Source organism: Maricaulis sp., from assembly GCF_030149515.1.
Lineage (GTDB): Bacteria > Pseudomonadota > Alphaproteobacteria > Caulobacterales > Maricaulaceae > Maricaulis.
Genome location: NZ_JASBRI010000015.1, coordinates 1 through 112405 on the forward strand (window position 1 = coordinate 1; position 112405 = coordinate 112405).

Annotated in this window: 112 protein-coding genes and 2 tRNA genes (1 of these 114 cut by a window edge); 44 read left to right on the plus strand and 70 right to left on the minus strand. The window is 64.8% G+C overall.

The genetic code is table 11. From position 1 onward, the window contains the following. The 4 genes from Q1U94_RS06485 to Q1U94_RS06500 form a co-directional block, all read left to right on the plus strand. Positions 1-735, plus strand: a 735-nt coding sequence (locus Q1U94_RS06485) for a carbon-nitrogen hydrolase family protein (protein WP_300542833.1), incomplete at its 5' end; no start/stop codon positions are given. Continuing rightward, on the plus strand, positions 732-1211 hold the full coding sequence (locus Q1U94_RS06490; RefSeq protein WP_300542834.1) for an N-acetyltransferase: 480 nt from the start codon (positions 732-734) through the stop codon (positions 1209-1211). The genes Q1U94_RS06485 and Q1U94_RS06490, both read left to right, overlap by 4 nt. After that, positions 1208-2716 carry a RimK family protein gene (locus tag Q1U94_RS06495; RefSeq protein WP_300542836.1) on the plus strand — a complete coding sequence of 503 codons (1509 nt, stop codon included), beginning with the start codon at positions 1208-1210 and terminating at the stop codon, positions 2714-2716. Before Q1U94_RS06490 ends, Q1U94_RS06495 begins: the two co-directional genes overlap by 4 nt. Positions 2717-2738: 22 nt before the next feature. Then, the gene (locus Q1U94_RS06500; protein ID WP_300542837.1) at positions 2739-3074 is read left to right on the plus strand and encodes a hypothetical protein; all 336 of its coding nucleotides are present in this window, start codon (positions 2739-2741) and stop codon (positions 3072-3074) included. A 7-nt stretch (positions 3075-3081) separates the two neighbouring features. Here Q1U94_RS06500 and Q1U94_RS06505 read toward each other — a convergent pair whose 3' ends face one another. Continuing rightward, positions 3082-3210, minus strand: a complete 129-nt coding sequence (locus Q1U94_RS06505) for an entericidin A/B family lipoprotein (RefSeq protein ID WP_300542838.1) — start codon at positions 3208-3210, stop codon at positions 3082-3084. Between the two features lie 228 nt (positions 3211-3438). On the opposite strand from Q1U94_RS06505, the gene Q1U94_RS06510 reads away from it, so the two are divergent. Both Q1U94_RS06510 and Q1U94_RS06515 read left to right on the plus strand, forming a co-directional pair. Then, the gene (locus tag Q1U94_RS06510) at positions 3439-4668 is read left to right on the plus strand and encodes a cyclopropane-fatty-acyl-phospholipid synthase family protein (protein WP_300542839.1); all 1230 of its coding nucleotides are present in this window, start codon (positions 3439-3441) and stop codon (positions 4666-4668) included. Between the two features lie 63 nt (positions 4669-4731). Further along, positions 4732-5889 (plus strand): alanine racemase, encoded by a 1158-nt coding sequence (locus Q1U94_RS06515; protein WP_300542840.1) that lies wholly within the window; start codon positions 4732-4734, stop codon positions 5887-5889. A 19-nt stretch (positions 5890-5908) separates the two neighbouring features. On the opposite strand, the gene Q1U94_RS06520 is transcribed toward Q1U94_RS06515, so the two are convergent. From Q1U94_RS06520 to Q1U94_RS06535, 4 genes are all read right to left on the minus strand, one after another. Continuing rightward, the gene (locus Q1U94_RS06520; protein WP_300542841.1) at positions 5909-8476 is read right to left on the minus strand and encodes an EAL domain-containing protein; all 2568 of its coding nucleotides are present in this window, start codon (positions 8474-8476) and stop codon (positions 5909-5911) included. A gap of 164 nt (positions 8477-8640) precedes the next feature. Beyond that, positions 8641-11520, minus strand: coding sequence for a S8 family serine peptidase (locus Q1U94_RS06525; protein ID WP_300542842.1), 2880 nt, complete (start codon positions 11518-11520; stop codon positions 8641-8643). 229 nt (positions 11521-11749) lie between these two features. Next, positions 11750-11837: transfer RNA gene (locus Q1U94_RS06530), tRNA-Ser, on the minus strand. Between the two features lie 119 nt (positions 11838-11956). Continuing rightward, positions 11957-15256 (minus strand): TonB-dependent receptor, encoded by a 3300-nt coding sequence (locus tag Q1U94_RS06535; protein WP_300542843.1) that lies wholly within the window; start codon positions 15254-15256, stop codon positions 11957-11959. A gap of 291 nt (positions 15257-15547) precedes the next feature. On the opposite strand from Q1U94_RS06535, the gene Q1U94_RS06540 reads away from it, so the two are divergent. From Q1U94_RS06540 to Q1U94_RS06565, 6 genes are read left to right on the plus strand one after another with little or no spacing between them, the layout of a single operon-like run. Further along, positions 15548-16480 (plus strand): septal ring lytic transglycosylase RlpA family protein, encoded by a 933-nt coding sequence (locus Q1U94_RS06540; RefSeq protein ID WP_300542844.1) that lies wholly within the window; start codon positions 15548-15550, stop codon positions 16478-16480. 16 nt (positions 16481-16496) lie between these two features. Then, positions 16497-17726: a D-alanyl-D-alanine carboxypeptidase family protein gene (locus tag Q1U94_RS06545; protein WP_300542845.1), complete on the plus strand. Its 1230-nt coding sequence runs from the start codon at positions 16497-16499 to the stop codon at positions 17724-17726. A gap of 6 nt (positions 17727-17732) precedes the next feature. Then, a complete protein-coding gene (gene tmk / locus Q1U94_RS06550) occupies positions 17733-18365 on the plus strand; it encodes a dTMP kinase (protein ID WP_300542846.1) in 633 nt (210 codons plus the stop codon). Then, complete coding sequence (locus tag Q1U94_RS06555) at positions 18362-19405, plus strand: DNA polymerase III subunit delta' (protein WP_300542847.1); 1044 nt, start codon at positions 18362-18364, stop codon at positions 19403-19405. The genes tmk and Q1U94_RS06555 overlap by 4 nt, the downstream gene beginning before the upstream one ends. Before the next feature lie 9 nt (positions 19406-19414). Next, on the plus strand, positions 19415-20197 hold the full coding sequence (locus tag Q1U94_RS06560) for a TatD family hydrolase (RefSeq protein ID WP_300542848.1): 783 nt from the start codon (positions 19415-19417) through the stop codon (positions 20195-20197). Beyond that, positions 20194-21054 carry an MBL fold metallo-hydrolase gene (locus Q1U94_RS06565; protein WP_300542849.1) on the plus strand — a complete coding sequence of 287 codons (861 nt, stop codon included), beginning with the start codon at positions 20194-20196 and terminating at the stop codon, positions 21052-21054. Before Q1U94_RS06560 ends, Q1U94_RS06565 begins: the two co-directional genes overlap by 4 nt. Positions 21055-21060: 6 nt before the next feature. Here the strand turns inward: Q1U94_RS06565 and Q1U94_RS06570 are convergent, their stop codons facing one another. Continuing rightward, positions 21061-21519, minus strand: coding sequence for a DUF411 domain-containing protein (locus Q1U94_RS06570; protein WP_300542850.1), 459 nt, complete (start codon positions 21517-21519; stop codon positions 21061-21063). A gap of 565 nt (positions 21520-22084) precedes the next feature. Between Q1U94_RS06570 and mazG the strand changes: the two genes are divergently transcribed. Further along, on the plus strand, positions 22085-22906 hold the full coding sequence (mazG, locus tag Q1U94_RS06575; RefSeq protein ID WP_300542852.1) for a nucleoside triphosphate pyrophosphohydrolase: 822 nt from the start codon (positions 22085-22087) through the stop codon (positions 22904-22906). On the opposite strand, the gene hflX is transcribed toward mazG, so the two are convergent. From hflX to dusB, 10 genes are all read right to left on the minus strand, one after another. After that, the gene (gene hflX / locus Q1U94_RS06580) at positions 22903-24255 is read right to left on the minus strand and encodes a GTPase HflX (protein ID WP_300542853.1); all 1353 of its coding nucleotides are present in this window, start codon (positions 24253-24255) and stop codon (positions 22903-22905) included. The two genes, mazG and hflX, sit on opposite strands and share 4 nt — an antisense overlap. Beyond that, positions 24252-24533: an RNA chaperone Hfq gene (hfq, locus tag Q1U94_RS06585; RefSeq protein WP_300542854.1), complete on the minus strand. Its 282-nt coding sequence runs from the start codon at positions 24531-24533 to the stop codon at positions 24252-24254. The genes hflX and hfq overlap by 4 nt, the downstream gene beginning before the upstream one ends. Before the next feature lie 104 nt (positions 24534-24637). Then, positions 24638-25486 (minus strand): D-amino-acid transaminase, encoded by an 849-nt coding sequence (locus tag Q1U94_RS06590; protein WP_300542855.1) that lies wholly within the window; start codon positions 25484-25486, stop codon positions 24638-24640. 7 nt (positions 25487-25493) lie between these two features. Next, positions 25494-26897, minus strand: coding sequence for a potassium transporter TrkG (locus Q1U94_RS06595; RefSeq protein ID WP_300542856.1), 1404 nt, complete (start codon positions 26895-26897; stop codon positions 25494-25496). A gap of 3 nt (positions 26898-26900) precedes the next feature. Continuing rightward, entirely contained in the window at positions 26901-28274 is a 1374-nt protein-coding gene (gene trkA / locus Q1U94_RS06600) for a Trk system potassium transporter TrkA (protein ID WP_300542857.1), read from the minus strand. Between the two features lie 20 nt (positions 28275-28294). Next, positions 28295-29683 (minus strand): sigma-54 dependent transcriptional regulator, encoded by a 1389-nt coding sequence (locus Q1U94_RS06605; protein ID WP_300542859.1) that lies wholly within the window; start codon positions 29681-29683, stop codon positions 28295-28297. A 3-nt stretch (positions 29684-29686) separates the two neighbouring features. Beyond that, entirely contained in the window at positions 29687-31834 is a 2148-nt protein-coding gene (locus tag Q1U94_RS06610) for a PAS domain-containing sensor histidine kinase (protein WP_300542860.1), read from the minus strand. 145 nt (positions 31835-31979) lie between these two features. Next, positions 31980-33245: a response regulator gene (locus Q1U94_RS06615; protein WP_300542861.1), complete on the minus strand. Its 1266-nt coding sequence runs from the start codon at positions 33243-33245 to the stop codon at positions 31980-31982. Further along, a complete protein-coding gene (locus tag Q1U94_RS06620) occupies positions 33242-34294 on the minus strand; it encodes an ATP-binding protein (protein ID WP_300542862.1) in 1053 nt (350 codons plus the stop codon). Before Q1U94_RS06620 ends, Q1U94_RS06615 begins: the two co-directional genes overlap by 4 nt. After that, on the minus strand, positions 34291-35286 hold the full coding sequence (gene dusB / locus Q1U94_RS06625; protein ID WP_300542863.1) for a tRNA dihydrouridine synthase DusB: 996 nt from the start codon (positions 35284-35286) through the stop codon (positions 34291-34293). The genes Q1U94_RS06620 and dusB overlap by 4 nt, the downstream gene beginning before the upstream one ends. An 83-nt stretch (positions 35287-35369) precedes the next feature. On the opposite strand from dusB, the gene Q1U94_RS06630 reads away from it, so the two are divergent. Then, on the plus strand, positions 35370-36521 hold the full coding sequence (locus Q1U94_RS06630) for a bifunctional 2-C-methyl-D-erythritol 4-phosphate cytidylyltransferase/2-C-methyl-D-erythritol 2,4-cyclodiphosphate synthase (RefSeq protein WP_300542864.1): 1152 nt from the start codon (positions 35370-35372) through the stop codon (positions 36519-36521). Beyond that, on the plus strand, positions 36518-37018 hold the full coding sequence (locus Q1U94_RS06635) for a CinA family protein (RefSeq protein ID WP_300542865.1): 501 nt from the start codon (positions 36518-36520) through the stop codon (positions 37016-37018). Before Q1U94_RS06630 ends, Q1U94_RS06635 begins: the two co-directional genes overlap by 4 nt. Here Q1U94_RS06635 and Q1U94_RS06640 read toward each other — a convergent pair. From Q1U94_RS06640 to Q1U94_RS06650, 3 genes are all read right to left on the minus strand, one after another. Further along, on the minus strand, positions 36989-37489 hold the full coding sequence (locus Q1U94_RS06640) for a type II toxin-antitoxin system RatA family toxin (protein ID WP_300542867.1): 501 nt from the start codon (positions 37487-37489) through the stop codon (positions 36989-36991). The genes Q1U94_RS06635 and Q1U94_RS06640 overlap by 30 nt on opposite strands. A 14-nt stretch (positions 37490-37503) precedes the next feature. Then, complete coding sequence (gene lipA / locus Q1U94_RS06645; RefSeq protein WP_300542869.1) at positions 37504-38481, minus strand: lipoyl synthase; 978 nt, start codon at positions 38479-38481, stop codon at positions 37504-37506. Positions 38482-38735: 254 nt separating this feature from the next. Then, complete coding sequence (locus tag Q1U94_RS06650) at positions 38736-39359, minus strand: class I SAM-dependent methyltransferase (RefSeq protein WP_300542870.1); 624 nt, start codon at positions 39357-39359, stop codon at positions 38736-38738. Positions 39360-39451: 92 nt separating this feature from the next. Here Q1U94_RS06650 and Q1U94_RS06655 point away from each other — a divergent pair, with 92 nt between their 5' ends. Further along, positions 39452-40351, plus strand: a complete 900-nt coding sequence (locus tag Q1U94_RS06655) for a LysR family transcriptional regulator (protein WP_300542872.1) — start codon at positions 39452-39454, stop codon at positions 40349-40351. 61 nt (positions 40352-40412) lie between these two features. Here Q1U94_RS06655 and rpsI read toward each other — a convergent pair whose 3' ends face one another. Both rpsI and rplM read right to left on the minus strand, forming a co-directional pair. Beyond that, positions 40413-40910, minus strand: coding sequence for a 30S ribosomal protein S9 (gene rpsI / locus Q1U94_RS06660; RefSeq protein WP_300542874.1), 498 nt, complete (start codon positions 40908-40910; stop codon positions 40413-40415). Position 40911: 1 nt separating this feature from the next. Further along, positions 40912-41376, minus strand: a complete 465-nt coding sequence (gene rplM / locus Q1U94_RS06665) for a 50S ribosomal protein L13 (RefSeq protein ID WP_300542875.1) — start codon at positions 41374-41376, stop codon at positions 40912-40914. Between the two features lie 212 nt (positions 41377-41588). Between rplM and Q1U94_RS06670 the strand changes: the two genes are divergently transcribed. After that, positions 41589-42962, plus strand: coding sequence for an alkaline phosphatase PhoX (locus Q1U94_RS06670; RefSeq protein WP_300542876.1), 1374 nt, complete (start codon positions 41589-41591; stop codon positions 42960-42962). Beyond that, positions 42863-43978 (plus strand): hypothetical protein, encoded by a 1116-nt coding sequence (locus tag Q1U94_RS06675; protein WP_300542878.1) that lies wholly within the window; start codon positions 42863-42865, stop codon positions 43976-43978. The genes Q1U94_RS06670 and Q1U94_RS06675 overlap by 100 nt, the downstream gene beginning before the upstream one ends. Before the next feature lie 6 nt (positions 43979-43984). On the opposite strand, the gene Q1U94_RS06680 is transcribed toward Q1U94_RS06675, so the two are convergent. Then, entirely contained in the window at positions 43985-45010 is a 1026-nt protein-coding gene (locus tag Q1U94_RS06680) for a COX15/CtaA family protein (protein WP_300542879.1), read from the minus strand. Between the two features lie 104 nt (positions 45011-45114). Between Q1U94_RS06680 and Q1U94_RS06685 the strand changes: the two genes are divergently transcribed. Next, on the plus strand, positions 45115-46422 hold the full coding sequence (locus Q1U94_RS06685) for an FAD-dependent oxidoreductase (protein ID WP_300542880.1): 1308 nt from the start codon (positions 45115-45117) through the stop codon (positions 46420-46422). Positions 46423-46563: 141 nt separating this feature from the next. Here the strand turns inward: Q1U94_RS06685 and Q1U94_RS06690 are convergent. From Q1U94_RS06690 to Q1U94_RS06715, 6 genes are all read right to left on the minus strand, one after another. Then, positions 46564-46641, minus strand: a tRNA-Pro gene (locus tag Q1U94_RS06690). A gap of 107 nt (positions 46642-46748) precedes the next feature. Next, positions 46749-47201, minus strand: coding sequence for a MerR family transcriptional regulator (locus Q1U94_RS06695; RefSeq protein ID WP_300542881.1), 453 nt, complete (start codon positions 47199-47201; stop codon positions 46749-46751). Between the two features lie 25 nt (positions 47202-47226). Further along, positions 47227-47532: an integration host factor subunit alpha gene (locus tag Q1U94_RS06700; RefSeq protein WP_300542882.1), complete on the minus strand. Its 306-nt coding sequence runs from the start codon at positions 47530-47532 to the stop codon at positions 47227-47229. A 97-nt stretch (positions 47533-47629) separates the two neighbouring features. Then, complete coding sequence (locus Q1U94_RS06705) at positions 47630-48613, minus strand: beta-ketoacyl-ACP synthase III (protein WP_300542883.1); 984 nt, start codon at positions 48611-48613, stop codon at positions 47630-47632. Further along, a complete protein-coding gene (gene plsX / locus Q1U94_RS06710; protein ID WP_300542885.1) occupies positions 48610-49665 on the minus strand; it encodes a phosphate acyltransferase PlsX in 1056 nt (351 codons plus the stop codon). Before plsX ends, Q1U94_RS06705 begins: the two co-directional genes overlap by 4 nt. A gap of 96 nt (positions 49666-49761) precedes the next feature. Next, positions 49762-50298 (minus strand): ubiquinol-cytochrome C chaperone family protein, encoded by a 537-nt coding sequence (locus tag Q1U94_RS06715; protein ID WP_300542886.1) that lies wholly within the window; start codon positions 50296-50298, stop codon positions 49762-49764. A 122-nt stretch (positions 50299-50420) separates the two neighbouring features. Between Q1U94_RS06715 and bamE the strand changes: the two genes are divergently transcribed. Continuing rightward, the gene (gene bamE, locus Q1U94_RS06720) at positions 50421-50915 is read left to right on the plus strand and encodes an outer membrane protein assembly factor BamE (RefSeq protein ID WP_300542887.1); all 495 of its coding nucleotides are present in this window, start codon (positions 50421-50423) and stop codon (positions 50913-50915) included. 133 nt (positions 50916-51048) lie between these two features. On the opposite strand, the gene Q1U94_RS06725 is transcribed toward bamE, so the two are convergent. The 10 genes from Q1U94_RS06725 to glyA all read right to left on the minus strand — a co-directional run bounded on the left by Q1U94_RS06725 (position 51049) and on the right by glyA (position 59887). Then, positions 51049-53142 (minus strand): sodium-translocating pyrophosphatase, encoded by a 2094-nt coding sequence (locus tag Q1U94_RS06725; protein ID WP_300542889.1) that lies wholly within the window; start codon positions 53140-53142, stop codon positions 51049-51051. A gap of 202 nt (positions 53143-53344) precedes the next feature. Beyond that, positions 53345-53857: a hypothetical protein gene (locus tag Q1U94_RS06730; RefSeq protein ID WP_300542890.1), complete on the minus strand. Its 513-nt coding sequence runs from the start codon at positions 53855-53857 to the stop codon at positions 53345-53347. Between the two features lie 40 nt (positions 53858-53897). Next, a complete protein-coding gene (gene thiL / locus Q1U94_RS06735) occupies positions 53898-54866 on the minus strand; it encodes a thiamine-phosphate kinase (protein WP_300542891.1) in 969 nt (322 codons plus the stop codon). 4 nt (positions 54867-54870) lie between these two features. After that, positions 54871-55359 (minus strand): transcription antitermination factor NusB, encoded by a 489-nt coding sequence (nusB, locus tag Q1U94_RS06740; RefSeq protein WP_300542892.1) that lies wholly within the window; start codon positions 55357-55359, stop codon positions 54871-54873. Continuing rightward, on the minus strand, positions 55356-55787 hold the full coding sequence (ribH, locus tag Q1U94_RS06745; RefSeq protein WP_300542894.1) for a 6,7-dimethyl-8-ribityllumazine synthase: 432 nt from the start codon (positions 55785-55787) through the stop codon (positions 55356-55358). Before ribH ends, nusB begins: the two co-directional genes overlap by 4 nt. Next, complete coding sequence (gene ribB, locus Q1U94_RS06750) at positions 55784-56905, minus strand: 3,4-dihydroxy-2-butanone-4-phosphate synthase (protein ID WP_300542895.1); 1122 nt, start codon at positions 56903-56905, stop codon at positions 55784-55786. The genes ribH and ribB overlap by 4 nt, the downstream gene beginning before the upstream one ends. Further along, on the minus strand, positions 56902-57513 hold the full coding sequence (locus Q1U94_RS06755; protein WP_300542896.1) for a riboflavin synthase: 612 nt from the start codon (positions 57511-57513) through the stop codon (positions 56902-56904). Before Q1U94_RS06755 ends, ribB begins: the two co-directional genes overlap by 4 nt. Next, complete coding sequence (locus Q1U94_RS06760; RefSeq protein WP_300542897.1) at positions 57513-58088, minus strand: RibD family protein; 576 nt, start codon at positions 58086-58088, stop codon at positions 57513-57515. Before Q1U94_RS06760 ends, Q1U94_RS06755 begins: the two co-directional genes overlap by 1 nt. Then, positions 58085-58570, minus strand: coding sequence for a transcriptional regulator NrdR (gene nrdR, locus Q1U94_RS06765; RefSeq protein ID WP_300542899.1), 486 nt, complete (start codon positions 58568-58570; stop codon positions 58085-58087). The genes Q1U94_RS06760 and nrdR overlap by 4 nt, the downstream gene beginning before the upstream one ends. Positions 58571-58579: 9 nt before the next feature. Then, the gene (gene glyA, locus Q1U94_RS06770) at positions 58580-59887 is read right to left on the minus strand and encodes a serine hydroxymethyltransferase (RefSeq protein ID WP_300542900.1); all 1308 of its coding nucleotides are present in this window, start codon (positions 59885-59887) and stop codon (positions 58580-58582) included. Positions 59888-60154: 267 nt separating this feature from the next. Between glyA and Q1U94_RS06775 the strand changes: the two genes are divergently transcribed. Then, positions 60155-60577, plus strand: coding sequence for a MucR family transcriptional regulator (locus Q1U94_RS06775; RefSeq protein WP_366917268.1), 423 nt, complete (start codon positions 60155-60157; stop codon positions 60575-60577). Between the two features lie 139 nt (positions 60578-60716). Here Q1U94_RS06775 and Q1U94_RS06780 read toward each other — a convergent pair whose 3' ends face one another. The 7 genes from Q1U94_RS06780 to Q1U94_RS06810 form a co-directional block, all read right to left on the minus strand. After that, entirely contained in the window at positions 60717-60944 is a 228-nt protein-coding gene (locus tag Q1U94_RS06780) for a hypothetical protein (RefSeq protein WP_300542902.1), read from the minus strand. 38 nt (positions 60945-60982) lie between these two features. Continuing rightward, positions 60983-62209, minus strand: coding sequence for a 5-aminolevulinate synthase (gene hemA / locus Q1U94_RS06785; RefSeq protein ID WP_300542903.1), 1227 nt, complete (start codon positions 62207-62209; stop codon positions 60983-60985). Between the two features lie 227 nt (positions 62210-62436). Then, a complete protein-coding gene (locus Q1U94_RS06790; RefSeq protein ID WP_300542905.1) occupies positions 62437-62928 on the minus strand; it encodes a MarR family transcriptional regulator in 492 nt (163 codons plus the stop codon). A gap of 66 nt (positions 62929-62994) precedes the next feature. Beyond that, positions 62995-63888: a 3-hydroxyisobutyrate dehydrogenase gene (gene mmsB / locus Q1U94_RS06795; protein ID WP_300542907.1), complete on the minus strand. Its 894-nt coding sequence runs from the start codon at positions 63886-63888 to the stop codon at positions 62995-62997. 21 nt (positions 63889-63909) lie between these two features. Continuing rightward, positions 63910-64986, minus strand: a complete 1077-nt coding sequence (locus Q1U94_RS06800) for an enoyl-CoA hydratase/isomerase family protein (protein WP_300542909.1) — start codon at positions 64984-64986, stop codon at positions 63910-63912. Between the two features lie 38 nt (positions 64987-65024). Continuing rightward, positions 65025-65372 (minus strand): hypothetical protein, encoded by a 348-nt coding sequence (locus tag Q1U94_RS06805; protein WP_300542910.1) that lies wholly within the window; start codon positions 65370-65372, stop codon positions 65025-65027. A gap of 111 nt (positions 65373-65483) precedes the next feature. Next, positions 65484-66620, minus strand: a complete 1137-nt coding sequence (locus Q1U94_RS06810; RefSeq protein WP_300542911.1) for an isobutyryl-CoA dehydrogenase — start codon at positions 66618-66620, stop codon at positions 65484-65486. A 132-nt stretch (positions 66621-66752) separates the two neighbouring features. On the opposite strand from Q1U94_RS06810, the gene hemB reads away from it, so the two are divergent. The 3 genes from hemB to Q1U94_RS06825 all read left to right on the plus strand — a co-directional run bounded on the left by hemB (position 66753) and on the right by Q1U94_RS06825 (position 69354). Further along, positions 66753-67733 (plus strand): porphobilinogen synthase, encoded by a 981-nt coding sequence (gene hemB, locus Q1U94_RS06815; RefSeq protein ID WP_300542913.1) that lies wholly within the window; start codon positions 66753-66755, stop codon positions 67731-67733. Beyond that, positions 67726-68871, plus strand: coding sequence for an aminotransferase class I/II-fold pyridoxal phosphate-dependent enzyme (locus Q1U94_RS06820; protein ID WP_300542914.1), 1146 nt, complete (start codon positions 67726-67728; stop codon positions 68869-68871). The genes hemB and Q1U94_RS06820 overlap by 8 nt, the downstream gene beginning before the upstream one ends. 150 nt (positions 68872-69021) lie before the next feature. Next, positions 69022-69354, plus strand: a complete 333-nt coding sequence (locus Q1U94_RS06825) for a hypothetical protein (protein ID WP_300542915.1) — start codon at positions 69022-69024, stop codon at positions 69352-69354. A gap of 59 nt (positions 69355-69413) precedes the next feature. Here the strand turns inward: Q1U94_RS06825 and Q1U94_RS06830 are convergent, their stop codons facing one another. The 3 genes from Q1U94_RS06830 to Q1U94_RS06840 are packed head-to-tail and all read right to left on the minus strand — an operon-like array spanning position 69414 to position 71424. Then, positions 69414-70043: a trimeric intracellular cation channel family protein gene (locus tag Q1U94_RS06830; protein ID WP_300542917.1), complete on the minus strand. Its 630-nt coding sequence runs from the start codon at positions 70041-70043 to the stop codon at positions 69414-69416. Then, entirely contained in the window at positions 70040-70564 is a 525-nt protein-coding gene (locus Q1U94_RS06835) for a hypothetical protein (protein WP_300542918.1), read from the minus strand. Before Q1U94_RS06835 ends, Q1U94_RS06830 begins: the two co-directional genes overlap by 4 nt. Next, positions 70561-71424: an NAD(P)-dependent oxidoreductase gene (locus tag Q1U94_RS06840; RefSeq protein WP_300542919.1), complete on the minus strand. Its 864-nt coding sequence runs from the start codon at positions 71422-71424 to the stop codon at positions 70561-70563. Before Q1U94_RS06840 ends, Q1U94_RS06835 begins: the two co-directional genes overlap by 4 nt. 61 nt (positions 71425-71485) lie before the next feature. On the opposite strand from Q1U94_RS06840, the gene Q1U94_RS06845 reads away from it, so the two are divergent. Continuing rightward, a complete protein-coding gene (locus Q1U94_RS06845) occupies positions 71486-73807 on the plus strand; it encodes a penicillin acylase family protein (protein WP_300542921.1) in 2322 nt (773 codons plus the stop codon). On the opposite strand, the gene Q1U94_RS06850 is transcribed toward Q1U94_RS06845, so the two are convergent. Further along, positions 73789-74253, minus strand: coding sequence for a flavin reductase family protein (locus Q1U94_RS06850; protein ID WP_300542922.1), 465 nt, complete (start codon positions 74251-74253; stop codon positions 73789-73791). The two genes, Q1U94_RS06845 and Q1U94_RS06850, sit on opposite strands and share 19 nt — an antisense overlap. A gap of 91 nt (positions 74254-74344) precedes the next feature. Between Q1U94_RS06850 and Q1U94_RS06855 the strand changes: the two genes are divergently transcribed. From Q1U94_RS06855 to Q1U94_RS06885, 7 genes are all read left to right on the plus strand, one after another. Next, complete coding sequence (locus Q1U94_RS06855; protein ID WP_300542923.1) at positions 74345-75271, plus strand: flagellar motor protein MotB; 927 nt, start codon at positions 74345-74347, stop codon at positions 75269-75271. A gap of 108 nt (positions 75272-75379) precedes the next feature. Next, positions 75380-77224, plus strand: coding sequence for an SLC13 family permease (locus tag Q1U94_RS06860; RefSeq protein WP_300542924.1), 1845 nt, complete (start codon positions 75380-75382; stop codon positions 77222-77224). A gap of 45 nt (positions 77225-77269) precedes the next feature. Then, entirely contained in the window at positions 77270-78022 is a 753-nt protein-coding gene (locus Q1U94_RS06865) for an arginyltransferase (RefSeq protein ID WP_300542926.1), read from the plus strand. Positions 78023-78069: 47 nt separating this feature from the next. Then, complete coding sequence (locus Q1U94_RS06870; protein ID WP_300542927.1) at positions 78070-79188, plus strand: TRAP transporter substrate-binding protein; 1119 nt, start codon at positions 78070-78072, stop codon at positions 79186-79188. A 3-nt stretch (positions 79189-79191) separates the two neighbouring features. Continuing rightward, positions 79192-79971, plus strand: coding sequence for a TRAP transporter small permease subunit (locus tag Q1U94_RS06875; RefSeq protein WP_300542929.1), 780 nt, complete (start codon positions 79192-79194; stop codon positions 79969-79971). 3 nt (positions 79972-79974) lie between these two features. Next, positions 79975-81570, plus strand: a complete 1596-nt coding sequence (locus Q1U94_RS06880) for a TRAP transporter large permease subunit (RefSeq protein WP_300542931.1) — start codon at positions 79975-79977, stop codon at positions 81568-81570. A 288-nt stretch (positions 81571-81858) separates the two neighbouring features. Beyond that, positions 81859-82968 carry an AI-2E family transporter gene (locus Q1U94_RS06885; RefSeq protein ID WP_300542932.1) on the plus strand — a complete coding sequence of 370 codons (1110 nt, stop codon included), beginning with the start codon at positions 81859-81861 and terminating at the stop codon, positions 82966-82968. A gap of 92 nt (positions 82969-83060) precedes the next feature. Here Q1U94_RS06885 and Q1U94_RS06890 read toward each other — a convergent pair whose 3' ends face one another. From Q1U94_RS06890 to Q1U94_RS06905, 4 genes are all read right to left on the minus strand, one after another. Beyond that, positions 83061-84083 carry a M48 family metallopeptidase gene (locus tag Q1U94_RS06890; RefSeq protein WP_300542933.1) on the minus strand — a complete coding sequence of 341 codons (1023 nt, stop codon included), beginning with the start codon at positions 84081-84083 and terminating at the stop codon, positions 83061-83063. Between the two features lie 3 nt (positions 84084-84086). Further along, entirely contained in the window at positions 84087-84638 is a 552-nt protein-coding gene (locus tag Q1U94_RS06895) for a LemA family protein (protein WP_300542934.1), read from the minus strand. Positions 84639-84689: 51 nt separating this feature from the next. Further along, a complete protein-coding gene (gene parC, locus Q1U94_RS06900; protein ID WP_300542935.1) occupies positions 84690-86966 on the minus strand; it encodes a DNA topoisomerase IV subunit A in 2277 nt (758 codons plus the stop codon). Positions 86967-87059: 93 nt separating this feature from the next. Further along, a complete protein-coding gene (locus Q1U94_RS06905; RefSeq protein WP_300542936.1) occupies positions 87060-87749 on the minus strand; it encodes a glutathione S-transferase family protein in 690 nt (229 codons plus the stop codon). 61 nt (positions 87750-87810) lie between these two features. Here Q1U94_RS06905 and Q1U94_RS06910 point away from each other — a divergent pair, with 61 nt between their 5' ends. Continuing rightward, positions 87811-88251: a MarR family winged helix-turn-helix transcriptional regulator gene (locus Q1U94_RS06910; RefSeq protein WP_300542938.1), complete on the plus strand. Its 441-nt coding sequence runs from the start codon at positions 87811-87813 to the stop codon at positions 88249-88251. Between the two features lie 93 nt (positions 88252-88344). Here Q1U94_RS06910 and recO read toward each other — a convergent pair whose 3' ends face one another. From recO to folK, 9 genes are all read right to left on the minus strand, one after another. Continuing rightward, the gene (recO, locus tag Q1U94_RS06915; RefSeq protein WP_300542939.1) at positions 88345-89073 is read right to left on the minus strand and encodes a DNA repair protein RecO; all 729 of its coding nucleotides are present in this window, start codon (positions 89071-89073) and stop codon (positions 88345-88347) included. Between the two features lie 208 nt (positions 89074-89281). Beyond that, a complete protein-coding gene (gene era / locus Q1U94_RS06920; protein ID WP_300542940.1) occupies positions 89282-90229 on the minus strand; it encodes a GTPase Era in 948 nt (315 codons plus the stop codon). Then, positions 90222-90908 carry a ribonuclease III gene (gene rnc, locus Q1U94_RS06925; RefSeq protein ID WP_300542942.1) on the minus strand — a complete coding sequence of 229 codons (687 nt, stop codon included), beginning with the start codon at positions 90906-90908 and terminating at the stop codon, positions 90222-90224. The genes era and rnc overlap by 8 nt, the downstream gene beginning before the upstream one ends. Next, complete coding sequence (acpS, locus tag Q1U94_RS06930; protein WP_300542943.1) at positions 90901-91329, minus strand: holo-ACP synthase; 429 nt, start codon at positions 91327-91329, stop codon at positions 90901-90903. The genes rnc and acpS overlap by 8 nt, the downstream gene beginning before the upstream one ends. Beyond that, positions 91326-92093: a pyridoxine 5'-phosphate synthase gene (locus Q1U94_RS06935; protein ID WP_300542944.1), complete on the minus strand. Its 768-nt coding sequence runs from the start codon at positions 92091-92093 to the stop codon at positions 91326-91328. The genes acpS and Q1U94_RS06935 overlap by 4 nt, the downstream gene beginning before the upstream one ends. After that, positions 92090-92674, minus strand: coding sequence for an orotate phosphoribosyltransferase (gene pyrE / locus Q1U94_RS06940; protein ID WP_300542946.1), 585 nt, complete (start codon positions 92672-92674; stop codon positions 92090-92092). The genes Q1U94_RS06935 and pyrE overlap by 4 nt, the downstream gene beginning before the upstream one ends. Then, positions 92675-94903: a bifunctional (p)ppGpp synthetase/guanosine-3',5'-bis(diphosphate) 3'-pyrophosphohydrolase gene (locus Q1U94_RS06945; protein ID WP_300542947.1), complete on the minus strand. Its 2229-nt coding sequence runs from the start codon at positions 94901-94903 to the stop codon at positions 92675-92677. 6 nt (positions 94904-94909) lie between these two features. After that, positions 94910-95281 carry a DNA-directed RNA polymerase subunit omega gene (rpoZ, locus tag Q1U94_RS06950; protein ID WP_300542949.1) on the minus strand — a complete coding sequence of 124 codons (372 nt, stop codon included), beginning with the start codon at positions 95279-95281 and terminating at the stop codon, positions 94910-94912. Positions 95282-95327: 46 nt separating this feature from the next. Next, positions 95328-95900, minus strand: coding sequence for a 2-amino-4-hydroxy-6-hydroxymethyldihydropteridine diphosphokinase (folK, locus tag Q1U94_RS06955; protein WP_300542951.1), 573 nt, complete (start codon positions 95898-95900; stop codon positions 95328-95330). A gap of 24 nt (positions 95901-95924) precedes the next feature. On the opposite strand from folK, the gene Q1U94_RS06960 reads away from it, so the two are divergent. After that, positions 95925-96464, plus strand: coding sequence for an NYN domain-containing protein (locus Q1U94_RS06960; RefSeq protein WP_300542952.1), 540 nt, complete (start codon positions 95925-95927; stop codon positions 96462-96464). Then, positions 96461-97120: a uracil-DNA glycosylase gene (locus Q1U94_RS06965; RefSeq protein WP_300542953.1), complete on the plus strand. Its 660-nt coding sequence runs from the start codon at positions 96461-96463 to the stop codon at positions 97118-97120. The genes Q1U94_RS06960 and Q1U94_RS06965 overlap by 4 nt, the downstream gene beginning before the upstream one ends. A gap of 207 nt (positions 97121-97327) precedes the next feature. Here Q1U94_RS06965 and Q1U94_RS14115 read toward each other — a convergent pair whose 3' ends face one another. After that, entirely contained in the window at positions 97328-97552 is a 225-nt protein-coding gene (locus Q1U94_RS14115; protein WP_366917269.1) for a glutathione S-transferase, read from the minus strand. 67 nt (positions 97553-97619) lie between these two features. Between Q1U94_RS14115 and Q1U94_RS06970 the strand changes: the two genes are divergently transcribed. Continuing rightward, positions 97620-98633: a GlxA family transcriptional regulator gene (locus Q1U94_RS06970; RefSeq protein WP_300542955.1), complete on the plus strand. Its 1014-nt coding sequence runs from the start codon at positions 97620-97622 to the stop codon at positions 98631-98633. Here the strand turns inward: Q1U94_RS06970 and Q1U94_RS06975 are convergent. Continuing rightward, positions 98630-99013, minus strand: coding sequence for a MerC domain-containing protein (locus Q1U94_RS06975; protein WP_300542956.1), 384 nt, complete (start codon positions 99011-99013; stop codon positions 98630-98632). The genes Q1U94_RS06970 and Q1U94_RS06975 overlap by 4 nt on opposite strands. Before the next feature lie 153 nt (positions 99014-99166). Here Q1U94_RS06975 and Q1U94_RS06980 point away from each other — a divergent pair, with 153 nt between their 5' ends. The 4 genes from Q1U94_RS06980 to Q1U94_RS06995 all read left to right on the plus strand — a co-directional run bounded on the left by Q1U94_RS06980 (position 99167) and on the right by Q1U94_RS06995 (position 102307). Next, a complete protein-coding gene (locus tag Q1U94_RS06980) occupies positions 99167-99682 on the plus strand; it encodes a DUF2796 domain-containing protein (protein ID WP_300542957.1) in 516 nt (171 codons plus the stop codon). Continuing rightward, positions 99679-100398: an ATP-binding cassette domain-containing protein gene (locus Q1U94_RS06985; RefSeq protein ID WP_300542958.1), complete on the plus strand. Its 720-nt coding sequence runs from the start codon at positions 99679-99681 to the stop codon at positions 100396-100398. Before Q1U94_RS06980 ends, Q1U94_RS06985 begins: the two co-directional genes overlap by 4 nt. Beyond that, on the plus strand, positions 100395-101651 hold the full coding sequence (locus Q1U94_RS06990) for an FtsX-like permease family protein (protein WP_300542959.1): 1257 nt from the start codon (positions 100395-100397) through the stop codon (positions 101649-101651). The genes Q1U94_RS06985 and Q1U94_RS06990 overlap by 4 nt, the downstream gene beginning before the upstream one ends. A gap of 209 nt (positions 101652-101860) precedes the next feature. Continuing rightward, positions 101861-102307 (plus strand): DUF3299 domain-containing protein, encoded by a 447-nt coding sequence (locus Q1U94_RS06995; RefSeq protein WP_300542961.1) that lies wholly within the window; start codon positions 101861-101863, stop codon positions 102305-102307. On the opposite strand, the gene smpB is transcribed toward Q1U94_RS06995, so the two are convergent. Together smpB and dapA are read right to left on the minus strand one after the other, a co-directional pair. Further along, complete coding sequence (gene smpB / locus Q1U94_RS07000) at positions 102304-102774, minus strand: SsrA-binding protein SmpB (RefSeq protein WP_300542963.1); 471 nt, start codon at positions 102772-102774, stop codon at positions 102304-102306. The genes Q1U94_RS06995 and smpB overlap by 4 nt on opposite strands. A 6-nt stretch (positions 102775-102780) precedes the next feature. Further along, the gene (gene dapA / locus Q1U94_RS07005; RefSeq protein WP_300542965.1) at positions 102781-103668 is read right to left on the minus strand and encodes a 4-hydroxy-tetrahydrodipicolinate synthase; all 888 of its coding nucleotides are present in this window, start codon (positions 103666-103668) and stop codon (positions 102781-102783) included. 145 nt (positions 103669-103813) lie between these two features. Between dapA and Q1U94_RS07010 the strand changes: the two genes are divergently transcribed. Further along, positions 103814-105868, plus strand: coding sequence for a lytic transglycosylase domain-containing protein (locus Q1U94_RS07010; protein ID WP_300542967.1), 2055 nt, complete (start codon positions 103814-103816; stop codon positions 105866-105868). A 104-nt stretch (positions 105869-105972) separates the two neighbouring features. On the opposite strand, the gene Q1U94_RS07015 is transcribed toward Q1U94_RS07010, so the two are convergent. Beyond that, positions 105973-106962, minus strand: coding sequence for a threonine/serine dehydratase (locus tag Q1U94_RS07015; RefSeq protein ID WP_300542968.1), 990 nt, complete (start codon positions 106960-106962; stop codon positions 105973-105975). A 169-nt stretch (positions 106963-107131) separates the two neighbouring features. On the opposite strand from Q1U94_RS07015, the gene Q1U94_RS07020 reads away from it, so the two are divergent. Beyond that, on the plus strand, positions 107132-108784 hold the full coding sequence (locus Q1U94_RS07020) for a long-chain-fatty-acid--CoA ligase (RefSeq protein ID WP_300542969.1): 1653 nt from the start codon (positions 107132-107134) through the stop codon (positions 108782-108784). Between the two features lie 109 nt (positions 108785-108893). On the opposite strand, the gene Q1U94_RS07025 is transcribed toward Q1U94_RS07020, so the two are convergent. After that, positions 108894-109661, minus strand: coding sequence for an SDR family oxidoreductase (locus Q1U94_RS07025; protein ID WP_300542971.1), 768 nt, complete (start codon positions 109659-109661; stop codon positions 108894-108896). A gap of 159 nt (positions 109662-109820) precedes the next feature. On the opposite strand from Q1U94_RS07025, the gene Q1U94_RS07030 reads away from it, so the two are divergent. Both Q1U94_RS07030 and Q1U94_RS07035 read left to right on the plus strand, forming a co-directional pair. Then, entirely contained in the window at positions 109821-110723 is a 903-nt protein-coding gene (locus Q1U94_RS07030; protein WP_300542972.1) for an AraC family transcriptional regulator, read from the plus strand. 118 nt (positions 110724-110841) lie between these two features. Then, the gene (locus Q1U94_RS07035) at positions 110842-111036 is read left to right on the plus strand and encodes a superinfection immunity protein (protein ID WP_300542974.1); all 195 of its coding nucleotides are present in this window, start codon (positions 110842-110844) and stop codon (positions 111034-111036) included. Between the two features lie 181 nt (positions 111037-111217). On the opposite strand, the gene Q1U94_RS07040 is transcribed toward Q1U94_RS07035, so the two are convergent. Then, entirely contained in the window at positions 111218-111892 is a 675-nt protein-coding gene (locus Q1U94_RS07040) for a nitroreductase family protein (protein WP_300542975.1), read from the minus strand. Beyond that, on the minus strand, positions 111889-112405 hold the 3' portion of the coding sequence (gene tdh / locus Q1U94_RS07045) for an L-threonine 3-dehydrogenase (protein ID WP_300542976.1). The gene runs 518 nt beyond the window's last position; 517 of the gene's 1035 nt are visible here — the last part of the coding sequence; its start codon lies beyond the right edge, outside the window — the gene reads right to left on this strand; it ends in the stop codon at positions 111889-111891. The genes Q1U94_RS07040 and tdh overlap by 4 nt, the downstream gene beginning before the upstream one ends.

Genomic DNA, 112405 nt, shown 5'->3' on the forward strand with positions numbered 1-112405 from the left:
TTCACCCTCCAGCTCCTCGCGCTGGAGGAGACGCGTCTGACGCATGCCCAGTCGATCGAACGGCTCACCGAGTACACGCCGCGCTTTGTCGAGGAAATGCGGCAGATGGCGATCAGCTACAACATCAACATCATCGGCGGCTCGCACCCGACACGTACAGATGACGGCGACATCCAGAATGTCGCCTATGTCTTCCTGCGCGACGGTTCCGTTCACGCCCAGGAGAAGATCCACCCGACACCGTCCGAACGTCACTGGTGGAATATCAAGGGTGGCGACCAGATTGGCACGATCCAGACCGATTGCGGTCCGGTGGGCATCCTGATCTGCTATGACAGCGAGTTCCCGGAGCTTGCCCGCAAGCTGGCGGATGAGGGCGCGAAACTCTTCTTCGTGCCGTTCTGCACCGATAACCGGCAGGGCTATATGCGGGTGCGTTACTGCTCCCAGGCCCGGGCCATCGAGAACCAGTGCTATGTCGTGATGTCCGGCAATGTGGGAAATCTGCCGGGTGTGGAAAACATGGACATCCAGTACGCCAAATCCTGCATCCTGACGCCGTGCGACTTCAACTTTGCCCGCGACGGGATCGCCGAGGAATGTTCGGAGAATGTCGAGACGGTGTCGATTGCCGATCTCGATCTGACCGATCTCGACTGGGTGCGTCTGGAAGGCACGGTGCGCAATCTGCGCGACCGCCGTTTCGATCTCTATGCGGTCACCTGGAACAAATGAGTCCGCCGGCCATCCGCGACGGCCTGCCAGCCGACCTCGACACGATTGATGCCATCGAGAGCGCCTGTTTCGAGGCCGACCGGTTCGCGCGCCGCAATCTCGCCCGCATGCTGCGCGGCGGGCGCACGCAATTCCTGCTCGCCGGATCAGAGGGATATCTGGCACTCTGCTTTCGGCGCGGCAGTTCCGTGGCGCGCATCTATTCCCTGGCGGTGCGGGAACGGGCGCGGGGGCAGGGGATCGCCGCCGCCCTGATCGAGGCGGCCCGGCGGCGGGCCCGGACTGCGGGCTGCCGCGCCCTGCGGCTGGAAGTGCGCGAAAGCAATGCGGCGGCGCGATCGCTTTACCGGCGCGCCGGATTTCGCTTGCGCAAGCGTCTGGAAGACTATTACGAGGGCGGGGAAGCGGCTCTGCAACTCGAAGCGGTCCTCGATCGGGAGGATCCTGCACCGGCCCGGGAGAGACCTCACTCGTGAGCGACTGGCTCATTCTCGTCGAACACGCCACGGACGTGGCCCAGCACGAAACTCCGCACAAGGTCCTGCGGGTGAGGGACTATCTCGCCAATCCACGCCTCTTCATGGCGCGCCGGCCCAATATCATCAACCTTGCCCGGTCCTATGCCTACCAGTCCAACGGCTACTACGCTTCGCTGCTCGCCGAAGCGCGCGGACACCGGATCGTGCCGACGGCCCAGTCCATGGTCGAGCTGTCGCGCAAGGCGCTCTACGCGCAGGCGCTGCCGGAACTCAACGCCGCCCTGACACGCGACATCGGCACTGTCGCCCCGGACGCGCGCACCCTGCTGGTCGCCTTCGGGCGCACCGAAGACAGCCGGCTGAAACGTTTCGGCCGGCTGCTCTTCGACTGGTTCCGCGTCCCGGTTCTGGAAGTGACACTGGCGCCGGCAGGTCTTCAGATCGAGCGGATCCGGCCGGTTGCGCCGAATACGCTGAAGGGCGAGGCCCGCGCATTCTTTCTCGACAGTCTGGACTCGCACACCAGCCGCGCCTGGGTGGCCCAGAAAGAAAAGGCGCCGTCGCGCTGGTCGCTGGCCGTACTGACCGATCCGAAGGAGGCCCTGCCGCCGTCCAGGCCGGCCTCGCTGAAACGCCTGGCTACGGTCGCGGCGAGAATGGGCGTGGAAGTCGCCCCTATCGGGCCGAACGACCTGGCCAGCCTGGCCGAATACGATGCCTTGTTCATCCGCGCCACGACCGCAATCGACAACTACACCTACCGTTTCGCCCGCCGCGCGGAACAGGAAGGCATGCCGGTGATCGACGATACGGGCTCGATCATCCGGTGCACCAACAAGGTTTTTCTGAAGGAGCTGCTCGAGCAGGCCGGCGTGCCGGGCCCCCGCACCGAGGTGCTCGACGAGACGCAATCCCTGGACGGACTGCTCGACCGGCTCGGCACGCCGGTGGTTCTCAAGGCACCGGACGGTTCCTTCAGCCGGTCCGTGCACAAGGTGGCCAGCGAGAGCGAGCTGCGCACCCAGGCAAAGGCCCTGTTCAAGGATACGGCCCTGATTATCGCGCAGGAATACATGCCCACGGCCTATGACTGGCGGGTCGGTGTGCTCGACGGCCAACCCCTGTATGCCTGCAAATACAAGATGGCACGCGGCCACTGGCAGATCATCAAGCACGGCGCGGGTGGCAAGGTAACCGAGGGCGGGTTCGAGACCCTGGATGTCGCGGATGCGCCGGCGGACGTTATCGATGCCGCGGTGCGCTCGGCACGGCTGATCGGGCAGGGGCTTTACGGGATCGACCTGAAGCAGAACGATCAGGGCGTTTTTGTCATCGAGGTCAATGACAATCCCAATCTGGAAACCGACGTCGAAGGCGCCGTGCTGAAAGATCGTTTGTGGGAGGCCATCATCGCCTGGTTCTCGACGCGGCTGGAACGGCGGATCGGCAATCCGGCGGCTCGACCACCCTCGAACGGCGCCAGGGCAATGTCCGGTGATTGACGGCCACTGCCATTGCGGGCGCGTGGGCTGGACACTCCATACCGAGCCCGAACCGGACTGGCTGACCCGTTGCAACTGTTCCTATTGCCGTCGTTCCGGCGCGCTGTGGGCCTATGCGCCGGCCGATGCCGTCACGCTCAACTATGAGCCCGAAGACACGATCCGCTACATCCGGGGCGATGCGACGCTGGCCTTCATCGCCTGCGCCCGTTGCGGCGGCACGACACACTGGGAAAGCCTTGATCCGGCGAACCGGCCACGCATGGCGGTCAACATGTTGATGGCCGAACCCGATGCGGCCGAAGGACGGCGGATTCGCCTGTTCGACGGTGCCGACACCTGGGAATTTCTCGATTGAAGGCGGATCAGTCGGCCGTGTCCTGGACCGTCTGGCCGGCCCGTTCGAGGTCCTGGCCCATGCCGCGGATCGTGTTGCAGGCGGCAAGCGAGAGCGTGGTGAGCGCAATGAGCAGGCTCGCAGCGAGTTTCTTCACGGCGCATATCCTCCGGTCTGAGACCCCGCCAAATTAGCGTTTCCGCCGTTATGCGAAAGCAAAATCCGCCCGCAATGATTGAGATCAATGCGGCCTTGCGCGAGATTTTCCATGGTCATGCACGACGGAGAGGCCGAAAAATACGCGTGATGCGCGAGTTACGCCTTGCGGTTTCATGACGACCGCCCAAATACAGAGGCGTAGGGTTGGACAGAACGGAGCGAAGCCATGCTGTTGGCACAGGTCGCGCGCCGTATTGTTAAGCGCGGACAGCTCACCCTCATCGACGCCGGGGGTAAAATTCACGAAATCGGCGATCCGGACACCGGGCCGCGCGCCGGGTTCCGCATCACCAGCAGACGCTGGCAGCGCCGCATTCTGCTCAATCCTCAACTGGCAATCGGCGAAGCCTATATGAACGGCGGGCTGGAGCCGGTGGATTGCGATATCCAGGACGTGTTGCGACTTCTTATCGCCAATATGAAGAATGCGCGGTCCAATCGCTGGTATGCGCTTCTGGACCGTTGGCGCATCCTCATCCGCCGGCTGGCCCAGCACAATCCCGTGGGACGGGCCCGGCACAATGTGGCGCATCACTACGACCTGTCTGACACGCTCTACAAACTCTTCCTGGACCGGGACCGCTTCTACTCCTGCGCCTATTTCGAACCCGGTGTGGACGATCTGGAAACGGCCCAGGCCGCCAAGGCCCGGCATCTTGCCGCCAAGCTGTGTATCCAGCCGGACTGCTCGGTCCTGGATATCGGCGCGGGATGGGGCTCTCTGGCCCTTCACCTTGCCCAGCATGGCGCCGGCCGCGTTGACGGGGTCACCCTGTCGGAGGAACAGCATGCCTTCGCCCGGGACTGGATGACGCGCGAACAGGTGGATGACCGGGTCGATATCCGGCTTGAGGACTACCGCAACGTCCAGGAACGCTACGACCGGATCGTCTCCGTGGGCATGTTCGAGCATGTCGGCATCGGCCATTATCGCGAATATTTCGAAACTGTGCGCGACTGTCTCAAGGATGACGGCATTGCCGTGATCCATTCCATCGGCACGTCCGGACCACCCGCCGCCAATCACCCCTGGATCGACAGGTATATTTTCCCGGGCGGCTATATCCCGGCGCTGTCGGACGTCTTGCCGGTTGTCGAGCGCACGGGACTGATCGTCACCGATATCGAGATCCTGCGTCTGCACTATGCCGAGACGCTCAAGCATTGGCGCCGGCGCTTCGATGCCCACCGCGAAGAGATTGCCGATATCTACGACGAACGCTTCTGCCGCATGTGGGAATTCTATCTGGCCGGGGCGGAGGAAAGCTTCCGCGAAGGCGAGCTGATGGTGTTCCAGCTTCAACTGGCCAAGCAACACGATGCCGTGCCGCTGACCCGGGACTATATTACCGAATTCGACCGGGCCCATCCGGAGGGGCTGATGGCGGCGGAATAGGGAGGCTCGCGCCGGCCGCCAATTCGGGTTAGGTCTGCGGCTATCGCCTTGCTGGAGCGAAGCGTGGCCGACGACCCGACATTTGCCGTTTTCGATCCCGACTTACCCGCCGCTGTTGGCGACACGCCGGCCGTTGCCGTCGATCTTGTGCGTCTCAACCGGAATATCGACCGCATGGCCCGTCGCGCCCGGGCTGGCGGGGTGGCGCTGCGGCCGCACATCAAGACCCACAAGAGCCTGGCGATCATGCAGCGCCAGCTGGCCGCCGGGGCCAAGGGTATCACGGCATCGAAGAGTTCCGAGGCCGCGATATTCGCGGCCGGCGGGGCGCCCTCGGTCACCATCGCCTATCCGCTGCTGGACCCGGCCAAGATCGACCGGGTGCTGGCGGCCGCGGCCACGCCGCAGACCGGGCTGCGGTTTGTCGTCGACAGCCCGGCCGGTGTCCGGGCTCTCGGCGCCGCTGCACGGCGAACGGGAGCAATGCTCGACGCACTCGTCGAAGTCGATGTCGGCCTGCACCGTTGCGGTATCGATCCCGGAGCCGATGCGGGGCTGGCCCTGGTCCGGACCATCGATGCCGATCCGCATGTATGTTTCGCCGGCCTGCTCTCCCATGCCGGCCAGGCCTACAGGGCCGTCAATGCCGAGGCAGTGCGCGATGTTGCGCGAACCGAGCGGCGGATCATGATCGATCTGGCCGAACGGCTGCGGAAGGACGGTATCGAGGTGGGAGAGGTTTCAGTCGGCAGCACGCCCAGCGTCGTGCTCAATGACGGTTTCGAGGGCATCACCGAAATCCGGCCCGGCAATTACGTCTTCATGGACCGGACCCAGATCGCGCTCGGCGTGGCCGGGCTTGCCGATATTGCGCTGTGGGTCGTCGCCACCGTGGTCAGTGCCAATGACCGTTTCGCCATAATCGATGCGGGATCGAAAGTCCTCAGTTCGGATGCCGGCCCGCACGGGTCGGACGCACTGGCCGGTTTCGGCCTGGCCTGGCATGCCGACGATCCGGGCAGGGGGGCGATGACGATTGCCGCATTGTCCGAAGAGCATGGTTTCGTCGTTCACGACGGCAAGCCGCCCGCCATCGGTACGCGTCTCGTCATCCTCCCCAATCATGCCTGCCCGGTCGCCAATCTTGCGCGGGAATTTATGGTGGTCGAGGGCCGGACGGCCCGGCGCTGGCCGGTCGATGCGCGGGGCTGCGTGAGTTGACCGGGGGCAGGCGCTGCAATCAGGCCTGCCGGGTCTCATTGTCGGGCATGTCCTGATAGCCGATGAGGAAGCTCTCCAGCGTATCCAGCGGCAGCGGCTTGGACAGGTAGAAACCCTGCAGATAGTCGCATCCGAGAAGTTTCAGGGTGGCCAGCTCGGTCTCGGTCTCCACGCCTTCCGCCACCAGTTCCAGGCCCAGATTGTGGGCAAGATCGACGGTCGATTTGACCAGCAGGCGACCACGGGAGCTGCCGCCGACGTCCGCGACGAACTGCCGGTCCAGCTTCAGCTCGTCACTCGGGATGCGTTGCAGATAGGCGAGAGAGGATTGGCCCGTCCCGTAGTCGTCGATGGAGATCCGCGCACCCGATTCGCGCCACATCGCCAGGTGCTCCAGGGCCAGGTCCGGGCTGGAAAGCACGGCCGTCTCGGTTATCTCGAGCGTCAGCGGGCCGCAGGCAGACGCGATCATCGGCTGCACCCGGCGAGCGAAGTCCCGGTCGCCCACCAAAGTCGCTGAAATGTTCACCGCAAAGCCCAGCGGAATGCCCGCGGCCAGCAGGCGGCGCTGGTCGTCCAGGACCCGGCGCAGACACCATTCGGTAAGGGCCTTGATATGCCCGGTCTCCTCGGCCTTGGCGATGAACTGGTCCGGAGGAATGAAACCGCGTTCCGGGTGCTGCCAGCGGCACAGCGCCTCGACACACTCGAAACGGCCGGTGCGGATATTGAATTGGGGCTGATAGTGCAGGCGCATCTCGCCACGTTCGGTGGCTTCCAGCATTTCACTCATCAGCGTCAGATTGGCGGCCGGGTCACCATATTCACTGGCATCGAAAACCGCGATCGAACTGGCTTCGCGGCGTGCCCTGTCGATCGCCAGATTGAGCTGCTGCAGCGATTGGTCGACGTCGTTGTCATGGGCCAGGCCGGCGACCAGGCTGACATCGATAGACGCATTCTCGATTTTGACGGGCGAATCGAACATCCGCAGGACGCCGGCCATCAGGCCCCGGCACGCATCCAGATCATTGGTCGGGGCCACAAGGCCGAACAGGCCCGAGGAGAGGCGATGCACCTTTGCCCCTTTGAAACACCGGCCAAGCCTGCGGGCCGTCGCAATTTCCAGCTTGGCAAAGGCGTTGTAGCCCAGCGCGCCTTCCAGCTGACGCCGCCGCGTGATCTGGAACGCCATTACAGCCGGGACTTGGCCCTGCTCGGTCAATGCGGCGCGCAGGGCTTGCGCCAGTGCGGCACATGTCGGCAATCCGGTCGCGGCATCCCTGTACAGGGCTTCCGAGAGATAGCGGGCCCGCGCCCGGGCGGCGCGGCCCTGCATCACGAAGAAAATGATCGCACCGAGCAGGGCCGCACCCACGCCGATCGCCACGATCGTGTTTTGCCGTTGCCGCGAGCGGGAAAGTTGCAGCGCCTGCTCCAGGCTCGCCGAGCGCAATTGCTGGATTTCGAGTTCCTGTTCGGCAAAGTCGAACTGGGCGCCCATGAGCGCGGCATTCGCCGAGGATGCAAAGTCGGCCCGCTCGTCGGTCAGGCGCTTGAACGCGCGCAGGTGTTCATACGCCGAATCCCACTCGCCGTTCTCGGCGTATATTTCGGCCGCACTGCCGTGCAGTTCCATGAAGGTCTGATTGGTTTCGCGGCTATCCACGCCCTCCAGAGCTACCGCCAGGAAACGCAATGCATCGCGCGACTCACCGCGCGCATGCGCGATCTGGGCGCGTACTCCCCAGAAGAACCGCACCCATTCGAATGTGCCGTCGTCGGCGACCCGGACGAACGCCTCGTCGATCGCGGCCTCGGCCTCGTCGTACCGGCCGGCCAGAATATACATGTTGGCCAGATTGTTCAGGATGCGCGCCTCGAGGATCGGACTTTCCATTTCACGCGCCAGCTCGCGAGCCCGGGTGAAGGATACGGCGGCGCGTTCAAACGCCTCAAGCTGGGTGAGCGCGTTGGCCATATTGTTGTGCGCGGCCAGGTCGAGCGAGGGGTCCTGATAACGCGCCAGCGCATTTTCGAAATACTCGACAGCGCGGTCATATTGCTGCGCATCGGTATAGATCGACGCCATGGACTGCAGTGCGATGGATTCGCTGCGCCGCTCGTCAATGCCGCGATAGATCTCGTAGGCCTGCTGGTAGCGTTCCAGCGCGCTGCCATGCTGGCCGAGGACTTTCTCGATCCGGCCGAGAGAGGTGTAGATATCGCCGGTGAGCTTGGCGGGGGCCGGGTTCTCGCCCAATTGTTCCAGCGCGCGCAGCGCGACCGGGTAGGCTTCTTCGCTCCGGCCCAGCCGGGTGAGGGCCTCCGATTGCAGCCACCAGGCGGTGGCATGGGCGATGTCCCGGTCGGGGGCGGGCAGTTGCGCCGCCAATTGCCCGGCCCGTTGCGACAGCTGCAGCGCCGCGTTCGGATCGGCCATCATCGAGGACTGGGCGGCCGAGACGGTGCCGGCGAAGGTTTCGGCTTCCCGCTCGTCCTGCGCATACCCGGCCGCTGCTCCCAGAGCCAGCCAGAGCCAGCTGAGACACACGACCAGCCAATACGTCAGCTTCCGATTGATCACCCAAATCCCCTGTTCAATTCCAGGCGCGCTTCCTCCGGGTTGCCTCTTCTAACCAAACATATTGAAGAAAGGCCTAACCCACACCGGCCAGCCCGCAACATGCCGGAAACAAGATGAGGCCGCCGGCGGTGCCGGCGGCCTCCCTGTCTGGAACGGGATTGAACCTAGAATTTCAGATGCAGGCGCAACCCGGCTGAAGCTTGAGAAAACTCAAGTGTTTCCTGTGCGGATCCCGACACCTGTTCGCGAGCAAACAGGCTCATCGCGGCACGGTCCGAACCCAGACGCGTTGCATAGATGAATTCTGCATAGACCGCGCGTTCTCCGCCGAGCTCCCAGGTCTGGGACTGCAGACCCAGCTCCCCCGTTTCACGATCGACCACATGCATGCCCGTATATTCGAGCGCGCCGCTTTCGACGTGGAGCGGCTGGACCAGCGAGACGCGCAGCCCGTCGCTGCCGCCGAAGATCCGGTCCAGCTGGATGGAGGCCTGTGCGGCGGTGCTCCCGATGGCATCGGCAATGCGCAACGTGTCGCCGGAGAAACCGGTTGTCCGCGTCCGCGCCGCCGTCACGGAGGCGTTGACGGAGAGGCGTTCCACCGGGCGTGTCTCCAGCCCGACCGTAAGGGCCGACGTGTCCGCGCCGCCTTCCATCGCCAGCACGCTCGCACCCTGCGTTCCGAGCAGGCCGGTGGCTTCGTGCAGCTGCGTCAGGGACGCGTTGAGGCTCATACGGTCCGAGACACGGTGCCGGACGTTCACGTGCAGGGCACCGGCCTGGTAGGGTTCGATACCCGGCGTGACAGCCAGTTCCTCGCCCGTACCCGGCATCAGATAGATGTCCTGCTCATAGGTCGTGCTGAGTCCGAAGGAGACGTCGGTATTGTCCGACAGGGTGTAGAGGCTGGTGCCGTACACACCGCCCGATGCCAGTCCCAGCACCGGATTCACACCCCCGGTTTCCGGGCGGTAATCCGAATAGAGACCGAAGCCCGGCCGGCCGGTCAGTGCCAGGGCGCCTTCGCCCAGGCCGAACTCCAGCGACCGGCCGCTGGAGCGATCGTCCAGCCGCACGCTCATCTGGAAGCCCAGGGAGCGGGCCATGCCGGGATCAACCGGATCGAGGCGGGTCGCCTGGGCGGTGATCCGCAGATCGCCCTGATCGCTCAGCGTCCGCGTATGCTGCGCGCGGTCGGAAAAGGCCGTGCCGGTGAAGTTTGCGACGCTGCGATCGTAGATATACTGCTCGGCATAACGATCCGCGATATTCTCCGCCAGGGTGGAACCTTCGGTCAGATCCGACAATTCCATCCCGAAATCGCGGTAGCTGCCGCCGATATCCTCGAACACGAAGACACGGCCATTCCTTACCGAGCGCAGATTCAGCCGGTCGCCCGTGATGACCAGATCATTGGCCGCCACCCGGTTGCCGCGCTTGTCCAGTGCGTAGAGCGCATCCGGATCGATCGGCGACATGGCGCCGGCGACATCCAGAAGGCCGCGGCCATAGACCGGATCGGTGCCCGGCTCGCCGAGGTCCTGTGCCGAATCGAGCAGCACATCGGCAACCTCGCCGCCGTCGAGCCACTTCCACCAGCCCTTCACCAGGGCTGCCGCGCCGGCAACCAGCGGCGCCGCGAAGGATGTGCCGGTGGCCCGGGTCACGCCGCCATTGCCATCGGAGACAAGCAGCAATTCGCCCGGTGCCACCAGGAAGCGGTCCATCAGGCGATGACCGTCCGGACAGGCGCCCCGCACCGTGAGGCAGGCCTCGCCCGGCGTGTTGGAAAAGCTGGAAATCCCGCCGGCCGGACCGACCGAGCCGACAATGATCAGATTGTCGACAACGGGTACGCCCGTCCAATCCAGGTCCACACTCTGCGCCAGGCCGTCATTGCCGGCCGCGACGACAAAGGTCAGATTGCCGGAATGCCTTGCAACACCGGGCTGGGCAAAGACATTCGCCCATTCCTGATGCAGCGTCCAACCGGGCACGCCCAGCGACATGTTGATCACGCTGACACCGCCACGCGCGAGGCTTTCAACTCCGTCTGCGACGGACGCCCAATCCGAGGTCCGGGACTCGTCGAACGGATTGTAGAAGCGCATGCTGGCATGCGGCGCCACACCTATCGTGCCCTGGCCGTCGATCGGGGCACCGATCAGGCTGGCCACGGCGTCGCCATGATTGACGCCCAGATCCTCGCGATTGCCCAGCTGGCCGCGGAAGCTGCCGGCGCCAACGTCATTCACGCCGAAATCAAGCACGCCGACGACCGGGGAGCGGCCCTCGTCATAGCGGTGTGCGAGGGCGGGCGACCAGTTGATTGCCGGCATCCAGTGATCGACATGATCGAAGCCGCTGTAGGACATCAGCTGATCGTAGAGCGTCAAAAAGAACTCGGAGCGCTCCGCCGCGCTGACATCGGCCAGGGAGTCGGGGTTCGACAGATCGATCCCGAACCGGTCGAGCAGATCGTTCAGGAAAGCCTCTTCCAGGGTCTTTCCGGTCATCTCCTGAACGGCGTCGGCGAATATGGCAGAGGCATCGTTCAGCAAGCCGGAAAGGCTGGCGGCAATCGCGGAGTAGTCACCATCACCCGACTGGGCGTCCATCCACTGCGAATTGAGCTCGCCCCAGGCCGGACCCGTCGCTTCCCAGAACGGCGAGATGTCATCCCAGAACGGGTTGATATCGCCCTTGAAGGGATTGATGTCGCCCCAGAAGGGCGAGATGTCGCCCCTGAACGGGTTGATGTCACCGAAGAAGGGATCGATGTCGCCCCAGAAGGGGGAAATATCGCCCCAGAAGGGAGAGATATCGCCGTAGAACGGGTTTATATCCCCCCGGAAGGGGTTGATGTCGCCGCGGAAGGGATTGATGTCCCCCGTGAACGGATTGATATCGCCCTTGTAGGGGTGAATGAAGTTGAACTCATTGGTTCCGGACTGGTCACCATCTTGCGGCTGCGCGAACGCGCCCGGTGTCCCGAAGCCGGCGAGCGCTGCTGCCGCGGCACTGATCATGAGATGTCGACGCATGGGAGTCCTCCCGCCCTAATTACGAGCGAGCAGGATCCCAAACAAATTGAGCAAAAATGCTAATGGACTTGGTTATCAAACCCTTATTTTGATTGGATAGTTTACACTTCCCTACCAAATCCTCCGGCAGCGGCCCGACAGGAATGGGGTCTTTGCTGACGGACAGCCGGACTGCATGTGCAGGCTGCGTTCCTGCGCAAGCCTGAGCAGGAAATTGCAATCGTGTGTGTGGCGGAGGGGGAGGGATTCGAACCCCCGGAACCTCGCGGTTCAACGGTTTTCAAGACCGCCGCAATCGACCACTCTGCCACCCCTCCATGCAGTCTGCAGATAACGGGGAATGCCGGGCCGGCGCAAGCGCGCCTGTGCAGGTGAGGCGGGATGCAAAAAGGCCGGGCGCAGGGCCCGGCCTTCTGCCTGGTAATCTTGCCTTGTCCTAGAACCGGTCGCGGATGGGACCGGTCGAGACATTGAAGCCGATGAAGAATGTCCGGCCCACGGCACCCACCGGATAGGAGATCGAGCCCGTGATCGGTTCTTCCTCGAACACGTTGTTGACACCGCCATAGAAGGACATGCGGTCATTGATCTGATACGTGCCCGACACGTCGTGCCGCCACAGATCGCCCGTCCAGGCATTGGTGAAATTGGCCGCCGTTTCGATCTCGATCCGCGGCGTGAACGCCAGGAATTCATCCCAGTAGGATGCCTGCCAGTTCAGTGTCCAGCGGTCGGTATCCCAGCGCGCATTCAGCACATAGCTGTCCTGCGGCTGGCCGCCTTCATAGAGAAGGTCGTTGACGATCGAGGGATCGGTCGGATCCTCGCGGCGTTCCAGGCGTTCGATATGATTGCCCAGTGCACTGAACGTCATCGAACCCCAGCTCGCCATCGAGTCGGACAGGTCGGCCAGATCGAACGTATAGGCGACCTGGTAGTCATAACCCTCCGTCTCGATCGCCGCGAAGTTCAGCTGACCGGTCGTGAAGTTGGACAGGCCGAGATAGGTCGGCGATGCCGGATTCTGATCGCGCTCGAACTGGTCGCAGAACGGGTTCGGGAAGGTTGCCGCGTCGTAGCAGGCCTCCAGGATTTCCTGCAGACCCACCGCGGCAATGCCATCCTCGATCTCGATCGAATAGTAGTCGGCCGTGATCGACAGCCCCGGAATGAAGCGGGGTTCCAGGACGAAGCCGACAGTCAGCGTGTCCGCGGTTTCGACATCGAGGTCGGGATTGCCGCCCGTGAAGCCTCCGACACGAGCGGTAAGCGGGTCGGCGAAGCCGGCAGGAATGCCGTCGGCGGCACAGTTGGCGGCCCGGAATTGGGAACCGTCATTGATATTGCCGGCATCACACGGGTCGAGCGGACGCGCTGTCGTGGCCGTAAGCGGCGAGAACAGCTCGTTCACATTCGGCGCGCGCACGGTCTGCGACAGCGTGGAGCGGAAGCGCAGATCGTCGACCGGCGCCCAGGTGCCGCGGACATTCCAGCTCTCGGCACCGCCCAGCGTGGAATAGTCCGAATAGCGGTAGGCGCCTTCCAGGATGAGTTCCTCGGCCAGCGGAACGCCGATCAGCAGCGGAACGGAAATCTCGCCGAACAGCTCGGTGACGTCGAAACCGCCCACGACCGGGTTCACGGGCGCATTGACCGGGAAGATCAGCGAGCTGGTCGAAGCGGCACCGTCCGGGCTTTCCAGCGGATCCGGAACGAACTCGCTTTCCTCTTCGCGGTATTCCGCGCCCAGGGCCACGCCGATCGGGCCATAAGGCAGCTCGAAAAAGTCCGAACTGTCACCGAAGATGACACCGGACAACACCGTCTGTTCGAGTGTGCGCGAGCGGTGCGTCGTCGCCGTTACCCAGTCAATGGCCTCCTGGGACGGCGCGCCGATACCGAAGATGTTCATCGGCACGCAATCGCCCTGCGCGGGCGTAAAGGTGTTGTAGCCATTCCAGTAGCCCGCGCTCGACAGGAAGGAGCCGATCGGCGGCGTGCCCGGATCGATTTCCGAGCGGCAGACGATGTTGCCGGTTGACGGATCGACAACAGCATCCGCTGCAGCATAGAGCCGGTCGATGAGGAGACCGCCTTCCTGGGTCGAATCGATATCGGACCGGCCGTAGTTCAGATAGACGTCGTACGAAAAGGCGGAGGTACCGATATCGCCCTCAAATCCGGTCACCAGCCGGACCGTCTGGCGGTCTGTCGTGCTCAGGGAGCGCCCCAGATCGGTCATGTCGCGGCCGACCAGGATGTTGACGTCCTCAAGCGTGGTGTAGCCCGGATTGTCGTTGACGAAGGTCGTGATCGCATTGCGCAAATTCGTCGGGATATACGGGTTGTCCCACTCGATCACCCAGGAGTCGAAGAAGCCGTTGACGCCCTGGGAATTGTTGAAAACGGTTTCCGAGGCCGAGAATTTGGCTTCCAGATACCAGCGATGGTTCGGCGTCACGTCGTAGCGCGTGGTGAAGTTCACCGTGAAGCGCTGATCGTTCGGCGTCAGGGAGCGCAGGTCGCGCCCGCTGCCGGTGCCGTCGCCGCCGAAGGCATTCTGGCTGCCCGCAATGAGACCGTCCTGGAAGACTTGCGCGCCGGCATTCGGGTCGCGCATGACGTGACAGCCGGCGAAACCGCCAAAGCGCTGCAGCTGGGTGCCGTTGATGGTCTCCAGACAGTCATCGATCCCGTTATTGTTGAAGTCGAAGATGACCCCGTCGCCGCCAAAGTTCACGCCCGAATTGGGATCGTTCGGATAGGTGGCCAGGAATGTGAAGCCGAGCCAGTCGACACCGATCAGCGAGCCATAGCTGGACAGGTTGAAGCGCGGGAAATCCATGATCGCACGCGGCGGGACGCCCTGGATTCGCGCACACAAGGCCGATTCGGCCCCAGCCGGCAGCGAACCGCCGCCACAGTGATCGGAAATCGTGTCGCCCAGCAAGATCTGGTCGATACCGTACTGATCGATATCCGCCTGCTGGATGAAGAGGTCCGGATTCGGCCAGTCGGATGCTGCGCGGTCGCCCCGGGTGTGCTCACGCGAACCGATATTGATGCCGGTGGAGTTTTCCGCCGCGAAGCTGATGGTGAAATTGCCGCGGCCATTGTCGAAATTCTCGCCGATCGTGGTCTGAAGCGTGAAATTCTGGGCATCTCCATCATCGGCGATGCCGAACTGGGCGCGGGTTTCCGTCCCCTCGAAATCGTCCTTAAGGATGAAGTTGACCACACCGGTCACAGCATCCGCACCGTAAACGGCCGATGCGCCGCCGGTGAGCACTTCGACGCGCTGGACCAGCGCGGACGGGATCGTGTTGACGTCCACGGCGGCGGTGCCGGCCTGGCCGGATACATGGCGACGGCCATCCACCAGCACCAGCGTCCGGTTCGTGCCGAGATTGCGCAGGTCAAGCGTCGCGGAACCCTGGACACCCACGCCGGCATTGGCGTTGTCGGCAGTGTTGTTGGAGCCCAGAAGCGCGGGCAGGTCATTGACCACATCGGCGATATTGATATCACCGGACAGGGTCACATCCTCTTCGCTGACGGATTGCACCGGTTGCGGCGAAACAAGATTCGGGTCGCGCGCGATGCGCGAGCCGGTCACCACGATGGTCTCGTCGGCGGCCGCTTGCGCGTCGTCCTGCGCCAGCGCCGCACCGGGGACGGCCAGGCCCCCGACAAGGATCGCCAGTGCACTCGTACTTCCTGTGAGCAGTGATTTCATCACATCCCCTCCAAGTGACTAATCGGCAGGCTCCCACGGAGCCTGTCACGAATGTTTCACAACGTTAATCATCCCGAAAGTCACAATCGCCCGGCGCGCGATAAAAGGGGTTGTTTCTGCGACCGGCGTGCCCTTCAGGCCGCAGTTTGCCCTGATAGCGGGCGCCATTGCCGGGGAATGTGGCAAATTCTTCTCCGGCCGTGTTCATGTGTCCAGGCGGACGTGGTTACCGACCTTTCACCAATCCGCGCTAGTGTCATGCGACCGACTAGCCGAACGCACCGGAAACCCGTGTCTACAACCCGCCTTGCCATCGCCCTCATGACTGCCAGCCTGGTTGCCGCCTGCACGTCCGGTCCGGACCGCTATCGCGACTATTCCGGCCCGACGGAAGGCTGGGCGCCGGCCACCCGGACGGGCGGGTCCGGCGCGGCGGCGGCGCATATCGACACCGGGGCCCTGATCGCATCCTCGAACCGGCACCAGAAGGTGGGCAATCCCTATTCGGTGGGCGGGCGTACCTACCGGCCCCATCGCAATGACCGGTATGACGAGACCGGGATTGCGTCATGGTACGGGCCGAATTTCCATGGCCGGCCAACGGCCAATGGCGAGATCTTCGACCAGCACTTGATGACCGCGGCGCACACGACCCTGCCGATTCCCTCGATCGCCGAAGTCACCAATCTGGAAAACGGGCGCAGCGTGATCGTGCGGATCAACGATCGCGGCCCCTTTGTCGACAATCGCATTATCGATCTCAGCCGGGCGGCCGCCACGGAACTCGACTATATCGGGGCGGGCCTGGCCCGCGTGCGCGTGCGTTATCTCGGTGCGGCCCATGCCGGCGGTGCGGCGCCGGCCCGGGCATGGCGGTCTCACACCGAACCGGCGGCTGCGCCGGTGCAGGTCGCACAGAACACGGCTGCGCCGGCTGCAGCGAACGATGCGGCCCATACACAGCCGGAGGCCGGCCGGGTGCCGGCACCGGGCGGACCGCTGACCCTGCAGATCGGGGCGTTCAGCGATGCAGCCAATGCCGCGCGGTTCGCGGACCGGGTGGCGGGGGCAGGGGATGTCTGGGTCGAGCCTGGACAATCCGGTCATGGCCCGGTCTTCCGGGTCTATTTCGGCCGCTGGACCGATCGCGGCAGCGCCGATGCCGCTCGCATGAACCTGGCCGACTGGGGCGTTTACGACGCCCGGATCGTCGCTCTCGACTGATCCTCGGGCGTCCGCCATGCTGGACGCCATGCTCTTGCCGCGCTTGTATGCGGATCTCGCCGAACCCACCCGTTCCGATTCCGGCCAGGGAGCCAATGTCGTGCGCTTCTTCCTTGCGATTTCCTGTCTGCTTGCTGCCGTCTGCCATAGTGCAGCCGGTGCCCAGACGGCCTACGAGACCGATGCCAGCCATTCCGTGATCATGGATTACGAGACCGGCGAAATCCTGTTCAGCCGCAATGGCGACGAGCCGATGCCGCCGGCCTCGATGTCGAAGATGATGACGGTGCTGATGACGCTGGAGGCGATCGAATCGGGGTCGCTGTCTCTGGACGACGAATTGCCGGTCTCCGAGGACGCGTGGCGGCGGGGCGGGGCGGCCTCGGGCTCGTCGACCATGTTTCTCGAGGTCAACAGCCGCGCCCGCGTCGAGGACCTGTTGCGCGGCGTCATCGTGCAGTCGGGCAATGATGCCTGCATCGTGCTGGCCGAAGCCATCGCAGGCAGCGAAAGCGCATTCTCCGACATGATGACCGAGCGCGCGCACGAACTCGGCCTGGCCTCGGCGAATTTCACGAATTCCACCGGCTGGCCCGATCCCGGCCACGTGATTTCTGCGGCAGATCTGGCCGAACTGGCGCGCATCCTCATTCGCGACCACCCCGAATTCTACGGCATCTGGGCCGAGCGTGAATTCACCTATAACGGTATCCGCCAGTCCAACCGCAATCCGCTTCTGGGCGTGTTTTCCGGCGCCGACGGTCTCAAGACCGGCCATACCGAGGACAGCGGCTATGGCCTGGTCGGTTCGGCCGAACGCGACGGAGTTCGCCGGATCATCGTCTTCAACGGCCTGGACTCGAACGCGGCCCGCGCCGCAGAAGCGGAACGCATGATGCGCGCGGCACTCAGCGATTACGATGTCTACAACCTTTTTGCGGCCGGTGACGACGTCGGCCACCGGGCCGAGGTCTTCATGGGCGAAGCCGGCAGTGTCGCCCTGCGGGTCGATACCGACATCACAGCCGGTCTTCATCGCCGCGCGCGCCGCGATCTCAGCGTGACAGTGAATTATGACGGTCCGGTCCCCGCTCCGATTGCCGAGGGCGATGTCATCGGGACGCTGCGTGTGGAGGCGCCGGGCTATGAAGCGCGCGAATACCCGCTCCTGGCGTCGGAACCGGTCGCCAAGAAGGGGCTTATGGGCCGGATAGGCGCCGTAATTGCTCACATGCTCAGGGGCTAGGCGTCAGTGCGGGGCCGTTTCATCACACTCGAAGGCGGCGAGGGCGCCGGCAAGTCGACGCTGGTCAAGGCGCTGGAATCCTGGCTTGCCGAGCGCGGCCGCGACGTCGTCGTGACCCGCGAACCCGGCGGCACACCCGGCGCGGAGCTGCTGCGCGATATCCTCCTCACCGGCGCAACCGACCGCTGGTCGCCGGTGACCGAAGCACTGCTGATGTACGCGGCCCGCGTGGATCATGTCGAACGCCTGATCCAGCCCGCCCTTGAGCGCGGCGCCTTCGTGATCTGCGACCGGTTCGCCGATTCGACACTCGCCTACCAGGGCACGGCGGGCGGCGTGCCGGCCGAGCGGATTCGCCAGATTCATGCGGCATCGCTGGGCGGTTTCCATCCGGACCTGACCCTTGTTCTCGACATCGATCCGCGTATCGGCATGCAGCGCACCCTGGACCGCGGCGAGAGTGCAACGCGTTTCGAACGTCTGGGTCTGGATTTTCACAACAGGTTGCGCCGGGCCTTTCTGGACATTGCCGCTGCGGACCCGGAGCGCTGTGTCGTGATCGATGCCGGTCAATCGCCTGAAAATGTTGCGGGATCGGCCATTTCGGCGCTTGAAGCCAGGCTTGGCCAGATCGCATGAGCAGCGATCCCGACACCGGTTCTGACGTGCAGCCCGGCTGTCTTCCGCCGCGCGAGCGCTATGACCTGTTCGGGCATCACGCAGCCGAAACCGAATTCGCCCGGGCCTGGCAATCGGGGCGCCTGCACCACGCCTGGATGATCACCGGCCCGCGCGGTGTCGGAAAGGCCAGCTTCGCATGGCGGGCGGCACGCAGGGTTCTCGGGGCGGTGCCGATGGAGGAGAGCGGTCCGCTCGGCTCGAGCCCGCGCGATCCAGTCTGCCAACTGCTGGAAGCCCAGGCCTGCCCCGACCTGCTGTTGCTGCGACGCCCCTGGGACGACAAGCGCAAGCGCTGGCGCGGCGAGATCACGGTCGAGGAAGCGCGCCGTGCGCCGCATTTTTTCGAGAAGAGCTCCGGATCCAAGGGCGGCTGGCGCGTCTGTATCGTCGACAGTGCCGACGACATGAATACCAATGCCGCCAATGCCATCCTGAAAACCCTCGAAGAACCGCCACAGCGGGGCGTTCTCTTCCTCGTGACGCACACGCCGGGGCGCCTGCCCGCAACGATCAGGTCGCGCTGCCGCCGTCTGGATCTTCGCCCGCCGTCCATCGAGGCGACCGCACAGTGGCTGGCAGGCGCCAGCGAAGCTGGCGCCGCCGATGCGCACGCCGCAGCACGACTGGCTGCCGGCGCTCCGGGCCGTGCACTGGCACTGCATGTCTCCGGCGGTGTCGAACTGGCCCGCGAGGTCGAGGTGTTTGTCACCAAGGGCGTGTCGGCCGGTGAACAGGACATGCGCAAACTGGCTGAACGGGTCAGCGCCAAGGGCGTGGATGAGCTCCGCGGCCTGTTCTTCGAAGCGCTGTCGGCCGCCTTGCGCCAGCAGGCTCGTGAGCGTGCCCGGGCAAATGACGACGTCGCTGCCTGGCTGGATGCATGGCGCGAACTCAACGCGCTTGTCCGCGACACCAACGCGCTTTATCTGGACCCCAAACAAAGCGCGCTGGCGGCGCTGACCCTGGCCCGCGACGCTGCGCGCAAGCAAACCGTCTGATATCCGCCCATGCTCATCGACAGTCATGTCAATCTTCACGGCGATCAATTCGCCGAGGATCTCGATGCGGTCATCGACCGCGCCCGCGAAGCCGGCGTTGTCCGCATGATCACGATCTGCTGCCGGCTGAGCGACTTTCCAGCCGTGTCCGCTATCGCCGAGGCGCATGACGACATCTACTGCACGATCGGGGCCCATCCGCACCACGCCAAGGACCGGCCGGATATCGCCGCGGGCGAACTTGTCGAGATCGCCCGGCATCCCAAGGTCGTCGGCATCGGCGAGACCGGTCTGGACTTCCATTACGGCTATTCCCCGCGCGAGGATCAGTTCGCCAGCCTGAAAGCGCATATCGAAGCCGCCCGGACGACAGACCTCCCATTGATCCTGCATACCCGCGAGGCGGATGACGCGATGGCAGGCCTTCTGGAAGAGGAAATGGGGAAGGGGGCATTTCGCCCGCTACTGCATTGTTACACAGGCGGAGCGGTTCTGGCGCAGCGTGCGGCCCGGCTCGGCGCCTATTTTGCCGCGTCCGGCATTGTCACCTTTAAGAAGGCCGAGGATGTCCGGGCGGTGTTCCGCGAACACGTGCCTGACGACCGGGTGATTGTGGAGACCGACTGTCCCTATCTTGCGCCGGTTCCGCATCGCGGCAAGCGCTGTGAACCTGCCTTCCTCCCCGATGTCGCACGCGGTCTTGCCGCCGTTAAAGGCTGGAGCGAGGCGGAGTGCGCCGAGCGCACAACATCGGCTTTCTTCAACCTGTTCGACCGGGTTCCCCGGCCGTGACCGGTCTTGTGCGCATAACGCTTCTGGGCACAGGATCGTCAGGCGGTGTGCCACGGGCCAATGGCGACTGGGGGCTGTGCAACCCTCTCAATCCGCGCAATCGCCGCCGGCGCTGTTCGGCCCTCATCGAGCGTGCCGAGACACGAACCGCCCTGGATGGGGGCAAGGCGGTGACCCGCGTCGTCATCGACACATCACCCGATTTCCGCGAGCAGATGCTCTCGGCCCGGGTACGCCGGATCGATGGCGTGCTGTTCACCCATGATCATGCCGACCAGACCCACGGTATCGATGACCTGCGTGCCTTCGCCTATCTCCAGCGCCAGCGGATCCCGGTCTGGATGGACGAGGCGACCCGCAAAACCCTCCTGGAGCGCTTTGGCTATACGTTCGAAACGCCGCCGGGTTCGAGTTACCCGGCGATCCTGGACCAGCGTGCCATGCCGGCGTGCGGAACGCCTGTGACCGTCGACGGGCCTGGCGGACAGGTCGATATCGTGCCGTTCGAACAGGAGCATGGCCGCATTCGCTCCCTCGGTTTCCGCGTCGGTGCTGTGGCCTATTCGCCGGACATCAACATCTTGCCCGAAGCGTCCGAACTGCACCTTCATGGCATAGCCTGCTGGGTCGTCGACGCCTTGCGCCGAGAACCGCATCCCACGCATTTCACGGTCGAGGAAGCGCTGGCCGCGATCCGCCGTGTCGGGGCGAAGCAGGGAGTCCTGACCAACCTGCACAACACACTGGACTATGACGAGCTGGTCGACACGCTCCCGGCCCATGTCTGGCCCGGCTATGACGGCATGCGGCTGGTATGGGACGGCGAGAGCGTCCAGTTCGACGACATTACCGGGTAGGGCCGCTCAACCGCCATGGCGAGCGAAGACATCGTGACCGCCTGATCCAAAGGCATAGACGTCATAAGCCTCACTATAGCCCGGAACTTCCATGCCCGGAGATCCGGCCGGCATGCCGGGAACGGCTATACCTGCTATCGCCGGACGTTCGGACAGCATGCGCTCAATGTCGATGGCTGGAACATGTCCTTCGACCAGGTAGTCGCCGATCCGTGCCGTGTGGCAGGACCACAATTCCTGAGGCACGCCCAATTCCCGCTTGGCCACGGTAATATCCGGCAGGTTCTGGACTGCGACCCTGAACCCGTGCGCCTCGACATGTTCGATCCAGGCCCCGCAACAGCCGCAGGTCGGCGACTTGTAGACCATCATGACGGGATAGCCGTCATCGGCGGCAAGCGGCACGGTTGCGGCAAGGGCTGCCGTACTGCCCAGAATCAGCGAGCGTCGGGTTATCAGGGCCATGATCAGGACGGTTCCAGCGGATATGGTCGTTGAGGACCTTTTTATCGGTCTCGCCGCGAAGCGGTCAATCACGCCCGGGACTCAACGCCTTCCAGCTGGCCCTGCAGCTCGCCAATGCACTTGCCCAAATTCCGCAGATACCACCGATTTCGCAACCTCGGTTGTTTTGGGAAGGCCCGGCGGCGAGCTTCACGAGCGGCCAGGCCCTGGTAACGGATGGCGGCTGGCCAGAAAGCTGGACGGTACGGCGGCATTTTGCCCGGCCATATATGCGCGGATCGCCCTGGTTAGCGCCACCCCACGCTTCTCATAATATTCATTATGCGCATCATGGCTGCAAGTGGGCGACACTCTTCGGGCGTCGCGCCCCGCCGCAATCGCTCCAATTTTTCCATACTTATAATCATTTGCTACAGCCTGCTTAAGCGCAACACGAATCGCCGCCCTCGTTCGCGCGGTACGAGAAGCTGTGCTTTTCCTGCTGCTTCAAGTATCGCGCGTCGCACAAATAGTCTTCGCGCGTTAGCATGCCGATGATTCCCGCCGCCGATACTCCGGAGCGCCCATGACCGCTCAGCCAGAAGATCTTGCGCCCATCGCCCGTCTGCTCGCGATCATGGCGAAGCTGCGCGATCCCGACGGCGGCTGCCCGTGGGATCTGGAACAGGACTTCAAGTCGGTCGCGCCGTACACGATCGAGGAAGCCTACGAGGTCGCCGACGCTATCGAGCGCGGGCGCTATGCCGAGCTGAAGGACGAACTCGGCGATCTCCTGCTCCAGGTCGTGTTCCATGCGCAGATGGCGTCAGAAGCCGGGCTGTTCGGCTTTGACGATGTCTGCAGCGCCATCAATGACAAGATGATCCGGCGGCACCCGCATGTGTTCGGCGATGCGGCCACCCGCGACAGCGATACCCAGACTGCCGAATGGGAAGCCATCAAGGCGTCCGAGCGCAAATCGTCCAACAAGGGCGACGGGGTCCTGGATGACCTGCCCGTCGCCCTGCCCGCCCTGAAGCGCGCACAGAAGCTGCAAAAACGCGCGGCGCGCGTCGGATTCGACTGGCCGGATGCGGAGCGCGTGCTTGAGAAAGTCGATGAGGAGATCGGCGAGGTTCGGGAGGCGATTGCCAGCGGCAACAGTAGTCACATCGCCGAAGAAATCGGCGATTTAATGTTTGTTTGCACGAATTTGGGACGAAAATTGAAAGTTGATGTTGAGGCCGCGACACGCAGCGCCAACGCCAAGTTCGAGCGTCGTTTCCGGCATATCGAAGCCGTGTTGCAGGCCCAGGGCCGTCGGCCGGAAGACGCCAGCCTCGACGAGATGGAAGCCCTGTGGGTCGAAGCCAAGAACCGCGAAAAGGCCAAGGCCGCGACGGCCTAGTACCCATCCTCCTCGTCCGGCTCTCCAATGCCCTGAGGGATAGCCAGGAGCGGGAAGAGCGACCGGAACCGTCCAGCTTCAGACGACGCGAGCCGGACCTGGACGGTCGTGGCGCCGGTATCCGAGTCCATGTCGCTGGCAAAGACTTCCCCATGCTCATGCAACCAGGCCAGCGCGCGGGACTCCGCCGGCGGCAACTTGACTGTCAGACGCTCATCCTCGCGCGCGAGCGCCTGTTCGATCGCCTCGACCAGACCGTCCAGCCCGGCCCCCGTGACAGCCGAAAGGGGAAGCTTCACCGGTTTGCCGGCCTTGAGATTGGCAATATCGGCGCGGAAGGCGAGGTCCTCAGCCGCATCGAGATCGAGCCGGTCCGACTTGTTCCACGCCTCGATCATCGGCTGGCTGTGTTGCGGGCCGGCTTCGATCGCATCCAGCACGGCCTCGACATCCCGGATCCGGCCTTCGAGGTCGGGATCGGATGCATCAATGACGTGGACCAGCAGATCGGCTTCGCGCACTTCTTCCAGCGTCGCACGGAATGCGGCGATCAGCTCGGTCGGCAAGTCCGTGATAAAGCCCACCGTATCGGAGAGCAGGAGTTTGGTTCCGCGCGGCAGGTCGAGTGCCCGTACTGTGGGGTCGAGAGTAGCGAAGGGCATGTCCTGGGCGAATACCCCTGCCCCGGTCAGCCGATTGAACAGGGTCGACTTGCCGGCATTGGTATAGCCCACCAGCGCCACGGTCGGAAACGGCACGTCCTGGCGCTGGGCCCGGTGCAGGGCGCGCGTGCGCCGGACTTCGTCCAGCTGACGGCGTAGTTTGGCCATTTTTTCGTTCAGCAGCCGGCGGTCGGTCTCGATCTGGGTTTCGCCCGGCCCGGCCAGGAAGCCGCGTCCACCGCGCTGGCGTTCCAGGTGGGTCCAGGTCCGGACCAGTCGCGAGCGTTCATAGGCCAACCGGGCAAGCTCGACCTGAAGGACGCCTTCCTTGGTACGCGCGCGCTGACCGAAGATTTCCAGGATCAGACCTGTACGGTCGACCACCTTCACGTTCCAGGCATTTTCCAGATTGCGCTGCTGGATGGGCGACAGGGCCGTGTCGATCACCGCCACGTCGGCACCGCCCTCGGCGATCCGGGTCTTCAGCTCGTCCAGCTTGCCACGGCCGAAATAACGTCCCGCATCGATCTTGCGGATCGGTGTGATGAAGGCCTCGGCCAATTCGAGATCCAGCGCCTCGGCCAGGCCGGCCGCTTCTTCCAGACGCGCATCGGCCCGGTCCAGACCCTCACGGCTGGCCGGATGAATGACAATGGCGCGTGATACTGGCGCCTCGCGCTCGATCAATCCACAGCGCTCTCGGTGACTGTGTCTTCGTCGGCCTCGTCAGCCTTCTCATTGTCGAACAACTGCACCGGCGCAGCGGGCATAATGGTCGAAATGGCATGCTTGTAGACGAGCTGCGACAACCCGTCCCGGCGGAGAAGAACACAGAAGTTATCGAACCAGGTCACGACGCCCTGGAGCTTCACTCCATTGACCAGGAAAATGGTCAGGGGCGTTTTCGTTTTACGCACCGAATTCAGGAAAACGTCCTGCAGATTTTGTTTTTTGTCGTGCGACATGTTGGCTCCACGTGCGTCGCTTGCAAAGCGATTCGCCAATTAGGGTATACAGGCCTTGCTGTGCCCTGCAACCATCTCATTTTGTGTGGAAAGCGCCGCTGTATTCAAGCGGTCTCAAGATAGGCCTGACGCAGTGCGGTTGCGATGGAGCCAGGACGGCCATTCCCGATTGTGCGGCCGTCAATCTCAACCACCGGGGTCACAAAGGAAGTCGCCGAGGTCACGAATGCCTCGCGGGCTGCTTGCGCTTCCTTGATGGTAAAGGCGCGCTCTTCCAGCCCGAACCCGGCCTCCGCCGCGACACGCATGAGCGTCGCCCGCGTTATCCCGTGAAGGATCGCATTGTCGGCCGGCCGGGTCACCAGCTTCCCGTCCGCCGTGACAATCCAGGCGTTGGTGGAGGAACCTTCGGTGACATGCCCGCTGCTATCGACCTGCCACGCTTCGAAGGCACCGCTCTCGCGCGCCTCCTGCTTGGCCAGGACGTTGGGCAGCAGGTTCACAGTCTTGATATCGCAGCGGGACCAGCGGCGGTCGGGAACCGAAATCACGGCAATACCGGTCTCAGCCCGCTTGGCGGCAGCGGACAGATCCACCCGTTTGGCCGTGACCACGAGCGTGGGAGGCGTGCTTTCCGGAGGGAAAGGATGGTCCCGCCGCGCCTGGCCCCGCGTCACCTGGAGATAGACCAGCCCGTCGCGCACGCGATTCCGGCGGATCAGTTCGCGGATAATCAGTCCCAGGGCCCGCCGTGATCTGGGCGCCGCAATCCGCAGCTCAGCCAGGGAGCGATCGAGCCTGTCGAAATGTCCATCCGCGTCCAGGAGCCGACTGCGCCGAACGCTCCACACCTCATACACACCATCGCCGAACTGGAAGCCTCTGTCCTCGATGTGGACCACGGCTTGAGCGTGAAGACAAAAGCGTCCGTTGACATAAGCTATACGGGTCACGGCGAAGTCAGTTCCTGATGAAAAGGGCCCAGATCGCGGCGATGGCGGCCAGCACCTCCAAACGCCCCAGAATCATGGCTGAAATAAGGATGGGTTTGGCCATGTCGGTCACATCCCGCCAACCCGCGCCTCCCTGTACTTCGTTGAGCAGCGGTCCGGTATTGGCCAGCGCGGCAGCATTGGCAAGAAAGGCGGTCTCGAAGTCGAGGCCGGTCAGGGTGAGGGCCAGGCTCCCCAGTCCCAGACACGCAACAAAGCCCAGCACATATGCCCAGATCCCGATCAGCGCCGAGTCGCGGGCCGAGCGGCCGCGGAACGTCACCGGAACGATGCTTGACGGGTCGGACAGAACAGCGAGTTCCGACCCCATACGCCTCCAGAGCAGAAGAATACGGGAGATCTTGACGCCGCCGGTCGTGGAGGCTGCAGCCCCGCCGATCAACGCCACGAACACGGCCGCAATGGGCACCGGCGACAACGCCCCCGTCACGGAATAGCCCGCAGTGGTGACCATGAAGAGCGCATCCAGGACATGCCTGTGTACGGCTTCCGGTTGCGCCAGGCCGTACAGTACGGCCAGGCCCGCAATCAGCGCAGCCATTCCCACGAGGTCGGGATCCTTCAGCACGCTGCGATCCCGCAATACATCCCAGAACAGCGATATATTGACGCTGCCGGCCAGACAGCCGAGGGCGACCACAAGCGTGGACACGCCCCCGAATGTCGAGATCAACCCGCCCGGCGCGGGTGCGTAGCCACTCGTCGAGATGGCTCCCATGGCCAGAACGGTTGCATCGAACAGGCCGTTTCCCGCCAGCAGCAGGCCCAGCCAGACGAAGGATGTCACCACCGCATAGATCAGCCCCACGCGTTGACCGGCTTGCGGAAGGTGGGAAAAAACATTGTCCTGGCGAATGGTCAGCAGGGCCGAGCGCCGGATGGCCGGTACGTCGCGGTCCAGCGCAGCAAAGACGGCAATCGCCAGCAGCAGAGTTGCGTAGCCGCCGAGCCAGGCCAGAATCGCCCGCCAGAAAATGAGAGCCCGCGGCAGATCGTCCGGGGGCAGCAAGGTCGCCCCGGTGGTTGTGACGGCGGAATAGGCTTCGAACAAGGCGTCGATCGGGTCGAAATACCCCGTCAGCCAGAAGGGCAAGGCGGCGATCGCCGGTGTCGTCACCCAGGCCAGAAGGGCCAGGCCCAGCGCATCCAGGGCGCTGGCACCGATGCGCATGCCCGATGTGGCCGACAGAACGAGCACGCCCGGCACCAGCGCGATGCCGGCGGTAAACATGAAGAATGGCGCCAGATGCCCTTCCCCGACCGCTGCGGCTGCTATGGCTGCCAGTATGGCGACCAGCGCCACGAGCACCCAAAGGGCTCCGAGGGGCCGGAGAAGCGCGGCCAGGGTCATGGTCTAGAAATACTCGAGGCTGACGCGGAACAGGTGCTCGACCTTGGGGATCAGCGCTGTATTGCAGAACAGGAGAACCCGGTCGTTTTCACGCACCCGGCCCTCATCGCAGGGCAGGATCACCTTGTCGCCGCGCACAACGGCCCCCAGGGCCACGCCGTCAGGCAATTCCAGCTCGTCCAGCGTCCGGCCGACCAGCGGCGATGTCGACAGGGCCACGCCCTCCAGGGCCTCCGCCTGTCCCCCGCCCAGGCTTTGCAGCCCCGTAATCCGGCCCCGGCGTATGTGCTGCAGGATCGTCGATACGGTTGTCGCCCTCGGATCGATCAGCACGTCAATGCCCAGGGGATCGCGCATGCTCTCGAACGTGCGGTCATTGATCAGGCTGAGCGCCCGTTCGGCCCCTTCCCGCTTGGCCATCACCGCCGAGAGCATGTTGACCTTGTCGTCATTGGTCACGCAGATGACCAGCTCGGCATTGCCGACGCCAGCCTCGCGCATCATGCGGGCATTGAGCCCGTCTCCGTGCAGGACGACTGTCTTCTTCAGACGTTCGGCGGCCGCCTCGGCACGTGCCTTGTCCGCCTCGATCAGACGCACCTTGACACCCCCTGCCCGTTCAAGGGCCCGGGCAACATAGACGCCGATATTGCCGGCACCGACAACCACGACGCGGCGGATCTGTTCGGCACTGCGGCCGAAAATATCGAGCACACGCCGTACCTGCGCGCTCTCGGTGACGACGTAGACATCGTCTCCCGCAAGCAGCGGGTCGCCGGGCTTGGGAATGAACAGGGTCTGTTCGCGTTGCACGCCAACGACCGCTACGCGCAAGTCCGGAAACAGCTCCATCACCTGCTGCGTCGACGATCCCGCCACGGGCGAACTATCCTCCAGCCGAAGACCGAGCAGCTGCACCCGGCCTCCCGAAAAGACCGCCGTTGAAAACGCACCGGGCGTCTCTACCCGCTGAAGAATGGCGCGGCCTACCTCCAGTTCCGGAGAAATCACCACGTCGACAGGCAGATTACCCGTGGAAAACAGGTCGCCCCAGGCCGGATCAAGATAATTCTGCGCACGTACGCGGGCGATCCGCATCGGCGTGGAAAAAAGGGAGTGGGCCACCTGGCAGGCGACCATGTTGGTTTCGTCGGAATAGGTTACCGCCACAAGAAGGTCGGCTTCGCGGGCGCCCGCACGTTCCAGCACGTCGGGATGCGAAGCGTGCCCCACCACGCCGCGCACATCGAGATCGGTGACGACATTGTCGATCAGCTCGGTCGACCAGTCGACCACGGTCACCGCATTGCCTTCCCGGGCCAGGGCCCGGGCAATCCCCACACCGACCTGGCCGGCTCCGCAGACTATGGCTTTCATGTCCGTCCGCCTCGTTTGTCCTAGACCGCACCTTCACGGCTGGGACTGCCTACTCCGAGGGATTTCAGCTTGCGATGCAAGGCTGATCGCTCCATGCCGATGAAGGCGGCAGTGCGGGAGATATTGCCGCCGAACCTGTCGATCTGTGCCTTGAGATATTCCCGTTCGAAGTTTTCCCGCGCCTCGCGCAAAGACAAGGCGATCATCTTCTCGGCGTCAAACCCCGCATCGTGATTGTCACGGGTGACGACCTCCGAGGGCAGGGACTCCAGCGTGATGGGTTCGTTGGCCGCACCCGTGGCCAGGATCAGCAGGCGTTCCACATTATTGCGCAACTGACGCACATTTCCCGGCCAGCTGTGCGCCTGGAGGGCTGCCATCACATCATCGCCGAATTCGCGTCGCGGCAAGCCGGCCGACACGGTAAGCCGGTCCACGAAATGCCGGACAAGATGGGGAACATCCTCGCGCCGTTCGGCCAATGCCGGCACCGTCACCGGAACCACGGCAAGCCGGTGGTAAAGATCTTCGCGGAAACGGCCTTCCTGGATCCGGGTATTCAGGTCCTGTGCCGTCGAGGAGATCACCCGAACATTCACCTGCACATCGGCCGTACCCGCGACACGGCGGAAACGCTGCTCGACCAGCAGGCGCAGAAGCTTGCTCTGGGTCTCCCGGGGCATGTCCGCAATTTCGTCGAGATAGAGCGTGCCGCCATGCGCACGCTCGAGCAGACCGACATGCCGGACCGATCCATCGTCGTTTTCGCGGCCGAACAGTTCTTCTTCCACGCCTTCAGGCGACATGCCCGGCGCGCTGACGGCGATGAAATCGGCGCCGGACCGGGGTGAGTTTTCGTGGATCAGGCGAGCGACGAGCTCCTTGCCGGCCCCCGACGGCCCCCGTATCAGAACCCGGCTGTTCGTGGGGGCGACACGCTCGATGAGCTGGCGCACCTGAACGATGCCGGTGGAGTCTCCGATCAGCGTATTCTGGGCATCCGCTCGGGCCCGCAATTGTGCATTTTCGCTGCGCAGGCGGCTGGCCTCGAGGGCACGCTTGACTGTCAACAGGAGCTTGTCGCTCTTGAACGGTTTCTCGATGAAATCATAGGCGCCCTTGCGAATGGCCGCGACAGCCGTCTCGATTGTGCCATGGCCGGAAATCACGATCACCGGCAGGTCCGGATCATGCGCGCGGAATTCGTCCAGCAGCTCGATCCCGTCGAGACGGCTGCCTTGCAGCCAGACATCGAGAATGACCAGCGATGGCTTGCGTGCCCGGATCGCATCCAGTGCCGCATCCGCATCGGCCGCTTCGCGCGGTTCATAGCCGTCGTCTTCCAGAAGCCCGCCAATCAGTTCCCGGATATCGGCTTCGTCATCCACGACGAGAATGTCCTTAGCCATGGATCATGCCTCCTGCACAGACGGGATCACTGGATCGGCAGCGTCAGCGAGCGGGAAGACCAGCCGCACGACGGCGCCCTCTCCGCTTGCCGGCACATCCAGCTCCAGACGTCCCTTATGGTCTTCCATCACGCGCTTGACGATCGCCAGACCGAGGCCCGTCCCCTTCTCGCGCGTGGTCATATAGGGCTCGGTCAACCGTTCGCGATTGGCGGTCGGCCAGCCCAGCCCGTTATCCTCGACCTCGATGAGCGAGTATCCGTCGGCCTGCCGCAGACGCACTGCAACGCGACCCGTTGCGCCATCGTTGTCCATGCGCGCACTCACGCTCTCGCAGGCATTCTTGAGAATATTGGCCAGAGCCTGGCTCGAAAGCCGGGCATCGCACAGGGCGTGGATGGGCTCGCCGGGGTGCTCGAACGGAACCTCGATATTCGGCGAGGCCACTCGCTGGGCAAAGACGGCCGACTTGACGAGCTCGCCCATCTCGACCCGCTCCACCTTTGGCTGGGGCATGCGGGCGAAAGACGAAAATTCGTCGACCATGCGGCCGATATCGTTGACCTGGCGGACGATCGTCTCCGTGCACCGGTCGAATGTTTCAACATCGGACTGGATCTCGTCGCGGTATTTCCGGCGGATACGTTCGGCCGACAACTGGATCGGCGTCAGCGGATTCTTGATCTCGTGCGCGATACGCCGGGCAACCTCGCGCCAGGCCGCATTGCGCTGGGCGGTAACCAGCCGGGTTACATCGTCGAACGTGATCACCAGCCCCGCCTCTTCGTCCATCGAGGCCCGGACGGTCAGGTGCCGCACCTGATCGTCATCGGCCTGCAGGTCGATCTGCGCCTCGGCAACGGAACCTGGGCGGCGCCGGGCCTGGGTGACGATTTCCGTCAGTTCCGGCGCCACATCTTCAATCCGCACACCGATCAGGTCATCCGTGCCGGGGCTGAGCATGGAAATCGCGGACCGGTTGATCAGCGTGACGTGATCCTCCCCGTCGAGGCCGATCACGCCGGCACGAACGCCCGCCAGGATGGCTTCGATGAAGGCCCGCCGCTTTTCCGACTCGGCATGCGACTCGATCAGTTCCCGGCGCTGGCTGCGCAATTGGCGTGTCATCCGGTTGAAGGCGCGGGCCAACGCCGCGATCTCGTCATCTTCGCGGCCCATCTGTACCCGGGCGTCCAGATCGCCACGGCGCACCCGTTCGGCCGCGCCGACCAGGCGGGAGATTGGCGTGACAACCCGCGTCGCCGCCGTCAGGGCCAGCCAGATCGATCCGATCAGAAGCAGAATCCCGACCTCGAAATACAGGAAGTAGAAGGTCTGCCGTATCCGGGTCTCCTGTTGCGAGGCATCGCGCAATTCCCGCCGGGCGGCGCCCATCTGGCGGAACAGGTCGATGTCCACGGGGTGTGAGACGAAAAGATAGGCATCCGGATAGGAATCCAGCCGGTAGAGCACCCGCATCACATCGATGGCGTCGGCGGAGGTGTCGGGTGTGGAAACCGCGAGATCGCCCTCATTGGCCAGTTCGTAGAGCCGGGGTGACGGCGCCACATATTCCTCGTTCTCGCGAAACTGCGTCCGGGCCAGCAGCGTACCGCGCCCATCCACCAGATAGGCGGCGACGAAACCCCGCTGGGCAGCCTGGGCGCTGAGATAACGCACATACTGGATACGGCTGGTCGTAAAGGCGTCGATGGCGTCGGGCTGGCTCAGGTCGTAGGCCATGGCCTGGAGCTGGTCGGACGCCCATTCGGCTTCCCGGTTGTAGAAGTCCAGCGCCACGGTCTCCAGCTGGTCGACCATCGTCGAGACCCTGTTGCCGAACCAGTAGTCCACGCCCCGGCTGATTACGGCACCGAGAAACAGCGCCGACAGGATTGCCGGCGTCGCAGCCGCAATCGAAAACAGGGCTACGAAACGCAAATGCAGTCGCGGAGTCGGTTCGCCAAAACGCCGCGCGCGGACCCGCCGGACAAAGCGCAAGGCAACAACACCGGCAAGTCCGGCGATGAGCACGGCATTGCCAATGAGAATGGCGATGGCGAACCGGTTATTGGGACCTGTCAGCCCGCCTTCGCGCAACAGGATAACGGCCGCTGCGGACAGCAGACCCAGCGATACGACAAAGCCCATTCCGAACAACGCCGCAGATTGCGGAGAGATATTCCGGATCAGTGTCTTGGCGGATGGCTGCGGCAAAGATCGCCTCACATGTTGCAGAGACGCATCATTGCGCCGACGTTGCACAAAATCAACATGCGTTACGCCTTGGCCACAGCTAGGCCTCCGTCTCGCCACCCAACTCGCTCAATCGCCGTGCGAGCGTATTGCGGTTCAGGCCCAGCAGTTCCGCGGCCCTGGACCGGTTTCCGTTGCAACGATCCAGGGCCTGCGCAAAAAGGGCCCGCTCGACCGCGTCGACGGCAACCTGCCGCGCATCGGAGCCCGACGATAGTGCCAGTGCGGCCAATGCATTGGCATGCACGTCCATCTCTTCCGCCGCATCGCCCCCATCCGCGCTGAAGGCGTCGATCACATCTGTCAGGGCCGCCACGCGACCGCGGGTCGCCAGCGACAGGCGCGACAGGACGGAGCGCAGCTCGACGACATTGCCGGTCCAGGGGGAAGTGGCGAGATACTCCATGGCGTCCTTGGACACGCGCACGACGGGCTGCTGATCGCGGCGTGCGAACTGACCGAGAAAGGCTTCGCACAGGGCCGGAATATCGCTGCGGCGCTCACGCAGAGGCGGAACCGTGATCACACATTCGCTCAGGCGGGCGGCCAGCCGGTTATCCAGCGGCTTGGCCGGCGCCTGCGAGGCCGTCGCGATGACGCGGCCTGCCCCCGCATCCAGCGCATCGCGCGCGGCCCGCTGCTGGTCGATACTCCATTCCTCCAGCCGCAGCCAGACGACCTGCCGGGCGGCCTGTGTCGACCCGAAAATGTCCGAAGCCGTGTTGGACGGCGTGACCACAACGGCATCGTCGGCCGATACGCCGCGGGCGCGCAGCAGGGCCTCCGCCGCCTGGCGCTTGCCGACGCCCGGCTCGCCGGTGATCATGACATGAGCCTGGCTGGTCGCGGCACGGGCGATCGCCTTGAAGGCCGACTGCATGGCCACCGACTGGCCGATGAAACCGGTCGGCTCCTCCGCCATCCGGGTGCGCTGGCTGGTCTTGGTGTCGCCCAGCGCCGCCCCGACCGCAGCAATCATGTCGTCAAGATCGAAGGGTTTGGGCAGGTATTCGAACACACCGCCCTTTGCGGCATTGATCGCAGTGGATGCCGTGGCCTGGGCACTCATCACGATCACCGGCATCTGCGGCCGCAGCCGGGAGACCAGGCTGAGATTCTCCAGGAAATTCGTCCCGTCCAGCAGCACGTCGGCCAGCAGGAGGTCGCCCTCACCATTGCGGATCCAGCCCAGCGCCGTGTCCGGCGAAGCCGTGGCACGCACCTGGTAGCCGGCCGAACCCAGGGCCCGCGACAGTATCAGCTTCAGGCTCTCATCGTCTTCGAGAAGCAGGATGCGGGCACTCACGATGGCATCTCCCTGGCGACCGGTAGGCGCAGGTGGAAAGCGGTGCGGCCCGGTTCGCTTTCATAATCCAGCTGACCCTCATGCAGGGCCGCAATGCGGGCGGCAAAGGCCAGGCCCAACCCCTCGCCCGCCGGCTTGGACGTGACAAAAGGCGTGAATATATCCGGGCCCAGCGTGTCGGGGATGCCCGGCCCGTTGTCCCGAACGACGAGGACCAGCGGCGTCGGGTTGGCACCGGTCCGGCTTCGCGGCCCGGTGTCGAACCGGGTCTCGACGCGGATCTTCGGGTCCTTCACCTCGCGGACGGCGTCGAACGCGTTTTGCAGCAGGTTCAGAACGACCTGCAGCAGGAGGTCATGGTCGCCGTCCACTTCCGGCAGGGACGGGTCGAAATCCTCGCGCAGGACCGCCGAGGCCGTGCCATCGGCGCGGACCAGCCCGTCCATCGCTCTCACCGCCAGCCGGTTCAGATTGATGGGTGAGCGGACGCCAAGCCGGACATCGCCGACCCGGCTCCAGTGATCGGCCAGGCGGGTGATACGGTCGACATCCTGGATGATGAGATGGGCCAGCTCGCCCGCCGCCTCGATATTGCTTTCGCGCCGGATCAGCTGCGCTGCGCCGCGCACACTGGCGAGCGGGTTTTTCAGCTCGTGTGCCAGCATCCGGCCGAAGCCGAGGGCGGGCGCCTGGGAGGCTTTCGCGCCGGGTTCGCGGTGCGGCAGCACCGACAGGGTCAGCGCGGATTGTTCGTCCGACCAGCGCGCATGCAGATCGAAGGGGCCGCCGGGTGCGAGCGCCAGGCCGAGCGCGACGACGGTACGCCGCGCGCTGCAGGCCTGCTCGACAATGTCAGCCAAGTGTGAACAAAGCGGAGAGTGTGCGGCAAAGCGCCCCTTGCGCAAATGACGCTGGGACAGTCCGAGCCACTCCTCGGCCTGGGTATTGGCCCAGGCAAACTGCCCGCTTTCGGAAAACTGCAGGATCGGGATTGCGGCCATGTCCGCGGCCAGCATGGCAGGTGACGGCTTTGCGGATGCCGCGTTCATGCCACTGCCCGGTGTTCCGGCTGCGTCAGCCGCGACAGCGCCCCGCGCACCGCCAACGGGTCGTCGGACCGGCACAGGATGGCACGAATACCGCCGATCCAGTCGGCGTCGCACAGCCCGCCCTCAACATCCACGAAGGAGGCAAAATGCTTGCGCATCATACGGATACCCAGGCATTCGCCATAGTGCTCCAGCGCCATGTCGAACTGCCGGGCCAGCGCCTCGACCTTCGAACGCCAGGGCGTTTCGACCGGACGCCCGAGAAGCGCCGACCCGATCTCGCCCACCAGCCAGGGGCGCCCCTGGGCCGCCCGGCCGATCATCACCGCGTCGGCACCCGACGTTTCAAGCGCCGAACGGGCGTCCCCGGCGGTCTGGATATCGCCGTTGACGACGACCGGGATGGACACCGCCGCCTTCACGGCGCGCACCGCAGCCCAGTCGGCCTCGCCCTTGTAGAATTGCTGCCGCGTCCGGCCGTGGACCGTGACCAGCTGTACACCTGCGTTTTCTGCGCGCCTGGCAAGGTCCGGCGCATTGAGACTGTCATGATCCCAGCCCAGCCGCATCTTCAGCGTAACCGGCACATCCACCGCCTCCACCGTCGCTTCGATGAGGGTCAGGGCGTGGTCGAGATCGCGCATCAGGGCGGAGCCGGACAGTCCCTTGGTCACCTGGCGGGCGGGGCAGCCCATATTGATGTCGACGATGTCGGCGCCGGCATCCCGGGCGATCTTCGCCCCTTCGGACATCCACCGCGCCTCACGGCCGGCCAGCTGGATGATGCAGGGGTCGAGCGAGGCATCCAGCGCCGCCTTGCGCACCATGTCGACCCGGCCGCGCGCCAGAGCGTCGCTGGCGACCATTTCCGAGACCACCATGCCGGCGCCGAAACGCTGGACCTGACAGCGGAACGGCAGGTCGGTCACGCCGGACATGGGCGCGAGCACGGCGGGAATCTCGATCCGGTGCTTGCCGATTGCGAAGTGCATGCTGCTGGACAAATCCTGAACGGGCATCGTAAGCCCGTCAGGCTAGCGATTATGCTGCGCTGCGGCAATGGATGAGGGCGGGCATGAGGATCGGTGCGGTGATCGTGGCGGCCGGACGCGGGGAGCGCGCCGGCGGCGGCATCCCCAAGCAATACAGGCGTCTGGCCGGCCAGAGCGTGCTCGCCCGCTCCATCCGTGCCCTGCGCGATCATCCACATGTCGATACAGTCATTGTGGTGATCAATCCGCAGGATACCGAGCATCTGGACGCCGTGGCCCGCGAGCTGGACGCGCGATTCGATACCGTTCCCGGCGGGGCCACACGCACGGCCTCCGTGCAGGCGGGGCTGGAATGGATGCGGACATACGGCGCAGACGCGGTGATGATCCATGATGCTGCCCGGCCGTTTGCCAGCCCATCCCTGATCGACCGGCTCGTTTCGGCCCTTGACCGGCATGCGGCAGTAATCCCGGCGCTTCCGGTTGCCGATGCCCTCGTTCAGGTCGGCGACGGGGACGCGGTCCGGCACCCTGTCGACCGGACCGGGCTGCAAGCGGCGCAGACGCCGCAGGCGTTTCATCTGGCGCCGCTCCTGGAGGCCTATGCCCGTCTGGACGAAACCGCCCTTCCCGACGATGCCGCCGTCATACTGGCGGCCGGCGGCGCGGTACACACCGTCGCCGGCGAGGCCGGCAATTTCAAACTCACCACGCCCGGCGATTTCGACCGGGCCGAAGGGGAATTGGCGATGAAGGCGATCACGGTGACCGGACAGGGGTTAGACGTGCACCGGCTGGAGCCGGCCGAAACGATGTGGCTGTGCGGTATCGAACTGCATGAGGGGCTGGGCCTGATCGGTCATTCCGATGCCGATGCCGGCCTGCATGCCGTCACCGACGCGGTGCTGGGTTGTGCCGGAGCGGGCGATATCGGCCAGCACTTTCCGCCCTCCGATCCTAAATGGCGCGGCGCGGCGTCGGACAAGTTTTTGCTGCACGCCCTGGACTTGCTGGCCAAAGCCGGCGGGCAGGCCGTTCACGCCGACGTAACCCTGATTGCGGAACGCCCGAAAATCGGCCCCTATCGCGACGCCATGCGCCAGCGCCTGGCCGAGCTGCTGGATCTCGACCCCGCACGGGTCAACATCAAGGCGACCACGACCGAAAAGCTGGGCTTCACCGGCCGCGGCGAAGGCCTGGCCGCCCAGGCCGTGGTAACGGCGAGGCTGACATGATCTTCAACCACTCCCTCATCGATCAGGCCGAAACCCTGCTCGACCGCGCACGCACCGCCGGGGTGATGATCGCAACGGCGGAAAGCTGTACCGGCGGTCTGGTCTGCGGCCTGCTGACCGAAATCCCCGGCTCCTCCGATATCGTGGACCGCGGTTTCGTGACCTATTCCAACGAAGCCAAGACGGAAATGCTGGGCATTCCGGCGCGGATCATCGAAGCCCATGGTGCGGTTTCCAGCGAGGTCGCCAAACGCATGGCCGAGGAGGCTCTGCTGCGCTCCAATGCGGATATCGCGGTATCGGTCACCGGTGTGGCAGGCCCCGGCAGTTCCGGGCGCAAACCGGCCGGCCTGGTGCATTTCGCCCTCGCCCGCCGCGACGGAGAGACCAGGCATGAGGTGCACCGCTTCGGCGATCGCGGCCGCGATGCGGTGCGCCTCGCCAGTGTTGCCACGGCGCTCGACCTGCTAGCCGAGGGCGTCGATTTCTTCAGCTAGGTCAATCGCCGGTTCTCCGGTGCGGGCGTAGCGGCGGTCCGCTTCGGCGGAAAATTTCCGGATCAGGATACGGCCGGCGCGTTCCCGATTGCTTTCCAGCAGCATCTGCAGGATGGCATTCCTGAACTCGGCCCGGATGGCGAATTCGACCAGGGTCGACCCGTCCGACAGGGCGTGAAAGCGCCAGGCATTTTCCAGAATGCGGAACGGGCCGGAGACGAAACTCACATCGATGGTGCGATGTGACGCGTCGGCGATCACCCGCGAGGTGAAGCGTTCGGCGACGAATTTGTAGCGCACACGGGCCTCGGCGGTCATTTCCGTCAGGGGACCGTCATGCGCTTCGTTGAGCACGCGCATCGCCGTGATCTGCGGGATGAATTGAGGATAGGCACGCACATCCATGACCAGATCGAACAGATCGTCCGGCGCATGGAATAGCCGCAGGCGTTCGCGGGTTTCGACGGCCACGTCGCAGCGCCCCGTCAGCCGCGCGCGATGAGGGCGTTGCGCGCCTCGCGCAGCTTTTCGAAATCATCGCCGGCGTGATAGCTCGAGCGCGTCAGCGGCGTCGCCGACACCATCAGGAAGCCCTTTGCCCGGGCAATCGTCTCGTAGGCCTTGAACTCGTCCGGCGTGACGAAACGGTCGACGGCGGCATGCTTGCGCGTGGGCTGGAGATACTGCCCGATGGTCAGGAAATCGATGCCGGCGGACCGCATATCGTCCATCACCTGCATGACTTCTTCCTTGGTCTCGCCCAGGCCGACCATGATGCCCGACTTGGTGAACTGGGCCGGATCGCGCTCCTTCACCCGCTCCAGAAGTCGCAGGGAGTGGTAATATCGCGCGCCCGGCCGGATCGACAGGTAGAGCCGCGGCACGGTTTCCAGATTGTGGTTGAACACATCCGGCGCGGCGTCGATGACGCGTTCGGCAGCGCCGGGCTTGCGCAGGAAGTCCGGTGTGAGAATTTCCACCGTCGTGCCCGGTGCCAGTTTGCGGATCGCCTCGATCACGTCGACGAAATGCTGGGCCCCGCCATCGTCCAGATCGTCACGGTCGACCGAGGTTATGACGACATGTTTGAGCCCCATCTGCGCCACGGCCTCGGCGACGCGCCGGGCCTCGTCCCGATCGACGGCGCCGGGCAGGCCGGTCTTGACGTTGCAGAAGGAACAGGCGCGGGTGCAGGTATCGCCGAGGATCATGAAAGTGGCGTGCTTCTGTTCCCAGCATTCGCCGATATTGGGACAGCCCGCTTCCTCGCACACGGTGACGAGACCGCCCTCCTTCACCACTTTCTGGGTTTCCGCAAAGGTCTTGCCAAGCGGCGCCTTGACGCGAATCCAGTCCGGCTTGCGCAAGACCGGCGTATCCGCCCGCTTCTGCTTTTCCGGGTGCCGCGCCGCCCGCGCTTCGGATGCGGCTTCGCGCGCCGTATTGTCGATCAGATTGGCCATGGTGAGCACATAAGCCGGAGCGCGCTTTCCATCAAGTTGACGGAACTGTTGGGTGCTATGCGGAATCGGGAGACGGGCTCCCTCCCGGGCACAAGTGACGGAGCTCGCGCCTCCCGTCCCGGAAGCCGCCTGCGAGTCCACAGGCACAGGAGCGGGCGGGAACAAACCGGGACGCGTTTCCGGCAAGCCGCTGCAGGTCCCGGGAATTTACCGGCGTGTCGCGGGATAAGCCGTGCGCCAGGCCTTCCCCGCACTCACCCGGGCTTGCGGCAGATCAGGAACAGGGCGGAGCGCCTGGACGGTTTCCAGTCGTAGACGATCTCGAAGCCGGCCTCATGCATGCTCTTGCGCAAGGCGTTGGCCGAAAACACCCGCAATAATGGGAAGAGTCCGACCAGCCGGGCAATGGGGATGATGGGGATCAGGAACCAGAGCCCGTCGGCGACACAGACCGTCGAGGAGACGAAAACGCCACCGGGCTTGAGCAGGCTGCAGGCCTTCGCAATTCCCTCATCCCGGTCTTCCAGCAGGTGCAGGATCGACAGGCCGAGCACGGCATCGAAACTTTCCGGATCGGCCTCCAGGTCGGCGAAATCGGTCCGTTTGAAAGTGATATTGCCGGCACCGGCTTCGCGGGCACGCTCCTCACCGAAGCGCAGCATCTCCTCGGAGATATCGGTCGCCAGATAATGTTTCACATGCGGCGCATGCCGCACCGCCGTCCCCCCGGTTCCGCAGCCGAATTCGAGTACCTCGCTGTCGGGCGTGAAGTATTGCCGGGTCTTTTCCAGCTTGTGCTCGTAGGCGGCCTCGTCCTCGATCGGCGAGTTGAAATAGCGCTTGGCCATACGGTTCCAGAAACGGCGTTCTCGATTCATTGCTCTTCCCTTGGTCTTGCCGGCAACCTCGTTTACTCATACACAAAACCAATATAAATCCGCATTTTCCTCGAACTGATATACGAAAAATCATGAACTGGCAGAGTGTCGCCTTTGACTGGAACCAGATCCGCGCCTTTCTCGCGACTGTCGAGGAAGGTTCCTTTTCCGCCGCCGCGCGGGCGCTGGGACAGACCCAGCCGACCTTGTCGCGCCAGATTACCGCGCTGGAGGAGGATCTCGGCATCACCCTGTTCGAGCGCGGCCGGCGCAGCATGCGGCCAACCGGAGCAGCGCTCGAACTCATCGATCATGTACGCGCCATGGGCGAAGCGGCCCAGCGTGTCTCGCTGACGGCATCGGGGCAGGCCCAGTCGGTCGAGGGGTTTGTCTCGATCACATCAACCGACATAGTGGCAACCCATCTTCTGCCGCCGGTGCTGGAGCGGCTGCGCGCCCTCGCTCCCAAGCTCCAGATCGAGATCATCGCCTCGAATACCGTACACGATCTGACCAAGCGCGAGGCCGATATCGCCATCCGGCATGGCCGGCCCGAACAACCCGACCTGATTGCGCGACTGCTGGGCGAAACGACAGCCGGTCTTTATGGTGCGCCGAGTTATCTCGACCGGGTCGGCAGACCGCAAACTGCGGAAGACGTATCCCGTCTGGACTTTGTCGGATTCGAGCGCGGTCCGCGCATACTGGAGTTTGTCCGCGATCTCGGCTTGGATCTGACACCGGAGAATTTTCGCGTCACATCCCAGAGCGGACCGGCCTATATCGCCCTGATCCAGCGCGGTTTCGGACTCGGATTCGTGACCCGGGACATGCTGGCCTTCTACCCCGATCTCGAGCCGGTCTATCCGGCCCTGCCCCCGATACCCGTCCCGGTCTGGCTGGTCACGCACCGCGAACTCAACACCAGCCGCAAGATCAGGCTGGTATTCGATACGCTGGCGGAGGAGCTCAAGGCCCGATGGGCGTCCTGAAACGAAAACGGGCGGTGCCATGCAGCACCGCCCGTCTTGCATTCCGATAGGCCGGACAGCCTTAGCGCTTCGAGAACTGGAAGCTGCGGCGGGCCTTCTTGCGGCCGTACTTCTTGCGCTCGACCACACGGCTGTCGCGGGTCAGGAAGCCATTGGCCTTCAAGACAGGGCGCAGGCCCGGTTCGAACAGCGTCAGGGCCTTGGAGATGCCGTGACGCACGGCACCGGCCTGGCCGGACAGACCGCCGCCGGTCACGGTGGCGACGATGTCGAACTCGTCCTTGCGCTCGGCGGTTTCCAGCGGCTGCTGCAGCAGCATGCGCAGGACCGGACGCGCGAAATACTGTTCCTGGTCCTTGCCGTTGACCGTGATCTTGCCATTGCCGCGCTTGATCCACACGCGGGCGACCGCATTCTTGCGCTTGCCGGTGGCGTAGGAACGGCCATGTTCGTCGATTTGGGGCTCGGCCGGAACGGCGTCCTCGGCGACCACGGCAGTGTCGCCGGCGTCTTTCATGACGTCCTTCAGGTCTTCGAGCGAGCGGGCTTCTTCACTCATATCAGCCTCGCGAATTCTTGGAGTTCAGGGACTTGAAATCGACCACTTCGGGCTGCTGGGCCTCGTGCTTGTGGTCGGGACCGGCATAAACGCGCAGGTTCGAGAATTGCTGGCGCGCCAGCGAGCTGTCTTTCGGCAGCATGCGCTGAACGGCCTTCTCGACGACGCGTTCCGGGAAACGCCCGTCCAGCAGTTTCGCCGGAGAGGTTTCCTTGATGCCGCCGGGATGGCCGGTGTGCCGGTAATAGCGCTTGTCGTCGCGCTTGCGGCCGGTGAAGACGACCTTCTCGGCGTTCACGACGATGACATTGTCGCCCATGTCGACATGGGGGGTATAGTCCGGACGGTGCTTGCCGCGCAGGCGCATCGCGATATAAGCCGCCAGGCGGCCGACAACGGCCCCCTCTGCGTCAATCACGACCCACTTCTTTTCGACATCCGCCGGTTTAACGGAATAGGTCTTCATAATAATCCTGCCTCAGGCCTTTTGGGCTCGGGTTGAATTCGAGCGCGCCGTTTAGAGGCGATTTTCACTCCCGTCAAGAAAGTGTCGAATTCCGGCTGTATTTTTATACACCTATTGATGCGGTTAAATGATACCGCATTGCTCCACCGTGTCATAATCGCGTCGCGAAGCCATTGTATTCCCACCCTGTTTTCAATTGCCGGAGTCGTACCATGCCCCTCTCACGCCGCCATTTCCTGCGCAGCACCGCCGCCACATCGCTGGCCTTCTCCGGTCTGTCGACACTTGCGGCTGCCCAGGAGCGCAGTGAGATCCAGGGCTTTCTCAACCAGGTCGACGGCTTCGGCCCCCTGCAGGCCGATCCGGCGGGGCTGTTCGACCTGCCGGACGGTTTCTCCTATGACGTCATTTCCACCGCCGGCGATGCAATGAGCGACGGGCTGGTCGTACCGGGGGATCTGGACGGCATGGCCTGTTTCCAGCGCGCCGATGGCCGCATCGTCCTGGTGCGGAATCACGAGCTGCGGGCGCACGAGACCGCAAAATCCCCCTACGGGGCCGATGCTGCCGGGCTCGTCCTGATCGATCGCGAGCGTGTGCACGACTGGGCAGACCGCGACACGCCGCATCTGGGCGGCACGACGCACATCGTGCTGGACCCGCAGACACTGGCCGTGGAGGCGCAATTCCTGTCGCTGGCCGGCACGGAGAATAATTGCGCGGGCGGGCCCACGCCCTGGGGCAGCTGGCTGACCTGCGAGGAGACCGAACGCAATGCCGGCGACGGTGCTCACGTCGAGCACGGCTATGTCTTCGAAGTGCCGCACGATGCCACGGGGCTTGTGGATCCCGTTCCGCTCAAGGCGATGGGCCGCTTCCGCCACGAGGCGGTGGCGGTCGATCCGGCAACCTCGATCGCCTATCAGACCGAGGACCGCTACGACCTCTGCCTCTTCTACCGTTTCATCCCCCGTGTCGCGCAGCGCTATGCCGAAGGCGGGCGCCTGCAGGCGCTGGCCGTTCGCGGCCAGCCCGGCCTCGACCTGCGCAACTGGACCCGGTCCCGTATCCGCCCGGGCGAGTGGATGGATGTGGAATGGGTCGACCTTGACGATGTGGAGGCGCCCGAGGCCGATCTGGCGCTGCGCGGTTTCGCCGCCGGTGCGGCGCAATTCACCCGCGGCGAAGGCATCTGGTGGGGCGAGGACGAATGCTATTTCGCCTGCACCGATGGCGGACCGGAACGGCTGGGCCAGATCTGGCGCTACCAGCCGGATGAAAACGGCGGCCGCCTGCAGCTCTTCTTCGAGAGCCATGACGGCGCGGTGATGGAGAATTGCGACAATCTATGCGTGGCGCCCTGGGGCGATCTGATCGTGGTCGAGGATGGCGATGCCGACCAGTACATCCGCGGCGTGACGCCCGCGGGCGAGGTGTATACCATCGGCCGAAATGCCCATCCCGAAAACAGCGAGATTTGCGGTCCATGTTTCAGTCCCGACGGTTCGACCCTGTTCTTCAATGTGCAAGACGGTCCCGGACGCACGTTCGCGGTGCGCGGTCCCTGGCCGGCGCGTTCACGCTAGGAGCCGGCCTGCTTGCGCTGGCGGCCTGTGCCGACCCGGCCGAAGACCCGGGCGAAGGCCTGCCCGAAACGGCCGCGGAGAACACGCTGGAAGTGCTGGTGACGGCCGCCTTTACCGGCGTCGATGGCGGTGCCGGCGCACTGACCTTCCTGCCTGACGCGGATGCGCCCTCGCTGGGCTATGTCGTTTCGGCACCGCGCGAAGGCGGGCTGGACATCTTCAATCTCGACGGCGAGCTGCAGACCCGCCATGCCGGGGCCCGCCTGACAGGTCTTGCCGCCGCACCGGGGTTCGAACTGCGCGGCGAGTCGCTGCCGCTCGTCTTCGGTGCCTCGCCGGACAATGACAGTGTTTTCGGCTATGCCATCGTGCGCGACGGTGCCCGTGTGCTGGAACTGCCACTGCAGACGACCCAGGGCGCGGACGGCGTGGCCGGGCTGTGCCTGCTGCGTGAGGGACCGGGCTTTGTGGAACTGGTCGTGCTGGGCACGGGCGCCAATGCCGAGGTCTGGCGCGTCCGCGATGCCGGCGAGGATGTTCTCTCCGTCCAGACGCTGCGCAGCTTCCCCCTGCCCGCTCCGGCGCGCCAGTGCGATGCTTTCGATGGCGAGATATATACCGCCAGCCCGGCCGGCGGCCTGACCCGCCTGTCCGGCGACGGCGCCATCCTGGCCGAAGCCCAGACAACAGCGACGTCGCTGACCGTCGGCGAGTTTTCCGGCACGCGTCTGGTCCTGGCGACGGACGGCAACAGTGAAACCGTGCGCAGCTTCGACGCGCGCTCGCTTGCGGCGCGCGAGAATATCGACGTCGTCGACGGCCTGTCGACGCCGGGCATCGGCCGGCCGGGTGCAATCGAGGTCTCGCACGCCGATTTCGGCTTTACCGCCTATTCCAATGGCATGCTGGCCGTGTTCGATATTGCCGACCAGCGCGTCAAGGTGATCTCCCGCGATGCCTTCGCACGGGCGGTGATCACAGGCGAGAATGCCGCGGCGCCGGCCGAGGCGGGTTAGGCTTTCCTATACCGCCCGCCGCGCGGTCCAGGCCGCGCACACGGTGGCGATGAACAGGAGAACCGCGCCGAACTGGTGCGCCAGGGAGAGGCTCAGGGGCGCCACCGCCAGCAGCGCGGCGATGCCCAGTGCGATCTGGCCGGTCACCAGGGCCGGCAGGATCACCATGAAGGGTTTCAGCGACACACGCGGCTCGAACCAGATCAGCGCGGCATAGGCGGCCACGGCCAGGGCCACGAGATAACCGGTCCAGCGGTGGTGCAATTGCACCGCGGCATGGCTCTCGAACATGGCCTGAAGGAACCCCATCCCGCCGAGATAGTCTTCCGGGATCAGCTCGCCATTCATCAGGGGCCAGGTGTTGTAGATACGACCCGCATCCAGCCCGGCCACAAAGGCGCCCAGCAGGATCTGCAGGAAAACCAGACCCAGAAGTGCAACCGAGGTTCCGGCCAGCTTGCCGCGGCGCATGGGCGGCGGGCCGAACCTCGCCTCCAGCGCCAGCCAGATCGTAACCCCCAGAATGACAAAGGCCATGCCCAGATGCGTGGCCAGCCGGTACTGGCTGACATCGAGGCGGTCGACGAGGCCTGACGCGACCATCCACCAGCCGATCGCGCCCTGAAGGCCGCCCAGCAGGAAGAGGCCGAACAGGCGCGGCTTGAGACGCGCACTCAGGTGCCCGCGCATCCAGAAGACGACAAAGGGAACGAAAAAGATGAGTCCGATCGTCCGGCCCAGCTGGCGGTGACCCCATTCCCACCAGAAGATGAAACGGAATTCGTCCAGCGTCATGCTGGAATTCTGGGTCTGGAATTCGGTGGTCTGCTGGTAGAGCCGGAATTCCGCCTCCCAGTCGCCCTGCGTGATCGGCGGAATGGCGCCGGAAATCGGCTTCCACTCGGTGATCGACAGGCCGCTATCGGTCAGGCGGGTGGTGCCGCCGACAATGATCATGGCGATGACGAATGCCGCAACGATGAACAGCCAGTTCGACACGGCGCGGCTGGTGGTGGAGGTGTGGTAGGCCATGCGCGCTAACTACCGCAAACCGGCGCCGGGGCAAGACGGTGCCTTCACTCCGCCACGCAAAGCGGCTGATATTCGGCTCGCATGGCATGCAGTGACGCGCCATCATGTCACAGGTCGACACGGAAAACGGGAGCGAAACGGTCATGGGAGAGGACCAGACGGTGATCATTGCGGGTGCAGGCCAGGCCGGCGGCCAGTGCGCAGCCTCGCTGCGGCGCAATGGCTGGACCGGCCGCATCCTCCTCGCCGGGGCCGAACCGCACCCGCCCTATCAGCGCCCGCCCCTCTCCAAGGCCTATCTGGCCGGCGAGATCGGCGAGGACCGGCTGTGGCTGCAGCCGCGGGAAACCTGGGCCGACCAGAACGTCGACCTGCGCCTGGGCGTCACCGCCACGGCCATCGACCGCTCGGCGAAGACGGTCGCTTTCGACGATGGCCGCACCGAACATTACGACCATCTCGTCCTGGCCACCGGATCGCGGGTGCGCACCCTGCCCGTGCCGGGCGCCGGTCTGGAGGGTGTGCGCTATCTACGCACCATCGCCGATGTCGATCAGCTCAGGGCGGACGTCACGCCGGACAAGCGTATCGCCATTATAGGCGGCGGCTATATCGGCCTGGAAGCCGCCGCGGTGGCGAAAAAACTGGGCGCCAGACCCGTCGTCTTCGAGGCGATGGACCGGCTTCTCGCGCGCGTCGCCGTGCCCGAACTCTCGCAATACTATCTCGACACCCACCGCGCTCACGGCGTCACCGTGGAACTGGGCGCCCAGGTCGCCGAAATCTCCGGCAAGGGTGGCGGGCTGTTCGGCGGCAAGAAGCGCGTCGCGACCGTCCGGCTCGCCGACGGGCGCTCGTTCGAGTGCGACAGTGTGCTGGTGGGCATCGGCATCCTGCCCAATCAGGAAATCGCGACCGGGGCCGGCCTGGCCACGGATAACGGCATACGGATCGATGCCGAATGCCGCACGGCGGATCCGGCCATCTACGCCATCGGCGATTGCGCGGAACAGGAAAACTGGCTGACGGGCACCCGCGTGCGCCTGGAATCCGTGCCCAACGCGCTGGAACAGGCCAAACACGCGGCTGCCGCCATCTGCGGCACGCCTGCGCCGAGGCCGGACGTGCCCTGGTTCTGGTCCGACCAGTTCGATCTCAAACTCCAGACCGCCGGCCTTGTCGGCCAGCAGGACACCACGCTGCGCCGCCGCCCGGCCGACACCGAAGCCGGTCATTTTTCGCTCTTCCATCTGAAGGACGGCGTCCTCATCGCCGCCGATTGCGTCAATGACGCGCACGGTTTCATGGCGGCCAAGGCAATGATCGCCGCGCGGGCCAAGCCGGATCAGGCCGATCTGGTGAACCCGGACGTGCCGATGAAGGATGTGATGAAGGCGGCACTGGGGAGATAGGTAGCAAAACGGACACCGCCCCGGCGGCGCGATCGCGATCGTGCCTCAGGGCGAAAACCGGCACGTCTCCCCGTTTTTCCCGAAAGAGCCCACCCCTGTGGAACATCAGCAGGCGTCTTTGACACTTCTTCAGCAGAAAAATGGTCGGAGCGGCGAGATTTGAACTCGCGACCCCCGGTCCCCCAGACCGGTGCGCTAACCGGGCTGCGCCACGCTCCGACACTCTTGTTTGGACGGGCGGGCCCGTCCGATGGGGAGGCCGGTTATAGGGTGAGGTTTGCCGGTCCGCAACCGCCCCGTCAGCGCAAACTGCGCCGGGCCGGCGATTACGGTTCCAGCACTGATTTCAGCTTGGCACGTGCGCCTTCCAGCTCGTCGATAATGTCTGCCAGCTGGCGCTGGGGCGCATCTGCCGGGCGCGGCCTGGCGGGCCGGGGGCGTTCGGGCGTTTCACGGTCGGCTGCATCGACGGCCAGGGGACCCTTCCCGGCCGCACCGGCTCCGAGATCGATCACGGTGGCCACGCCATTGTCCTTGATGAATTTCCGGGCGCCCTTGATGGTGAAACCGTCCTCGTAGAGGAGGCGTTTCACGCCGCGCAGCAATTGCAGGTCCTGGGGCCGGTAGAAACGCCGCCCGCCGGCCCGTTTGAGGGGGCTGATCTGGGGAAACTTGCTTTCCCAGAAACGGAGTACATGGGCGGGAACGCCGATTTCCTCGGCGGCCTCGGATATGGTCCGGAAAGCTTCCGGCGATTTCTTGCTGAGCGACATGTTCATACCGCGTCAGCTCCGGCTCTGCCCCCTAATCCTTCGACAGGGCCGAGTCGACGCGCTCCTTCAAGACTTGCGACGGTTTGAACACCAGGACGCGGCGCGCCTCAATCGGCACTTCCACACCGGTCTTCGGGTTACGCCCGACACGCCCCCGTTTGTCCCTCAACAGGAAGGATCCGAAGGAGGACAATTTCACGTTCTCGCCTTCGGCCAGCGTGTCCGACACCAGAGTCAGGACCGATTGCACCAGATCCGCCGACTCCTGCCGCGACAGACCGACTTCCTGATAAACCGCCTCAGCCAGATCTGCTCGCGTTAAGGTTTTGTCCGACATAGCCATCCCCTCATAGATGAGCATAGGCTACGCCCGCACCCCCCATATCGTCAACGCCAAGGTCTTGGATAAATGCGATAATCGCGAAAATAACGCGCTAGAAGCGTGCCAGGGCGGCACCCCAGGTGAAACCGCCACCCAGTGCTTCCATCAAAACCAGGTCGCCACGCTTGATGCGCCCGTCCTGAACCGCCCGGTCGAAAGCCAGCGGAACCGAGGCCGCCGAGGTATTGCCATGATCGGCCACGGTGGAGATCACTTTCTCGGTCGGGATCGACAGGCGCTTGGCCACGCCTTCCAGGATGCGCTGATTGGCCTGGTGCGGCACGAACCAGTCGATATCGGCGATCGCCACGCCTGCCCTGTCGGCGATCGTGGTCATCGACTCCGCGATATTGGTGATGGCGTGCCGGAAGACCTGGTTGCCGATCATGCGCAGGTGCCCCACGGTCCCGGTCGAGGACGGCCCGCCATCGACATGGAGCAGGTCCTTGAAACGCCCGTCCGAGCGCAAATAGGTGCCAAGGATACCGGTTCGGGCCTCGTCCGAATTGTCGGAGCTTTGATCCGCCGTCAGCACCATCGCGCCCGCGCCGTCGCCGAACAGGACACAGGTCGACCGGTCGGTCCAGTCGAGAATGCGTGACATCGTCTCCGCGCCGACCACCAGGGCCGTCCCGGCCTGGCCCCGCGCGATCATGTTGTCAGCGACCGAAAGCGCATAGACAAAGCCGGTACACACGGCCTGGACGTCGAATGCCGCGCCCTTCGTGGCACCCAGCCGCGCCTGCAGCATGGTGCCCACCGAGGGAAAGGTGAAATCCGGTGTCGTGGTGGCGACCACGATCAGATCGACCGCCTCCGGCGCAATGCCGGCATCGTCGAGCGCGCGCCGCGCCGCCTGTTCGGCCAGATCGGCGGTCGTCACCCCTTCCGGTGCGATATGACGCTGGCGAATACCCGTACGCTCGCGAATCCAGCTGTCGCTGGTATCCACCATGCGCGAGAGTTCGTCATTGGTGAGAATACGGTCGGGGAGCCACGCCCCGACACCGGCAATACGCGCCAAACGCTCAGTCATGAGGCCGCAGCGACATCCTGTTCTTCAAACTGGGCAAACTTGTCGAGATTCTTGCGGATCTCCGCCATGAAATCACTCTTTGCCATGACATAGGCCAGACCGAGTGCGGAGGCGAAGCCTTCGCCGTCGGCACCGCCATGGCTTTTCACCACGATCCCCTTGAGACCGAGGAGGACACCGCCGTTGATATAGCGCGGATCCATACGCTGGCGCAGGCGATCGAGCGCGCCCAAGGATAGCAGGCCGGCCGCAAGTTTGGCGAGCAGGGAACTTGTCAGCGCCTCTCGCACCCAGCCGGCCACCAGGCGCGCCGTGCCTTCGGCGGTCTTGAGCGCGATATTGCCGGTGAATCCGTCGGTAACGACGACATCGATATCGCCAGCGGAGATATCATTGCCCTCGATGAAGCCCTTGTAGGCGATATCCAGGCCGGACGAGCGGATCAGCTGGTCTGCCTCGCGCACCGTGTCATTGCCCTTGAGTTCTTCCTGGCCGACATTCAACAGGCCGACGCTGGGCGCATCGCCGCCGAAAACGGCCCGGTGGTAGGCCTCGCCCATAATGGCGAATTCGACCAGCTGGGTCGCACCGCACTGCACATTCGCACCGACGTCCAGAACCACGGTATGCCCTTTGGGAGTCGGCCAATTTGCTGAGATTGCAGGACGATGCACCCCCTTCTTCATGCGCAGGATAACTTTGGAAATGGCCATCAGCGCGCCGGTATTGCCCGAAGAAACGACGGCGCCCGCCTCGCCGGCCTTGACCGACTGGATGGCGTTCCACATCGAGGAACCGCGCGCCCGTCGGACGGCCTCCGAGGGCTTGTCGGTCATCTGCACGAGGGTCGCTGTGTGCCGCAGCTCGCAAACCGCCGCGACTTTCGGATTGGCCTTCAGCAACGGAGCCAGCTGGGCCTCGTCTCCATGCAGGAGGTATTTCGCCTGCCGGTCCGGCCATCGTTTCAGGGCAATTCCGATACCCTCGACAACCGCCTGAGGTCCGAGATCGCCCCCCATGGCGTCTATTGAGATCGTTGGAATACCTGTCATGAGCTGCGGTTGTCAGTCCCTGGCAAAGGCGGCAGGCGCCGAACGCCCGCGGAACTTAGACCATGGTCGATGATATGCAAGGCGGCAAGACCGCGATCAGGGCGCCGGAAAGGCAGGCTCCGCACCGCCGCACAGGGCCGCCGCACCCTGCCGGGACAGGGCCGCATCGGCCGACTTGACGTACAGGGCAAGGCGTTCCGCACGTGTATCCGGGGTCTCCGTGCCGAACGTGTTTCGCGCCAGCACGCTGCGCAGCGCAGCCCCGTCATCATCTGCTTCCAGAGCCTCCCGGAGTGCAGTTGTGCGGCCGTAAAACCCCTCGGCCATGAAGCGAATCTTCTTTCCGACCGCCGAATCCCCGACCCCGAGTTCACGCATCGCCGCATCGAAATCGTCGAACATCGTGTCGAACAGGGCCTGACTGACCGACCGGGCCCGCTCCCCGCCCGATGCCTGCAGCACCAGCACGACCAGTGCCGTATGCAGCACGACGAGCTCGAAACGGCCCTCGATCGTGTCGTCGACGCCAGTCTCTCCATACAGCGCGGGCTGGCGGGCAGCCCGCACGATCGCGGCATGAAGCGCCCGGGCGGCACGCTTTTCGGGCTTCGGAGCGAACAGGCGGTGAAACATGTGATTATGGGCTCCCAACAATCGGCGCTTGAAGCTAAGCTCCGCCTTCGTTAGGTCAAGACATCGGTCACAGGGCGCGTCTGCCCGCCTGCGGCTGCCCTGTCGGATGGAGTTCGAACTTGATGAAGCGTCGCCTCGCCCTGCCCCTCCTGGTTCTGGCCTGCGCAGCCGGTGTGTCGGCGTGCAACCCGGTCCTGCGCTCGCACGGCTATCGCTATGCGCTCCAGGAAGAACCCAACATCACCCCGGCCGAGGACACGCAGGACACCGTCCTGGCCCGTCTGGGCAATCCCTCGACCCGCGGCACGTTCGAACAGGACACCTGGTATTATATTTCCTCGACCCGCGAGAGCCTGGCCTATCTGCGCCCGGTCACGCGCGACCGACGCATCATCGCCGTGAGCTTCGACGATGCCGGCGTGGTCTCCGCAGTCAACGAATACTCGCTCGAGGACGGCCGCGTGGTCGCCTATGCCGGCCGTGAAACCCCGACGCGCGGCCGCGAGCTCACCTTCCTCGAACAAGTGCTCGGCAATGTCGGCCGCCTGCCCTCCGAGCAGTTCGGCGGCGAACAGAACCTGCCGGGCGGCGCCGGCGGCCCGCGCCGCAACGAATAGTCGCAAGATTGAATTCGGCAAGAGAGCCCCGGTGGAAACACCGGGGCTTTTTTCTTCCGGAGCTGCCAAGGCGCAAACAAAAAGCCCCGGTCCTGACCGACCGGGGCTTTCCAGTTTCACGATCAATTGTCTGCTAGGCGGCGTTCGCCAGGAAGGCCAGCAGCAGCAATGCCACGATATTCGTGATCTTGATCATCGGGTTCACGGCCGGACCGGCCGTGTCCTTGTAGGGATCGCCCACCGTATCGCCCGTCACCGAGGCCTTGTGGGCTTCCGACCCCTTGCCGCCGTGATGGCCGTCTTCGATGTATTTCTTGGCATTGTCCCAGGCACCGCCGCCAACGGTCATGGAGACCGCGACGAACAGGCCGTTGACGATCACACCGAGCAGCATTGCGCCCACCGCCGCGAGCGCTGAGGCCTGATCGGCAATACCCAGGATCACGAAGTACAGCACGATCGGCGACAGGACGGGCAGCAGCGAGGGCACGATCATTTCGCGGATCGCCGCCTTGGTCAGGATGTCCACGGCCTTGCCGTAGTCAGGCTTGGCCTTGAACTCCATGATGCCCGGGATTTCCTTGAACTGCCGGCGCACTTCGGCCACGACCGCCGTAGCCGCACGGCCCACGGCCATCATCGACATGCCGCCGAACAGGTAGGGCAACAGCCCGCCGAACAGCAGACCGACGATGACATAGGGGTTTTCGAGCGAGAAATTCGGCTCGATCCCCAGGAGGTGTTCGACATCAGTCGTGTAGGCGGCGAACAGCACCAGGGCGCCCAGTCCGGCCGACCCGATGGCATAGCCCTTGGTCACGGCCTTGGTGGTATTGCCCACGGCATCCAGCGTGTCAGTCGTCTCGCGCACGCTGTCATCCAGCCCCGCCATCTCGGCAATCCCGCCGGCATTGTCGGTGACCGGACCGAAGGCGTCGAGCGCAACGATCATGCCGGCCAGCGCCAGCATGGTGGTCACCGCGATGGCGATACCGAACAGGCCGGCCAGGTTATAGGTCGCAACGATGCCGACGATGATGATCAGCGCCGGAAGCGCGGTCGCCTCCAGCGACACGGCCAGACCCTGGATCACATTCGTGCCGTGACCCGACTCGGACGCCCGCGCGACCGATTTCACCGGCCGGAAGCCCGTGCCGGTATAGTATTCGGTGACCCAGATGATCGCCGCCGTCACGATGAGGCCGATAATGCCCGAGAAGAACAGGTTCTGGCCCGTGATCATACGCTCGCCGACCATGCCGATCTCGCCCATGCCCGCGGGAAGCGCGTACTGGGTGACCAGCCAGAGACCGCCGATCGACAGCACGCCGGCCACGACCAGCCCCTTGTAGAGGGCGCCCATGACATTGTTGGACTTGCCCATCGAGACGAAGAAGGTGCCGATGATCGATGTCACGATGCACACCGCGGCGATCGCCAGCGGATAGATCATCATCGTCGTGCCCAGCTCGCCGGCAAAGAAGATCGAGGCCAGCACCATGGTGGCCACGACGGTCACGGCATAGGTCTCGAACAGGTCGGCCGCCATGCCGGCACAGTCGCCGACATTGTCGCCCACATTGTCGGCGATGGTCGCGGCGTTGCGCGGATCGTCTTCGGGAATGCCCGCCTCGATCTTGCCGACCATGTCACCGCCGACATCCGCACCCTTGGTGAAGATGCCGCCGCCCAGACGGGCGAAGATCGAGATCAGAGAGGCCCCGAAGCCGAGCGCCACAAGGGCGTCGATCACCGTGCGGCTGGCACTGTCATGGCCCATCGCACCGGTCAGGATCCAGTAATAGCCCGCGACCCCGAGCAGGGCGAGACCCGCCACAAGCATGCCGGTCACCGCGCCGGAGCGGAAGGCGATCTTCAGGCCGGCCGCCAGACTGGTCGATGCCGCCTGGGTGGTGCGCACATTGGCGCGCACAGAGACGAGCATGCCGATGAAGCCGGCAGCGCCGGACAGGATGGCCCCGACCGCGAAGCCGAGCGCGACCTCCCAGCTCAGGAAGATGGCGATCAGGATACAGACGACGATCCCGACGATGGCGATGGTGGTGTATTGGCGCTTGAGATATGCGTTCGCGCCTTCCTGGATGGCCGATGCGATCTCCTGCATCTTCTCCGTGCCCGCGCTCGCACTCATCAGCCTCTGGGTCTGAACGACCCCGTAGACGATGGCGAGCACGGCTGCCGCAATGGCCAATAAAAGCATGTTCATGGCTTCCAGCCCCGTTTCTTCACTTCGCTTTGGTCTTGGAAGGAAAAGGGGGAAGCATACGCGTGAGAACCACGCCGACCTTCTGCATGTCCCCCGCTTCTTCTTATTGTTGTTGCGGGGACTATGCCCAAGTCATGAGGGCGGCGCAACAGACCGTCTTTGATCTGTAAAATCAGCCTGTTGAAAAGCGAATGCCGGAATGTCAGCGGTCGAAGAGCCGCGTGTCCGCGCTGCGAATCTCCAGACGGTCGATTGCATTGGCGCCGTAAAGGTCCTGCAGGACGCCGCGCCACACATCCAGGGCCCGTTCGCGGTTCAGCGCCTGGCCGCGCTCATCCCCGACCGGTGTGCGGTATGACGCCCGAACCAGGGCGTCCAGCGCGTAGTGGGCATTCTCCTGCATGGTCCAGACATTCTGTCCGTCCGCCGCGCGCAGGCGCATGCTGACATAGGCGAATCCGGTCAGGCGCCCGTCGACCGACAGGGGCACGACCAGGGCCGGCAAAGTGAAGGCGCGCGGATCGCTGTCATCCTCGATCTCCTCCTCCGGCTCGGCATCCCCGTCGGCCTCGGTCCGGTTGAAAATGAGCAGGAAACGGTTACCGCCGCCGGAGCCGGACGACCTGCGATCGTCGCCGCCACCGCCCCCGCCGCCCAGCGCCAGGGCACCGGATTGCAGGACAAGGCTCATCAGAATTGCCAGGATCAGACGCATGCGGGCTTTCTCCATCCATGACCAGGATGGCAGATCGGCCTCAAAAATGCGTAAACCCGCCGGCTCCGGCCTCCACGGGCCGGCCCGACCGGTCGCGCAGGCGAACACCCTCGCCCTCGCCGGCATGCCCGATCCGGGTCAGCGGCACTCCGGCTCTTCCGGCCAGGGCGTCGATCTCGCCGCGGCATTCGGCCGGAGCGGTGAAGAGGAGCTCGTAATCGTCGCCCGCCGTCAGGAGGCGTACCAGACCGCGCTCACCGGCACTTTCCAGCCATGTCCCGGCATCCGCCGACAGCGGCACCGCCTCCGCATCGATCTCCATCGCGACCCCGCTGGCCCCGGCAAGGTGCCGGGCATCGGCGACCAGCCCGTCTGACACGTCGATGGCTGCGGTGGCGAGCCCGCGCAGCGCCCGGCCGAGCGCCAGGCGCGGCTCGGGGCACTCATAGCGATGCCGCAATGCGGCGGGAGCTCCGGCCTCGTCCTGCGCGGCAGCGAGGCCCAACGCCGCATCGCCGATCGAACCGGACACCCACACATCCTCGCCCGCCCGGGCCCCTGCACGCGTCACTGCCCGGCCGTCCGGCACGGTGCCGATCAGGGTCAGCGTGACGGTCAACGGACCTGGTGTGGAGGTTGTGTCGCCGCCGAGAAGGACACAGCCGAAGCGCTCCTGATCTCCGGCCCAGGCCGCCAGAAACCGGTCCTGCCAGGTCTCCGCAATATCCCGGGGCCAGGCGATGGCGCTGAGATAACCCAGCGGATCGGCCCCCATGGCGGCCAGGTCGGACAGATTGCTGCGCATCGCCCGCATGGCCGCCACTTCCGGCGGATCGGTCTGGAGAAAATGCACACCGGCGACAAGTGTGTCGCAGGCCAGCACCAGCTCGCAACCGGCTGGTGGATCAAGCACGGCGGCGTCATCGTTCAGACCGAGCGCCGCCTTGTGGTTCCGGGTCAGCGGGACCAGGCGTGTCCGGACAAGATCGAACTCGCCGCGCCTCGCCATGGCGTCAGAATTCGTCCGGCCGGGCCTCGCGGGCGCACCGGTCGAGGGCGGCATTGACGAATTTCGGTTCGGAGCCCTCGAAGAAGGCATTGGCGACATCGATGTATTCGTCGATCACCACGCGGGCGGGCACGTCGATGCGCTCGAAAAGCTCATAGCCGGCGGCGCGCAGGATCGCGCGCACGGTGGAATCCAGCCGTTCCATACGCCAGCCATCGGCCAGGAGCCCGTCTATGGTGGGGTCCACCTTGGCCTGCTTGTCGACAACACCGGCCACCAGCGCCTCGAAGAAATCCTCGTCGGCCTCGACGAACTCCTCGCCCTCGCCTGTGCTGCCGAAACGGTGATCGCGGAACTCGCGGATCACGGAACTGGCGCCGCGCCCGGCAATTTCCATCTGATAGAGTGCCTGCACGGCGGCCAGGCGCGCCGCACGGCGCAGACGGGCGCGGGCCTCGGACGGTGTTTCCTTGTGCTGTCTGGGCGCACTCATCGGGCGTCTCCGAACTTGTCGCGCAGCGCGATCAGGGACAGCGCGGCATTGGCGGCGTCGGCGCCCTTGTTCTTGTCAACGGCGCGCTTGAGCGCCTGGGCCCGGTTCTCCACGGTGAGAATGCCGTTTCCGGCGATCACACCGTTCAGGTTGAGCTCCATCAGCCCGCGCGCGCTTTCGGTGCAGACATAGTCGTAATGCGTGGTTTCACCGCGGATGACACAGCCCAGGGCAACATAGCCGTCATACGGCGCCTCGGCGATTTCCGCCTGCACGATGGCAGCGGGAATTTCCAGTGCACCGGGAACCTCGACAAGACCGGTTTCCGCACCCGCCGTGTCCGCAGCGTTGCGGGCACCCTTGACGAGAGCGTCGGCGATATCGCGATAGAAGGTCCCGGCAACGATCAACAGTTTCGGAGCGCTCATGCGCCGTCCTCCGGAAAATGGCGCTCCTCGCGCACGCTCAGCCCGTAACCTTCGAGGCCGACAATCGTCTGCGGCTTGGTCGACAGAAGGATCATCTCCTTGACCCCGAGGTCGAGCAGAATCTGGGCACCGACCCCGTATTCGCGCAGGAGCCGCGCCTGGCGTTCATCCTTGGGCATGGAGGGTTTGGCCCCCAGGCGTTCGACGATGGCAGTATGCGATGTCTCGCGGATAAAGACCATGACGGCCGGCCCTTCGGCAGCGCAAATGGCCCTGATTCCGGCCTCGACCAGCGGGCCGCGCGGCCCCTCCTCGTGCAGCACATCGTCGACGAAGGAGACCTTGTGCATGCGCACCGTGGTCGGCTGGACATGCGAGGGTTCGCCCTTGACCAGGGCCACGTGCTCGGACCCGTCCAGCGTTTTGCGGAAGACCACGAGTTTGAGCGGGCCGCCATAGCGGCTGGTGAATTCGCTCTCCAGCCGGCGCTCGATGAAACGGTCATTGCGGCGGCGGTAGGCGATGAGATCGGCGATCGTGCCGATCTTCAGCCCGTGCAGCTGGGCGAAGGCGACGAGGTCCGGCAGGCGGGCCATCGTGCCGTCCTCATTCATGATCTCGCAGATCACGCCGGACATGCCCGCCCCGGCCAGGCGGGCCACATCGACCGAAGCCTCGGTGTGGCCGGCGCGAACCAGGACACCGCCATCGCGCGCGACCAATGGAAAGACATGGCCGGGCGTTGCGATATCGTCGGCACCCTTGGACGGGTCGGTCGCGACTTCGATGGTGCGGGCGCGATCATGCGCAGAGATGCCGGTCGTGACCCCTTCGCGCGCCTCGATCGAGGTGGTGAAGGCGGTCTGGTGACGCGAACGGTTCTCGGTCGACATCAGTTTGAGGCCCAGATGCTCTATCCGCTCCTGCGTCATCGCCAGACAGATCAGGCCGCGCCCGTGCTTGGCCATGAAATTGATCGCGTCCGGCGTGGCAAATTTGGCGGGGATGACCAGATCGCCCTCATTCTCGCGATCCTCGGCATCGACCAGAATGAACATCCGGCCATTGCGGGCGTCCTCGATAATGTCCTCGATAGGCGAAAGGGGAATGTCGCTCACGCGCGCGTCTCCGAAAATTCGTTCAGGCGCGCGGCGTAGCGCGCCATGAGGTCGACCTCAAGATTAACACGCGCCCCTTTTTGCAGACCGCCCAGCGTTGTGACCTCTGCAGTGTGGGGAATGATCATCAGATCGAAGGTGGACCGGGTGACGTCATTCACCGTCAGCGACACGCCGTCGACAGTGATCGAGCCCTTCCCGGCAATGAACTTGTTGAGATTTTCCGGCGGTTCAATCGTGAAGACGAGCCAGTCGCCCTCTTCGCGGCGCTCCTTGACGGTACCGACGCCGTCGACATGTCCCGTTACGAGGTGACCACCCAGCTCGTCACCCATTTTCAGGGCGCGCTCGAGATTGACCGCATCGCCCTCGCGCCACCTGCCCAGCGTCGTCAGGCGGAGCGTTTCCGGCGACACCTCGACGGCGAACCAGCCACCCTCGCCCGCCGCGCCCTTGTCGACGACGGTCAGACACGCCCCGGCATGGGAAATCGAGGCGCCCGTATCGATGCTCTCCGGAGACCACGGCCCTTCGATCTCGAAGCGCCGCACGGCCTCACCGGAAATACTGCGGATACGGCCCCTGGCCGTGACGATACCGGTGAACATCAGCGGATCCGTTCATAGCTTTCCTGCAGATCGGCGCCACGCTCGCGTACGCCGGTGCGGGTGAAGATGGGGGCGGCGTCCAGCGCCTCAAGTCCGAGCGCTGCGATAACCGGAATTCCGTCTCCACCCAGTATCACCGGTGCGCGGAACCATTCGATGCGATCGACCAGTCCTGCCGAGATGGCGGATGCGGCGATCCGCGCGCCCGCCTCGATCATCACGGTATCATAGCCGGACATCGCCCGCGCCAGATCGCGATGAGGGATCAGGGTCACGAGCCGGTCCGACGCCCCGAACACGGCTGCACCGCCGGGCGTTCGGGCCCGACTGTCCATCACGATGACATCGGGCTGGCGCTCGCAGCCACCCTCGGGCCGGGCTGTCAGGCGCGGATCGTCGGCCAGTACGGTTCCGATTCCCGTGAGAATGGCGGCATGGGCGGCGCGCATCCGATGCACTTCGGCCCGGCTCTGGGGACCGGTAATCCATTTCGAGTTGCCATTGCCGAGCGCAATCCGCCCGTCCAGCGATGTGGCCAATTTCAGGGTGACACGCGGACGCGCCGCGCCGGTCATTCGTCCTCGTCTTTCGACGCAGCCTTGTTGGCGGTCAAATGCTCATCGGTGATGAATTCGCGGAAATCCTCGACCTTGTGGAAGTCCTTGTAGACCGAGGCGTAGCGGACATAGGCCACGGCATCGAGATTCTTCAAACCTTCCATGACGAGCTCGCCGACCCGGTCGGACGTGACATCCGTCTCGCCCGTCGACTCCAGGCGCCGCACGATGCCGGAAATCATCTGATCGATACGGTCCGGCTCGATATTGCGCTTCTGCATGGCCAGCTGGATCGACCGGTTCAGCTTGTCGCGGTCGAACGGCACGCGCCGGCCGGACTTCTTCAGCACGGTCAGCTCGCGCAGCTGCACCCGTTCGAACGTCGTGAAGCGCGCCGCACAGGACGGGCACTGGCGGCGGCGGCGGATGGCGTTCCCGTCCTCGGCCGGACGGGAATCCTTAACTTGAGTATCGGGGTGACCGCAGAAGGGACAACGCATACCGCGACTTTAGGCCAGTTCCGGGTAGATGGGGAAGCGCGCCGTCAGCGCCTTCACCTGTTCGCGAACCTCGTCCTCGATCTGTGCATCGCCCTCCGGTGCGCCCACCAGCGCATCGAGCACACGCACCATCATCTGGCCGATCTGGGTGAATTCGGCTTCGCCGAAGCCCCGCGTCGTGCCTGCCGGCGAACCGACCCGCAGGCCCGAAGTCACGGTCGGCTTCTCCGGATCGAAAGGCACGCCATTCTTGTTGCAGGTGATGAAGGCGCGTTCCAGCGCCTGTTCGGCAGCATTGCCCTTCAAGCCCTTGGGCCGCAGATCGATCAGGGCGAGATGGCTGTCCGTGCCGCCGGAGACGATGGCATAGCCGCCATCGATCACCGCCTGGGACATCGCCTTGCAATTGGTCACGACCTGGCGCGCATAATCCTTGAACTCCGGCTGCAGCGCTTCGCCGAAAGCCACGGCCTTGCCGGCGATGACATGCATCAAGGGTCCGCCCTGCAGGCCCGGGAAAATGGCGGAATTGATCTTCTTGCCCAGTTCGGGATCGTTGGACAGGATCATGCCGCCGCGCGGACCGCGCAGCGTCTTGTGCGTTGTCGTGGTGACCACATGCGCATGCCCGACGGGATTGGGGTAAACCCCGCCCGCGACCAGACCGGCAAAGTGCGCCATGTCGACCATCAGCCAGGCACCGACTTCGTCCGCTATCTTGCGGAATTCGGCGAAATCGATCTCGCGCGGATAGGCCGACCCGCCGGCGACGATCAGCTGCGGCTTGACCTCGTGGGCCTGTTTGCGCAGGGCATCGTAGTCGATCCGCGCATCCTCCTGGCGCACACCATAGGCATGGGCTTCGAACCACTTGCCCGACAGGTTGGGCCTGGCGCCGTGGGTCAGGTGACCGCCGGCATCCAGCGACATGCCGAGAATCTTGTCGCCGGGTTTGAGCAGGGCCAGGAAAACGCCCTGGTTGGCCTGGCTGCCCGAATTGGGCTGAACATTGGCATAGGCCGCGCCAAACAGTGCCTTGGCGCGTTCGATCGCCAGCGTCTCGACAATATCGACATACTCGCAGCCGCCATAATAGCGGCGCCCCGGATAGCCCTCGGCATACTTGTTCGTCAGCGGCGAGCCCTGGGCCTCGAGCACGGCACGCGAAACGATGTTTTCCGAGGCGATCAGCTCGATCTGCTGTTGCTGCCGCTGGATCTCCGCATGGATCGCGCGGGCGACATCGCGATCCGACTCAACGATCGATCGCGTGAAGAAGGCGGTGGCGGTTCCCGTTTCGGCCTGATTGTCCGGCATATCGACTCCTCACTCGTTTGCCCCGTGTGATAAGGCGCACCACGGTGTGACACAAGCCGCCTCTTCGCAACACTACCACGTTCACCTGATGGACACGCCTCGATTTGGCATTATTTGCGTGTGCTATCGCAAACTGCGCAAGATCAAATGAAATTTACCGATTGAGCTTGAACTTCACATTGCAGCATAATAACGATCTCGCATCGATAAATTGAATCCGGCTACTGTTCCGGGTCAGTCGCGTTCGAACGTTTGGAAGGTTTGACTATGGCAGACGACATGCTCCCCGAAATCGACAAGGAAGAACTTCTGCGCATGACGACGGATGTCGTCGCGTCCTATCTGTCTCACAATTCGATGCCGGCGGACAATGTGCCCGAGCTGATCAAGGCGGTGCACGCCACGATGAAGGAAGTGTCCGACACCGAGGTCAAGCAGGAAACGAAAGCCAAGCCGGCCGTGCCTGTGTCCAAATCGGTGAGCGACGACTACATCGTCTGCCTGGAAGACGGCAAGAAGCTGAAAATGCTCAAGCGCTATCTGCGTTCGCAATACAACATGTCGCCGGACGATTACCGCCGGAAGTGGAATCTGCCCTCGGACTATCCGATGGTCGCTCCGGCCTATTCGCGCAAACGCTCGCAGTTCGCCAAGGATATCGGCCTGGGCCGCGGCAAGAAGGGCGCCTGACGCCCCCTTCCGGGGAGGCCCGGCGGTCTGTGGGCAATAGTGGCGCCGGCCCGCGCCGCCCATCTTCCCCGCCGAGGGGAAGACAGGCGCTGTTTCGACACTGAAACTCGGCTTTATATACAGCTATTGTCCACGGTCCCTAGACCGTAATGCCACGGCCGGACCCTGTGTCCGGCCGTTTCTTTTGCTCGGCATCGCGTTCGAGTTTCCAGCGGATCTTGGCCCGGGCAAGATTGTCGATCTCGCTGCGGGACGTGTTCCTGGGCACCTGGAAAACCAGTTCTTCCCCGGTCTCCGCATCGACGGCGGCGACGCGCAGGGCCTGACCGATCCCGATCACCTCGATATAGATTTCACGGCCGCTCATCGCTTCTCCGGGTCCCGGCCCGGATCATGCCCCTGGAATCAGGCCCGTGCCACCCCGATCTGATCGGACGCACGCTTCCAGACATCGTCCAGCGCCTCGATCAGCGAATCGAACATGGCATCGGTGTGCAAGGGCGTCGGCGTCAGGCGCAGGCGTTCCGTCCCGCGCGGTACGGTGGGATAGTTGATCGGCTGGACATAGATGCCGTGCTCGTCGAGCAGCATGTCCGAGATGCGCTTGCACAACACCGGATCGCCGACTTTCACCGGTACGATGTGCGTCACCGAGGCGTCCATCACCGGGAAGCCGGCCGCATTCAGGCGCGATTTCAGCGTGGCGGCACGCTCCTGGTGCCGTTCGCGCAAATGGTGGGAGGACTTGAGATATTCCACACTCGCCCGCGCGCCGGCCGCCAGGGCCGGCGGCAGTGCCGTGGTGAAGATGAAGCCCGGCGCCATCGACCGGATCGCATCGCAGATCGCCCCGTCGGCGGCGATATATCCGCCCATCACGCCGAACGCCTTGCCCAGCGTGCCTTCGATGATGTCGACGCGGTTCATCAGGCCTTCGCACTCGGCGATGCCGGCGCCCCGCAGACCATAGAGCCCCACGGCGTGAACCTCGTCGAGATAGGTCAGCGCGCCGTATTTTTCGGCCAGGTCACAGACCGCCTCGATCGGACCGATGTCGCCATCCATGGAATAGACCGACTCGAAAGCGATCACTTTCGGCGCATCCTTGGGCGCCGCGGCGAGCAATTCCTCGAGATGGCCGACATCATTGTGCCGCCAGATCCGCTTTTCGCACCGCGCGCCCTTCACACCCTCGATCATGGAGGCGTGGTTGAGCTCGTCGGAGAACATGATCAGGCCGGGCAGGATCTTGCCCAGGGTGGAGAGCGTCGCCTCGTTGGCAATATACCCCGAGGTGAAGAGCAGTGCGCCGTCCTTCTGATGCAGATCGGCCAGCGAGCGCTCCAGTTCGACATGGTAATGCGTGGTGCCGGAGATATTGCGCGTGCCCCCGGCGCCGGACCCGACATCGTCGATCGCCTTCTTCATCGACTCCACGACACAGGGCACCTGGCCCATGCCGAGATAGTCGTTCGAGCACCACACCGTCACATCGCGCACATCGCCATCGGGCGAACGCCAGCGCGCCACCGGAAATTCGCCCTTGCGGCGCAACAGGTCGGCAAAAACCCGGTAGCGGCCTTCCGCCTTGACCCGGCGGACAGCGTCTTCGAAAGCGCTCTGGTAGTTCATCGGCGGGGCCTTTCGTCAGACGTCTGCCAGAAATCACGTGTTGAATCGGTATGTAGAGGCATTCATCCCCCGGCGCGACAGGACAGAGCGCCGCACCCGCATGAAATGTCACCACAATCCCGCAAGACAGAGCCTATGACCCCATAATAACTGAGGTTTGCCCAATGTAAAAAGCGCAGCGGACGGGTGTCCGCTGCGCGTGTTTCTGTCGCCGTTCGGGTGCGTATCTACATCCGGAAGCGGATATGGTCGGCCCAGAAGCGTTCGATCCGCGCCAGCGCCGTGTTGACGACCGGAAGCTGATCCGCATCGACACCGCCAACCGGCTGCAGCGCCGTGCCCTGGCGGGCAAACAGTGTGTTCAGCTGGGCCCGCACCGCGTGACCGGTTTCGGTCAGGCTGACCCGCACCGAACGGCGATCGACCGCGGACCGCTCGTGCCGGATATAGCCTGCATCGACGAGCTTCTTCAGATTGTAGGACACGTTGGAGCCGAGATAGTGGCCGCGCGTGCGCAACTCGCCGGCCGTGAGTTCCTGGTCGCCGATATTGAACAGGAGCAGTGCCTGGACCGAATTGAGATCGTCCAGGCCCTCACGGTCCAGCTCGTCCTTGACGACATCGAGGAGCTGCCGGTGAAGGCGCTCGACAAGCTGAAGAAGTTCGAGATATTCCGTGTCCGGCGCCGCATCCGGCGCCATGTTCTCTGCCATGACCATGTTACGCACTCCACCCGATCTTACTGATCTTTGGGGGAAGGCTAGGGCAAAAGCGCAAAAATCCCCTTAACGCTGGTTCCAGCTGCCATCGAGCAGTTTGTAGATGCCCGAGAAATCCGAGGGACCGCCGCCGAGATTGTCGAACATGGCGTAAAGAGCCTCGGCCTGTGCACCCAGCGGCGTCGTGGCGCCGGCCTTCTGTGCGGCATCCTGGGCGAGCTTCAGATCCTTGAGCATCATCGCCGTGGCAAAGCCCGGCTTGTAGCCATTGTTGGCCGGCGTTGTGGGCACGGGGCCCGGCACCGGGCAATAGCTGGTCATCGACCAGGACTGGCCCGAGGCCTTGGAGGAAATATCGAAGAATTTCTGCGGATCCAGGCCCAGCTTCTGCGCCAGGGCGAACGCCTCGCAGGTGCCGATCATGGTGATCGCCAGAAGCATGTTGTTGCAGATCTTCACGGCCTGTCCGGCACCCAGATCGCCGCCGCGGATCACCGCCTTGCCCATGGCCTGAAGGAAGGGTTCGGCCACGGCGAAATCCGCTTCGGAGCCGCCGACCATGAAGGTCAGCGTGCCCGCGGTGGCCGCGGCAACACCGCCGGAGACCGGCGCATCGACAAAGCGGAAGCCCTTCTCCTTGGCCAGGCCGCCGACATGGCGGGCAGAGTCCACATCGATGGTGGAGCAGTCCATGAAGAGCGTTCCGGGCGCGGCGGCGGCGAAAATCTCGCCTTCATAGACCGCACGGACATGCTTGCCTGCGGGCAGCATGGTTACCACGGCCTCGGATGCGGACACGGCATCGGCGGTCGATTTTGCCGCCACTGCACCGGCCTCGACCGCGTGCGCCAGAGCATCGGCACTGAGGTCGAAGGCATGCACCTCATGACCGCCCTTGATCAGGTTGGCGGCCATGCCCGAGCCCATGTTTCCCAGTCCGATAAAGGCGATGCGCGCCATCTTGCTCTCTCCCGTATACTCTCAGGCTCCGGCGGTTTCGCCGAGAAAGGTCATTTCGTGATCGTCGTCGAGCGGCGCAAAGGCCCCGGCGATGGCCGTGTCGTCGACATCGGCAAGCCGCGCGGGCGACCAGGCCGGCGCATTGTCCTTGTCGATGATCACGGCGCGCACGCCCTCGTAGAAATCCCGGCCCTCCAGGCACCGGCACGACACGCGCAGATCCTGGCGCATCACATCCCGGAAACCGAGATCCGCACCCTTGCGCAGGCAGGCCAGGGTGAGCTTCAGCGAAGTCGGCGATTTGGTCGCCAGAACCTTGGCCTGCTTGGCCGACCAGCTGTCCCCCGCCTGCCCGATTCGCGCTGCGATGTCCTCGACGCTGTCGCCCGCAAAAGCCGCATCGATCAGGCCGCGCGTATGCGCCAGCTCGCTGTCGCCGGGATCGCCGGAAAACTCCTCCAGCAGGACTTCCAGCGCGTCCTCGTCTGCAAGATCGGCCTGTTCCAGCGCCGCAATCAGCGCTTCGGTCCGCGACGACGGGCAGTAATGCGTGGCCAGGCCCGCGGCGACACAGTCGGGCGCCTTGAGGCGTGCGCCGGTGAGACCCATCCAGGTGCCGATCTCGCCGGCCAGGCGCGGCAGGAAATACGCCCCGCCCACATCGGGATGAAAACCGATCCCGGTTTCCGGCATAGCAAACACGGTCCGGTCGCCTGCCACGCGGTGCGAGCCATGCACCGAAATGCCGACACCGCCGCCCATCGTGATGCCGTCGATCATCGCGACATAGGGTTTGGGATAGTCGTGGATCAGCGTGTTCAGCCGGTATTCGTCGCGCCAGAACAGCCAGGCCCGGTCATCCCCCGCCTTGCCCGAATTGTGCAGCTGGAGAATGTCGCCGCCGGCGCAGAATCCCTTCTCCCCGGCCCCGTCGACCACGACAGCCCTGACCGCATCATCCGCCCGCCAGGCTTCGAGTGCCGCGATCATGTCGAGGCACATGCCATGGGTCAGCGCATTGAGCGCCCTGGGCCGGTTCAGCGTGATCCGGCCAACCTGGCCGACCTTGCGGGCTATGATTTCGGGTTCGTCAGTCATCTCAGCTCAAGCCTTTGGATTGAAACGCCAGGGAGGGGCTAGTCCACATCCCCGTAGAACTCGCGCAGCACCCAGTCGCCGTCTTTCCATTCCGGTTCCAGGGTTGCGAACACCAGACCGATCCAGCCAAAGCGCGGATCCTTTGACTCCCCGGCCAGTTCCTCGTCATGCTGCAGCGGTACCCAGCACACCAGATCGCCGGCTTCTAGCTTCTCCTGCGGCGGGTTGATGGTTCGGGAGAAGACGATGAAGCCGCCATCCCCGGACGCCACTTTCAGCATCACATTGGCATTGCCCTGATCGTCGAATGCCAGCGGCGCATCGGAGCCGAATTCACTGCGCGCATCCATGACCAGCGCCGGCAGGGGCTGTTCAGGCACCAGCACGGTATTGTGATCGCGGCAGATCGTCTCGAACGCCTCGGCCGCGGTGGCAAACCGGCGGGTGGGCAGGGTTTCCGGTTCAGAAGCGATGACGCTCTCCTCCTGTCTGATCTCCTACTTCATCACATCCTTGGCGATGATGACGCGCATGATCTCGTTGGTGCCTTCCAGGATCTGGTGGACACGCAGATCGCGGACGATACGTTCCAGCGGATAGTCCTTGAGGTAGCCGTACCCGCCATGCAGCTGCAAGGCCTGGTTGGCGACATCGAAACAGGTGTCCGTGGCGAACCGCTTGGCCATGGCGCAATATTTCGCTGCCGAGGGGTCGTCCGAATCGATCGCCGCGGCACCGCGATAGAGCATCATGCGCGAGGCTTCGAGTTCGGTGGCCATGTCGGCGAGCTTGAACTGGGTGACCTGGAACTGGCCGATCTCGCGTCCGAACTGCTGACGCGTGGCCACATACTCCTTGGCCACTTCAAAGGCCTCCGTCGCTCCGCCCAGCGAACAGGCGCCGATATTGATGCGGCCGCCATTGAGTCCTTTCATCGCCAGGGTGAAACCCATGCCCTCCTCGGCCAGCAGGTTTTCCGCGGGCACCCGGCAATCCTCGAAGGTCACGACGCGTGTGGGCTGGGCGTTCCAGCCCATCTTCCTTTCGTTCGCCCCGAAGGACAGACCCGGCGTGTCCTTTTCAACAACGATGGTGGAGATGCCCTTGGGCCCCTCTCCGCCCGTGCGGCACATGACGATGTAGTAGTCCGACGTGCCGGCACCGGAGATGAAGGCCTTCGAACCGTTGAGCACATAGTGTTCGCCGTCACGCACGGCCCTGGTCTTGAGACCGGCTGCGTCCGAACCGGAGCCGGGTTCGGTGAGGCAGTAGGACGCGATCTTCTCCATCGTCATCATCTGCGGCAGAAAGCGCTGGCGCTGCTCCTCGCTGCCCCAATTGTCGATCATCCAGGCGCACATATTGTGGATCGACAGGAAGGCCGCCGTGGCCACACAGCCGCGCGAGAGCTCCTCGAAAATGATCGCGGCATCCAGCCGGCTCAACGCCGAGCCGCCGACATCCTCACGCGTATAGATGCCGGCAAAGCCGAGCTCGGCTGCCTCGCGCATGGCCTCGACGGGGAAATGCTTTTCCTCGTCCCAGCGCGCCGCATTGGGCTTCAGCCGGTCGGCGGCGAATTTTCTCGCCATGTCGCGAATAAGGGTCTGATCTTCCGTGAGAGCGAAGTGCACCGCAGCGCTCCTGTTGCTTATTGGGTCTCGTAGGGACAGATTTTGCCGAAGCGTTTGCCGGAGCCGTAACGCCTGGCAACGCCAACGGCAAGTTGGATATGTCACCGAACCGGACAAGGACCAGAGCCCGACATGTTTCCCGCCACCCGCCTCCGCCGCACCCGCCAGGCCGACTGGTCGCGCCGCCTCGTGCGTGAAACCGCCTTGTCTCCCAACGATCTTATCTGGTCCGTAGTGGTTTCCGACACGGCCGATCCGGCCGAGCCCGTGGCGGCGATGCCGGGTGTGGACCGCCTGTCGCTTTCCGCACTGGCGAAGGCGGCCAGGGAGGCCGAAGCCCTCGGCATTCCGGCGCTGGCCATCTTTCCGCACATCGATCCGGCGAAAAAGAACGATGAAGGCTCCGAGGCGCTCAATCCGGACGGTCTGGTGCCCAATGCCATCCGCACCGTCAAGGATGCCGCCCCGAATCTCGGCGTGATCTGCGACGTGGCGCTGGACCCGTTCACCACGCACGGCCATGACGGCATTCTGGACGGCGAGCGCATCGCCAATGACGAAACCGTCGAACGCCTGATCGCCCAGGCCCTGGTGCAGGCCGAGGCCGGCTGCGACATTGTCGCGCCATCGGACATGATGGACGGGCGTATCGGCGCCATCCGCGAGGCGCTGGAGGGAGCGGATTTCAAGGACACGATGATCCTCTCCTACGCGGCCAAATACGCTTCGGGCTTTTATGGCCCGTATCGCGAGGCCATCGGTTCGGCGGCGGCGCTGACGGGCGACAAGCAGACCTACCAGATGGATCCGGCCAATCGCGACGAGGCACTGCGCGAGGTCGAGCTGGACATAGCCGAAGGGGCGGACATGGTGATGGTCAAGCCCGGCCTTCCCTATCTCGATATCGTCCGCGCCCTCTCGGACAGTTTCCCCGTCCCGGTCTGCGCCTTCCAGGTTTCCGGCGAGTACGCCATGATCGAGGCGGCCGCGGCGAAGGGCTGGATCGATGGCGAGCGGGTGATGATGGAAAGCCTGCTGGCCTTCAAGCGCGCCGGCGCTGCCGGGATCGTGACGTATTTCGCGCCGCGGGCAGCGAGGCTCCTGAATGGCTGATCCCACCCGCGAATCCCGTACGGTCCAGGCCATGCACGCGATCGATGCGATCACCGGCGCGGTGATCCCGCCGGTGCATCCCTCCACCACCTATGCACGCGACACCCACAACGCCCTGATCGGCGGCCAGGATTACCGGCGCCCCCAGGGTCCGACGGAGAAGCAGGCGGCCGGCGTTCTGGCCATGCTGGACGGCGCGGCGGATGCACGGCTGTTTTCCTCGGGCATGGCGGCGATCGCGGCGGTGCTGGAGACCGTGCCCGCGGGCGGGCATGTGGTGGCACAAACGGAGATGTATTACGGCGCCAAATTGCTGATGCAACGCGCACAGAAGCAGGGCCGTATCACACTCAAGCTTGTGCCGCCGGGCGATCTGGATGCCCTCACGGCCGCATCAAGACCCGACACCAACCTCATCTGGACCGAAACGCCGGCCAACCCGTCCTGGGCCATTGTCGATATCGCCAAGGCCGCCGACATCGCCCATGCCGTCGGTGCCACGCTGGCCGTGGATTCCACCTGCGCTCCGCCCTGCACCACGCGGCCGCTGGAACTGGGCGCCGACATCGTCATGCATTCGGCAACAAAATATCTCAACGGCCATTCCGACGTGCTCGCCGGTGTACTGTCGACGCGGGCAGCGGACGAGCGCTGGGACGAAATTGGCGTCGTGTACAACGAGACCGGCGCCGTGCCCGGCGCCTTCGAGACCTGGCTGCTCCTGCGCGGGCTGAGGACGCTGTTCGTGCGCTTCGAGCGACAGAGCGAAACGGCGCTGAAGATCGCCAAGCGGCTTCTGAAAAATCCCCATGTCGGTCACGTCTTCTATCCCGGCCTGAAATCCCATCCCGGCCACGTCATCGCCAGGACGCAGATGACCGGCGGGTTCGGCGGTATGCTGTCGGTACGGGTGAAGGGCGGGTTCGATGCGGCGGCCCGGTTCGCGGCCGCAACGAAACTCTTCATCCAGGCCACCTCGCTGGGCGGGGTGGAAAGCCTGATAGAGCACAGGAAGCCCATCGAGGGCGCCGGCAGTCCGGTACCGGACGATCTCGTGCGCCTGTCGGTCGGCCTGGAAAGCGCCGGCGATCTCCTCGCCGATCTCGGGCAGGCACTGGCGGTGGCGCACGATCAGTAGCAAAACGCCACTCATGTTCCGTCTACAAATGAATATTCCACAAGTTTCCAGTACCAAACGCTTGCCGGTATTGAGAGAACACGCCTAGGCTCCCCCCGTATTGTTGTGGTTCGTGTCGCGTAACTCAAGAAAAGTGATGGGGAGATCCACATGTCACTCGACAAGATTGTCTGGGCCGTTGCGGCACTTGCCGCCATCGTCCTTGCCTTCGTCTCGAACTTCGAATGGGCCGGGCTGATCCTCGCCCTGCTGGGCTTGGCCAGCGGCTTTTTCATCAAGGGTGACCATCGCCGCGCTGTCATCCTGGCCGCCATCTTTCTCGTCGCCGGCGGCGCCGGCGCACTGGGCTCGATCCCGGCCGTGGGGGAGTATCTCACCGCGATTTTCACCAATTACGGCGCCGTGCTGTCTGCGGCCTCGCTGATGGTGATTGTCATGGCAACGGCCGAACGGATGATTCCGGGCATGCCTTCGGGCGAATAGCCGGACACGCCCGTTTCGGCACGAAGAGCCCCGGATCTCGCCCCGGGGCTCTTTTTTGTTCACTCGCCCAGCCGGATCGGCGGCAGGGACCATTTGAACAGGATGGCGCAGCCGCGCAGGACGAGAGCCAGGAGCGCCGAGCCAAGCGTGACCAGGCTGGGATTGAAGCCGAGGGCGAGACCCGCCACATAGGCCGCCGCCCCGGCCATCGCCGCCAAGGCGTAGATATCCTCGCGCAGGATCAGCGGTACGTCGTTGACGATGATGTCGCGCAACAGCCCGCCGAAGGCCGCGCTCATCATTCCGGTCAGAACAGCGATGGTCCAGTGCGCGCCGGCTGCCAGTCCGGCCTCGGCCCCGATCACGCAGAAGACCGACAGGCCCACCGCATCCGCCCAGATCAGCGCGGCCCGCCGTGTCGCGATCGCCTGGGCCCAGGGCGAGGTGAAATAGCCCAGCAGCGCCCCGCCGGCGGCCACGGCCAGATAGCTCGGTTCCTCGATCCAGTAGACCGGCAATTCGCCCAGAAGCACATCGCGCAGCGTGCCCCCGCCCATCCCCGTCACCGCCCCGACAATGGCGGCGCCGAAAGGGTCGAGCGCCTTGCGCGCGCCCAGCATGCCGCCGGAATAGGCGAAGAAGCCGATCCCGGCGTAGTCGAGCCAGAGGAAGAGGGTTTCGACACTCATTCCCCGGCCGTCCGCTGCGCGGCGTCGAGCGCGCGCCGCGCACTCTCGAATTCCAGCAGATCGGCCAGGTCCCGGGCGCGCCAGGCCGCCCCCATCATCACCGCGCAAAAGGCCATCCACACACCGACCACGAAAATCAGGGTCTCGAACTGTTCGAAACCCCACCGCTCCCAGATCTCCGGATCCACTTCCGAAAGACCGAAAATGGCGGCCACCGGCACGGTGACGAGCACCAGGGCGGTGGTGCGGAACACGCGCTCCACCTTGCGGGCATTGATCTCGGCATAGGTCTTCAGGAAACCGATCTGGGCATCGGTGAGCCCGCCCAGCAGGCCCAGGCCGATCTTCCAGTGCACCGCCTTGCCCAGCGGCGTCATCTGGTCGTTGGAGAACTGGTAGAGCGAGCGCATGGTAAAGCCTGCCAGCACGATCAGGCGCCAGGTGGCGAAGAGTCTGGTCAGGCGCTGCCAGACCCCCATCGCCACCGGATCGGTGCGGATCAGCCGCCCGTCCCCGGTCACAGATCGCGCTCCAGGCGGGCGATCAGGCTGGACGTGTCCCAGCGGTTTCCGCCCATGGCCTGCACATCGGCATAGAATTGATCGACCAGCGCGGCCACCGGCAGGCGGGCACCGTTTCGCCGGCCCTCTTCAAGTGCAATGCGAAGGTCCTTGCGCATCCAGTCGATAGCAAAGCCGAAATCGAACCGGTCATCGACCATGGTCTGCCAGCGATTCTCCATCTGCCAGGACTGGGCGGCGCCTTTCGAGATCGCCCCGATCACCAGGGCCGGATCCAGCCCGGCGCGCTTGGCGAAATGCAGGCCTTCGGAGAGCCCCTGCACGATGCCGGCGATACAGATCTGGTTGACCATCTTGCACATCTGCCCGGCCCCGGCGCCGCCGATCAGCGAGACCGCCTTCGCATAGGCGTCCATCACCGGTTCGGCACGCGCAAATCTATCCGCCTCGCCGCCGCACATGATGGTCAGCTGGCCGTTCTCGGCCCCGGCCTGGCCGCCGGACACCGGTGCATCCAGAAAGCCGATCCCGGCATCGCGGGCATCGGTATCCAGTTCGCGCGCCAGTTCGGCCGAGGCGGTGGTGTGATCGACGAAGACCGCGCCGGGCTTCATCGCCGGGATCGCCTGTTCCGCCACCGCCCGCACATCGGGATCGTCGCCCAGGCAGGCGAAGACGAAATCGGCCTCGGCGACGGCGTCTTCGATCCGGTCCGCGGCGCGGCCCTTGTGTGCCCCGGTCCAGGCCTGCGCTTTGGCTGCGGTGCGGTTCCACACCGTGACATCATGACCGGCCGCCGCGAGATGGCCCGCCATCGGAAAGCCCATCACCCCGAGACCCAGGAATGTGCAGCGTGACATGTGGCTCTCCCCATTGCTTCGACCCCTTGCTAGACTTCCGGCAATTGGGGAGCAAGTCATCATGAGTGCACGCCTTCTTCGTTATGCCGGCTGGACGCTCGGCAGCGTCGCCGCCATCGCGATTCTCGCCGTACTGGTCGTCGCCAACCGGCTCTACGCCTCGCTGCCGCAAACCTCGGGCACGCTGGAGGTCGACGGACTGGACGCCGAGGCGCAGATCGTGCGTGACCGACATGCCATTCCCCATGTCTTCGCGGGCAGTGACCGCGATGCCTTCTTCGCCCTGGGCGTTGCGCATGCCCAGGACCGGCTCTGGCAGATGGAAATCACCCGCCGCGCCCTGCGCGGCCGTGTCGCCGAGCTGCTGGGCAGAGACGCGCTGGACACCGACATCTTCTTCCGCACCATGGGTTTGGGCGAAGCCGCCGATGACGCGGCCGTCAATCTGCCCGCCGATGTGCAGGCGGCACTGGACGCCTACAGTGCCGGCGTGAATACCGTGATCGAGGCTCCCGGCTTCGTGCCACCGCCGGAATTCCAGATCCTGATGACCGCCCCTGAACCATGGACACCGGCCGATACGGTCGTGGTCTACAAGGCGATCGCGCTGGACCTGTTCGGCAATGCCTTCCAGGAACCGCGCCGCGCGGCGCTGGACGCGCACCTGGGCGCCGGGCGGGCGGCAGAATTCGTCGGCCGCTATCCCGCCGACGCTCCGCGCTCGCTGTCGATGGCCGATATGGGCCTTCCCGGGAACGCCGCACCGGCCGACACGCCGGTTCCGGTGCTGGGACCGGAAGATAATGGACGCGACGGATCGAACAATTGGGTTCTGGCCGGATCGCGCACCGCCTCGGGCCTGCCCATCCTGGCCAATGACCCGCATCTGGGGCTCAGCGCCCCGGGCATCTGGTATCTGGCCCGCCTGACGACACCGGACGGATCGGTGGTCGGAGCCACCCTGCCCGGCACGCCCTTCGTCACCCTGGGGCGCAATGATCGCATTGCCTGGGGGTTTACCAATACCGGACCGGATGTCGGCGATCTGCACGCCGTCACCGAGGAAGCGGTCGTGGACAGCCGCGAGGAGACCATCAGGGTGCGCTTCGGCGCCGATGTGACCATCACCCGCCGCGCCACCGCCACCGGCCCCGTGCTCGATCCGGAGCATTTCGACTATCCGCTGCCTGACGGCGCGGACTTCTTCTCCCTGCAATGGATGCTGGACGAGCCGGACGATGCCACTGCGGGCGTCGGCCTGCACATCATCGACAGCGATGACTGGCCGGGCTTCGTCGATGCGATCCGCGGCTTCACGGCACCGCAGCAGAACATGGTCTTCGCATCGCGCTCGGGCGATATCGGCTTTTACGCGCCGGCGCGCATCCCCGTGCGCGACCGGGCCGGAAACTGGGTCTCCACCATCCCGTTCGACGAGCTGCCCCACGCGCTCAATCCCGAGCGCGGCTTCGTCGCCACGGCCAACAACAAGATCGTGCCTGACGGCTACCCCCATTTTATCACCGGCGAGTGGTATGGCGTCAGCCGGATCCGGCGCATCTATGAAGGCATCGAAGGGTCGCAGCAGCACGATCTGGACACGATGGCGGCACTGCAGACCGACACCGTGTCGGACATGGCGCGCCGCATCCTGCCCGTCCTGCTGACAGCCCGGGCGTCAAGCGAGGCCGGCCGGACCGCGCTGACACTCCTGGAGGACTGGGATGCGGACATGGCCGCAGACCGGCCCGAACCCCTGGTCTATGCCGCCTGGATGCGGGAGCTGAACCGGGCCGTCTATGCCGACGAGCTGGGCGATCTGTTTTCCGCCTGGTATGCCGACCGCCGTGTCTTCATGATGGACGTTCTGACCGGCGATCTGGCCCACTGGTGCGACGACATCACCACGGATGCGGCGGAGACCTGCGCCGATCTTCTCGGCCCGGCCCTCGACCGGGCCATGGCCGGTGCGACGGCCGAGTACGGCCGGAATATTGCCAGCTGGCGCTGGGGCGAAGCCCACTACGCCCGCCACGACCACACGCCGTTTTCCGGTATTCCGCTCCTGTCGGACTGGTTCACCATCGAGACGCCGGTTCCGGGCGACGGGTCGACGGTGAATGTGGCGCATTACGCCTTCCGCACACCGGGCTATGCGGCCTTTCACGGCGCCTCCTACCGGGCGCTCTACGACATGGCCGATCCCGAGGCCTCGCGTTTCATGATCACGACGGGTCAGTCCGGCAATGTGATGTCGCGTCATTACGACGATCTCGCCCCGCTCTGGGGGCGCGGCGAATACCTGGAAATCCGCACCGATTGGGATCTGTCCTCGGCGCCGGAGGGCACGCAAACGCTGCGGCTTCAGCCCGGTTCGCAATAGGTCGAGCTGTAGAAGACCAGGGCCGGAGCCTCGCGCGGGGTATCGAAATCGGTGACTTCGCCGACGATGATGTCGTGATCGCCGCCCGGATGCACGGCCGTCTGCCGGCACAGGAAACGCGATACACACCCCTCGATCAGCGGCGCCGCCTCACCGGTCCAGTCCGCATGGCAGGCGCGCAGGTCCGCATCCAGGGCACAGGCATGGGCCAGACCGGCCTGGTCGGCGGCCAGGACATTGATGGCGTAGGTCTTTGCGTTGCGGAAGAGGCGGTAGCGCTCGGTCGCCTTTTCCACTGACCACAGCAGCAGGCGCGGCTCCAGCGAGACCGAGGCGAAGGAATTCACCGTCATGCCCACGGCCCTGCCGTCGACATAGGCGGAAACGATCGTCACGCCCGTGGGATAGCGGCCAAGCGCATCGCGAAAGGAGCGGCTGTCGGGCAAGTTGTGTGTCCTCGCGTGTTTGGATTTCGAAACCGGACCTTAACGCTAACCGTCTACAGGAGGGGAGGATAAGGAAACAAGGCGGGTGGACATGGCGGCCAAAGATCAGCCGATTGTCATCAAGAAAGTCGTCAAGGGCGGCGGCGGCGGGCACCATGGCGGTGCCTGGAAGGTTGCCTATGCCGACTTCGTGACGGCGATGATGGCCTTCTTCCTGCTGATGTGGCTGATCAATACCACGACCCCCGAACAAAAGCGCGGCATCGCCGATTATTTCGCCCCCGCCAGCGTGTCGCCAGCCAATTCCGGCTCGGGCGCGCCGCTGGCCGGCACCTCGCCGGGCAATGACGGTGTGCAGGGCTCCGGCGACAGTTCGATGCGCCAGCGCCTCGCCCCGACCGCGCCCCAGCTGAACGATCGCGACCGCCAGCAGACGCCGGAAGGATCGCCGGAAGCGGTCGACGAAACCGAAACGGCCGTCTCCGCCTCCGCCATCGCGGAGGCCCAGCAGCGCCGTGACGCCGCGCAGCTGCATTCGGCGGCAATGTCGCTGCGCCAGGCCATGCAGGACATGCCGGAACTGGCCGAGCTTTCCAATCACATCATTGTCGACGAAACACCGGAAGGCCTGCGCATCCAGCTGATCGACCAGGAAGGCCGGCCGATGTTCAATCCCGGCGCAACCGAGCCGAACGACCGCGCCGTCACCTTGCTGCGCGCCGTTGCGCGGATCGCCGAACGCCTGCCCAACCGGCTGTCGGTCGCCGGTCACACCGACAGCGCCCCGTCGGCTCCGGGCAGCAATTACACCAACTGGGAACTCTCCGCCGACCGCGCCAATGCCGCCCGCGCCGTGCTGCAATCGGCGGGAATCAGCAATGACCGGATTTACGAAGTCCGCGGCAAGGCCGGTTCGGAACCGCTGTACCCGGACGATCCCTACATGCCGGGCAATCGCCGGATTTCCGTTGTCCTGCTACGCGAAGCACCGATTCTGCCGCAGGGCCACGAGCTCTAGAGACGTGGGTCAACCTGACATTGGTTCCAGGAAAGGCTTCGCAAGCCGGACGCACGCGTGATAGCGTCCGACGCGGACAAACCGGATCCACAGCTTCCTGAAATCACGATGATCGAAACGGCGTCGCTCGACGTTTGGCAGATGTGGGCAGTACTTGGCGGTCTCGTCGTCGCCATTGCGATCTTCGTCTGGGACCGTCTCCCCATCGAAATCGTCTCGGCATCCATCGTCGCGGTGCTGATGCTGTTCTTCCATCTCTTTCCGCTGGAAGGCGGCGATCCGAATGCGGCGAGCCTGCTTGCCGGCTTCGCCAATCCCGCGCTGATCACCATACTGTGCCTGCTGATCGTGGGTCAGGGCATATTCCAGACCGGGGCCATGGAGGGGCCGACACAATTCCTGCTTTCCTCCTACGACCAGCATCCCCGGGCAACGCTGGTCGCGATGTTCGCTTTCGTCTTCGTCGTCAGCGCCTTCATCAACAATACGCCGGTCGTGGTGATGTTCGTGCCCATCCTCGTCGCCATTGCGCGGCGGATGGAAAAGAGCCCGTCCAAGCTTCTCATTCCGCTGAGCTATGTCTGCATTCTCGCCGGCATGACAACGCTGATCGGCTCGTCAACCAATCTGCTGGTCGCCGAGCAATTGCGCACGATTTCCGGCGTCGGACTGGACTTCTTCACGCCGACCGTGCCCGGCCTTTTCCTCGGCGCTTTCGGGATGGTCTACATCGTCTTCGTGCTGCCGCACCTGCTGCCGGAAAGGGCCTCGATGGAGACCGAAATCGCCGGCGGAGAAAAGGGGCGCCAGTATATCGCCCAGCTCGAGGTGACGGCCGATCATCCGCTGGTCGGCAAACGGCCGGTTGCGGGCATGTTTGCCGACCTGCCCGACATGACCGTGCGCATGATCCAGCGTGGCGAACACGCCCTGCTGCCGCCCTTCGACCAGATCGAGCTCAGAGCCGGCGATCTCGTCATCGTCGCCGCGACACGCCAGACCCTGTCCAACCTGCTCTCCAAGCGTGCCGACTTCATGCGGGGCATGCTGGAGGCCTCCGGGCCCGGCGACAATCCCACGCCGGGCGACAGCCTGATGATGACCGAGGCCGTCGTCGCGCCGGGCTCGCGCCTGATCGGGCGCACGATCCAGCAGATCGGTTTCCGTCACGCCACCGGCTGTATCGTGCTTGGCATTCAGCGCCGCAGCCGCATGATCCGCTCGCGCATGGGCGAAATCCGGCTTGAAGCCGGCGACACGCTGCTTCTGTTCGGCTCCTCGACGGCGATGCGGCAATTGCGCTCGGACCGCGACCTCCTGCTGATGGAATGGGCCACGACGGCGCTTGCAGATCCGCGCCGGGCCAACATGGCCCGGATCATATTCGCCGGCGTGGTCCTGACCGCGGCAACCTCCCTCCTGCCCATTGTCGTGGCCTCCTTCCTGGGGGCCGTCGCGATGATCGCGGGAGGCTGTCTCAACACGCGCCAGGCGGCACGGGCCTTCGACATGCGCGTCTATCTGCTGATCGGTTCCGCCATCGCCCTGGGCACTGCGCTGCAACAGACCGGCGGTGCGGATCTCCTGGCGACGGCTGTGGTCTCGGTTTTCTCCCCCTTCGGACCGGTCGTGCTGATGTCGGCGATGTTCATCCTGATCGCGCTCCTGACCAATGTTCTCTCGAACAGCGCCACCGCGATCCTGTTTACCCCGATCGCCGTCGGGGCTGCCAATCAGATCGGCGCCGATCCGTCTCTCTTCGCGCTCACCGTACTGTTCGCGGCGAACACGTGTTTCGCCACCCCGATCGGCTATCAGACCAATCTGCTGGTGATGGGGCCGGGTCATTACCGCTTCGCCGACTATATCCGCGCCGGTGCGCCGATGGTGGTCCTGTTCTGGTTCGCGTTTACGCTCTATATTTCTTTGCTCTACGCCTTTGGCGGCGTGTGAGTTAGCATGAGTGTCCCCAAGAGCTGAGTCGAAGTTCCCAACGCTGTGACCCATCCTTTCGCGACAAGGCAAATCCCCTTCTTCCTGACGGCAGCCGCCCCCTGCCCCTACCTGCCGGGACAATGGGAGCGAAAGGTCTTCACACGGATCGAGATCGGCGAAGGGCCCGCGCTCAATGACGCGCTGACACATGCCGGTTTCCGGCGCAGCCAGGGCGTGCTCTACCGGCCCGCCTGCGAGGCCTGCGACGCGTGCAAGTCCGTGCGCATCGATGTCGCCCGGTTCGGCTGGAAACGGCGCTGGCGGAAAATCCTCAGGCGGAATGACGATCTCACGGTCTCGACCGAGGCGCAGACCGCCACGATGGAGCAGTACGACCTGCTGACCCGCTATCTCGACAGCCGGCATGGCGATGGCGACATGGCGGGCATGTCCTTCGGCGAATACGTGATGATGGCCGAGGAAGGCGCCCAGCGCACCCATATCGCCGAGTATCGCGACCGAAGCGGCACGCTGGTCGCAGCCGCCCTGACCGATGTGCTCAAGGACGGGCTGTCGCTGATCTACTCCTATTTCGATCCCGCCCAGGAGCGCCGCAGTACCGGCGCATTCATCATCCTGGACGCCGTCCGCCAGGCCGAGGCGGCAGGCCTGCCCTTCGTTTATCTGGGCTATTGGGTGCGCGGCAGCCGCAAGATGAGTTACAAGGCGGCCTACCAGCCGCTGCAAGTTCTTACGCCCTCGGGCTGGCAGGCCTACGGCGAACTCGATAACGATGAGGGCGGAGACGAAGACTGACCGCACCCGCCCGGCCGGGCGGACACGCGTTCCCGGGGGAGTAAGACATGGATCGACGCACTTTCATCAGCGGCGGCGCCGTCGCCGCGGCCACGGTTGCGACCGCCTGCGGGGAAACCGGACAGGAGGGTACGACCCCGGCCGCCCCGGCCGTCAATCGCGGCGTGACGCGGCTGCGCATGGTCACGACCTGGCCCGCCAACTTCCCCGGGCTGGGCACGGCGGCCAACAATGTCGCCAGCATGATCAACACCATGTCGGGCGGTTCGCTGGAGGTCCGGGTCTATGCCGCCGGCGAGATCGTCAGTGCGTTCGAGGCATTCGACGCCGTCGCGGAAGGCACGGCCGACATGTATCACGGCGCGGAATATTACTGGCAGGGCAAGTCGCCGGCTTTCAACTTCTTCACTGCCGTACCCCTGGGCATGACCGCCTACGAGATCATGGGCTGGGTGGAATATGGCGGCGGCCAGGCGCTGTGGGATGAACTGGCCGGCCAGTTCAACATCAAACCTTTCCAGGCGGGCAATTCCGGCCATCAGATGGGCGGCTGGTTCAAGCGTGAAATCAATACGCTGGCCGACTTCCAGGGCCTGCGCATGCGCATTCCGGGCCTGGGCGGAAACGTGCTGCGCGAACTGGGCGGTGCCGCCGTCACGCTGTCGGGCGGCGAAATCTATCCGGCGCTGCAGAACGGCACGATCGATGCCACCGAATGGGTCGGACCCTGGAACGATCTCGCCTTCGGATTCTACCGCGAGGCCCCCTTCTACTACGGCCCCGGCTTCCACGAGCCCGGCTCCTGCCTGGGTGTGGGTATCAATCGCGGCGTCTGGGACGGGCTGGCCGAGGATCACAAGGCGATCATCAGATCGGCGTGCCTGACCGCCAACAATCTCTCCCTGGCCGAATTCCAGCACCAGAACGGCCTGGCCCTCGATGTGCTGGTCAATGAGCATGGCGTGGAATTGCGCCGATTCTCGGACGAGATCTGGACCCGGATCGGCGAGGTCGCGGAACAGGTCGTGGCCGATACCGGCCGCTCCGACCCCTTCACCCAGCGTGTCTATGACAGCTATCTCGACGCCCGCGACAAGATGCGGTCCTGGGGCAGGATTTCCGAAATGCCCTACATGGTCGAGCGCGAACGCGTGCTGGGCGGCTAGGCCATGCGACCCGGCGACCGGCTCACCCTGTTCGCGATTGGCCTCACCATCGGCCTGACCCTACTCGACGGGCTGACCGGCGGCGGTGTTGCGGCCTGGGCGCAGGCCAATCTGGCCGGTATCGCCCGGACAGCGGGCCTCTGGCTCGGCCGCGCGGGTCTCTACCTGTCGCCGCTCTTGCTCGTCCCGCTGCTCGCGGGCCTGGCCGGCCGGTTCGCCGCCCTGCCCACCCCGGTCTGGAGCCTGCACCGGCGGCTGATCGCCATTATCGACACCGTGACCACCACGGTGGGCGGTGCAGCCCGCTGGTTCGCCCTGGGACTGGTCGTCGTGACGGCCGTGATCGTCATCCAGCGCTATGTCTTCGGCTATGCCTCGACCAAGCTGCAGGAGAGCGTGATCTACATGCACGCCCTCCTCTTCCTGCTGGCGTCGGCCTCGGCGCTGCTGAATGGCGGTCATGTCCGTGTCGACGTGCTTTTCGCCAGGGCCGGCGAGCGCGGCAAGGCCTGGACCGATCTTCTGGGCACCTATCTTGCCCTGATGCCGATGAGCCTTCTCATCCTGTGGTCCTCGACGGGCTATATGAGTTCGACCTGGCGCATCCTGGAACGTTCGCGCGAAAGCGATGGCCTGCCCTTCGTCTTCCTGCTGAAAACCGCCATCCCGGTCTTTGCCGTGCTGATGATCCTGCAGGGCCTGTCGATGGCCGCCCGCGCCGCGATGACGATCGGCGGGCAAAAGGCGCCGGATGTACCCGACGCTTTCAAGGGCGAGGTCTGAGCCATGCAGGTCTTCATCGAGTTTCTGCCCTTTTTGATGTTCATCGCCGCCTTCGCGGCGCTCCTGCGCGGCTATCCCGTCGCCTTCACCCTGGCCGGTGTGGCGCTGGCCTTTGCCTTTGTCGGCATGGCGGTCGGCCTGTTCGATCCGATCCATTTCCGCGCCTTCCCGCAGCGCATCTACGGCAATCTGATGGAGATGGACCGGTCCATCCTCGTCGCGGTGCCGCTCTTCGTCTTCATGGGCGTGATGCTGGAGAAATCCAAGATCGCCGAGGAATTGCTGGAGGCGATGGGCGCGCTGTTCGGCACACTGCGCGGCGGGCTGGGGATTTCCGTCGTCGTGGTCGGCGCGCTGCTGGCCGCCTCGACAGGCATAGTCGGCGCCACTGTCGTGACCATGGGCCTCCTCTCCCTGCCGACCATGCTCAAGCGCGGCTATGATCCGGGCCTGGCTGCCGGGTCCATCGCCGCGTCGGGCACACTGGGCCAGATCATCCCGCCTTCCATCGTGCTGGTATTGCTGGGCGACCAGATTTCCAACGCCTATCAGGAAGCCCAGCGCGCCCAGGGCATCTTTTCGCCGGACATCGTCTCGGTCGGGGATCTCTTTGCCGGAGCGCTCATCCCCGGTCTGATGCTGGTCGGGCTCTACATCACCTACCAGATCGTCATGGCGGTGTGGAAACCGGACAGCGCGCCCGCCGCGCCGGCGGATGAAGCCAAAGCCGACTGGGGCGCCATCCTTCACGCCCTCGTCCCGCCGCTCGCCCTGATCGTCGCGGTACTCGGATCGATCCTGACCGGGCTGGCCACGCCGACCGAGGCCGCAGGCGTCGGCGCCGTCGGGGCCAGCTTCATTGCCGGCGCCCGCAATGCCGGAGCCGAGGGCAACCCGGTATTCGGCCAGCTGGCGGCCTATGCCGGCCTTCTGGCCCTGATCGGGCTGATCGGTCTGGTCGTTATCGGCAATATCGGCGCGGACGGCCGTATCTATGTCACCGATACGGGTACGTTCGGCGGCCTGCTCAGCGGCATCTTTGTCACCCTGACTGTGCTGGGCGCGGGCTGGAGCCTCTGGCGGCTCAAGCGCAACGGCGTCCTCGACGACGTCATGACCTCCACGGCGACAATTTCCGCCATGGTCTTCGTCATCCTGATCGGCGCGTCGCTTTTCTCGCTGATCTTCCGTGAACTGGGCGGCGATGAAACCGTTCAGGCGGCGCTGGAAGCAGTGCCCGGCGGCGTTTTCGGTGCGCTGGCAGTGGTCATGCTGGTCATGTTCATCCTGGGCTTCTTTCTCGACTTCATCGAGATCACTTTCGTGGTCGTGCCCATCGTCGCGCCGATCCTGCTGATGATGGGGGTCGACCCGGTCTGGCTGGGCGTGCTGATGGCGATGAACCTGCAGACCAGCTTCCTGACCCCGCCATTCGGCTTCGCCCTCTTCTATCTGCGCGGCGTGGCCCCGGCGAGCGTGAAAACAACCGATATCTATCGCGGCGCCGTGCCCTTCGTGATCATCCAGCTGCTGGCGATCGTCGCAGTCGCGGCCCTGCCATGGCTGGCGACAGGCCTGCCGGAATGGCTGTATGACTAGGCACGCTCTCATCCTTCCCCTCGATGGGGATGGAGGTGCCAAAGGACAGTCCGGGGGACTATCCGGCGCGCCGACGGGATCGCCACGAAGTGGCGAGACGGAAGGGGTGAAAGCGCGAAGCGCTGCGAATCCCGGTGGGCGCGAGTTTGTAGAAACCTCGCCCCCACCCACTCCACCGCTGCTCGCGCAGCGGTCCCGTTCGTTGCTCATCCTTGTCCCCCGGACAAGGATGTCTGCTTCGCAGAACGCGCCTCACCCCATCGAGGGCGAGGATGAAGGAGACAGGCCATGACCCCGACCCGCAAGCTCGAACTCCAGCGGGCCTTTATTGCGGCCCTGGCCCTGATCGTCTCGGGCGTCTTTTTGTGGATGATCCGGGATTATCTCGCCGCGCTGTTCCTCGCCGCCGTACTGGCGCTGTTCCTGGCCAAACCGCATGACGGCCTGTCGCGGATACTGGGCGAGCGGCGCGGACTGGCGGCCGGCATCCTGGTGGCGGCCTCGGTGCTGGCCTTCGTGATCCCGTCGGCACTGCTGCTGGGCGTCGTCGCCGAACAGGCGATCGACGTCACCCAGATGGTCACGCCCTGGGTGCAGGAGCAGGTGACCCTGATCCGGGAGGACGGGCTGACGGGCCTGCCCGACTGGCTGCCCTTCCGCGACGAGCTGATCGAATACCAGGCCACGATCACCGCCCAGCTGGGCAATCTGGCAGCGACGCTGGGCCGGCTCCTGGTGTCCAGCCTGCGCGCCGGGACGGGCGGCTTCCTCATCGCCACGCTGAACTTTTTCATCCTGGTCTATGCGCTCTATTTCTTCCTGATGACCGGGCGTCAGCTCGCCGCATCCTCGGTATCCCTCCTGCCGATGACAACCGAGGGCCGCGAACTCCTGGCCGAACGGACGCTGTCCACCATCCGCGCCACGGTGAAGGGCTCCTTCCTGATCGCCCTCGTGCAGGGCACACTGACCGGCGCGGGCCTTTTCGTGGCGGGTGTTCCCGGCGCGATCTTCTGGGCGGCCGTGGCCGCCCTCCTCTCCATCATTCCGATGATCGGCCCGCCGCTGATCTGGATCCCGGCCGCCATCTGGCTGGCCGCGACCGGCCAGCCGGCCGCCGCGGCCGCACTGGCATTGTGGGGCGCGCTGGTAGTGGGCACGTCGGACAATATCCTGCGCCCGATCCTCGTCGGCCAGGACGCCAAGATGTCCGACCTGATGGTGCTGATCTCCACCCTGGGCGGCCTGACCCTTTTCGGCGCCGTGGGCATCATCATCGGACCCGTGATCGCCGCCCTGTTCACGGCCGTGTGGTTCCTGTTCCGGGAGACCTATTCGGGGCTGCTGGATGAGGATGGGGAGGATGTCGGGCGGGACCAGGAGGGGGGCGACGCCTGATCGCCCCTGCGCAAGATCCCGCGACACCATAACGCCAACAAGGGGAGCCGCGAGGGAAAGCACGACGCCTCGAAACGGCCAGGCGTGCCCGCCTACACCTCCGGCACGCTCCCGCGTCCCAGCCCCGGTGTGCCCCCCGCATACTGCACCAACATCTCGATCCGCTTGGGGATTGGCGGGTGGGTGGCGAAGAGGCCGGTGAACCCCGTCTTCGGATTCTCGATGAACATTTCGCGCATTTCGTCCGGTGCGTTCGCGATATCGGCATGGCCGGAAATCTTGCGCAGGGCCGCGATCATGGCGTCGGGATTGCGGGTCAGTTCCACCGCGCCCGCATCGGCCATGTATTCGCGCCGCCGCGACAGGGAGAAGCGGATCAGGATCGCCAGCGCATAGGCGATGACAATGATGGCCAGCGCGGCCACGATGATCAGCCCGCCGCTCCGGCCGCCGGAGCGCCGGTCGCCGCCGGCACGCATGCCGAACCAGAAGATCCGACGGAAGACGATTTCGGCCACGAAGGAAATGATCCCCACGAAGATGATGGCGATCACCAGGAGGCGGACGTCATTGTGGCGGATATGGGAAAGCTCGTGCGCCAGCACGGCTTCCAGTTCCTGGTCGTCGAGCCGGTCCACCAGGCCGCGTGTTACGGTGACGGTGTACTGCCCCTCGCGCAGCCCCGAAGCATAGGCGTTGAGCGCGGAGGTTTCGATGACAGCCAGTTTCGGCATCGTCATTCCGTGGGAAATACACAGGTTTTCCAGGAGGTTCCAGACCCGCATCTCCTCCTTGCGGGTCACCGGCCGGGCTCCCGTGGCGGCATTGATCATCGACTGGTGGAAGAACCAGGCAATGACGAACCAGAGAGCCGCCAGGCCCAGCGACCAGGCCGCAATGGCGGGCAGGCGCGCCAGTTCGGCCCCGATCACCCCGCCATCGCGGACGATCCCGGCCCCGGTCTTGTGGACTGCCGGCTCCGCCACGCCCACCGTCAGCCAGGTCACGGCCAGGCCCAGAAGGATCAGCAGAACCGGGAAACCGGCCAGTAACAGGACGGATTTGAGATTATTGTTCCAGATATGGGAGCGCAGGCCCGTCGCGCTCAGGAACATGGCCTAGAACTTCACCTTCGGGGCGGCGCGTTCGCTCTCGCCGGCCTCGAAGTATTCGCGCGGCTTGAAGCCCATCGTATTGCCGATCACGACGGCCGGGAATTGCTCCAGCGAGGTATTGTACTCGTTGACCGCATTGTTGAAGAAGCGGCGGGCCGCGGCGATCTTGTTCTCCAGATCGGCCAGTTCGGTCTGCAGCGACATGACATTCTGCTTCGCCTTGAGGACGGGATAGCTTTCCGACAGGGCGAAGAGCTGGCGCAGCGCACCAGAGAGCATGTTCTCGGCTTCCGCCAGGCCTTTCAGGGAATCCGCATCGATCGCCTGCTGGCGCGCCTTGGTGACGTTTTCCAGTGTCGTCTTTTCGTGGCTGGCATAGCCCTTCACCGTCTCGACCAGGTTGGGCACGAGATCGTGGCGCTGCTTCAGCTGGACATCGATATCGCCCCAGGCCTGGTTGCAGGTCTGCCGCAAGGCCACGAGCCGGTTGTAGATGACAACCAGGACAACGCCGAGGCCGATGAGAAGGATCAGAACGATAAGACCGGCATCCATGGAACAACTCCTGTCGGCAAGGCCGTTTTCAACTTCAGCTACGAGACTTACCTATTCCGCCTTCGCCTGTGAAGCGAGGAATTCCGAGCCGCGCGGCGCAAAGCGGAGCGAGCGCGGGAAACCGCGCGGGGCCAGCTTGCCGGCCTGGGCCCGCTTGGCGGTCCACAACTGCCAGTCGTCCAGATTGAAACGCCGCCCGGCACCGTCCAGCCAGGTCAGCCCATCCTGCGAGGAGAAGGTGGTGGCGTCGGCCAGGCGCGCACCCTTGCCGCCCATCAGGCGCACCCCCTTGCCGCGCGACATTTGCGGGATTTCCTCCAGCGGGAAGACCAGGAGTTTCTTGTTCTCGCCGACCAGCGCGCACATGTCGCCCATCGCCGGAATGCACAACAGGGCCTCATCACCCTCCATGATGTTGAGGATCTGCTTGCCGCCCTTCTTCATGGCGACGCAGTCCTTCTCCTGGATGCGGAAACCGGTATTGCCGGTCGAGGCCACCAGAAGCGTGCGTTCGGGATCGTATTTGAACAGCCCGATCGGCGCGGCGTCCTCGGGCAGGTCGACATGCAGGCGCACCGGTTCTCCATGCCCGCGCCCGCCGGGCAGTTTGGAGGCTTCCAGCGTGTAGAACTTCCCGTCCGTGGCGAACATCAGCAGCTTGTCCGTCGTCTCGCACTTCACGGCAAAGGCCGAGCGGTCGCCTTCCTTGAATTTCAGTTCGGTGACGTCGTTGATATGCCCCTTCAGCGCGCGCACCCAGCCGCGCTCGGAGAGAACGGCGGTGATCGGTTCGCGCACCACGAAGGCCTCGATGGGCGCATCGCCGGCAATGTCCGGGGCTTCGCCGAAGGCCGAACGCCGGCGCCCCAGGGGCGTTGTCTCCGCATAGTATTCACCGACCTCGGCAATCTCGCCGCGCACCATCTCCCACTGGATCTCGACAGAGCCGATGAGCTGTTTCAGTGCCGTGCGTTCGGCGCGGAGAGACTTGTCTTCCTTGCGGATTTCCAGCTCTTCCAGCTTGCGCAGGGCACGCAGGCGCATGTTGAGAATGGCCTCGGCCTGACGGTCGGTGAGGTCGAAGGTCTCGATCAGCTTGGCCTTGGGCTCGTCCTCGAAGCGGATGATGCGGATCACCTCGTCCAGATCGGCATAGACGATGAGATAGCCGGCCAGAACCTCCAGCCGGTCTTCCACCTTGGCCAGCCGCGTCTCGGCCCGGCGCACGGCGACCTCGCGACGGTGTTCCAGCCAGATCTGCAAGGTCTCGCGCAGCCCGATCACCCGCGGCGTACCGGTGGGATCGAGCACATTCATGTTCAGCGAGATCCGGGTTTCCAGATCGGTGAGCTTGAACAGGGATTCCATCAGCATGTCGGGATCGACGAGCTTGGATTTGGGCTCCAGCACGAGGCGGATATCCTCCGCGCTCTCGTCGAGAATATCGTCCAGCAGCGGCAGCTTCCTGGCATCCATCAACTGGGCGATGCGTTCGACCAGTTTGGATTTCTGCACGAGATAGGGAATCTCGGTGACCACGATGCGCCACATGCCGCGGCCGACATCTTCCCGCTCCCATTTCGCCCGCACACGGAAACCGCCGCGGCCGGTCTCATAGGCTTCGCGAATGGAGGCTTGCGGTTCCACGATCGTGCCGCCGGTGGGGAAGTCCGGACCCTGCACATGCGCCATCAGCGCGTCGGTATCGGTGTCCGGATTGTCGATCAGAGCGATGGCCGCCGCGCAGATCTCGGCGACATTGTGCGGCGGGATGGAGGTTGCCATGCCCACGGCGATGCCGGTGGAGCCGTTGGCCAAAAGGTTCGGGAAGGCGCCCGGCAGGACGACGGGTTCGCGCTCCGACCCGTCATAGGTCTCCTCGAAATCCACGGTGCCGTGCTCGATATCCTGCAGCAGCAGTTCGGCCGCCCTGGTCAGGCGCGCCTCGGTGTACCGCATGGCGGCCGCGCCATCGCCGTCGATATTGCCGAAATTTCCCTGCCCCTCGACCAGCGGATAGCGCGAGGCGAAATCCTGGGCCAGACGCACCAGCGCGTCATAGACGGCCTGGTCGCCATGGGGGTGGTATTTACCGATCACATCGCCGACCACGCGCGCCGACTTCTTGAAGGCCTGGTCCGGGTTCAGCTTCAGCTCGCGCATGGCGTAGAGCAAACGCCGGTGCACCGGCTTCAGCCCGTCGCGCGCATCCGGCAGCGCCCGCTGGGTGATCGTGGAGAGCGCATAGGCGAGATAGCGCCGCGACAGCGCCTCGTCGAACTTCTCCTCGATGATATGCCCGCCGTCGGGATCGAAATGATCGCCCATAGCCTACGCCTCTTGATTCGGAGAGGACCAGTATACCGGACGGCACCGGAGAGGCAGGGCTGGGGCGCAGGATTTACTGTGGGCAAGCCGGTATCAAGCCGCCTCCACCTCCGCGCCCAGCAGGGTCGAGACATAACTCCCCCGCCCGATCAGGAATGCCCGCAGCCGCTCCGGATAATCCTCGCCCACGGCGTCGCGCACCGAGGGCTGTTCGGCCAGTGCGCTGCGCCAGCGGTTTACCTTGCCCAGCCCTGTGAAGATGCCGAAATCGCCGATCGCGTCGAAGGTGTCGAAATATCGGAAGACGGGTCCGTAGACGGCGTCGACGAGAGAGAAATCCTCGCCGGCGAAATAGGGCCCATCGCCCAGCACACCTTCCAGACGGGCGAATCCGAGGGAGAGTGCGGCGGCCTTCTCCTGGAAGCCGGCCCGGTCGGGAGCATTGTAGAGGCCGGCGACAAGATTGAGCTGGGCCGAGCCGAATTCGATCCACGAGCGGTGGCGGGCGCGTTCCAGCGTGTCGTCCGGGTGCAGCCGCGGCTCAAGCGTATCCTCCAGATACTCAAGAATCACGGCGGATTCGAAGATCGGATGGCCGTCGACCAGCAGAACCGGCACCTTGCCCAGCGGGGAAATCTCCAGAAACCAGGCCGGTTTGTTCGATAAATCGATATCCACCCGCTCGAAGGGCACGCCCTTCTCGGCCAGCGCGATGGCGGCGCGCTGGGCGTAGGGGCAGAGCTTGTGGCTGATCAGGCGGAGCTGGGGCGTTGTAGCGGTCATCGGTCTTCCCTTTTCATGCAGATGCATGGAAAATGGGGAGCGGCAAACTATATGCAAGTGCATGAACCAGAAAATTTCCACCACTTCAGCCAGGGCTCGGGCCTGGATTGCCCTCTACCGCGCCTGGACCCGCGTCTCCGGCCTCGTGGAAACGCGCCTGAAACAGGCCGGCCATCCGCCGCTGGCCTGGTATGACGTGCTCTGGGAACTGGAGAAGATGTGCGACTGCTACCTGCGCCCGGTGGAACTGGAGGCGCGGCTCCTGATGCAGCAGCACAATCTCTCCCGTCTCCTCACCCGGATGGAAACCGCCGGCCTGATCGAAAAGCTCCGCTGTCCCGAAGACGGCCGCGGCCTGCGCGTCCGGCTGACGGAACAGGGGCGCCAGATGCGCAACGCGATGTGGGAGGTGTATCGTCCCGCGCTGGACGATGCGCTGGAGGCGTTGTCGCCGGCGGAGGCGGACGCGCTGGCGGAACGGCTGGACGGGCTGGGCGTGTAGGCTTTGGCGGTCGCGCCTTATCTCAAATCTACTCCTCTACCCCCCGGAACAAGGACCCGGGCGTGTGCCGGTGTGCAAGAAGGCCTCACCGCCCTACATCAGCCCCGCCCGCTCCAGTTCCTGGATCAGCCGCACTCGCGCCTCGGGCAATTGCTTGTCCACCGGCCACAGCACGCGGCGTTCGAGGAAATAGCCGGTCAGTTCCAGCCCCTTCGCGATATCGCGCTCGGCGATCTCGCCGGAGCCGCGCATGAAGCCGGGCAGTTCCAGAAGCCTGGCGGCGTAGGGAGCAGCCTCCTCGCGGCAGACGGCGCGGCCGGTGCGCGGCGAGACGTGGCTCAGATCGTCGGCTGCGCCGGTGACGGCGCATTTGCGCAGATCCAGGCCATAGCCCAGATCGGACAGCAGTCCCGCCTCCCAGCGGACATAGAGGGCGGGCCAGACCTCGGGGTTTTCGAACGCGGCGAGCAGGAGACAGAAGCCTTCATGCACCGCCGGGTGGGCCTCGCGTTCGGGCAGGGCCATGATCGCCAGGGCGCAGGCGGCGTTGAGCCCCGCCAGGGCCGCCCGATCCTCCATCACCGCGCCGGCGCCCAGATCGTCGGCCTCGATCCGGAACAGGCCGAGATGCTCCGCCAGCCGTGCCCGCCAGCTGGCCGTGACCTTGTTGCCCGGCTGCAGGATCGGCCGCATGGCCCGCGACCGCGCGCCCTTGACCAGTCCGGCATGCCGGCCCTGCCCTTCGGTCAGGATTTCCACGATGGCACTGGTCTCCCCGTGCGGCCGCACCTGGAGAATGATGCCCTTGTCACGCCATTCCATGGGAGGGTTTTAGGCGAGTCTCGAAGACCTGTCTTGAAAAGCGCAGGAAAACATCCTTCACCTTGATGGGGAAGGTGGGCCGAGGCAAAGCCTCGGGCCGGAAAGGGTGAATCCCGATGGCGGATAGCTATCCGATACCTCGCCCCCAACTCCATCCACCCCCGGCTTCGCGGCGGTCCCCCTGCCCCATCAAGGGGCAGGATGGCACCTAAACGTCGAAATCCAGGCCAACATCCTTGTAGTGCGAACGGCGGGCCATCCACTTCGGATCGACCTTGACGTTGAGGAAGAGATGGACCTTGCAGCCCAGCGCCTCTTCCAGCTCCTTGCGGGCGGCTTCGCCGATCGCCTTGATGGCGGCCCCGCCCTTGCCCAGCACGATGGGTTTCTGGGTCTCGCGTTCGACGATGATGGACTGTTCCACCCTAATCGATCCGTCGCGCAGGCGTTTCCAAACCTCGGTCTCGACCATGGACGCGTAGGGCAGTTCCTCGTGCAGGCGCAGATAGACTTTCTCGCGGGTGATCTCGGCGGCGAGTATGCGCGTGGGCAGATCGGCGACCTGGTCCGGCGGATAGTGCCAGACACCCTCGGGCATCAGCCCGGCGAGGAAGCTCTTGAGCTGGTTGATACCGGACCCTGTCTTCGCAGAGATCATGAAGACATCGGAATAAACTCCGGTTTCGTATAACTCCTGCGACATGGCCAGCAGATGGTCGCGCTCGATCAGATCGACCTTGTTCAGTGCCAGGATCGCCTTGCGTCCGGTTCGTTTGAGGCCCTCGACAACGCGCTCATCGTCCTGGACCATTCGCTTGTCGCCGCTCTTGGCGCCGCCGTGTTCCAGCCGCGCGCGGGCGCCGGCATCGATGACATGGACGATGGCGTCGGCATCGTCGGCCCCGGCCCAGGCGGCTGCCACCATGGACTTGTCCAGCCGGCGTTTCGGCGCGAAGACGCCCGGCGTATCCACCAGCACGATCTGGCCTTGACCCTCCAGGGCCACGCCGCGCACGGCGAAACGCGTGGTCTGCACCTTGTGGGTGACGATGGAGACTTTTTCGCCGACCAGCGCATTGGTCAGGGTCGACTTGCCGGCATTGGGCGAGCCGATGATGGCGGCAAAGCCGCAGCGGGTTTGTTCGGTCTCAGACATGCTGTCCTTCACGTTCGAGAAGCGCCGTGGCGGCGGCGCGTTCGGCGGCCTGCTTCGATCCGCCCTCGCCCACCGCCGGGTCGAGCGGCGCCACACTCACCTCGACGGTGAAGACCGGGCGGTGATCGGGCCCGGAACGTTCGGTGAGCTGGTAGCGCGGTGTGCCATGGCCCTTGCGGGCGGCCCATTCCTGCAACGCCGACTTGGCGTCCTTGGGCCTGGCCTTGAGCGCCTCGATATGGCTGCCCCAGAATCGGTCGTAAAAGGCCTGCACCGCAGGCCGGCCGCCATCGAGATAGATGGCCGCGATCAGCGCCTCGCAGGCATCGCCCAGGATGGAGACCTTTTCCCGGCCGCCGCCGCGGTCTTCCGACCGGCCCATTTTCAGCGCATCGCCCAGTCCGATCTCGCGCGCCACGGCAGCGCAGGTCTCCTTGCGCACCAACGTATTGAGGCGCGGCGCCAGGGCGCCTTCATTGGCGCTGTCGAAGAGTTTGAACAGGGCTTCCGCGGTCATCAGGCCCAGCACCCGGTCGCCGAGGAATTCCAGGCGCTCGTAGGAGCGCACGCCCTTGCGCCCGTCGCCATAGCTGGCATGGGTCAGGGCGCGGTCGAAAAGGCCTCTGTCCTTGAAGGTATAGCCGATGCGCGCTTCCAGCCTTGCCGCCGCATCAGCCATGGGCCAGACCGTCCAGATGGTGGCCCAGCGGCCTTGCCTCGATCACCACGAAGGCCTGGGCCCAGGGGTGATCGTCGGTGATGGTGATATGGGCATGAGCCTCCATACCCTCAGGCGTCAAATGGCGCAGGCGTTCCAGCGCCCGGCCGGTAAAGGCGAGCGTCGGCTTGCCGCCGGGCAGGTTCACCACGCCGATCTCCTTCCAGGAGACGCCGCGCGCGATCCCCGTGCCCAACGCCTTGGCCCCCGCCTCCTTGGCCGCAAAGCGCTTGGCATAGCTCGCCGCGCGCATCCGCCGCCGGTCGGACTTGGCCTGCTCGATCTCGGTAAAGCAGCGCTGCACGAAACGGTCGCCGAACCGGTCGAGCGACTTCTCGATGCGCCGGATATCCATCAGGTCGGAGCCGAGGCCGATGATCATGACGCCATCTCCGCCCGCGCCTCGGCGATCAGGCCGCGCATGGTCTCCACCGTCTCGCGCAGGCCGCGGAAGATCGCCTCGCCGATCAGGAAATGGCCGATATTGAGCTCTGCCACTTCGGCAATCGCGGCAACGGGTTTGACCGTATCGTAGGTGAGACCGTGGCCGGCATGCACTTCCAGGCCGCGCGCATGGGCGACCGCCGCGGCCTCGCGAAGGCGTTCGAGCAGGCGTTGCTGCTCGGCCCTGTCCCCGGCCAGCGCGGCCTCGCAATAGGCGCCGGTGTGCAGCTCGACCACCGCCGCGCCCATGGCCTCGGCCACGGCGATCTGTACGGGATCGGGCTCGATAAAGAGCGAGACGCGAATGCCCGCCTCGCCCAATTGGCGCACGAAGGGCGCGATGTGATTGTGCCCGGCGGCCACGTCGAGCCCGCCCTCCGTGGTCCGCTCCTCGCGCTTTTCCGGCACCAGGCAAACCGCGTGCGGCTTGTGGCGCAGAGCGATGTCCAGCATTTCCTGGGTCGCCGCCATTTCCAGATTCAGCGGCAATTCAATCTCGGCCATCAACCGGTCGATATCGGCATCGGTGATGTGGCGCCGGTCCTCGCGCAGGTGCGCGGTGATGCCGTCCGCACCGCTTTCGGCCGCCTGGCGCGCCGCGCGCACGGGATCGGGATGCGCCCCGCCGCGGGCGTTCCTGATCGTTGCGACATGGTCGATATTGACGCCCAGGCGCACGGAGGACGGCCTATTGTGTGTCATGCCAGGCCTCGGCTCCCCGGCTTGACCGCCGGAATGGCTTCCAGTTCCGGCGGCAACTGGTCGGCCGGATAGGCCGGCACCTTGTATTCGGTCAGTGCGATCAGCGGCACGCCGACATCGGCTTCGCCGCCGGACCGGTCGACCAGGCAGGCCTCGGCGACAACCGTCGCGCCCGTCGCCCTGATGGCCTCGATGCATTCGCGCGAGGAAAGCCCGGTGGTGACGATATCCTCGACGACCAGAACCTTGTCGCCGGCAGAGAGTTCAAAGCCGCGGCGCAGGGTGAATTCCCCGTTCTCGCGTTCAACATAAAGCGCCTTGAGCCCCATCTGCCGCGCCGTTTCATAGCCCGGCACGATGCCGCCCACGGCCGGCGAGACGATGACGGTCGGTTCGTCGTCCAGCTCGGCCTTCACCTTCCCGGCCAGCGCCCTGCACAGTTTTTCCGTACGAGCGGGATCGGCGAACACCTTGGCCTTTTGCAGGAAAACCGGGCTGCGCAGTCCCGAGGACAGGATGAAATGGCCTTCCAGAAGGGCTCCGGCGGCGCGGAATTCGGCCAGGACTTCGTCGCGTGTCATCTACTCTTTGATCTCCTCGATTTCAGCCCGCATGCGCTCGGCCGAGACGACCGAGGGACACATGCGCAGCGCCGCCAGGATATTGGCGAGATGGCGGGTGTCGAACACCTCGACATCGAATTCCATGTCGAAAAAGTCCTGGGAACGCCGGCGCGTCTTCACACTGGCGATATTGCCGCGATTCTCGGAGACGGTTTTGGCGATCTCGGCCAGCACGCCCTGCCCGTTGTGCAGCACCGCCTCGATACGGGCCATGGATACGGCATTGGCTTCGGCTTCGGCCGTCCAGGCCAGGTCGAGCCATTGATCCATGTCGGCATCCTCGTGCTCGGCCAGGGCCTCGCAGTCGATCGTGTGGATCTCGATCCCCTTTTCCGGGATCAGCAGGCCGACAATGCGGTCGCCGGGCAGTGGCGAACAGCAATCGGCAAAGTGCAGCGTAACCCCCGGCGTGAGCCCGCGGCCGCGCACGAAGAGGCGGGCCTTTTCGTCCTGGATGAGTTCCCGGCCGGTGACGTCGCCGCGCTCGTCCAGGCGCCCCGGGAAAGCGGCATTGAGAAGATCGTGGGTCGAGACCCGGCCGCGGCCGAGATTCTCGTAGAGTTCGTCGACATCCTTGATGTCCAGCCGCGCCAGCGCTTCCTTCAGATCGCCCTCGATCAGGGTGCGGCCTTCGCGGCGGAAAGCGTGTTCGGCCATGATCTTGCCGATGCGGTGGAACTCGTCGCGCTCGCTTTCGCGGATCAGGCGGCGGATGGCGGCACGGGCCCGGCCGGTAATGGCCAGGTTTTCCCAGCCCTGGGGCGGCTGGCGGACCCCGCCCTTGACGATCTGCACCACATCGCCATTGCGCAATTGCGTACGCAGCGGCCGTTCGCGGCCATTGATCTTGGCCGCCACCGTGGTGTGGCCCAGCTCGGTATGCACGGCATAGGCGAAATCCAGCGGCGTTGCTCCCGCAGGAAGGGAAATCAGGTCGCCCTGGGGCGTGAAGCAATAGACCTGGTCGGCGAACATCTCGAGCTTGGCGTGCTCGAGAAACTCGTCAGGATCGCCGCCCTGGTTGAGGATCTCCACGAAGGGACGCAGGCGCTCCAGCGGATCGCCGCCGGCGGCCTGGGCCGCATCGGCATCATAGGTGTAGGTGGAATTCTTGTAGCGCCAGTGCGCGGCGACACCGCTTTCGGCCACCGCTTCCATCTCCTCGGTGCGGATCTGCAGCTCGACGCGCACATTGTGCGGGCCGATCACCGTGGTGTGCAGGGAGCGGTAATTGTTCGGCTTGGGCAGGGAAATGAAATCGCGGAACCGCTCGGGCATGCAGCGCCAGGCCTGGTGGATCACGCCGAGCGCACGATAGCATTCGTCCGGCGTCCCCACGATCAGGCGGAAGGCGTAGATGTCGGCGATCTCCTCGAAGGTCAGCCCCTTGCGCTCCAGCTTGCGCCAGATCGAATAGGGCCGCTTTTCGCGGCCGAAAATGCGCGCCTCGATACCGGCGCTGGCGAGATGGTCGGTGATCGCTTCGGATACGGCGGATACCTCGTGCGCATGCTGGTCGCGCAACAGTTTGAGACGCTTGGTGATCGATTCATGGGCGGCCGGATTGATGTGCTGGAAGGCCAGGTCCTCCAGCTCCACGCACACCCGGTTGATCCCGATGCGCCGCGCCAGCGGGGCATAGATTTCCAGCGTTTCCAAGGCGATACGCTCGCGCTTGTCCTGGCGCGAAATCGCATCCAGCGTCCGCATATTGTGCAGCCGGTCGCACAGTTTCACGATCAGAACGCGCACATCGGCCGAGATCGCCACGACCAGTTTCTGCAGGTTTTCGGCCTGTTTGGTGCGCTTGGAGCGCAGCTCCATCTGGCCCAGCTTGGTGACCCCGTCGACCAGGCTGGCCGTCTCCTCGCCGAATTCGCGGGTAATGTCTTCCAGCGTGGCCGGCGTGTCCTCGACGGTGTCGTGCAACAGGCCGGTGCAAACCGTGGCCACATCCATGCGCAGATCGGCCAGGATCATCGCGACCTGGGCAACATGGGCGAAATAGGGCTCGCCCGAGGCCCGGCGCTGCGGCCGGTGCGCTTCCTCGGCAAAGCCATACGCCCGCCGCACAAAGTCCGGATCGACTTTCGGGAAATACCGCTGGATACGGCCGATCAGCTCGTCCGCGCTGGGTATGGCGGGCGGCGGCGAGGCCAGGTCGGATGACGTCGCGCCGAGTGTCACGGCAGTCTAGAGACGGCCGTCAGGCGCGCCATCCCTGTCATTTTGCAGAGCCTTGAGCATTTCGGCCTCGTCCATCTCGACGGGCGGAGCCGGCAGGGCTTCCATCTCCGGTGGAGCGTCCTGCTTGGCAGCCTCTTCCTCGTCCTCGCTGGGAAGCACGCGCTGGAGACCGTTGACCAGGCTGTCCTTCAGCCCGTCCATGTCCAGCGTCTCGTCGGCGATCTCACGCAGGGCGACAACCGGATTCTTGTCGTTGTCCCGCTCGATCGTCAGCGCCGAGCCGGCCGAAATATTGCGGGCGCGATGCGCCGCCAGCAGGACGAGGCGGAAGCGATTGGGGACTTTTTCGATACAATCTTCGACGGTGACGCGAGCCATGCGCGCGATCTCCTTGAACCAGCGCTGGAGTTTGGAACCGCGTTCCCTACCCCTCCCGCCCTGCAAAAGCAAGGCTTGCGGATGTGTGGGGATCGACCGGTTGCAGCTTGCATGTGGCGTCGCGGTCGGTCTTTGACAAGGCCGCGATCAGGGCTGCGATTCCCTCACCGCTTTGCGGATGGGTCCAGTCCGGTGCGATTTCCGCCAGGGGCAGCAGGACGAAGGCGCGTTCGCGCGCCCGGGGGTGCGGGATTTCAAGGCCTTGCGCATCCGCATCCACACAGCCGCGAAAGTCGACGAGATCGAGATCCAGCGGCCGCGGCGCGTTGCGCACGGTGCGCTCGCGCCCGAAGGCGGCCTCGACGGCATGGAGCCGGTCCAGCAGCGCCCGCGGCGACAGCGCGGTTTCCAGTTGCGCAACCGCATTCACATAGGCCGGGTCCGCAGGATCCGGCCAGGCCGGGCTCGACCAGTCGGAGGAGCGTGCCGCCACCGCAATCTCCCCATCGTCTTCCAGCGCCGCCAGCGCGGCGGCCAGTGTCTGCCGCGGCGTGAGATCACCGGATGGAAGGTTGGCGCCAAGCGCGATATAGATGGCGTCGGAATTCATTTCACGCATGCTTTCATTATAGGATACAAGACGATGGCCTTTTATCCCGACGAGCGGATCGGTCTCTTTATTGACGGTGCCAACCTGTTCTCCACCACCAAGGCGCTGGATTTCGACATCGATTTCAAACGCCTTCTCGACGAGTTTCGCAAGCGCGGCAAGCTGATCCGCGCCAACTACTACACGGCCCTGCTGGAGCACGAGGACTACAATCCGCTGCGCCCGCTGGTCGACTGGCTGGACTATAACGGTTTCTCCGTCATCACGAAGCCGGCCAAGGAATACACCGACGAAGGCGGGCGCCGGCGAATCAAGGGCGACATGGATATCGAACTGACCGTCGACATGCTCGAGGCAGCCACCTATCTCGATCACATCATCCTGTTTTCCGGCGACGGAGATTTCAGCCGCGCCGTCCGGGCAGCCCAGTCCAAGGGCGCGCGGGTCAGCGTCGTCTCTTCGCTGAAGACCTCGCCCTCGATGATCTCCGACGATCTGCGCCGCGCTGCCAACACCTTCATCGAACTGGCCGATCTGGAAGCCATGATCGGACGCGATGGAGGCGGCGCGTGAACGCACGCGTGCCTGCCGAAGCCCCGCTAGACTGCCCGCTCTGCCCGCGTCTGGTGGCCTTCCGCGAGGACACGGCCCGGGCCCATCCTGACTGGCACAATGCGCCGGTGGAATCCTTTGGACCCGGGACTGCCCGCCTGCTGGTCGTCGGCCTGGCGCCGGGCCTGCGCGGCGCCAACCGTACCGGCCGGCCCTTTACCGGCGATTGGGCAGGCGATCTGCTGTACGCCACGCTGGGCAAGTTCGGCTTTACGCGCGGCACCTATGACGGCCGGCCGGACGACGGGCTGGAACTCGTCGATGCGATGATCACGAATGCGGTGCGCTGCGTGCCGCCGGAGAACAAGCCGGTCGGGGCCGAGGCCAATGCCTGCCGTCCCTATCTGACGGCGCGCATTGCCGCCCTGCCCCGGTTGAAAGCGATTCTCTGCCTGGGCAAGATATCCCACGACAACACGCTGCGAGCCCTGGGTCACCGGATGAAGGACGCGGCCTTCGGCCATGGTGCGACGGCGCCCCTGCGTGGGCCGAACGGACCCGTCCGCCTCTTCGACAGCTATCACTGCTCGCGCTACAACACGAATACCGGCCGTCTCACCGAAGCCATGTTCGAAACCGTCTTCGCGGATATCCGTACCTATCTCGATGCCGGCTGAGCGGCATGGCGGCCCGCGGTCAGGCCCACGGGCCGCGCCAGCTCGATCCCTGCCACACGTGCCGCCGTCTCCCCGGCCGGCAAGGCCGGCGCGACACGCCTGTTAACAATGTCAGAATTTGCGCCCCGGAGCACATCGCGCGTGGCATCGAGGCTTCCTGCCGCAAGCCAGCCTGCAAAAGGGTTAACCGTCTGACCTTGCGGGTTATCAACATCTGACAGCATTCTCGGCCCCCTTCCCGGCACCTGCCGCTTCATCCGGCCCGATGGCCGTTTCGAAGGCCATAGCGGCCGCCTCGAACCTGTCCCGGCAACCAGGATTGCAGAAGCCGACGAGCCGTCCCCGGTATCGTGTCAGACTGTCGCTCCGAACCGGTTTTCCGGACCAGGAGCATGTTGCATTTGCGACCGTCTCGCTTTCTAGTGCGGGCATCGGTGTTCACCTCGCTGCGTGCTGACTCCGCCTGTTAGGCCAGCCCCAAAATGGCGCAAATGACGCAATGCCCGCTTTTTCTGCCAAACCCGATCTGATCGACCGCCACGTCGCCTTCTTGACCTATGACGGGGTCAAACTCCTCGATGTGACTGGGCCGTTGCAGGTCTTTTCCGACGCCAATGAACTGCTGGGCCGGCCGGCCTATGGCACGACGCTGGCCTCGCTCTATGGCGGACCGGTAACGACGGATACCGGTGTGCTGCTGAATACCCGCCGGCTGGCGGGTGTGGGCCTGGACACGGCCGACACGCTGATCGCGTGCGGTGGCAATGGCGTCTATACGGCCAGCCGCGACAACCGCCTTCTGGCCGCGATCCAGCGCGCCTCGGAAAAATGCGGCCGGGTGGCCTCGACCTGTACGGGCGCCTTCCTGCTGGGCGCGGCCGGCCTGCTGGACGGCCGCCGTGCGGTGACCCATTGGCAGCGCTGCAAGGACCTGGCCGAGGCCTGTCCGAAGGCCGAGATCGATCCCGACCCGATCTTCATCGAGGATGACGGTGTGTGGACCTCGGCCGGCGTCACCGCCGGCATCGATCTCGCCCTGGCCCTGGTGGAGACCGACCAGGGACGGGATCTGGCACTGGAGCTGGCACGCAACATGCTGGTCTATGTGAAGCGGCCGGGCGGTCAGGCCCAGTTCTCCGAAGCCCTGAAACAGCAGACACGCTCGGTCTCCGGCCGGTTCGACGCGCTGCATTTCTGGATGAGGGACAATCTCACCGCAGATCTGCGCGTGGACGCGCTGGCCGCTCGCTGCGGCATGAGCCCGCGCAATTTCGCCCGGCTCTACACCGAAGAGACCGGCCACACCCCGGCCCGAGCCGTGGAGCAGATGCGGGTGGAAGCGGCCCGCGCCATGCTGGAAAACCCGGCGGTCAGCATCAAGACCGTGGCGGTGCAGACCGGTTTCGGGAACGACGAGCGCATGCGCCGCTCCTTTGCCCGGCAACTGGGCATCACGCCGCAAGCCTATCGCGAACGCTTTGCCGTCGAGGTGGCGGAGAGCGTGTCGGCCTAGAAATCGTCGGCGGTGCCGGCATGCCTGTGTGCGCCTGCGCTTGCTCCCCAAGCCAGGGCATGCGCCGCCGAAAGCGCCAAGGCGCCGATGACTGTGACCCAACGCTCGAACGTCTCGCCGATCTCCGCCAATGCCCCGTAGAACAAGAGAGTGAGCCCCGTCAGTGCCAGCCCGCGCAGACCGGCACCCAGCCAACCGGACGGCCAGCGGCGCATGGCCGCCAGGGCCACCAGCAAGGCCGCCAGGGCGAGCGCCACATGGACCCATTCGGCTTCGGCCCAGGCCAGCACCGGGCTTGCGGACACAAGTACCGGCAGGGCCAAGCAATGGACAAGGCAGGCTCCGGAAAGGCTGATCCCCACAATGTCGCGTGTCCGCATTAACCTGTCTCCCTGCAAGCAGACGCGCCCTCGCACGCCGGGTTTATGACGGAATTTCAATGAAAGCGCGCTTGAGCGCCCGGATAAGTTATATAATAACGTAGCGATAAACGTTACAACATAACACAGCAGAAGGGTGCAAATCCGGCCGTCATGACTGTTCCAGCGCTTTTCTCCTTCCTCGCAGCCGTCGCCGCGTCCCAGCACGGGGGCCATGTTCACGGCACCGGCACAATCGGCATCGCCGCCAGTGCAGATGGTGATGTCGTTGCCGAACTGGTCGTACCGGCCGACACAATCTACGGCTTCGAGCGCGCGCCCCGCGACGAGACCGAACGCGGGATCATCGCGGCCGCGCATCGCCACCTGCTCGATACGGGCCGCGCGCTCAGCTTCAATCGCGAGGCCGCGTGCGATCCGTCCGGCAGCGCGATACTTGCGGGCCCGTTCGGCCATGACGCACATGACGACGCGGCCGACGAGGCCCATCACGACGTGTCGGTGACCTATCGGTTCCGGTGCGCCCGTCCCGGCCGCATCGAACGCGTGGAGACCGGTCTTTTCGCCCGTTTCCGGCGCTTCGAGGACATAGATGGCGTGTTCGTCGCCCCGGACCGGCAGACCGGGTTCGAACTCTCCGCCACGGCCCCGGCAGCGCGTCTGCGATGATGCCTGGCAGACCCGCCCATCCTGCCGCCATCGATATCGGGGCCCTGCGCCACGCCTGGCCCGGCGAGGCGGATATCCTTCGGATCGACCGCTTTCACGTTGCGGCCGGCGAACGGGTCTTTCTGGCGGGACCCAGCGGCAGCGGCAAGAGCACGCTGCTCGGCCTGATCGCCGGGATCACGCCCTGCCAGCAGGGCCGTGTTGCGATACTCGGCGATCCGGTGGGCGGCATGAGCCCGGCCCGGCGCGATGCCCACCGCGCGGCCCATATCGGCGTCATCTTCCAGCTCTTCAATCTGGTCCCCTACCTGTCGGCGCTGGAGAATACCCTGCTGCCGCTGCGTTTCTCGCCGCAGCGCGCCGAACGCGTGCGCCGCACCGGCCAGACACCGGTAACCGAAGCCCGGCGCCTGCTGGATGTTCTCGGCCTGGATGAAACCACACTCGGAAAGCCTGCGACCGCGCTGAGCATCGGCCAGCAGCAGCGTGTGGCCGCAGCCCGGGCCCTGATCGGCCATCCCGGCCTGATCATCGCCGATGAGCCCACATCCGCGCTCGATCGGGAGAGCCGCGACGGCTTCATCGATCTGCTGAACAGCGAATGCGCCCGCACCGGCGCCGCCCTCCTCTTTGTCAGCCACGATACCGCGCTGGCGGCCGGCTTCGACCGCCATGTCGATCTGCGCGACATCAATCGCATGGCGATCGCGGCATGAGTGCGCCCCTCACCCGGCTGGCCCGCAAAAGCCTTCTCAATCGCGGCGTCTCGGTCGGCCTGACCGTGCTCTCGGTGGCACTCAGCGTGATGCTCTTCCTCGGCGTGGAGAAAATCCGGACCGGCGCACGCGACGGTTTCCACGCCACGATTTCCGGCACGGATCTCGTGGTCGGTGCCCGGGGCGGCGCGGTCAATCTCCTGCTCTACTCGGTTTTTCACCTTGGCGATCCGACGGCGAATATCGGCTGGGACAGCTACGAACGTGTCGCCACGGCCCCCGGCGTCGCCTGGACCGTGCCGGTTTCACTGGGCGACTCGCATCGCGGCTATCGCGTCGTCGGCACGACGCCGGCCTATTTCGATCGCTATCGCTACGGCCGGCGGCAGGCCCTCCGCTTTGCCGACGGGCGGGGATTTGACGGCATCTATCAGGCTGTGATCGGCGCCGAGACGGCCCGGCGGCTGGGCTATGGCCTGGGCGACGAGATCACGCTTTCGCACGGGATCGGCGAGGTCAGCTTTGCCGAGCACACCGGACACCCCTTCCAGATCACAGGCATTCTCGCTGCCACCGGCACGCCCGTCGACCGGTCGGTACTGGTTTCGCTGGAAAGTCTCGAAGCGATTCATGCGGGCTGGGACAGCGGGGTTGCGCGATCCGGCGCGCAGGCCGCAACCGGCGGCTCCGGCCTTCAGCCCGACAGCGTCACGGCCATCCTCGTGGGCACGGACAGCCCGATCCGGGTGCTGAGCCTGCAACGCCAGATCAACACCTATCGCGGCGAGGCGCTGAGCGCGGTGATGCCGGGCGTGGCCCTCAGCCAGCTCTGGCGGGTGATCGGGGCGGGGGAAACCGCACTCCGCGCGATCTCCGTCCTGATCGTTTTCGTCGGACTCTCCGGCATTCTCACCGCCCTTTCGGCCGGACTCAACGAACGCCGGCGGGAGATGGCGGTGCTGCGGGCGATCGGCGCCAGACCGCAGGAAATCTTCGCTCTGATGACGCTGGAAGCCGCCGCCATCGCCTTCGCCGGTGCGCTCGCGGGCATCCTGGCGGTCAATCTCGCCTTCCTTGCCGTTTCCGCCCGGGTAATGCGCCGCTACGGCCTAGATCTGGGACAGGCCGGTCCCGGCCTCACCGATCTCGGCGTGCTGGCCGCGGTCACCCTGGCCGCCGCGGTCCTGGGCAGCTGGCCGGCCTGGCGCGCCCAGCGCAACGCCCTCGCCGACGGATTGTCCATACGCCTGTGAGACCCACCATGCCCCGCCTCGCCCTCGCTCCGCTTTTCGCCCTTCTGCTCGCCGCCTGCGACGCCGATATATCCGGGACTTCCCCTCCTGGTCCCCCGGCCGGGGCGGCGGACCGGTCCCCGGCGGCCGATGACAATGCCCCTCTGCGCGCCCAGCCCCCGTCCGGGACGGCATCGCCGGAAACGGTACCGAAGGAACGGCCCGGCGATATGGCCCTGACGATCAATTGGGACGATCTCCTGCCCGAAGGCGAGCTTGAACGGCTGGAGGAACTCTATGCCGCAGCCTATTCCATGTCCGAGCTGAACCATTTCGGCGGCCAGGCGCCGCAGATCGGCACGTTCAATGTGGAGGAGGCCCTGATCGGCCAGACGATACGCATGCCCGGCTATATCCTGCCGCTGGACTACGAGGCCCGCGACGAGCTTACGGAATTCCTTCTTGTGCCCTATTTCGGCGCCTGCGTTCACACGCCTCCTCCGCCACCCAACCAGATCGTCTACGTCACGACGGGCGAGCCGGTGGATATCGCCGAAGTCTGGGCGCCGGTCTGGGTCACCGGCGTTCTCAGTGCCGACCGGCACGACAACGAGATGGGCGACGCGGCCTATACGCTGGACCTGATCGCCCACGAACCCTATGAGCGCCGGCGCTAGCCGAAATTCTTCAGCAGACGGGATTTCTGCTTGTCCCATTCGCGCCGCTTGATGGTCTCGCGCTTGTCGACCGTCTTCTTGCCCTTGGCCAGACCGATCTGGAGTTTGGCGATGCCGCGATGGTTGAAGAAGAGCCGCAGCGGGATAATGGTGCGGCCATCCCTGGTCACGGCACCGGTGAGCTGGGCGATCTCCTTCTTCTTCAACAGGAGTTTGCGGTGCCGCCGCGGCTCGTGATTGAAGCGGTTGGCCGGGCCGTAGGGCGGGATGTCGGCATTGATCAGCCAGATCTCGCCCTTTTCCGGCGAGACATAGCTTTCCGCGATGTTCGCACGGCCCTCGCGCAGGGATTTGACCTCCGAGCCCATCAGCATCAGGCCGGCTTCGAAAGTCTCCTCGATTTCATAATCGAACCGGGCGCGCCGGTTGACGGCGACGGCCCCGGTTTCCGTCTTCGGCTTGCTCATAGTGTCCTACACGTCCGCCGGCTCGAGAAGTCCGGCCATCGCCAGCGCCTCGCGCACAGCCTTTCTCGAAGCTTCGTCAGGCTCGGTCAGGGGCAGGCGCAGCTCGGTATTCATGACCCCCAGGAGCGACATGGCGTATTTGCTCGGTCCCGGGCTGGAGGAGGAAAACAGTGCGTGATGCAAAGGCAGAAGCCTGTCGTTCAGGGTCCGCGCCGTCTCCCAGTCGCCGTTCAGGGTCGCCTCCTGGAATTTCGCGCACAATCCGGGCGCCACGTTGGACGTCACCGAGATCGCACCCACACCACCGGTAGCGTTGAAACCCAGCGCGGTCGGATCGTCACCGGACAGCTGTACGAAATCGGGACCGATCAGGCGCCGATGCTGGGCCACACGCGCCATGTCGCCGGTGGCGTCCTTGATGCCGACCACATTCGCGAGCGTCGCGATCCGCGCCACGGTTTCGGCGGCAATATCGACGACCGTACGCCCCGGCACATTGTAGACGACGATCGGGAGATCGACGGCTTCGCTAATGGCCCGGAAATGCCGGTACAGGCCTTCCGCATTGGGTTTGTTGTAATAGGGTGCGACGACCAGGCCGGCATCGGCACCCAGTTCCTTCGCGCGGGCCTGGTTCTGGATCGCCACGGCGGTGTTGTTCGAGCCCGTGCCGGCAATGACGGGGACACGCCCCCCTGCCGTCTCGATCACGATCTCGACCACGCGCATGTGTTCCTCGAAGGTCAGCGTGGCGCTTTCCCCAGTCGTGCCGCAGGGAACCAGGCCGTGCGAGCCCGCCACGATCTGGCGCTCGGCCAGCGCAGCAACGGCATCCTCGTCAACGGCCCCATTCTTGAAGGGGGTGACCAGCGCAGTGATGGACCCTTTGAACATGTTTCAATCCCGGAAACCGCAAAACGAGCGCGCGACCATATCGGTGGCGGCGGACACGGCCAAGTCTTCTTGTCAAGTCTGGACAGTCGGCCGGATTTGGGCCGATGATGGGCGGCCTACTCGGTCAGAAAGTGTTCCACGATCCATGATCGCCCGTTGTCTCTCCGTCCTGGCGCTGCTCGCTGTCGCCGTGCCGGCCTTCGCCGATGAAGTGCCCACGCCGCGCATCCGCCCCGAACCGGTGAATTTCTCGCAGTATCTTTCCGATGCCGACTTCACCCGCTTCCGCCGCGGCCTCGATGCGGCCGACGACGAAGACTGGGATACGGTCCGCGACATCCGGCTGGACCTGACGGACACGTCGGCGCGCAATATCCTGTTGTGGCGCATCGCCCTTGGCGATCCGCGCTCCACCTTCCTCGAGCTCGATCTGGCCCTCAGCGAACTCGACAACTGGCCGCGCGACAGTTTCATCCGTTCGGAAGCCGAATCCAAGATCGACGATAGCGGGCTGACAGCCCCCTTCATCGTCAACTGGTTCCAGGCCAACCCTCCGGCCACCGGCCGCGGCAAGGTCAGCTATGCCGAAGCCCTGATCGAGGTCGGGCGCGTCGACGAAGGCGAGGCCCTGCTGCGCGAGGCCTGGAGCGGCGACTACCTGCCGCTCGATGCACAGCGCGACACCTATCAGACCCATCGCGACCGCCTTAGCGAAGCCGATCACATGGCCCGGATCGACTATCTGATCTGGTCCAATCAGCGCACAGCGGCCCGCCGCGTCCTGCCCCTGCTCAGCGGCACCAACCGCGATCTCGCCGATGCCCGCCTGCGCCTGGCCGGGCGGCAGAGCGGGGTGGATCGCGCGGTCGACCGCGTTCCCGCCTCCATGGTGGGCGACCCGGGCCTGGTCTTCGAACGCGCACGCTGGAGGCGCCGGGCCGGATTGCGCGACGATGTCCTGCCGCTGCTCCTGCAACTGCCCGACGCTTACGGCAATGTGAACGCGCTGGAACTGATGTGGACCGAACGCAAGCTGATGATCCTGACCCTGATCCGGGATCGGGACTACGACACCGCCTATCAGCTGGCCCGGGCCCATGGCCTGTCCTCGGGCGCGGACTTCGCGGATGCTGAATTCATGGCGGGCTGGCTGGCCCTGGTCCATCTCGACCGGCCGGAGGATGCCCTCGCCCACTTCACGCGGCTGCGCGACAATGTCACCACGCCGGTGTCGCAATCGCGCGGCTCCTACTGGATGGCCCGGGCCGCCGACGCGCTGGGCCGTCACGAGGAGGCGGCGGCCTATTACGCCGAGGCGGGCGAACACTCCACTGCCTATTACGGCCAGCTGGGCGTTACCCAGCTGACCGGCGCCGACAGTATCCTGGCGCTCGAACGCGACCCGGAGCCGACCGAAGAGACACGCATCCGTTTCGAGGCCCGCCCGCTGGTCCGGGCCATGCGCCTGCTGGCCGAGCAGGACGAGGAATATTATTTCCGCCTCTTCTCATACCGGCTGGACGACCAGCTGACCGATCCGGCCGAATCCGTCCTGCTGGCACGCCTCGCCTCGAATTATCTCTATATCCGCCAGTCGGTCCGTGCGGCCAAGGCGGCGCGCCTGCGCGGCATTATCCTGCCGCAGAGCGCCTATCCCACGATCGAGCTGCCGCAAGTCGCCTCGCTGCGACCGGAAGATGCGCTGGTGCATTCGGTGATCCGCCAGGAAACCGAATTCGGCCAGCACGCCGTATCCGGCGCCGGTGCGCGCGGCATGATGCAGATGCTGCCCTCAACCGCCCGGGCCACCGCCCGCCAGATCGGCGAGCCCTATCGTTTCAACTGGCTGACCGACGATCTCGACTACAATCTCACCCTGGGCATGCACCATCTTGCCGACGTGGTGAACGAATTCGACGGTTCCTATGTGCTGGCCCTGGCCGCCTACAATGCCGGCGCCCACCGCGCCCGGCGATGGATCCAGGATTATGGCGATCCGCGCGATCCCGACGTCGACCCGATCGACTGGGTGGAGAGTATTCCGTTCTCGGAGACCCGCAATTACGTTCAGCGCGTCATGGAAAACCTGCAGGTTTACCGCTCACGCCTTAACGACGACGCGGCTGTCCCGCTGGAGATCGAAAGCGATCTGCGGCGGGGTTCGGCACCGGTCGTGGTTCTGGCGGAGGACGGGGAGTAAGCGCCCAGCGGGGTTCGATGCGGCGAGCGCCAGGGATACGGACAATCAGCACATGCTTGTTGTCCGGCTGGCAGTAGATCGCGTGGCTTGAGTGTTCGTTGCGCCTAAGCGCGCTCCAGCGCCCGCGTGAACATTGCCCTGTCCACATTCCCGCCGGTGGCGAACACGCAGACCGTCCTTCCGGCTACGTCGAGCTTGCCCGAGAGGACGGCGGCCAGCGCCACGATTCCGCCGGGTTCGGTGACGATTTTCAGATGCCGCCAGGCAAAGGCCATGGCGTCGAGGGCGTCCTCGTCGCTGACGGCGGCCGACCCGGCCAGTTGCTGCGCGTTCAACGACCAGGTCAGCTCTCCCGGTGTGGGCGTGATGATGGCGTCGCAGATCGAACCGGTCAGACGGTCGTTTGTCTCGCGCCGGCCGGAGGCCAGCGACCGGCCGTGATCGTCGAAGCCTTCCGGCTCGGCGACGAAGATCTGCGTGGCGGGGTGATGGTGCAGCATGGCCAGCCCCACACCGGCAATCAGCCCGCCGCCGCCGGCGCCGCAGATCACCATGTCCGCCCCTGCACCGTATTCCGCCAGCTGCTCGGCCGCCTCGAGGCCCGCCGTGCCCTGGCCGGCGATGATGAAAGGGTCCTCATAGGGCGGCACCAGGATACGCCCTTCGGCTTCGGCGATGGCCCGGCCCATCTCCTCCCGGCTCTGCGTGGCCCGGTCGAAAGAGATCACCTCCCCGCCCCAGAAGGTCACACCGTCGACCTTGGACCGGGGCGCATCGGTCGGCATCAGGATTTTCGCGCTGGTGCCGTTCAGCCGCGCCGCCGCCGCCACACCCTGGGCGTGATTGCCGGAGGAATAGGCGATGACGCCCCGCGCCTTTTCGGCGTCGGACAGGCGGGAAATGCGGTTGAAGGCGCCGCGGAACTTGAACGAGCCCGTCCGCTGCAGGCATTCGGCCTTCACGAAGATGCGGGCCCCGGTCAAGTCGTCCAGAAGGTCGTTGCGCAAAAGCGGCGTACGCACGGCATGGCCCGCCAGCCGGCGCGCGGCATCGGCGACATTCTCATAGGACGGAGGGGCGATCTGTTGCAGCATGTCGGGCGTTCCTTTCGTGCAAGCCATGCGAATCCGGCCCCCCGGCCGTCACGGAAACGCTTAGGCAATACAGCGCGATTGAGCAAAGGGATTGCGCCGTCGCCGCTTAGGCCGTTTGATTGGGCAAAACACCAAAACCTCGAACGGTCGATTGAATAAGGGGAGAAACATGACCTTGCGCGCACACATGATGGACTGTCCGTTGATGATTTCGGATATTCTTGTCCATGCTGCGAAGTGCCATGGCGATCAGGAAATCGTCACGCGCCTGCCGGAGAGCGGGCAGATCCACCGGCAGAACTACGCCCGGACGCACGAGCGCACGAAACAGCTCGCCAATGCGCTCCAGAAGAAGCTGAAAATCCGCGAAGGCGACCGGGTTGCGACCATCGCCTGGAACTCCCACCGCCATTTCGAACTCTATTATGCCATCTCCGGCGTCGGCGCGGTGGTGCACACGGTCAATCCGCGCCTCGATCCCAAGCAGATCGTCTGGATGCTGGACCATGCCCAGGCCAAGGCGGTCTTCTTCGACAAGCAGTTCGCACCCCTGATCGACGGCATCGCCAAGGCCTGCAAGTCGGTGAAGAACTGGGTGCTGATGACCGACAAGTCGCATGCCGACGCAGTCCAGACCAGATCTAAGACCTATGAGGAACTCATCGGCGACCAGCCGGCCGATTTCGACTGGCCGGTCTTCGACGAGAATGCCGCGGCAGGCCTTTGCTATACGTCCGGCACGACGGGCGACCCCAAGGGCGTGCTCTATTCGCACCGCTCCAACGTGCTGCACGCCCTGGCCTGCAATGCCTCGGATGTCATCGGCGTGGGCGCGCGCGGCAATCTGATGCCGGTCGTGCCCATGTTCCACGTCAATGCCTGGGGTATTCCCTATGCCGCGCCGATGAGCGGGGCGAAACTGGTCATGCCCGGCGCCCAGCTGGACGGACCCAGCCTGCACGAGCTGATCGAGGGTGAGAAAGTGTCCTATGTCGCCGGCGTGCCGACGGTCTGGCTCGGCCTGCTGAACTATCTGGACAAGGAGCAAAAGCGCATCGACAGCGTCGAGCGCGTGCTGATCGGCGGTTCCGCCCTGCCCGAGGCGCTGCTGCGGGCCTATGAGGACCGCTATGGCGTAACCATGCAGCAAGGCTGGGGCATGACCGAGATGAGCCCGCTGGGCACGGTCAACGCCCTCCTGCCCAAGCATGACGGGCTCGACCGCGAGGAGATCGTCAAGATCAAGCTGAAACAGGGCCGGCTGGTCTTCGGCGTAGGCATGCGCATCGTCGACGACGAAGGCAGGGAACTGCCCTGGGACGGCCAGTCCTCCGGCCATGTCCAGGTGCGCGGCCCCTGGATCGCCTCCTCCTATTATCGCGGAGCGGGCGCGGAGAGTTTCACCGGAGATGGCTGGTTCTCCACCGGAGATGTGGCGCATATGGACGGAAATGGCTTCATGACCATCACCGACCGGTCCAAGGATGTGATCAAGACGGGCGGGGAGTGGATTTCCTCCATCGATCTGGAAAATGCCGCCATGGGCCATCCCGACGTCGCCATGGCCGCCGCCGTGGGCATGCCGCACCCGAAATGGCAGGAACGTCCGCTGCTCATCGTGCAGGTCAAGGACGGCATCGAACAGTCCGACGCCACCCGGGACTCGATCCTGGAATACCTGCGCGGCGAAGTGCCGAAATGGTGGCTGCCCGATGCGATCGAATTCGTCGACGAAATGCCGATCGGCGCCACGGGCAAGATCCTCAAGACCAAGCTGCGGGAGATGTTCAAGGACTATGAGTTCCCGGGCGTCGAGGCCTAGACCTCCGGGAATACTCCCAACAACACCCCCCGGCATTCGCCGGGGGGTGTTTTTTTGTCCCGGACACGATCCACCCGCCCTGCAGGGCGAGAATGCATGCCCGCCTGTCCTACAGGCTCTGGCCGCCGGACACCTCGATCCGCTGGGCCGTCGTCCACATGAAGTCACCCAGCAACAGGCTGGAGACGGCCCCGCCGATATCGTCGGGCTGACCGACCCGGCCCAGTGCCGTGGCCGCGGCGATTCCGGCATTCATGTCCGCGTTGTCGCGCACCATGCCGCCGCCGAAATCGGTCTCGATAGCGCCGGGGGCCAGCGTGTTCACGGTGATGCCGCGCCCGCCCAGCTCCTGGGCCTGGTAACGCGTCAGCACCTCGATCGCGCCTTTCATCGCGGCGTAGGCGGAAAAGCCGGGCACGGCGAAACGGGTCAGACCCGTGGACACATTCAGGATGCGCCCGCCATCGGCGATGACCGGCAGAAGGGCCTGGGTGAGAAAATAGACGCCCTTCACATGCACATTCATCAGGCTGTCGAATTCGGCCTCGCCGGTCTCGGTGAACGGCTTGTAGACGCCGTGGCCGGCATTGTTGACCAAGCCGTCGAACGTCCTGCGCTGCCAGCGCGTGTCGAGAACCGACTTCAACCGGGTGACAAACGCGCCGAAGCTGGCGGTATCGCCGGTGTCGAGCGGCAGGATCTCGGCCTTGCGGCCCAGCGCCTCGATATCCGTCCGGACCGCTTCGGCCGCGTCGCGCGCATTGCGATAGGTCAGTACGATATCGGCGCCCTTGCGCGCCAGGTGGAGCGCGGCATTGCGGCCCAGGCCGCGGCTGCCGCCAGTGATCAGAACGACGGGAGTGGTGTCTTGGCTCATGGAAATGCCTCCGGTTGGGGTGGGGCTCCGATCTAGCGCTGCCGCGTCGTCGGGGCCTGCCGCATTTTCCGCAAAACCTGCCCGATCCTCCAAAACCCGGCCGGCTGCAGCTTGCATCGCCCGCGCCGGAGGCCTAGTCCATGACCAGGAGGATGTGTGATGACAGACCTGTCGGCACTCAAACGCGATGCGATCGCCTATGCTGACGACATGGGCTTTGACGATCAGCCCAACCCAACCCCCATCCCCGGTCTCTCGCTGGTGCGTAGCCGTGGGCCGACCGAATTCGACGTTATCGACTATCAGCCAATTTTCTGCCTGGTCCTCCAAGGGGCGAAACAATGCGTGCTGGGCGACAAACCCCTGACTTTCAGCGAGGGCCAGTCACTGATCGTCAGTCTCGACCTGCCCGCATCCGGGCGGGTGGTCACCGCGTCCCGCGGCACCCCGTATCTCGCCCTGGCCCTGGAACTGGACCTCGCCATCCTGCGCGACGTGGCCGCAGAACTGGACGCGAAGGCCATCCCGACCGAGCTGGAGGCCGATCATGTGTGCAGCGCCATGACCGTCACCCCGACCGATCCGGCGCTGGTCGCCGCGATGGGACGCCTGTTCGACCTGCACCGCAGCCCGGAGGACGCGCGCGCCCTGGCACCGCTTGTCATCCGGGAAATCCACTACCGGCTATTGCGCAGCCGGGACGGTGTCCTGCTGAAGGCCCAGCTGCGCCCGGATACGCATGCCCACCGCATCGCCCGCGCCATTGCCCGGATCCGGAGGGACTATTCCAGCGCCCTGCGTGTACCGGAGCTGGCGCGCGATGCGGGGATGAGCCATTCCGCCTTCCACGAACACTTCCGCGCACTGACGGGTACGACGCCGCTGCAATACCAGAAATCGATGCGGCTGATGGAAGCGCGGCGGCAATTGCAGGGCGGCGCCGGCAATGTCTCCAGCATTGCTTTCGCGGTCGGTTATGAAAGTCCGACCCAGTTCTCACGCGAGTACAGCCGCAAGTTCGGGGTTTCCCCGCGAACCGATCGCCTCTCGACCTCCTCCTGACGCCGAGAGGGACGGTTTTCGTTCCAATCCCTCCTGCCGCTCCCTTGCGCCGGACCCGGCCCGCCCGTACATTCATATCGAAATTCGATAATACGGAGCCAGGGAGATGGAGAGCGTCATGATGGGTGGAATGGAAGTCGCGATCGCAGCGCTGATCCTGCACTTCATCCCGACGCTGGTCGCGATGCTGCGCGGGCACGACAACACGTTCGCGATCTTCCTGACCAACCTGCTCCTGGGCTGGACGGTGATCGGATGGATCGTCGCGCTGATCTGGTCCTTTACAGCCATCCGCCGGCGCGTGCGGGCCTAGGAGGGTCTACCCCACCCCGTGACAGCCGGACCGGTCCCTTGCCTCACTCCCGGTCCAGCACGGCAAACGCGCCCCGATCAGATAACGGTTGGTCGGCAAATCTGGCGCCCGGATCCTCCCCCGATCCGGGCGCTCTGTTGTGTGTTTCGCCTTTTTCCTCCCCGCGCCGGCGGGGAGAGCATCAAAGCCAGCTGGTGATGTCGCTCAGCGACTTCTTGATCAGGGCGTGTTCGGGCACCGTGGCATCGTCAGCCGGATAGCCGCCAACGATAAGCATATAAGGCTTCTCGTCCAGCGGGCGTTCGCAGACCTCGTTGAGGAAACGCATCGGATTGGGCGTGTGGGTGAGCGTCACCAGGCCCGCCTCGTGCAGCGCCGCCAGCAGGAAGCCGCAGGCAATGCCGACGCTTTCATTGATGTAGTAATTCTTCTTCGACTGGCCGGCCCGCTCCCCGCCCCGCTTCTGGGCGAAGACGGCGATCAGTACCGGAGCGTGTTCCAGGAAGGGCTTGTTGGCATCGGTGCCCAGCGGCGCCAGCGCTTCGAGCCATTCATCCGAAGCCTTGCCGGCATAGAAGGCCCGTTCCTCGGCCTCGGCCGCCTCGCGCAGACGTCTGCGGCGATCCGCGTCGGTGAGCACGGCGAAATGCCAGGGCTGGTGATTGGCGCCGGACGGCGCCGAGCCGGCCGCCAGTATGGCCTGTTCGGCGATGGCGCGGTCGACCGGCCGGTCGGCGAAATCGCGCACGGTGCGGCGGCGGCGCAGGTTTTCCGAAAAGGCCGTGACCCGCGCCTTCATGTCTTCCGGCGGGTATTCGACAAAACCCTGCAGCGGCACGCGCGGTTCGGCGCTCATGACGACCCCCAGTCCAGCACGACCTTGCCCGACTTGCCCGAGCGCATCGCCTCGAACCCCTTGGCGAATTCGTCGGCGGAATAGCGGTGGGTGATGATGCGGGAAACATCCAGCCCGCTCTCGAGCATGGCGATCATCTTGTACCAGGTCTCGAACATTTCCCGGCCATAGATGCCTTTCAGCGTGATGGCCTTGAGGACCAGTTGTCCGAAATCCACCTCGATCGGCTTTGACGGCAGGCCCAGCATGGCGATCTTGCCGCCCATCACCATGTTGTTGAGCATGGATCCGAAGGCCTGCGGGGCGCCGGACATTTCCAGGCCTACATCGAAGCCTTCCGTCATCTTCAGCTCGTCGCGCACATCCTTCAGATCTTCCTTCGAGACGTCGACCGTCCGGATGTTCGGTGCCACCTGGCCGGCCAGGTGAAGGCGGTGAGTGTTGATGTCGGTCAGAACCACATGGCGCGCGCCGACATGACGGGCGATGGCCGCGGCCATGATGCCGATCGGG

Bases quoted from the DNA above. Each gene is read 5' to 3' on its own strand.
- acpS (WP_300542943.1), bottom strand. From the start codon at position 91,329: ATGATCATCGGCCTCGGCTCCGACCTGATGGATATCCGGCGCATCGAG.
- mazG (WP_300542852.1), top strand. From the start codon at position 22,085: ATGACCGCTCAGCCAGAAGATCTTGCGCCCATCGCCCGTCTGCTCGCG.
- Q1U94_RS06630 (WP_300542864.1), top strand. From the start codon at position 35,370: ATGAGGATCGGTGCGGTGATCGTGGCGGCCGGACGCGGGGAGCGCGCC.
- Q1U94_RS06935 (WP_300542944.1), bottom strand. From the start codon at position 92,093: ATGACACACAATAGGCCGTCCTCCGTGCGCCTGGGCGTCAATATCGAC.
- nusB (WP_300542892.1), bottom strand. From the start codon at position 55,359: ATGAGTGCGCCCAGACAGCACAAGGAAACACCGTCCGAGGCCCGCGCC.
- Q1U94_RS06825 (WP_300542915.1), top strand. From the start codon at position 69,022: ATGTCACTCGACAAGATTGTCTGGGCCGTTGCGGCACTTGCCGCCATC.
- Q1U94_RS06990 (WP_300542959.1), top strand. From the start codon at position 100,395: ATGAGTGCGCCCCTCACCCGGCTGGCCCGCAAAAGCCTTCTCAATCGC.
- Q1U94_RS06975 (WP_300542956.1), bottom strand. From the start codon at position 99,013: ATGCGGACACGCGACATTGTGGGGATCAGCCTTTCCGGAGCCTGCCTT.
- dusB (WP_300542863.1), bottom strand. From the start codon at position 35,286: ATGCACTTCGCAATCGGCAAGCACCGGATCGAGATTCCCGCCGTGCTC.
- Q1U94_RS06705 (WP_300542883.1), bottom strand. From the start codon at position 48,613: ATGACTGAGCGTTTGGCGCGTATTGCCGGTGTCGGGGCGTGGCTCCCC.
- hemB (WP_300542913.1), top strand. From the start codon at position 66,753: ATGTTTCCCGCCACCCGCCTCCGCCGCACCCGCCAGGCCGACTGGTCG.
- pyrE (WP_300542946.1), bottom strand. From the start codon at position 92,674: ATGACACGCGACGAAGTCCTGGCCGAATTCCGCGCCGCCGGAGCCCTT.
- Q1U94_RS06655 (WP_300542872.1), top strand. From the start codon at position 39,452: ATGAACTGGCAGAGTGTCGCCTTTGACTGGAACCAGATCCGCGCCTTT.
- parC (WP_300542935.1), bottom strand. From the start codon at position 86,966: ATGGGCGATCATTTCGATCCCGACGGCGGGCATATCATCGAGGAGAAG.
- Q1U94_RS06840 (WP_300542919.1), bottom strand. From the start codon at position 71,424: ATGTCACGCTGCACATTCCTGGGTCTCGGGGTGATGGGCTTTCCGATG.
- Q1U94_RS07020 (WP_300542969.1), top strand. From the start codon at position 107,132: ATGACCTTGCGCGCACACATGATGGACTGTCCGTTGATGATTTCGGAT.
- hfq (WP_300542854.1), bottom strand. From the start codon at position 24,533: ATGTCGCACGACAAAAAACAAAATCTGCAGGACGTTTTCCTGAATTCG.
- Q1U94_RS06755 (WP_300542896.1), bottom strand. From the start codon at position 57,513: ATGTTCACCGGTATCGTCACGGCCAGGGGCCGTATCCGCAGTATTTCC.
- Q1U94_RS06695 (WP_300542881.1), bottom strand. From the start codon at position 47,201: ATGAACATGTCGCTCAGCAAGAAATCGCCGGAAGCTTTCCGGACCATA.
- Q1U94_RS06780 (WP_300542902.1), bottom strand. From the start codon at position 60,944: ATGAGCGGCCGTGAAATCTATATCGAGGTGATCGGGATCGGTCAGGCC.
- Q1U94_RS06635 (WP_300542865.1), top strand. From the start codon at position 36,518: ATGATCTTCAACCACTCCCTCATCGATCAGGCCGAAACCCTGCTCGAC.
- Q1U94_RS06830 (WP_300542917.1), bottom strand. From the start codon at position 70,043: ATGAGTGTCGAAACCCTCTTCCTCTGGCTCGACTACGCCGGGATCGGC.
- Q1U94_RS06535 (WP_300542843.1), bottom strand. From the start codon at position 15,256: ATGAAATCACTGCTCACAGGAAGTACGAGTGCACTGGCGATCCTTGTC.
- Q1U94_RS06875 (WP_300542929.1), top strand. From the start codon at position 79,192: ATGCGACCCGGCGACCGGCTCACCCTGTTCGCGATTGGCCTCACCATC.
- recO (WP_300542939.1), bottom strand. From the start codon at position 89,073: ATGGAATGGCGTGACAAGGGCATCATTCTCCAGGTGCGGCCGCACGGG.
- Q1U94_RS06895 (WP_300542934.1), bottom strand. From the start codon at position 84,638: ATGGATGCCGGTCTTATCGTTCTGATCCTTCTCATCGGCCTCGGCGTT.
- Q1U94_RS06880 (WP_300542931.1), top strand. From the start codon at position 79,975: ATGCAGGTCTTCATCGAGTTTCTGCCCTTTTTGATGTTCATCGCCGCC.
- Q1U94_RS06675 (WP_300542878.1), top strand. From the start codon at position 42,863: ATGTTTCAGTCCCGACGGTTCGACCCTGTTCTTCAATGTGCAAGACGG.
- Q1U94_RS06680 (WP_300542879.1), bottom strand. From the start codon at position 45,010: ATGGCCTACCACACCTCCACCACCAGCCGCGCCGTGTCGAACTGGCTG.
- smpB (WP_300542963.1), bottom strand. From the start codon at position 102,774: ATGAGCAAGCCGAAGACGGAAACCGGGGCCGTCGCCGTCAACCGGCGC.
- bamE (WP_300542887.1), top strand. From the start codon at position 50,421: ATGAAGCGTCGCCTCGCCCTGCCCCTCCTGGTTCTGGCCTGCGCAGCC.
- Q1U94_RS14115 (WP_366917269.1), bottom strand. From the start codon at position 97,552: ATGCCCGCACTAGAAAGCGAGACGGTCGCAAATGCAACATGCTCCTGG.
- Q1U94_RS06820 (WP_300542914.1), top strand. From the start codon at position 67,726: ATGGCTGATCCCACCCGCGAATCCCGTACGGTCCAGGCCATGCACGCG.
- Q1U94_RS06970 (WP_300542955.1), top strand. From the start codon at position 97,620: ATGCCCGCTTTTTCTGCCAAACCCGATCTGATCGACCGCCACGTCGCC.
- glyA (WP_300542900.1), bottom strand. From the start codon at position 59,887: ATGCCGGACAATCAGGCCGAAACGGGAACCGCCACCGCCTTCTTCACG.
- Q1U94_RS07025 (WP_300542971.1), bottom strand. From the start codon at position 109,661: ATGAGCCAAGACACCACTCCCGTCGTTCTGATCACTGGCGGCAGCCGC.
- Q1U94_RS06845 (WP_300542921.1), top strand. From the start codon at position 71,486: ATGAGTGCACGCCTTCTTCGTTATGCCGGCTGGACGCTCGGCAGCGTC.
- Q1U94_RS06555 (WP_300542847.1), top strand. From the start codon at position 18,362: ATGAGCAGCGATCCCGACACCGGTTCTGACGTGCAGCCCGGCTGTCTT.
- Q1U94_RS06890 (WP_300542933.1), bottom strand. From the start codon at position 84,083: ATGTTCCTGAGCGCGACGGGCCTGCGCTCCCATATCTGGAACAATAAT.
- rplM (WP_300542875.1), bottom strand. From the start codon at position 41,376: ATGAAGACCTATTCCGTTAAACCGGCGGATGTCGAAAAGAAGTGGGTC.
- dapA (WP_300542965.1), bottom strand. From the start codon at position 103,668: ATGTTCAAAGGGTCCATCACTGCGCTGGTCACCCCCTTCAAGAATGGG.
- Q1U94_RS06905 (WP_300542936.1), bottom strand. From the start codon at position 87,749: ATGACCGCTACAACGCCCCAGCTCCGCCTGATCAGCCACAAGCTCTGC.
- ribH (WP_300542894.1), bottom strand. From the start codon at position 55,787: ATGAGCGCTCCGAAACTGTTGATCGTTGCCGGGACCTTCTATCGCGAT.
- era (WP_300542940.1), bottom strand. From the start codon at position 90,229: ATGTCTGAGACCGAACAAACCCGCTGCGGCTTTGCCGCCATCATCGGC.
- Q1U94_RS06700 (WP_300542882.1), bottom strand. From the start codon at position 47,532: ATGTCGGACAAAACCTTAACGCGAGCAGATCTGGCTGAGGCGGTTTAT.
- mmsB (WP_300542907.1), bottom strand. From the start codon at position 63,888: ATGGCGCGCATCGCCTTTATCGGACTGGGAAACATGGGCTCGGGCATG.
- Q1U94_RS07015 (WP_300542968.1), bottom strand. From the start codon at position 106,962: ATGCTGCAACAGATCGCCCCTCCGTCCTATGAGAATGTCGCCGATGCC.
- Q1U94_RS06870 (WP_300542927.1), top strand. From the start codon at position 78,070: ATGGATCGACGCACTTTCATCAGCGGCGGCGCCGTCGCCGCGGCCACG.
- Q1U94_RS07040 (WP_300542975.1), bottom strand. From the start codon at position 111,892: ATGAGCGCCGAACCGCGCGTGCCGCTGCAGGGTTTTGTCGAATACCCG.
- Q1U94_RS06560 (WP_300542848.1), top strand. From the start codon at position 19,415: ATGCTCATCGACAGTCATGTCAATCTTCACGGCGATCAATTCGCCGAG.
- Q1U94_RS06885 (WP_300542932.1), top strand. From the start codon at position 81,859: ATGACCCCGACCCGCAAGCTCGAACTCCAGCGGGCCTTTATTGCGGCC.
- Q1U94_RS06855 (WP_300542923.1), top strand. From the start codon at position 74,345: ATGGCGGCCAAAGATCAGCCGATTGTCATCAAGAAAGTCGTCAAGGGC.
- Q1U94_RS07030 (WP_300542972.1), top strand. From the start codon at position 109,821: ATGACAGACCTGTCGGCACTCAAACGCGATGCGATCGCCTATGCTGAC.
- Q1U94_RS06610 (WP_300542860.1), bottom strand. From the start codon at position 31,834: ATGGGCTTTGTCGTATCGCTGGGTCTGCTGTCCGCAGCGGCCGTTATC.
- Q1U94_RS06570 (WP_300542850.1), bottom strand. From the start codon at position 21,519: ATGGCCCTGATAACCCGACGCTCGCTGATTCTGGGCAGTACGGCAGCC.
- Q1U94_RS06980 (WP_300542957.1), top strand. From the start codon at position 99,167: ATGACTGTTCCAGCGCTTTTCTCCTTCCTCGCAGCCGTCGCCGCGTCC.
- Q1U94_RS06510 (WP_300542839.1), top strand. From the start codon at position 3,439: ATGCTGTTGGCACAGGTCGCGCGCCGTATTGTTAAGCGCGGACAGCTC.
- Q1U94_RS06650 (WP_300542870.1), bottom strand. From the start codon at position 39,359: ATGAATCGAGAACGCCGTTTCTGGAACCGTATGGCCAAGCGCTATTTC.
- rpsI (WP_300542874.1), bottom strand. From the start codon at position 40,910: ATGAGTGAAGAAGCCCGCTCGCTCGAAGACCTGAAGGACGTCATGAAA.
- Q1U94_RS06715 (WP_300542886.1), bottom strand. From the start codon at position 50,298: ATGTTTCACCGCCTGTTCGCTCCGAAGCCCGAAAAGCGTGCCGCCCGG.
- Q1U94_RS06595 (WP_300542856.1), bottom strand. From the start codon at position 26,897: ATGACCCTGGCCGCGCTTCTCCGGCCCCTCGGAGCCCTTTGGGTGCTC.
- Q1U94_RS06800 (WP_300542909.1), bottom strand. From the start codon at position 64,986: ATGACTGACGAACCCGAAATCATAGCCCGCAAGGTCGGCCAGGTTGGC.
- Q1U94_RS06960 (WP_300542952.1), top strand. From the start codon at position 95,925: ATGGCCTTTTATCCCGACGAGCGGATCGGTCTCTTTATTGACGGTGCC.
- Q1U94_RS06985 (WP_300542958.1), top strand. From the start codon at position 99,679: ATGATGCCTGGCAGACCCGCCCATCCTGCCGCCATCGATATCGGGGCC.
- hemA (WP_300542903.1), bottom strand. From the start codon at position 62,209: ATGAACTACCAGAGCGCTTTCGAAGACGCTGTCCGCCGGGTCAAGGCG.
- rpoZ (WP_300542949.1), bottom strand. From the start codon at position 95,281: ATGGCTCGCGTCACCGTCGAAGATTGTATCGAAAAAGTCCCCAATCGC.
- Q1U94_RS06525 (WP_300542842.1), bottom strand. From the start codon at position 11,520: ATGCGTCGACATCTCATGATCAGTGCCGCGGCAGCAGCGCTCGCCGGC.
- Q1U94_RS06605 (WP_300542859.1), bottom strand. From the start codon at position 29,683: ATGGCTAAGGACATTCTCGTCGTGGATGACGAAGCCGATATCCGGGAA.
- Q1U94_RS06760 (WP_300542897.1), bottom strand. From the start codon at position 58,088: ATGACCGGCGCGGCGCGTCCGCGTGTCACCCTGAAATTGGCCACATCG.
- Q1U94_RS06995 (WP_300542961.1), top strand. From the start codon at position 101,861: ATGGCCCTGACGATCAATTGGGACGATCTCCTGCCCGAAGGCGAGCTT.
- nrdR (WP_300542899.1), bottom strand. From the start codon at position 58,570: ATGCGTTGTCCCTTCTGCGGTCACCCCGATACTCAAGTTAAGGATTCC.
- Q1U94_RS07035 (WP_300542974.1), top strand. From the start codon at position 110,842: ATGATGGGTGGAATGGAAGTCGCGATCGCAGCGCTGATCCTGCACTTC.
- trkA (WP_300542857.1), bottom strand. From the start codon at position 28,274: ATGAAAGCCATAGTCTGCGGAGCCGGCCAGGTCGGTGTGGGGATTGCC.
- Q1U94_RS07010 (WP_300542967.1), top strand. From the start codon at position 103,814: ATGATCGCCCGTTGTCTCTCCGTCCTGGCGCTGCTCGCTGTCGCCGTG.
- folK (WP_300542951.1), bottom strand. From the start codon at position 95,900: ATGCGTGAAATGAATTCCGACGCCATCTATATCGCGCTTGGCGCCAAC.
- rnc (WP_300542942.1), bottom strand. From the start codon at position 90,908: ATGGCTGATGCGGCGGCAAGGCTGGAAGCGCGCATCGGCTATACCTTC.
- Q1U94_RS06725 (WP_300542889.1), bottom strand. From the start codon at position 53,142: ATGAACATGCTTTTATTGGCCATTGCGGCAGCCGTGCTCGCCATCGTC.
- Q1U94_RS06910 (WP_300542938.1), top strand. From the start codon at position 87,811: ATGAACCAGAAAATTTCCACCACTTCAGCCAGGGCTCGGGCCTGGATT.
- Q1U94_RS06685 (WP_300542880.1), top strand. From the start codon at position 45,115: ATGTCACAGGTCGACACGGAAAACGGGAGCGAAACGGTCATGGGAGAG.
- thiL (WP_300542891.1), bottom strand. From the start codon at position 54,866: ATGGCGAGGCGCGGCGAGTTCGATCTTGTCCGGACACGCCTGGTCCCG.
- lipA (WP_300542869.1), bottom strand. From the start codon at position 38,481: ATGGCCAATCTGATCGACAATACGGCGCGCGAAGCCGCATCCGAAGCG.
- Q1U94_RS06730 (WP_300542890.1), bottom strand. From the start codon at position 53,857: ATGCGTCTGATCCTGGCAATTCTGATGAGCCTTGTCCTGCAATCCGGT.
- Q1U94_RS06775 (WP_366917268.1), top strand. From the start codon at position 60,155: ATGGCAGACGACATGCTCCCCGAAATCGACAAGGAAGAACTTCTGCGC.
- Q1U94_RS06790 (WP_300542905.1), bottom strand. From the start codon at position 62,928: ATGGTCATGGCAGAGAACATGGCGCCGGATGCGGCGCCGGACACGGAA.
- Q1U94_RS06490 (WP_300542834.1), top strand. From the start codon at position 732: ATGAGTCCGCCGGCCATCCGCGACGGCCTGCCAGCCGACCTCGACACG.
- plsX (WP_300542885.1), bottom strand. From the start codon at position 49,665: ATGACAGGTATTCCAACGATCTCAATAGACGCCATGGGGGGCGATCTC.
- Q1U94_RS06860 (WP_300542924.1), top strand. From the start codon at position 75,380: ATGATCGAAACGGCGTCGCTCGACGTTTGGCAGATGTGGGCAGTACTT.
- Q1U94_RS06545 (WP_300542845.1), top strand. From the start codon at position 16,497: ATGCTGGACGCCATGCTCTTGCCGCGCTTGTATGCGGATCTCGCCGAA.
- Q1U94_RS06670 (WP_300542876.1), top strand. From the start codon at position 41,589: ATGCCCCTCTCACGCCGCCATTTCCTGCGCAGCACCGCCGCCACATCG.
- Q1U94_RS06620 (WP_300542862.1), bottom strand. From the start codon at position 34,294: ATGAACGCGGCATCCGCAAAGCCGTCACCTGCCATGCTGGCCGCGGAC.